Source organism: Akkermansiaceae bacterium (genome assembly GCA_024233115.1).
GTDB lineage: Bacteria > Verrucomicrobiota > Verrucomicrobiia > Verrucomicrobiales > Akkermansiaceae > Oceaniferula.
The window spans coordinates 749730-865072 of the sequence record JACKQB010000002.1; the positions used below are offsets into that span (position 1 = coordinate 749730).

The 115343-nt window shown below is 54.7% G+C and carries 102 protein-coding genes (2 of these 102 cut by a window edge); 45 read left to right on the forward strand and 57 right to left on the reverse strand.

The window, feature by feature from the left end; genetic code table 11:
• From H7A51_07370 to H7A51_07380, 3 genes are all read left to right on the forward strand, one after another.
• On the forward strand, positions 1 to 1566 hold the 3' portion of the coding sequence (locus H7A51_07370) for a DUF4982 domain-containing protein (GenBank protein ID MCP5536042.1). It extends 1485 nt beyond the left edge of the window; 1566 of the gene's 3051 nt are visible here — the last part of the coding sequence; its start codon lies off the left edge, out of view; it ends in the stop codon at positions 1564 to 1566.
• A 100-nt stretch (positions 1567 to 1666) separates the two neighbouring features.
• Positions 1667 to 2095, forward strand: coding sequence for an exosortase system-associated protein, TIGR04073 family (locus H7A51_07375; GenBank protein ID MCP5536043.1), 429 nt, complete (start codon positions 1667 to 1669; stop codon positions 2093 to 2095).
• A 173-nt stretch (positions 2096 to 2268) separates the two neighbouring features.
• Entirely contained in the window at positions 2269 to 2817 is a 549-nt protein-coding gene (locus H7A51_07380; GenBank protein ID MCP5536044.1) for a DUF2062 domain-containing protein, read from the forward strand.
• Here H7A51_07380 and H7A51_07385 read toward each other — a convergent pair.
• The 5 genes from H7A51_07385 to H7A51_07405 form a co-directional block, all read right to left on the reverse strand.
• A complete protein-coding gene (locus H7A51_07385) occupies positions 2777 to 3625 on the reverse strand; it encodes a hypothetical protein (GenBank protein ID MCP5536045.1) in 849 nt (282 codons plus the stop codon). The two genes, H7A51_07380 and H7A51_07385, sit on opposite strands and share 41 nt — an antisense overlap.
• Positions 3626 to 3680: 55 nt before the next feature.
• Positions 3681 to 4328: a signal peptidase II gene (locus tag H7A51_07390; GenBank protein ID MCP5536046.1), complete on the reverse strand. Its 648-nt coding sequence runs from the start codon at positions 4326 to 4328 to the stop codon at positions 3681 to 3683.
• Between the two features lie 17 nt (positions 4329 to 4345).
• Positions 4346 to 7090 (reverse strand): isoleucine--tRNA ligase, encoded by a 2745-nt coding sequence (ileS, locus tag H7A51_07395; protein MCP5536047.1) that lies wholly within the window; start codon positions 7088 to 7090, stop codon positions 4346 to 4348.
• Between the two features lie 119 nt (positions 7091 to 7209).
• Complete coding sequence (locus tag H7A51_07400; protein ID MCP5536048.1) at positions 7210 to 7515, reverse strand: thioredoxin family protein; 306 nt, start codon at positions 7513 to 7515, stop codon at positions 7210 to 7212.
• A gap of 24 nt (positions 7516 to 7539) precedes the next feature.
• Positions 7540 to 7800 (reverse strand): hypothetical protein, encoded by a 261-nt coding sequence (locus tag H7A51_07405; protein ID MCP5536049.1) that lies wholly within the window; start codon positions 7798 to 7800, stop codon positions 7540 to 7542.
• A 140-nt stretch (positions 7801 to 7940) separates the two neighbouring features.
• Here H7A51_07405 and H7A51_07410 point away from each other — a divergent pair, with 140 nt between their 5' ends.
• From H7A51_07410 to H7A51_07420, 3 genes are all read left to right on the forward strand, one after another.
• Positions 7941 to 8795 carry an NAD(+)/NADH kinase gene (locus H7A51_07410; protein MCP5536050.1) on the forward strand — a complete coding sequence of 285 codons (855 nt, stop codon included), beginning with the start codon at positions 7941 to 7943 and terminating at the stop codon, positions 8793 to 8795.
• A gap of 108 nt (positions 8796 to 8903) precedes the next feature.
• The gene (locus tag H7A51_07415; protein MCP5536051.1) at positions 8904 to 10196 is read left to right on the forward strand and encodes an aminopeptidase P N-terminal domain-containing protein; all 1293 of its coding nucleotides are present in this window, start codon (positions 8904 to 8906) and stop codon (positions 10194 to 10196) included.
• 58 nt (positions 10197 to 10254) lie between these two features.
• A complete protein-coding gene (locus H7A51_07420) occupies positions 10255 to 11028 on the forward strand; it encodes a hypothetical protein (GenBank protein MCP5536052.1) in 774 nt (257 codons plus the stop codon).
• Here the strand turns inward: H7A51_07420 and H7A51_07425 are convergent.
• Together H7A51_07425 and recO are read right to left on the reverse strand one after the other, a co-directional pair.
• Positions 11025 to 11915: a tetratricopeptide repeat protein gene (locus tag H7A51_07425; protein ID MCP5536053.1), complete on the reverse strand. Its 891-nt coding sequence runs from the start codon at positions 11913 to 11915 to the stop codon at positions 11025 to 11027. The genes H7A51_07420 and H7A51_07425 overlap by 4 nt on opposite strands.
• Positions 11916 to 12043: 128 nt before the next feature.
• A complete protein-coding gene (gene recO, locus H7A51_07430; GenBank protein MCP5536054.1) occupies positions 12044 to 12577 on the reverse strand; it encodes a DNA repair protein RecO in 534 nt (177 codons plus the stop codon).
• 207 nt (positions 12578 to 12784) lie between these two features.
• Here recO and prfB point away from each other — a divergent pair, with 207 nt between their 5' ends.
• Genes prfB through H7A51_07450 form a run of 4 tightly spaced genes read left to right on the forward strand, consistent with a single transcriptional unit; the run spans position 12785 to position 15766 of the window.
• A complete protein-coding gene (prfB, locus tag H7A51_07435) occupies positions 12785 to 13825 on the forward strand; it encodes a peptide chain release factor 2 (GenBank protein MCP5536055.1) in 1041 nt (346 codons plus the stop codon).
• A gap of 38 nt (positions 13826 to 13863) precedes the next feature.
• Positions 13864 to 14505, forward strand: a complete 642-nt coding sequence (gene gmk, locus H7A51_07440; protein ID MCP5536056.1) for a guanylate kinase — start codon at positions 13864 to 13866, stop codon at positions 14503 to 14505.
• A gap of 27 nt (positions 14506 to 14532) precedes the next feature.
• Positions 14533 to 15081, forward strand: a complete 549-nt coding sequence (locus H7A51_07445; GenBank protein ID MCP5536057.1) for a phosphopantothenoylcysteine decarboxylase — start codon at positions 14533 to 14535, stop codon at positions 15079 to 15081.
• 46 nt (positions 15082 to 15127) lie between these two features.
• The gene (locus tag H7A51_07450; GenBank protein ID MCP5536058.1) at positions 15128 to 15766 is read left to right on the forward strand and encodes a phosphopantothenoylcysteine decarboxylase; all 639 of its coding nucleotides are present in this window, start codon (positions 15128 to 15130) and stop codon (positions 15764 to 15766) included.
• A 109-nt stretch (positions 15767 to 15875) separates the two neighbouring features.
• Here H7A51_07450 and H7A51_07455 read toward each other — a convergent pair whose 3' ends face one another.
• From H7A51_07455 to H7A51_07480, 6 genes are all read right to left on the reverse strand, one after another.
• Positions 15876 to 17549 (reverse strand): 4-alpha-glucanotransferase, encoded by a 1674-nt coding sequence (locus H7A51_07455; GenBank protein MCP5536059.1) that lies wholly within the window; start codon positions 17547 to 17549, stop codon positions 15876 to 15878.
• A 150-nt stretch (positions 17550 to 17699) separates the two neighbouring features.
• On the reverse strand, positions 17700 to 18905 hold the full coding sequence (locus H7A51_07460) for an outer membrane protein transport protein (protein MCP5536060.1): 1206 nt from the start codon (positions 18903 to 18905) through the stop codon (positions 17700 to 17702).
• Positions 18906 to 18937: 32 nt separating this feature from the next.
• Positions 18938 to 19933 carry a hypothetical protein gene (locus H7A51_07465; GenBank protein ID MCP5536061.1) on the reverse strand — a complete coding sequence of 332 codons (996 nt, stop codon included), beginning with the start codon at positions 19931 to 19933 and terminating at the stop codon, positions 18938 to 18940.
• A 25-nt stretch (positions 19934 to 19958) separates the two neighbouring features.
• Positions 19959 to 21146, reverse strand: a complete 1188-nt coding sequence (locus H7A51_07470) for a response regulator (GenBank protein MCP5536062.1) — start codon at positions 21144 to 21146, stop codon at positions 19959 to 19961.
• Positions 21147 to 21238: 92 nt separating this feature from the next.
• Positions 21239 to 23872, reverse strand: a complete 2634-nt coding sequence (locus H7A51_07475; protein ID MCP5536063.1) for a response regulator — start codon at positions 23870 to 23872, stop codon at positions 21239 to 21241.
• Complete coding sequence (locus H7A51_07480; GenBank protein ID MCP5536064.1) at positions 23872 to 25338, reverse strand: methyltransferase domain-containing protein; 1467 nt, start codon at positions 25336 to 25338, stop codon at positions 23872 to 23874. The genes H7A51_07475 and H7A51_07480 overlap by 1 nt, the downstream gene beginning before the upstream one ends.
• Positions 25339 to 25592: 254 nt before the next feature.
• Between H7A51_07480 and H7A51_07485 the strand changes: the two genes are divergently transcribed.
• On the forward strand, positions 25593 to 25958 hold the full coding sequence (locus tag H7A51_07485) for an AraC family transcriptional regulator (protein MCP5536065.1): 366 nt from the start codon (positions 25593 to 25595) through the stop codon (positions 25956 to 25958).
• A gap of 12 nt (positions 25959 to 25970) precedes the next feature.
• Here the strand turns inward: H7A51_07485 and H7A51_07490 are convergent, their stop codons facing one another.
• Positions 25971 to 27143, reverse strand: a complete 1173-nt coding sequence (locus H7A51_07490) for a hypothetical protein (protein ID MCP5536066.1) — start codon at positions 27141 to 27143, stop codon at positions 25971 to 25973.
• Between the two features lie 95 nt (positions 27144 to 27238).
• Positions 27239 to 28624, reverse strand: a complete 1386-nt coding sequence (gene mgtE / locus H7A51_07495; protein MCP5536067.1) for a magnesium transporter — start codon at positions 28622 to 28624, stop codon at positions 27239 to 27241.
• 212 nt (positions 28625 to 28836) lie between these two features.
• Between mgtE and H7A51_07500 the strand changes: the two genes are divergently transcribed.
• Both H7A51_07500 and H7A51_07505 read left to right on the forward strand, forming a co-directional pair.
• The gene (locus H7A51_07500; GenBank protein MCP5536068.1) at positions 28837 to 29784 is read left to right on the forward strand and encodes a D-2-hydroxyacid dehydrogenase; all 948 of its coding nucleotides are present in this window, start codon (positions 28837 to 28839) and stop codon (positions 29782 to 29784) included.
• 340 nt (positions 29785 to 30124) lie between these two features.
• Positions 30125 to 31336 carry an exo-alpha-sialidase gene (locus H7A51_07505; protein ID MCP5536069.1) on the forward strand — a complete coding sequence of 404 codons (1212 nt, stop codon included), beginning with the start codon at positions 30125 to 30127 and terminating at the stop codon, positions 31334 to 31336.
• Positions 31337 to 31367: 31 nt separating this feature from the next.
• Here the strand turns inward: H7A51_07505 and H7A51_07510 are convergent, their stop codons facing one another.
• The 9 genes from H7A51_07510 to H7A51_07550 form a co-directional block, all read right to left on the reverse strand.
• Positions 31368 to 32153: a hypothetical protein gene (locus tag H7A51_07510; GenBank protein ID MCP5536070.1), complete on the reverse strand. Its 786-nt coding sequence runs from the start codon at positions 32151 to 32153 to the stop codon at positions 31368 to 31370.
• 2 nt (positions 32154 to 32155) lie between these two features.
• Positions 32156 to 32764, reverse strand: coding sequence for a TPM domain-containing protein (locus H7A51_07515; GenBank protein MCP5536071.1), 609 nt, complete (start codon positions 32762 to 32764; stop codon positions 32156 to 32158).
• Positions 32765 to 32772: 8 nt separating this feature from the next.
• Entirely contained in the window at positions 32773 to 34476 is a 1704-nt protein-coding gene (locus tag H7A51_07520; protein ID MCP5536072.1) for a hypothetical protein, read from the reverse strand.
• A gap of 17 nt (positions 34477 to 34493) precedes the next feature.
• On the reverse strand, positions 34494 to 35810 hold the full coding sequence (locus H7A51_07525; protein ID MCP5536073.1) for a 3-deoxy-D-manno-octulosonic acid transferase: 1317 nt from the start codon (positions 35808 to 35810) through the stop codon (positions 34494 to 34496).
• An 11-nt stretch (positions 35811 to 35821) separates the two neighbouring features.
• On the reverse strand, positions 35822 to 36379 hold the full coding sequence (gene rsmD, locus H7A51_07530; protein ID MCP5536074.1) for a 16S rRNA (guanine(966)-N(2))-methyltransferase RsmD: 558 nt from the start codon (positions 36377 to 36379) through the stop codon (positions 35822 to 35824).
• A complete protein-coding gene (locus H7A51_07535) occupies positions 36366 to 37940 on the reverse strand; it encodes a hypothetical protein (protein ID MCP5536075.1) in 1575 nt (524 codons plus the stop codon). Before H7A51_07535 ends, rsmD begins: the two co-directional genes overlap by 14 nt.
• Before the next feature lie 3 nt (positions 37941 to 37943).
• The gene (locus H7A51_07540) at positions 37944 to 38642 is read right to left on the reverse strand and encodes a hypothetical protein (protein ID MCP5536076.1); all 699 of its coding nucleotides are present in this window, start codon (positions 38640 to 38642) and stop codon (positions 37944 to 37946) included.
• Between the two features lie 164 nt (positions 38643 to 38806).
• Positions 38807 to 39226 (reverse strand): hypothetical protein, encoded by a 420-nt coding sequence (locus H7A51_07545; protein MCP5536077.1) that lies wholly within the window; start codon positions 39224 to 39226, stop codon positions 38807 to 38809.
• A gap of 72 nt (positions 39227 to 39298) precedes the next feature.
• Positions 39299 to 39655, reverse strand: a complete 357-nt coding sequence (locus tag H7A51_07550) for a septum formation initiator family protein (protein MCP5536078.1) — start codon at positions 39653 to 39655, stop codon at positions 39299 to 39301.
• A gap of 235 nt (positions 39656 to 39890) precedes the next feature.
• Between H7A51_07550 and H7A51_07555 the strand changes: the two genes are divergently transcribed.
• From H7A51_07555 to H7A51_07575, 5 genes are read left to right on the forward strand one after another with little or no spacing between them, the layout of a single operon-like run.
• On the forward strand, positions 39891 to 40277 hold the full coding sequence (locus H7A51_07555) for a hypothetical protein (protein ID MCP5536079.1): 387 nt from the start codon (positions 39891 to 39893) through the stop codon (positions 40275 to 40277).
• Between the two features lie 37 nt (positions 40278 to 40314).
• Positions 40315 to 41070: an N-acetylmuramoyl-L-alanine amidase gene (locus tag H7A51_07560; GenBank protein MCP5536080.1), complete on the forward strand. Its 756-nt coding sequence runs from the start codon at positions 40315 to 40317 to the stop codon at positions 41068 to 41070.
• 55 nt (positions 41071 to 41125) lie between these two features.
• Entirely contained in the window at positions 41126 to 41503 is a 378-nt protein-coding gene (locus tag H7A51_07565) for a hypothetical protein (GenBank protein MCP5536081.1), read from the forward strand.
• Positions 41504 to 41518: 15 nt separating this feature from the next.
• Positions 41519 to 42862: a radical SAM protein gene (locus tag H7A51_07570; GenBank protein MCP5536082.1), complete on the forward strand. Its 1344-nt coding sequence runs from the start codon at positions 41519 to 41521 to the stop codon at positions 42860 to 42862.
• A 52-nt stretch (positions 42863 to 42914) separates the two neighbouring features.
• The gene (locus H7A51_07575; protein ID MCP5536083.1) at positions 42915 to 43982 is read left to right on the forward strand and encodes a hypothetical protein; all 1068 of its coding nucleotides are present in this window, start codon (positions 42915 to 42917) and stop codon (positions 43980 to 43982) included.
• A 78-nt stretch (positions 43983 to 44060) separates the two neighbouring features.
• Here H7A51_07575 and H7A51_07580 read toward each other — a convergent pair whose 3' ends face one another.
• A complete protein-coding gene (locus H7A51_07580) occupies positions 44061 to 44561 on the reverse strand; it encodes a hypothetical protein (protein ID MCP5536084.1) in 501 nt (166 codons plus the stop codon).
• 176 nt (positions 44562 to 44737) lie between these two features.
• On the opposite strand from H7A51_07580, the gene H7A51_07585 reads away from it, so the two are divergent.
• The 4 genes from H7A51_07585 (at position 44738) to H7A51_07600 (ending at position 48578) form a co-directional block, all read left to right on the forward strand.
• Positions 44738 to 45811: a hypothetical protein gene (locus H7A51_07585; protein ID MCP5536085.1), complete on the forward strand. Its 1074-nt coding sequence runs from the start codon at positions 44738 to 44740 to the stop codon at positions 45809 to 45811.
• Between the two features lie 418 nt (positions 45812 to 46229).
• Positions 46230 to 46757 carry a PEP-CTERM sorting domain-containing protein gene (locus tag H7A51_07590; protein MCP5536086.1) on the forward strand — a complete coding sequence of 176 codons (528 nt, stop codon included), beginning with the start codon at positions 46230 to 46232 and terminating at the stop codon, positions 46755 to 46757.
• A gap of 174 nt (positions 46758 to 46931) precedes the next feature.
• A complete protein-coding gene (locus H7A51_07595; protein ID MCP5536087.1) occupies positions 46932 to 47453 on the forward strand; it encodes a hypothetical protein in 522 nt (173 codons plus the stop codon).
• A gap of 216 nt (positions 47454 to 47669) precedes the next feature.
• Positions 47670 to 48578, forward strand: a complete 909-nt coding sequence (locus H7A51_07600) for a M23 family metallopeptidase (protein MCP5536088.1) — start codon at positions 47670 to 47672, stop codon at positions 48576 to 48578.
• 35 nt (positions 48579 to 48613) lie between these two features.
• On the opposite strand, the gene H7A51_07605 is transcribed toward H7A51_07600, so the two are convergent.
• On the reverse strand, positions 48614 to 49966 hold the full coding sequence (locus tag H7A51_07605) for a 3-deoxy-7-phosphoheptulonate synthase class II (protein MCP5536089.1): 1353 nt from the start codon (positions 49964 to 49966) through the stop codon (positions 48614 to 48616).
• A 5-nt stretch (positions 49967 to 49971) separates the two neighbouring features.
• Entirely contained in the window at positions 49972 to 52362 is a 2391-nt protein-coding gene (locus H7A51_07610) for a protein kinase (protein ID MCP5536090.1), read from the reverse strand.
• 108 nt (positions 52363 to 52470) lie between these two features.
• Here H7A51_07610 and H7A51_07615 point away from each other — a divergent pair, with 108 nt between their 5' ends.
• The 3 genes from H7A51_07615 to H7A51_07625 are packed head-to-tail and all read left to right on the forward strand — an operon-like array spanning position 52471 to position 55447.
• Positions 52471 to 53523, forward strand: a complete 1053-nt coding sequence (locus tag H7A51_07615) for a PilT/PilU family type 4a pilus ATPase (GenBank protein MCP5536091.1) — start codon at positions 52471 to 52473, stop codon at positions 53521 to 53523.
• Between the two features lie 30 nt (positions 53524 to 53553).
• Complete coding sequence (locus H7A51_07620; GenBank protein ID MCP5536092.1) at positions 53554 to 54621, forward strand: PilT/PilU family type 4a pilus ATPase; 1068 nt, start codon at positions 53554 to 53556, stop codon at positions 54619 to 54621.
• Positions 54622 to 54670: 49 nt separating this feature from the next.
• Positions 54671 to 55447: a hypothetical protein gene (locus H7A51_07625; GenBank protein MCP5536093.1), complete on the forward strand. Its 777-nt coding sequence runs from the start codon at positions 54671 to 54673 to the stop codon at positions 55445 to 55447.
• 26 nt (positions 55448 to 55473) lie between these two features.
• On the opposite strand, the gene H7A51_07630 is transcribed toward H7A51_07625, so the two are convergent.
• The 3 genes from H7A51_07630 to nadC form a co-directional block, all read right to left on the reverse strand.
• The gene (locus H7A51_07630) at positions 55474 to 56232 is read right to left on the reverse strand and encodes a PDZ domain-containing protein (protein ID MCP5536094.1); all 759 of its coding nucleotides are present in this window, start codon (positions 56230 to 56232) and stop codon (positions 55474 to 55476) included.
• 76 nt (positions 56233 to 56308) lie between these two features.
• Positions 56309 to 56722 carry a DoxX family protein gene (locus H7A51_07635; GenBank protein ID MCP5536095.1) on the reverse strand — a complete coding sequence of 138 codons (414 nt, stop codon included), beginning with the start codon at positions 56720 to 56722 and terminating at the stop codon, positions 56309 to 56311.
• A 60-nt stretch (positions 56723 to 56782) separates the two neighbouring features.
• The gene (gene nadC, locus H7A51_07640; protein ID MCP5536096.1) at positions 56783 to 57655 is read right to left on the reverse strand and encodes a carboxylating nicotinate-nucleotide diphosphorylase; all 873 of its coding nucleotides are present in this window, start codon (positions 57653 to 57655) and stop codon (positions 56783 to 56785) included.
• 190 nt (positions 57656 to 57845) lie between these two features.
• Here nadC and H7A51_07645 point away from each other — a divergent pair, with 190 nt between their 5' ends.
• Complete coding sequence (locus H7A51_07645; protein MCP5536097.1) at positions 57846 to 59813, forward strand: ABC-F family ATP-binding cassette domain-containing protein; 1968 nt, start codon at positions 57846 to 57848, stop codon at positions 59811 to 59813.
• Positions 59814 to 59910: 97 nt separating this feature from the next.
• On the opposite strand, the gene ilvD is transcribed toward H7A51_07645, so the two are convergent.
• Positions 59911 to 61608 (reverse strand): dihydroxy-acid dehydratase, encoded by a 1698-nt coding sequence (ilvD, locus tag H7A51_07650; GenBank protein MCP5536098.1) that lies wholly within the window; start codon positions 61606 to 61608, stop codon positions 59911 to 59913.
• 136 nt (positions 61609 to 61744) lie between these two features.
• Here ilvD and H7A51_07655 point away from each other — a divergent pair, with 136 nt between their 5' ends.
• On the forward strand, positions 61745 to 63730 hold the full coding sequence (locus H7A51_07655; GenBank protein MCP5536099.1) for a DUF5060 domain-containing protein: 1986 nt from the start codon (positions 61745 to 61747) through the stop codon (positions 63728 to 63730).
• Between the two features lie 82 nt (positions 63731 to 63812).
• Here the strand turns inward: H7A51_07655 and H7A51_07660 are convergent, their stop codons facing one another.
• The 7 genes from H7A51_07660 to H7A51_07690 form a co-directional block, all read right to left on the reverse strand.
• Entirely contained in the window at positions 63813 to 64652 is an 840-nt protein-coding gene (locus tag H7A51_07660) for a DUF1080 domain-containing protein (protein MCP5536100.1), read from the reverse strand.
• A 122-nt stretch (positions 64653 to 64774) separates the two neighbouring features.
• Entirely contained in the window at positions 64775 to 66247 is a 1473-nt protein-coding gene (locus H7A51_07665) for a Gfo/Idh/MocA family oxidoreductase (GenBank protein ID MCP5536101.1), read from the reverse strand.
• Positions 66247 to 67308 (reverse strand): mannonate dehydratase, encoded by a 1062-nt coding sequence (locus tag H7A51_07670; protein MCP5536102.1) that lies wholly within the window; start codon positions 67306 to 67308, stop codon positions 66247 to 66249. Before H7A51_07670 ends, H7A51_07665 begins: the two co-directional genes overlap by 1 nt.
• A 23-nt stretch (positions 67309 to 67331) precedes the next feature.
• Entirely contained in the window at positions 67332 to 67511 is a 180-nt protein-coding gene (locus H7A51_07675) for a hypothetical protein (GenBank protein MCP5536103.1), read from the reverse strand.
• 396 nt (positions 67512 to 67907) lie between these two features.
• Positions 67908 to 69257, reverse strand: coding sequence for a sugar porter family MFS transporter (locus tag H7A51_07680; GenBank protein MCP5536104.1), 1350 nt, complete (start codon positions 69255 to 69257; stop codon positions 67908 to 67910).
• A 21-nt stretch (positions 69258 to 69278) separates the two neighbouring features.
• A complete protein-coding gene (locus H7A51_07685; GenBank protein ID MCP5536105.1) occupies positions 69279 to 71039 on the reverse strand; it encodes a class I mannose-6-phosphate isomerase in 1761 nt (586 codons plus the stop codon).
• A 165-nt stretch (positions 71040 to 71204) separates the two neighbouring features.
• Complete coding sequence (locus H7A51_07690; GenBank protein MCP5536106.1) at positions 71205 to 71939, reverse strand: GntR family transcriptional regulator; 735 nt, start codon at positions 71937 to 71939, stop codon at positions 71205 to 71207.
• A gap of 190 nt (positions 71940 to 72129) precedes the next feature.
• Between H7A51_07690 and H7A51_07695 the strand changes: the two genes are divergently transcribed.
• The 13 genes from H7A51_07695 to H7A51_07755 all read left to right on the forward strand — a co-directional run bounded on the left by H7A51_07695 (position 72130) and on the right by H7A51_07755 (position 85304).
• Positions 72130 to 74133, forward strand: coding sequence for a hypothetical protein (locus tag H7A51_07695; GenBank protein ID MCP5536107.1), 2004 nt, complete (start codon positions 72130 to 72132; stop codon positions 74131 to 74133).
• Positions 74058 to 75728 carry a hypothetical protein gene (locus H7A51_07700; GenBank protein ID MCP5536108.1) on the forward strand — a complete coding sequence of 557 codons (1671 nt, stop codon included), beginning with the start codon at positions 74058 to 74060 and terminating at the stop codon, positions 75726 to 75728. Before H7A51_07695 ends, H7A51_07700 begins: the two co-directional genes overlap by 76 nt.
• Before the next feature lie 12 nt (positions 75729 to 75740).
• Positions 75741 to 76400: a hypothetical protein gene (locus tag H7A51_07705; protein MCP5536109.1), complete on the forward strand. Its 660-nt coding sequence runs from the start codon at positions 75741 to 75743 to the stop codon at positions 76398 to 76400.
• Between the two features lie 1612 nt (positions 76401 to 78012).
• Entirely contained in the window at positions 78013 to 78213 is a 201-nt protein-coding gene (locus H7A51_07710) for a hypothetical protein (protein ID MCP5536110.1), read from the forward strand.
• A gap of 477 nt (positions 78214 to 78690) precedes the next feature.
• Complete coding sequence (locus tag H7A51_07715) at positions 78691 to 79473, forward strand: hypothetical protein (protein ID MCP5536111.1); 783 nt, start codon at positions 78691 to 78693, stop codon at positions 79471 to 79473.
• A 20-nt stretch (positions 79474 to 79493) separates the two neighbouring features.
• On the forward strand, positions 79494 to 80615 hold the full coding sequence (locus H7A51_07720; protein MCP5536112.1) for a DUF5131 family protein: 1122 nt from the start codon (positions 79494 to 79496) through the stop codon (positions 80613 to 80615).
• A gap of 4 nt (positions 80616 to 80619) precedes the next feature.
• Complete coding sequence (locus tag H7A51_07725) at positions 80620 to 81852, forward strand: hypothetical protein (GenBank protein ID MCP5536113.1); 1233 nt, start codon at positions 80620 to 80622, stop codon at positions 81850 to 81852.
• Between the two features lie 519 nt (positions 81853 to 82371).
• Positions 82372 to 82557 (forward strand): hypothetical protein, encoded by a 186-nt coding sequence (locus H7A51_07730; protein ID MCP5536114.1) that lies wholly within the window; start codon positions 82372 to 82374, stop codon positions 82555 to 82557.
• 113 nt (positions 82558 to 82670) lie between these two features.
• Positions 82671 to 83162, forward strand: coding sequence for a hypothetical protein (locus H7A51_07735; protein ID MCP5536115.1), 492 nt, complete (start codon positions 82671 to 82673; stop codon positions 83160 to 83162).
• Positions 83159 to 83977, forward strand: coding sequence for a PD-(D/E)XK nuclease family protein (locus tag H7A51_07740; protein ID MCP5536116.1), 819 nt, complete (start codon positions 83159 to 83161; stop codon positions 83975 to 83977). Before H7A51_07735 ends, H7A51_07740 begins: the two co-directional genes overlap by 4 nt.
• Positions 83974 to 84189, forward strand: a complete 216-nt coding sequence (locus H7A51_07745) for a hypothetical protein (GenBank protein MCP5536117.1) — start codon at positions 83974 to 83976, stop codon at positions 84187 to 84189. The genes H7A51_07740 and H7A51_07745 overlap by 4 nt, the downstream gene beginning before the upstream one ends.
• Before the next feature lie 12 nt (positions 84190 to 84201).
• Positions 84202 to 84348, forward strand: a complete 147-nt coding sequence (locus H7A51_07750) for a hypothetical protein (protein ID MCP5536118.1) — start codon at positions 84202 to 84204, stop codon at positions 84346 to 84348.
• Between the two features lie 110 nt (positions 84349 to 84458).
• Positions 84459 to 85304 carry a DUF932 domain-containing protein gene (locus H7A51_07755; protein MCP5536119.1) on the forward strand — a complete coding sequence of 282 codons (846 nt, stop codon included), beginning with the start codon at positions 84459 to 84461 and terminating at the stop codon, positions 85302 to 85304.
• Between the two features lie 177 nt (positions 85305 to 85481).
• On the opposite strand, the gene H7A51_07760 is transcribed toward H7A51_07755, so the two are convergent.
• The 5 genes from H7A51_07760 to H7A51_07780 form a co-directional block, all read right to left on the reverse strand.
• Positions 85482 to 86456, reverse strand: coding sequence for a sel1 repeat family protein (locus H7A51_07760; protein ID MCP5536120.1), 975 nt, complete (start codon positions 86454 to 86456; stop codon positions 85482 to 85484).
• Positions 86457 to 86474: 18 nt separating this feature from the next.
• Positions 86475 to 88199 carry a protein kinase gene (locus H7A51_07765; GenBank protein ID MCP5536121.1) on the reverse strand — a complete coding sequence of 575 codons (1725 nt, stop codon included), beginning with the start codon at positions 88197 to 88199 and terminating at the stop codon, positions 86475 to 86477.
• A 347-nt stretch (positions 88200 to 88546) separates the two neighbouring features.
• A complete protein-coding gene (locus tag H7A51_07770) occupies positions 88547 to 88693 on the reverse strand; it encodes a type IV toxin-antitoxin system AbiEi family antitoxin domain-containing protein (protein MCP5536122.1) in 147 nt (48 codons plus the stop codon).
• A 72-nt stretch (positions 88694 to 88765) separates the two neighbouring features.
• Positions 88766 to 89362, reverse strand: a complete 597-nt coding sequence (locus H7A51_07775; GenBank protein ID MCP5536123.1) for a hypothetical protein — start codon at positions 89360 to 89362, stop codon at positions 88766 to 88768.
• A gap of 173 nt (positions 89363 to 89535) precedes the next feature.
• Positions 89536 to 90447 carry an SUMF1/EgtB/PvdO family nonheme iron enzyme gene (locus tag H7A51_07780; protein ID MCP5536124.1) on the reverse strand — a complete coding sequence of 304 codons (912 nt, stop codon included), beginning with the start codon at positions 90445 to 90447 and terminating at the stop codon, positions 89536 to 89538.
• A 135-nt stretch (positions 90448 to 90582) separates the two neighbouring features.
• Here H7A51_07780 and H7A51_07785 point away from each other — a divergent pair, with 135 nt between their 5' ends.
• Positions 90583 to 91626, forward strand: a complete 1044-nt coding sequence (locus H7A51_07785; protein MCP5536125.1) for an IS5 family transposase — start codon at positions 90583 to 90585, stop codon at positions 91624 to 91626.
• A gap of 154 nt (positions 91627 to 91780) precedes the next feature.
• Here the strand turns inward: H7A51_07785 and H7A51_07790 are convergent, their stop codons facing one another.
• The 7 genes from H7A51_07790 to H7A51_07820 form a co-directional block, all read right to left on the reverse strand.
• A complete protein-coding gene (locus H7A51_07790) occupies positions 91781 to 92959 on the reverse strand; it encodes a serine/threonine protein kinase (protein ID MCP5536126.1) in 1179 nt (392 codons plus the stop codon).
• 31 nt (positions 92960 to 92990) lie between these two features.
• Positions 92991 to 94613: a protein kinase gene (locus H7A51_07795; GenBank protein MCP5536127.1), complete on the reverse strand. Its 1623-nt coding sequence runs from the start codon at positions 94611 to 94613 to the stop codon at positions 92991 to 92993.
• A gap of 35 nt (positions 94614 to 94648) precedes the next feature.
• Complete coding sequence (locus tag H7A51_07800) at positions 94649 to 95575, reverse strand: serine/threonine-protein phosphatase (GenBank protein MCP5536128.1); 927 nt, start codon at positions 95573 to 95575, stop codon at positions 94649 to 94651.
• Between the two features lie 8 nt (positions 95576 to 95583).
• Entirely contained in the window at positions 95584 to 96321 is a 738-nt protein-coding gene (locus tag H7A51_07805; GenBank protein MCP5536129.1) for an FHA domain-containing protein, read from the reverse strand.
• Positions 96322 to 96396: 75 nt separating this feature from the next.
• Positions 96397 to 97143 carry a MotA/TolQ/ExbB proton channel family protein gene (locus H7A51_07810; protein ID MCP5536130.1) on the reverse strand — a complete coding sequence of 249 codons (747 nt, stop codon included), beginning with the start codon at positions 97141 to 97143 and terminating at the stop codon, positions 96397 to 96399.
• Between the two features lie 46 nt (positions 97144 to 97189).
• Positions 97190 to 99031 (reverse strand): FHA domain-containing protein, encoded by a 1842-nt coding sequence (locus tag H7A51_07815; protein ID MCP5536131.1) that lies wholly within the window; start codon positions 99029 to 99031, stop codon positions 97190 to 97192.
• 231 nt (positions 99032 to 99262) lie between these two features.
• Complete coding sequence (locus H7A51_07820; GenBank protein ID MCP5536132.1) at positions 99263 to 100894, reverse strand: protein kinase; 1632 nt, start codon at positions 100892 to 100894, stop codon at positions 99263 to 99265.
• A 90-nt stretch (positions 100895 to 100984) separates the two neighbouring features.
• Between H7A51_07820 and H7A51_07825 the strand changes: the two genes are divergently transcribed.
• Genes H7A51_07825 through H7A51_07835 form a run of 3 tightly spaced genes read left to right on the forward strand, consistent with a single transcriptional unit; the run spans position 100985 to position 104204 of the window.
• On the forward strand, positions 100985 to 101845 hold the full coding sequence (locus tag H7A51_07825) for a VWA domain-containing protein (protein MCP5536133.1): 861 nt from the start codon (positions 100985 to 100987) through the stop codon (positions 101843 to 101845).
• 33 nt (positions 101846 to 101878) lie between these two features.
• Positions 101879 to 102742 carry a protein phosphatase 2C domain-containing protein gene (locus tag H7A51_07830; GenBank protein ID MCP5536134.1) on the forward strand — a complete coding sequence of 288 codons (864 nt, stop codon included), beginning with the start codon at positions 101879 to 101881 and terminating at the stop codon, positions 102740 to 102742.
• 34 nt (positions 102743 to 102776) lie between these two features.
• Complete coding sequence (locus H7A51_07835) at positions 102777 to 104204, forward strand: trypsin-like peptidase domain-containing protein (protein ID MCP5536135.1); 1428 nt, start codon at positions 102777 to 102779, stop codon at positions 104202 to 104204.
• A 2-nt stretch (positions 104205 to 104206) separates the two neighbouring features.
• Here the strand turns inward: H7A51_07835 and H7A51_07840 are convergent, their stop codons facing one another.
• Positions 104207 to 106129, reverse strand: coding sequence for an SEL1-like repeat protein (locus H7A51_07840; protein ID MCP5536136.1), 1923 nt, complete (start codon positions 106127 to 106129; stop codon positions 104207 to 104209).
• Between the two features lie 199 nt (positions 106130 to 106328).
• A complete protein-coding gene (locus tag H7A51_07845) occupies positions 106329 to 107504 on the reverse strand; it encodes a hypothetical protein (GenBank protein ID MCP5536137.1) in 1176 nt (391 codons plus the stop codon).
• Positions 107505 to 107626: 122 nt separating this feature from the next.
• On the opposite strand from H7A51_07845, the gene H7A51_07850 reads away from it, so the two are divergent.
• Positions 107627 to 108420, forward strand: a protein-coding gene (locus H7A51_07850; GenBank protein MCP5536138.1) for an IS5 family transposase whose coding sequence is annotated in 2 segments (ribosomal slippage) — positions 107627 to 107921 and positions 107921 to 108420 — 795 coding nt in all. Because the reading frame shifts where the segments join, the coding sequence is not laid out codon by codon here.
• Positions 108421 to 108537: 117 nt separating this feature from the next.
• Here H7A51_07850 and H7A51_07855 read toward each other — a convergent pair.
• The 5 genes from H7A51_07855 to H7A51_07875 all read right to left on the reverse strand — a co-directional run.
• Positions 108538 to 108729 (reverse strand): hypothetical protein, encoded by a 192-nt coding sequence (locus H7A51_07855; GenBank protein ID MCP5536139.1) that lies wholly within the window; start codon positions 108727 to 108729, stop codon positions 108538 to 108540.
• Between the two features lie 60 nt (positions 108730 to 108789).
• Entirely contained in the window at positions 108790 to 109422 is a 633-nt protein-coding gene (locus tag H7A51_07860) for a sigma-70 family RNA polymerase sigma factor (GenBank protein MCP5536140.1), read from the reverse strand.
• Positions 109423 to 109610: 188 nt separating this feature from the next.
• Positions 109611 to 111701 carry a S9 family peptidase gene (locus H7A51_07865; GenBank protein ID MCP5536141.1) on the reverse strand — a complete coding sequence of 697 codons (2091 nt, stop codon included), beginning with the start codon at positions 111699 to 111701 and terminating at the stop codon, positions 109611 to 109613.
• Between the two features lie 460 nt (positions 111702 to 112161).
• Positions 112162 to 114384: a hypothetical protein gene (locus tag H7A51_07870; protein ID MCP5536142.1), complete on the reverse strand. Its 2223-nt coding sequence runs from the start codon at positions 114382 to 114384 to the stop codon at positions 112162 to 112164.
• 80 nt (positions 114385 to 114464) lie between these two features.
• Positions 114465 to 115343: the 3' portion of a PcfJ domain-containing protein gene (locus H7A51_07875; protein MCP5536143.1), read on the reverse strand. It continues 411 nt past the right edge of the window; only the last 879 of its 1290 coding nucleotides appear in the window; the start codon falls outside the window, past its right edge — the gene reads right to left on this strand; it ends in the stop codon at positions 114465 to 114467.

Sequence of the window (115343 nt, forward strand, 5' to 3'; positions counted from 1 at the left end):
AATAAACGGCAGGGTGTCAGCGAGACCCCTGACCTGACCGACACCGAGGTGTTTACTTACGACTGGATCGAGGACTCCGCGCGCGCCAACCGCAAACAAATTTTCAATTCCAGCTACGACAATGCCACCGTACGTTTGAATTCACGGCAAAACATAGCCTTGCTGCGCGATATCCCCAACTATGCCGGTTCCTTCCGCTGGACAGGCCACGATTACCTTGGCGAAGCCAGTTATGTGCACGGAGGCTGGCCGTTTAAGGCCTTCATGGGTGGAGCCATCGATCTGGCCAATTTTGAAAAGGACCTCTACTGGCTCTATCAGAGCCAGTGGACAACGAAACCGATGGTGCACATCCTGCCACACTGGACCCACCCCACCCTCAAGCAAGGAACCCCGGTCCCCGTATGGGTCTATTCCAACTGCGACCAGGTTGAGCTTTTTTTCAATGGCAAGTCACTGGGAAAAAAATCGCCGGGAACAAGATGGGATGCCATGCAGTGTCAGTGGATGCTACCCTGGCAACCAGGTGAACTGAAAACGGTAGGATACATCAACGGCAGGTCCGTGGCCGCGCAGACCATCCGCACTGCCGGTTCACCGTCCAGGATCGCCTTGTCCATCGATGGCCAGCCGCTGAAAACTTCAGGTAAGGACATCGTGCAAGTACGCGTGACAAGCATGGACGCAAAGGGTGCGTTTTATCCCTACGGCGAAAACCGCAGCCATTTTCTCGTGCTCGGGCCAGGACGAATCCGGGCTCTCGACAATGGTAGTCCGGTCGACGTTGAAAAACACTTCGGAGCCGACAGCCGAATCGCATTTTACGGTCTGACACGCGCCTATGTCGAGTCAACCGGTGAACCCGGAGACATCAGCCTGCTTACCAGCTGCATCCTGGGTGAAAAAAAGCAAGTCACCTCTAACATGGTGAGTATCGACACTCAATACATCGGGTTGCGAGGGGCTCTTGCTCATCCTGAAGTCCGTGTTTTCTACACCACCGATGGCTCCAAGCCGACCGTGCGGTCCACCCGATATACCAAAGCATTCCCCGTTCCCTTGGGCACCACGGTCAAGGCCCTGGTTACGGTTGACGGCAAGCCCGCCCAGTCTTTGGAAGAGCGCTTTGCGGCTGATGTGGGGTTTGTCTGGAATTCAGGGCAGCAAGCGACCGGACAAGGAGGCGACCAGGCAGAGGATGCCAGGTTGCATGGTGCCAAGGTCATTGCCAAAGGAGCAAACTATCACGGTAAGGGCTTTGTTGATTTTGGTAATAAGAAAGGCGCTTACATCGAATGGTACCAGGAAAATGACGGCGATGCCGGCCGGGCCGATCTAACCATTCGCTACAGCGGAAAAGCCACCGGACGCCCTGGTCGGGAAATAGAAATAAGCGTGAATGGACAAACTGTCCGGGAAAAACTGATGCTGCCGAACACGAAGAACTGGGGGGAGGATTGGCAAACGGTCACTGTCAATATCCCGGTGCGACGAGGCGCCAACACAATCCGCCTCACGACCACCGAGAAAGGCGGGATGTACATTGATGACATCACCGTGGAGTGAAATGTCAAAAACAGCGCGCCTACAGGGCATCCGACAAATCGTTGAAAAAATCCATTTTTCCATTGCCAGCCCGGGGATTGGCATTCAATATGATTGCACGATGAAAAAAGCACTTACGATCGCAGCAGCACTTGCCTTCACCGCCACCGGTGTCATGGCAGACATTCAAGCGCCCCCAGGCTCCACTTACACATCCACCCGTAAGCTTGGCCGTGCCATCAGCAACATTCTCTACGGTATCGTTGAAGTTCCTGAGCAAATTTTCCGCAAGACCGACCAATACGGTCGTAAGGCCGGTTGGTCCTACGGTGCCGTCGACGGTGGTCGCCGTGCCTTCAAGCGTCTTGGTTATGGCTTCTACGAGCTGGTAACCTTCCATTGCCCGACCTACCACGGCACATTCAAACCCCCTTACGAGAAGTGTGGTGAGGATCACCGTATCGAGATGAACCCACACGACGGACTTTCCGAGTTCCCCCCTACTCTGGGTGCTGAGAGCTACTACCACGTGCGCACGCAGCAGTGGTAATTTCGCTGACATCAACTTCCTATTTCAAACCCGCCCTGATGAAATTCAGTGGCGGGTTTTTTCGTATTGTATTATGTTGTCCCAGCCTGCACACAGCTGCGGGTTTTTCCTCATCCGGTCCTGCATCACCTCCAGATTACCCCCCCGCTCCCGAAAGAGCTTAGCACACCCACATGAAACGCAGATATCTAAGAATGGTCCGGAGAGCATATCGCTACCTCAGGCACCCTCATATCCGCAAACGGCCATGGCTCGTCGCTCTCACCAAGCCGCTCTTTGAGCGCGACCTCTGGCATCCGTGCCGGGATTCCGTCGCGGGGGCCTTGTCCATCGGCCTTTTCTGCGCGATGTTGCCGATTCCCTTCCAGATGCTCCTCGCAGCGCTGGCCAGTGTCCGGGCCAAGGCCAACATCCCCATCGCCATGGCTGTCTGCTGGGTGACCAATCCCTTTACCCAGGCCCCCATATGGCTTGCCCAGGAACGGCTGGGCGACTGGATTCGGTCCAAGAGTGACAACCCGGTATTACACATCATGGAGGTGGAAAAAACCGTGTTTGGTGTCACCCTGAATGTGGCGAGCTTCACCGTAGGATTCCTGGCCATGGGCATCATCCTCAGCATCCTCGCCTATCCCATTGTCTATGGTGTATCGGCCTTCCTGCCGAACCGGGGCCGCAAGATCACCTCCGCGATGAGGCGGGAACAAAAGTCTTCTCGCTGACCCAGCCGCCACCGAAGGGGGCATCGAGACGACGCCCAACCCTGACCTCCGGGAAATAATGCGTTTTGTTCGACTTGGCATCTGCGCGCGAGAAGAGTTTCCAAAGAAGCATACCCATCAAGGTCAGCGCTACGATGATACTCAGGAAAATAGTCATCAACCTGAGATTATCCTTGTCCGACCAGCTTGCCGGCTGGACTTCATGATAATGGTTGATTTCACCCTCGATACCTTTGATCAGATTACTGACAAACGCAATGTGATCGTTGCCCTTCGGCTCGACCGAGCCAAACACCCTGATCAGCATCGCATCCACCTCCTGCCCTGAAATAAGCCGCGGCTCATTTTCCTTCGACAAGTCGGGGTCCAGGTCGGAACCCCTGTAGTAGGCGATGGCCGGATTGTTTCCCGAGACCACCGGGTCAAGCTGGTAGACAATGACCATGCCCCTGGCCGAGTCACCGATCCACGACTTGTAGAGCGAATCCGCGCGTTTCTGGAGATTGCCATCATAGACACTGTAGTAAATGGACAGGTATACCGGATAACCATGCCTTTTTTCCATCCGCCGCAGACTCTCTTCCAGCTCCGTCAACTTCCCAGGGTCCTCACGGAAAAGCTCAGCATCGTCGAGAATATGATTCTGCGGAGCCGGGGGGATGTCGATACGGCTTGCCTCCCCTGTTCCCTGCGCGTTTACCAAAGCAATCCCTCCGTGACCGAGTGACCACCCCAGAATCACCACATGAGTTAGACGGGCTAACAGGGATCGAAGTTCCCGGATCGTTGACAGTCGCAGTGCTCTCACAGGTGAGATGATAGACTTTTTGTAGCAGCGACTCAAGGACCGATCACCCGATTCATTACCTGGATGATCTTTTATGCGCCCTTTTCTCCGCCATCTCCTTTTTCATCTCAAGCAAAGCGGTGAAAAACAGTAGGACGGCGGCAATGGTGATGCAGCTGTCGGCCACATTGAAGGCCGGCCAATGGCCGCCGCTCGACGGCATGATCTTATCGTAGAGGGGTAATTTGAAGTCGAGGAAATCCACGACGTACCCCTGGCCGAGTCGCTCCCAGAATCCCGACTCCTTGTAGGGCTCCAGCCAGAAGCCCTGGAACAGGCGATCGGTCAGGTTGCCGAGGATACCGGCGATCAATAACGGGGCCGACCAGCGCGACGGGCCGGCAAACGCTCCCCGTTTCCAGAAAAACACGATCAGGCCGAGGGCGATCACCAGCACAAAGAGAAATACGACGGGTGCCCAGGTGGTGCCATTTCCTATCCCGAATGCCACCCCTTGATTATGTCGGCGTACGAGATTGAAAAAGCCGTCAATCACAGGCCGGGTATCCTCGTGATAAGCGAGTTTGACACCATCCACCACGATGAATGGCAGTTTGAAATTCATCACCACCCACCACTTTGACAGTTGGTCGAGGATGTAGAGAGGCAAGGTCAGCACCAGGAGGAGCTTGACGATTCTCTGTGTGGGTAGCTTATCGGACATATCAGATCGTTGGTTCATTAAACAACCTCACTGCAACGCTGGCAGACGTCGGTAACGAGTGGCTCGTAGCGGCGGCAACGCGGGCACATGCAGTGTTCGGTCTTCCGGGCTGCATATTCGGTGCCGAGGCTGAGGTCGGCGACGATGAAGAACTCGGTCGTGAAGCTGCGGTCCTTGAGCAGGGCCAGGAGATCCGGGTTTTCAGGTGTGGGCACGGTGACCTTGGCCTCGTTGTTTTTGTTGAATGCCTTGGCTTGCACCTGCTCCTCGACTTTTTGCTGGATCTGGTCGCGGATCCTGAGCAATGCCGTGATGACCTCCGTCGCTTCGCGGCTGGGGTGTGCTGCTTGCGGGAAGTCCTGGGTATGGACGCTCCCCTCGGTAAACGGGCAATGCTCCCATGCTTCGTCCGCCGTGTAGGCGAGAATGGGTGCCAGCAGCTTGGTGATGGCGAGGAAGATCTCGGCGAACGCGGTCTGGGTGGCGCGCCGGCGCGGACTGTCCACGGAATCACAATACATCCGGTCTTTGGTGATATCGACGTACAGGGCACTCAGGTCGTTGGCGCAGAAAGTATTGATGCTGTTAAACACCTTGCGGAATTCATAGTTCCCGTATGCCTGGGTGCACTCGGTGATCACGGCATCAAGACGTTCAAGAATCCAGCGGTCCAGCAACGGCATGTCTGCGAATGGAACACTGTGTTGCTCCGGGTCAAAGCCATCGAGGTTTCCTAACAGGATACGGAAAGTATTCCGTAGACGACGGTAAGGGTCGGCAATCTGCTTGAACAGATCCTCCCCGAAGGGGACCTCGGTTTGCCAATCGACGGACGAGACCCAGAGGCGCACGATATCGGCTCCATACTTGTTATAGAAGTGTGCGGCATCGGTGGGTTTCCCTTTCGCCTTGGCTGCGGATTTGGAAATCTTGCCCCCATCCTTGTCGACCACGAAACCGTGGGTCATAACGGATTTGTATGGAGCCTTGTCGGCAACAGCCACACTCAGCATGAGGCTGCTCTGGAACCATCCGCGGTGTTGGTCGGTGGCTTCGAGATAGAGATCGGCGGGACGTGACAGCTCCGGGTGACGGTCCATCACCGCGACGTGTGAACTTCCGGAGTCGATCCAGACATCCAGTGTATCGCGGCATTTTGTGCAACCTTCAGGCAGGCCGAGGCGGGCGGCAAGTTCAGCATCGGTGAGTTCGAACCAGATGTTGGTCCCCTCCCGTTCCACCAAATCGGCGACCTTCCGGGAAACCGCCGCGTCGAGGATCACTTCGCCATTTTGATCGAAGAAAACCGGCAGCGGCACCCCCCAGGTGCGTTGGCGTGAGATACACCAATCGGGACGCGCTTCCACGGTGCCGTAGATGCGGTTACGCCCCCAGGCCGGAAGCCAGGTGGTCGCGTCGATCTCGGTCAGGGCTTTGTCCCGGAGGGCATCGATGCGGATGAAAAACTGCTCAACGGCACGGAAAATGATCGGTGTTTTAGAACGCCAGCAGTGCGGGTATGAGTGGGCGTAGTTCTCTTTCCCAAGCAATGCGCCTTTGGCGGCGAGGATTCTGAGCACACCGATGTTCGCTTCGTTCTTCTCCATGACGTGGAGGCCGACGAGCTCGGCAACTCCGACTTCTTCAGTGAACCTGCCGTCGTCATCGACCGGTGACAGCACGGCCAATCCGTATTGCATGCCTACCGAGTAGTCGTCCGCACCGTGACCCGGTGCGATGTGGACGGCACCGGTTCCTGTTTCGGTGGTCACAAAAGGAGCGAGGATCACCTTGGACTTGCGGTCGATGAACGGGTGCAGGGCTTCGAGTCCTTCGAGTTCGGCCCCCTTGACCTCGGCGAGTTCCTCGGCGAGTGTCAGACCGGTTTTTTGCTGGAATTCCCCAAGCAACTCACGGACGATGATGATGTTTTGATCGGGAGCCTCCTCCCTGGTGAACCGGCCCACCACGTAGGTGAGTCGCTCATGCACGGCGATACCGAGGTTGGCGGGAATGGTCCACGGCGTGGTCGTCCAGATGGCGAAACTCAAGTGATCAGCAGTAGGCAGTGGGCAGTGGGCGGTGAATTTTTCCAGCGATGCTGGAGAAAGATCGAACTTCACAAAGATGGCGATGGATTTTTTATCCTGGTACTCGACTTCGGCTTCGGCGAGTGCTGTCTTGGCACCGTAGGACCATTGGACGGGCTTCTGCGACTGGTAGACGAGGCCTTTTTCCACCATGGTGGCAAAGGTGCGGATGATGTCGGACTCGAAGGCGGGGTCGAGTGTGAGGTAGGGATTATCCCAGTCGCCAAGCACACCAAGGCGTCTGAACGAGGCTTTCTGGGTCTCGATCCAGCCCCGGGCGAACTCTTCGCAGCGGCGGCGGATTTCCGCTGGCTCCTCGTCGCGGGCATCCTGCATCACCTTGAATTCGATCGGTAGGCCGTGGCAGTCCCAGCCCGGGATGTAGGGGGTTTCATAACCCGCCATGGTCTTCGACTTCAGGACCAGGTCCTTGAGCACCTTGTTCAGGGCGGTTCCCATATGGACATCCCCATTGGCAAAGGGTGGCCCATCATGGAGAACAAACCGTGGGGCACCTTGTTCCTTGCGGCGTTTCTGAATAGCCTGGTACAGCTTCTGCTCGTTCCAACGCTCGAGGCGCATGGGTTCGCTCTTCACCAAATCCCCACGCATGGGGAAAGTGGTATCGGGTAGGCTCAGCGTGTCCTTGTAGTTTTTTTCTTCCGCACTCATGGTTTTCAGAGGCGCGGACGCTAGCCACATAGCCCCAAGGGGTCAACCGTGTACTTACGTAAGCTTGCAGCCGGGAAGAGGACGCGTATGCCGGAGGCAAACTTCCCATCCGGGCCTGGTCACTGGCGGGTCACCCCGGGAGGCAGCCAGTCCTTGGGCATGGGCTTGATCACGGGCTCGGCCGGCTTACTCCCGTCGCCACCCGATGAAGGCGTGGCCGCCACCGCGTATTGATCGATTTTTTGCTGGATCACCTTCTCCGGATAAGCCCCGGCAAACTCATGCAGCTTCATTCCTCCCCGGTAAAACTGCACAGTAGGCACTCCCCGGATTCCCTCTTTCATCGCCCAGTCACGGTGCTCGTTTGCATCCACCTTGACGACGCGGACTTTTTCACCGTTCTTTTTCGCTAATCGCTCCAACACGGGAGCGAGAGTTTTGCATGGAGGTCATGTGTCCGAGTAGAACTCGACCATTACCATCCTCGATTCTTCTGCAATCACGGCCTTGCCCGCCTTTTCATCGACCGATTCCACTCCCGTGCCACCCTGGCTTCCCGCATCGGCCTGCTCTTCATCACTGACCAATCCCTTCGCTTGTTCGAGCCAATCACCGACTTTGTCACAGGAGGTTAACGACAACGTGCAGGTCGCTACGCAAGCCAACCAACCCGTCGAGGCACCCTTGGAGATCAATCGGTGGTGTTTCATAGATCCTGATTATCATATAATCCTAGATATTTCAAGCCGCATCTCCCATTTTTGCAGTCAACAAGCCGCTTTTATTCCTTGTTCCAAGGATCTTCTGGATTTGCTCTGTATCTTTTGGCAGAAAGCCCTATCATCCCCGCGTGAAAGTGGGCATCATCGCAAACCCAAACAAACCGGGCGCTAAAAAAACCATCCGGAATCTCTGCAAGGCACTGGAAAAAGAGCAGCTCACCGCTGTGCTTGAAATTGGCACCGCGGCACTGGTCGGGGCCTCCGGAGGCGTGGACGCTGCCGAGCTGGCGAGCACATGTGACGTTGTGGCCGTTTTAGGAGGAGACGGAACCATGCTCAACGCCGCCAACCAGCTCGGCCCGGCCAACATCCCGGTGGCAGGCATCAACATCGGCACGCTGGGATTTCTAACAACCTGCACAGATGACGAACTCGATATCTTTGCCAAGGCCGTTGCCCAAAAAAACTACACCTTGATCCCGCGGATGCAATTGCGTGCCACGATTACCTCCGCTGACGGAGGCGAGATAAGTTTCCTGGCGCTCAATGAAATCACGCTTGCCCGTGGCCAGACGGGTAGACTGGTCGCACTCGATGCATGGGTCGACGGAGAACTGCTCAACCACTACCGCGCTGACGGGTTGATTGTTGCGACCACCACGGGCTCGACGGCGTATTCCCTTTCAGCCGGGGGGCCACTGATTGCGCCTAAAGCCGATGTCTTTGTGATCACGCCGATCTGCCCACATAGCCTGAGCAATCGCTCGCTGGTGGTGTCTGATAGCTCTACGGTGGAACTGGCACCAGCCGATGATGCCGAATGTCCGATGTTGTTTACCGTCGATGGCCGGGATATGGTTGAAATCTGCCATGGCGACCGGGTGCGGGTTGAGCAGGCGGGCCACGCACTTCCCCTGCTTCGTCTTGAAGGGCGGAATTTCTATTCGACCCTACGGCAGAAACTTGGCTGGGGTCGGGATTAGGTTAGACCGGGTCAAGTCATCGACCAAGCACTTCCAACCTGCTACTAATCATGGATATTCGAGGGTTTGTGATTGCAGGTTGGGACTTGGTGGGCTGATATCCAAGGCATGAGATTTGATCCTGCCGACCCACAACTATTTGTCCGCAACCGAGCTCGTCTAGGAGCGCTACTCAAGGATGACAGCATTGCCATTCTGCATTCCAACGACGTGATGCCAACCAATGCTGACGGCACCATGCCGTTCAGACAAAACAACGACCTTTACTACCTGTCCGGTATCGACCAGGAGGAAAGTATCCTGGTATTGTTTCCGGCGGCCTTCGATCCCAAGGACCGGGAGATTCTATTTTTGCGTGAAACCAATGAGCACATTGCCATTTGGGAGGGTGAAAAACTCACCAAGGAGCGCGCCACGGAACTATCCGGAGTGGCTAACATCCAGTGGACTGACAATTTCGACAACCTATTGCATCGATTGATCCAGCAAGCGGAGCATGTTTTTCTCAATACCAACGAGCACCTGCGGGCGGAAACATCGGTGCAGTCCAGGGATGCCCGGTTCCGGCAGAAGTGCCAGGCGTCCTACCCGCTCCACAAGTATGAACGGCTGGCACCACTGATGCATCAGCTCAGGGTCACCAAGGACCCCGTGGAAATCAGGATGATGCAGGAAGCCTGCAACATTACAGAAGCAGGTTTCCGGCGTATCCTTGGCTATGTGCAACCCGGTGTCGGCGAGTGGGAAATTGAAGCCGAATATCTGCATGAGTTTATCCGCAGGAAGTCCAAAGGCTTCGCCTACCCCCCGATCATTGGTAGTGGCAAAAATGCCTGCGTATTGCATTACCTGGACAACAATCAACGTTGCCAGGATGGCGACTTGCTGTTGATGGACGTCGCCGCTGAATACGGCAACTGGAATTCGGATATGACCAGAACCATTCCGGTGAATGGCAAGTTTACCGATCGACAGAGAGCCGTCTATGACTCAGTGCTCAGGGTGCTCAGGAAATGCAACGAAATCCTCCGACCGGGAATGCTTCCCGCGGATTATCAGAAACAAGCGATCGGGTTTGTGGAGGAAGAGCTGATCATGCTCGGGCTCATCGATGCGGAAGAAGCCAAACGACAAGATGATAGCAAACCACTGGTGAAAAAATACTTCATGCACGGAACATCCCACCACCTTGGCCTCGATGTCCACGATGTCTCCCCTGCCAATACCCAGTTTGCAGAAGGGATGGTCTTTACCATCGAGCCAGGTATTTATATTCCCGAAGAGAATATGGGCATACGCTTGGAAAACAACTTCGTCATCGGCAAGGACACCAACATTGACCTGATGGCCAACATCCCCATCGAGGCCGATGACATTGAAGCGCTCATGGCGGCCAACTAACAGACTAAGCATCACTTGACAGATTGGCTGCTGCGATCACGTAGCCCTGCAAATCACCATGCGTCAAATTCCGGTCATTTTCAGCATCCTCTTCCTGTTAGGGGGAGCTATGGTCTGGCTCTACTGGGACGAGATCAGCCAGCTACGGTCGGAGGCAAATGAATCCGCATCCGATATCGCTCCCACCCCCAACCCGGAAGCCTATGCTGTATTGGTAGGTGAAATCGATTACCACCGGGAAAAACTCGCTCGCCAATACCGGAAAGCCCGGACCGATCCTGAGCGTGAAGCCGTTCTCCATAGCTGCAGGAATTTCCTGGAAATCACCATGCCTGAGCTAATGATGTGCTGGTTGGGCACCCCCTGGGATTACAATGGTACTGCATCCACTCCCGGCGACGGCAAAGTGGCCTGCGGTTATTTTGTTTCCACCGTCATGCGTGACGCCGGATTCAAAGTGCAGCGCATCAAACTCGCCCAGCAGCCGTCGCAGAATATCCTGCGCACCTTTCTTCCGCGCGACCAGTTACAGATCATAGTCGGTGCTGATTACCATCAATTCATGCAGTCGATCCGGGAAGGGGAACCTGGCATCTACATCATTGGACTCGACCGTCATGTGGGTTTCCTGGTCAACAATGCCAAAGGTCTTAAATTCATCCACTCGGGAGGAGAACTCCACCGGGTGGTCGCCGAGTCGGAGCTGAAGGCGACATCGATCAAGGACTCCAACTACCGGGTCATTGGAAATCTCACCCATAACAAAGACCTGATCAAACGGTGGTTGCTCCGGACGCGTTTTCCGACCCGCAGTCAAACCGCGCCCGACTAAACTTTTTTCAGTTTCTTGCCAGCACGTTTCTCAACGGCGGACGCTGTTTTTTCATCGCCCATATCACGAAGAAACTCGGCGAAGTTGGCCGACACCGTAGCGAAATCCATGGGAGCCTCCCTGACTTTGTCCTCATAGATTTTCAGTGAATTCTGGAAGTGCTTTTTAGCCCATTCCTTTTCACCGGTTTCACACAGTGCCAATGCCAGGTTGGCATGTGACTGGGCAGTTTCCAAATGATGTTCACCAAAGGTGTTTCGCCGGGCCTCCAGGGCCATCATATGCATTTCCCGGGCCTGCTCGTAATATCCGGCCGCCTGATAAAGTGCTCCGACGTTGTTGCAAATCGCCGCCGTTTCTTCGTCATCAGGCCCCAGCGACTCGTGGCAAATCTGCAGTGCCTTGAGGTAGAGGTTCTCAGCGGTATCAAAATCCCCTTTGCTCTTGTAGATATAAGCGAGGTTATTGCAAAGGTCAGCTATGTCGAGCACCGACGGGGGGCTCATACGCTCAAACAAATCAATACTGCGTTTGTAGAAGGTGATCGCCTCGTCTTCGTTGCCATCGGAGTCATAGACCACGGCAACACTGGCGCTGATGCGTGCCAGCGGCTCTATGTAGACAGGGTTGCCTTCGAGAAGTTCGAGAGCCTCCAAATACGCTTTGCGAGAGTCCTCCAAATACCCATACTGACGAAGAAAATCCCCCTTTACCTCCAGCGACGCCGATAACTTCTCAATGCTCTTGGCATCATCATCCAAGGTTGCGCGCGCCTTATCGACAGCTGCGTTGGCCGCATGCATGGCTTCGTCCCATTTGCCCTCTTCGCAGAGTTTTTTGACTCTGTCCTGAAGCATATTCAGTAAATTGACTGTTCCGGATTCCATTGGTCTGCTGAGTAGGGGTGTATCAAACCGGTGGCGGTAGACTGAAGAAATCAGAATCAGCTGGCACCAGGCTCATCGGCAATAAACACCATCCATCAACGGATGACCAGCGAAAATCAGGTGATCCACTACCCCCCGAAAGCATCCATACAGGCAGACCGTCCACGAGGCAGGCTGCCATAGGCGTGTTCAAGCGCCAGCGCGGCACTGGTTCGATCATGTGCAACTCCGAGCAAACGCGCCATTTCCTGCTCAAAATGCAGCACAGCCCGCTTGTCCGCCCCCTCGCTCCCCACGTAGCCCAAGCCCCGCTGCAACAGGTCGTAAAGCTCCGGCACCGGGTGATCCCGCTCCACCACATGGGCAAGCAACTCCGCAAAATACGAGGCCGCCACAGTATCGGCATACCTCTTTCGCAAGCGTTCCCGGAAATCGACCACCGCCACTTCGCGAAGTGTGTGTAACTCGCTTTTCCGACTCCTTACCCAATTGATCTCGGCTTCAAAAAACAAATCCAGCTTCCCGGCAAACGGCCCCTTGGCCCGCCGCCCCCCCTTGGCAACCGTCTTGATCAACCCGTGTTCCTGCGTACACCAGTGCACAATCAAACTGGTTTCAGTCAGCTTGGTAAGCCTGATGATGATGCCTGTGGATTTTTCCATGCCGCCGGCCAGAGCATGGATTGTTTTAGCCCGATGCAAAACAACAAATTGCCCCGTTGGCCACTCAAATGGGTTTTTGCTATTTGGGGTTTGAAACTTGGAGTGTACCCGCTATCACTCGCGCACGTATGAGTGCCCACAATATCGCTGACCTCCTGGCGCTGGACACCGGGGCCTTGAAAAGCCGCCTGTCCGAACTCAGGAGGTATCTTTGACGTTCCCGCTTTGGATCAAAAGCTTGCCGAGTTCGACCAAATCATGACCGCTCCCAGTTTCTGGGACGACCCCGATAAGGCCCAGGGCATTGTCGGGGAAGCGAACCTACTGAAAGGCCGGCTCAAGCCCTTCCTTGCCCTCGAAGAGCGGGCAGCCAACCTTGACGAGGTCATCGAGCTTGCCAAGGAAACCGATGACATGGAATTCGCCCGGGAGGCAAACTCCGACTACAAATCCATTATGGATGAGCTGGAAAAATTCGAACTCATCACGCTTCTGGACAAACCTACCGATGCCTCCAACGCCTACCTGAGCATCCAGGCGGGTGCCGGTGGGACCGAGGCGTGTGACTGGGCGGAAATGCTCCTGCGTATGTACACCAGGTGGGCGGAAGACAAAGGCTTCACCGTGACCAGCCTTGATTACCAGGACGGCGATGGCGCCGGTTGTCGTGGCGCTTCGCTGAAAATCGATGGTCCATACGCCTATGGTTATCTGAAAAACGAGCGTGGCGTGCATCGTCTCGTCCGCATCTCTCCATTCGACGCCGCAGGCAAACGCCACACCTCCTTCTCCGCCATCGATGTCTCCCCTGAAATCTCCAAGGACATCAATATTGAAATTCCTGAGTCCGATGTGGAAATCAACACCGCCCGGTCAGGAGGAGCCGGTGGCCAAAACGTCAACAAAGTGGAGACCGCTGTCATCCTCAAACACAAACCGACCGGAATCATTATCCGGTCCACCCAGGAACGTTCCCAGCTTCGCAACCGGGAAAACGCATGGTCGCTGCTCCGGGCCAAGCTCTATCAGATCGAAGAAGACAAACAACGCGCAGAGGCGGATCGCGAATACTCCGCCAAAGGAGAAATCGGCTGGGGTAGCCAGATCCGTTCCTACGTTTTCCAACCCTACCAGATGGTCAAGGACTTGCGCACCGGTGAGGAAACAGGCAATATCTCATCCGTCATGGACGGGAATCTCGACCCCTTCATCGAAGCCATGCTCAAGGGCAAGACCCGTGGGACTTAAACCCCAAGTTTTAAATTCCAAACACCAAAGCCAGATCGATGGATATCACCACACACAAACGCAGCGGCATTTTATTGTTAGTCTCCGGCCCGTCGGGGTCAGGAAAGACCACCTTGTGCCGCCGGCTTGCCAACGAGGGTGAAGTCGCCTACTCGACCTCATGCACTACTCGAGCCGCGCGTGAAGGCGAACGCGATGGCCACGATTATCATTTTCTAACACGCGAAGCGTTTCAGGCCAAAATTGCCGCCGGTGACTTTCTCGAGCACGCTGAGGTGCATGGAAATTTTTATGGCACCCTCAAGTCCGAGGTCCTGGACCGTATCGCAACCGGCACGGATGTGGTTATGGATATCGATGTCCAGGGGGCCGACCAAGTCCGCGACTGCCCGGACGAGGCCATCCAAACCGCTCTCGTCGACCTGTTTGTCATGCCGCCCACCGAGGGCGAGCTTCTCAAGCGCCTCACAGGTCGGGGCACAGACTCCGAAGAAGTCATCGCACTACGCATGAAAAATGCGCTGGGTGAAATCGAGTCCTGGCCAAAATACAAGTACCGCCTGCTCTCCGGCACCCATGAGGAGGATTACCCCAGGTTCAAATCACTCGTCATCGCCGAGCGACTGAAAACCTCCCGACTCCCGACTCCCGACTCCCGACTCCCGACTCCCGACTCCTGACTCCTGACTCCTGACCCCCCTAACATCATGTCTACCATCGTCCTCGGCATTACCGGTTCCATTGCTGCGTATAAAGCGGCAGGTATCGTTTCGCAACTTGTTAAAAACGGCCACGATGTCCACTGTGTGATGACACAATCTGCGACCGAGTTCATCACCCCACTCACCCTGCAGGTGATCTCGCGCAATGCCGTGCTGGTTTCCCTCGAGGATGAGAAGCAAGCATGGAAACCGGGGCACATTGACCTGGCTGACCGCGCTGACCTCTTTTTGGTCGCCCCGGCCACCGCCAACACACTCGGTAACTTTGCCAACGGCCTGGCACCAGACCCGCTATCCAGTATTTACCTCGCGACCCGTGCTCCCGTGCTCATCGCGCCCGCCATGAACGGCAAGATGTGGCAACACCCGGCAACCCAACGGAATGTCGCGCAGCTCGTCAAAGACGGCTGCCAATTCATCGGCCCCGAGGAAGAGGGAATGCTCGCCTGCGGCTACTCCGGCCCCGGAAGACTGATGGAGGAAACTGCTATCATCGCCAAGGCTGAAGAAATGATGCAGTTAGCCGATGAATAAGTAGCCATTACTTCATTCATCCAATGATTCAATTATCCATTTGAAAATGACCCTCCTGATCACAGCCGGCCCCACCCGTGAGTCCATTGACCCCGTGCGCTTCCTGAGCAACAAGTCATCGGGAAAAATGGGTTATGCCCTCGCTGAGGCCGCCGCCGGGTCAGGGCACCGTGTGATCCTCATCTCCGGACCGACAAACCTCGATGTGCCTGACCGGGTCGATTACATCCCCGTGGAAAGCTGCCGGGAAATGTACCAGGCCGTCGAACATTGGATCCATCAAGCCGATGTTGCCATTTTCGCGGCAGCGGTAGCGGACTATCGACCAGCGGTCGTGCCCGATCACAAGATCAAGAAAACCGGGGAGACCATGACTCTCGAGCTCATTAAAAACCCTGACATTCTTGGCTCAGCAAGAAGCAAGTTCGGGTATCGAGGTGTGCTGGTTGGCTTTGCAGCGGAAACGGAGGACGTTGTAGAAAACGCCCGTGGCAAGCTGGAACGAAAAGGCTGTGACATGGTGGTGGCGAACGATGTCTCACGCAAGGACATCGGTTTTGATGTCAACGATAACGAAGTCATACTCGTCTTCCCGGACCACACCGAGGAGCCAGACAAGGATTCCAAGCACCACCTCGCCCACGTCATTCTTGAGCACGCCCTGAATCTAACTCCATCTGCATGAGCGGATATCCCTATCTGTGGTCATCTGCCATCTGTGTTCTAAAATACCAACACCGATGAAGAGATGGAACTCAGATGGGCACAGATAAAAATTGGTTTTGAGGCTCAAGCTATCCCCGCTTGCCGATGCGGATTAACTCCTTCAGTCGATTACATTCCTCCACGACAGATGCAGGCATATGCTCCAGCTTCCATGGCAAACGATAGCGCCAGTTTTCACCCCCTACAGTGCCGGGAATATTGATCCTTTTTTTACTGTCGATCAGATCCGTGATCATCACTGCGGCGTAGTTGGCGTTCGACTTGACAAGCCTGTCGAATAGCGCCCACTTGACGACCGAATTGTAGTCGGAATAGCTGTCTGCCGTATCCCCCTTCGGCAAGCCCGCGAAGTCGCTAAGCAGCTTCAACCCCTGCAGGGCACCCTCGTGCTCCATACCGCCTAACAGTTTTTTAAGACCATCCCACAGCGCGGGTATCGAATCGTGGTCATGGGTGGCATAGGTAGCAAACGCACATTCCGGATACTCACTGCCTGGAACGGTCTCACCATCACCTCTGGTTTCCCAATGGCAGATTTTGAATCCGGCAATACCCAGCTTCTCCAAATGAGGCCTTACATAGTCGGGCACGCAGCCCAGGTCCTCACCGACCACTTCACCGTCACCCGCAGCTTCGAGGACCACCTTGAGATACTTGTCTCCATCCGCGAGGTTCGCCGCTTTGTTTTTTTCGGTATCATCGGGGCGTGGATGGAAACCAGGTAGCGGGCCGCCTGTGATTTTCCTGGCTGCTTTTTCAGTCAGGCCAATAAATTCTCCGTTCCGCTGGGGTCTCCATGGAAAACTGAAAATCCGATAGAACCCCAGGATGTGGTCGATGCGGAAAATGTGGAAAACGTCCGTCAGTTTTTCGATACGGCGCCGCCACCACGAGTAGTTGTGTTTTTCCAACTCGTCCCAGCGGTAAATCGGAATCCCCCAGTTTTGCCCCCACTGACAGGCAAAGGCATCATCCTTGAAGACGGTCTCCGGTGGCGAGCCGCCAGAGAGGCTCAGGTCAAACCACTGGGGTTCGAAAAACACATCCGCGCTGCAGTAGGAAATACCGATCGGGATGTCCCCCATCAATTTGACATCATGCTTTTCCGCATATTGGCGCAGCTCGCGCCATTGGCTGAATGCATGCCACTGCACCCATGCATAAAAGGCAAGGTTGCGCTCCAATTCATCGGTAGGACAGCCCGCCAGATAGGCTTCCGCCTTGCCGGGTGTATTGTATGTATCCGGCCAGGTTTCCCACGCCTCGGTCCCCGCCTGTTCCATCAACCAACGGTATTTGCAGTAGGGCACCAACCACTCGGATTCAGCCGCTCGGAATGCTTCAAAGGCCGGGTTTTTGGAGTCCAATTTCCAAAAGTCATCAAAGCCCGTCTCAAGCAAACTCCACTTCGCCTTGTTCGACTTTTCGTAATCGACCAAATCCTCGTTAGAGTCAGCAACACCAAATTCCCTCGCAGCCGACCTGATGGCATTGAGGCCGATTTCGGGGATGGCCTCCAAATCAAGCAGGAGGGGGTCTAGGGCTATCGAGCTGATGGCATTGTAGGGACTGTTATCGCCCCCTGTCTCGTTGATGGGCAGGAGTTGTAGAAATCCGACCCGGTGATCCGCAGCCCAATCGACCATTAGTCTGAGCGCGCGGGTATCCCCAACGCCGAGGTCATCGTCGCGCCGTAACGAAAAAACAGGGACCAGCACCCCGAGTCTTCGTAAACGCTTCATTGCAGTGTTTGCCATGCGGCGATATGATACGGACGGGCGCAGCGTGGCAATAAGCAAATCAGGCATGATTGCAGCCTTCGGAATCTGATACTCGAACCGCGCCGACCAGCTCAGCGGATGTCAGCGTGGTTGAGACGTTGCTGCCGGTCTTTAAAAGGCATAGGTAATGGAAAAATTCACCGCATGGTTCAAGACTTCGTATTCGCCATCGGATGACTCCAGGATGACCGAGCGTGCGCTTCCGTTTACCTTCCGGCCTTCATTGTAGGCAAAGTGATAAGCCAGCGCCCAACTCAACTTGTCGGTTTTTCTGCCGATACCTATACTACCAAGGTGCAAATTGGCATCCGGGTTCAGGGGGGTGAATGTCTGGTCGGGCACCGAGTTCTCACTAAAGATATAACCGGCGCTCACATAGTAGCCATTCTCTAAATAACGGGTCACCCCGAGTTCATACATAAAGCTGGAATGATAGTGAAACGGGAACACCTGATCGCCCAGAGGAGTTGTTTTCAACACGGAGGCATTCACCGCATCCCAGTCTGTCCAATCGACGTTGAATTCAATATTCCACCGTGAATTCGGACGGTAAGAGACACCGGCATCAATATGCTGCGGAAAGGTGAGTGAGGCTGAAGTATCCGACCTAACCGTCATGGGAAAAAACCCGCGGACCTCGGAGCTGCCCTCGTAATCCATTTCCGTTTCCGACCGGTAACTCAGGCCGAATGACCATTGGCTGTGAGGCTGCCACATCACCCCCAGGTTGAAGCCCACGGCATAGGCGTCCCCCTCAAACTCAAACCTGTTCCCGACACCTGTGATGTTTTTCTGGATACCGATGTCGGAATAATTCAGTGTCAGTCCTGCAGCCACCGACAAACATGGATTGACCTGATAGGCCACGACCGGGTTCACTGTGAGATAAGCCAGGCTGCCTTCCACCGCCACGGTTGAAAATGGAGTGTCCTGCCCGTAATCAACCCCCAGGCCATACGGGGCATACACGCCCAGGCCATAGGACCAGTTCGAGTCTTCAGGTGACGCTGTATAATAAATCTGGGGGATCGTCTGGAACGAGGAATCAGCCCGAGCCGTGCGACCGTCGGCCGCGGTAAAATCAACCCCTGTGGAAATGTTATACAAGCCCACCCTCAGAAGGTAACCGTCTAACTGCGTAATTCCAGCCGGGTTATAATACACCGCAGACGGGTTATCCGCCGTCGCAACAAATGCATTACCACGGGCAATGGCATCAGGGTCTTGGTTCGGTAGTCGGAATCCCACGGCAAAGCTGTTACCCTGGGACAATGCCAGGAGTAACATTCCAGTATAGTATGTGCGTTTTTTTATCATTGTGTGTGTTGCTGAGGTGATTGGATCAAAGGTTAATCAGGTCGGGGCGTTGCCATATCAATTTGAATCTGCGCCACCCACTCTTTCATCCACGCCTCGGTAATCGCAGCATCTGTGGTGAGCGCCGGATGAGCCTGGATCATTAAACTTAATCGGTTCTGATAGGTAACACAGCCGGCACCGATGCGTATGCCCTCAATGACCGGCGGCGCAAAAACCCAGGGTCCCTGGCAGCCCTGACTGGTGAATTCCTTGTGCCTGTCCCATATCCCCAAATTAGAAAAACCTCCAATGTTCCACCGGGACGTACCACGGTCATTTTTGATCGTTTGCTCTTTGACCCCCGGCGATAAAAACTTCCCTAGTTTATACGCTTTCCAGTTTGCCCAATGCTCTCCTCCCTTGAGTCGTCTATAGATTTGTTGATGCACATCCAGAGGTGTCTCCGAGGCTGATAGATTCACCGCAACAAAGCTTGAATGATTGGAGGTATCCTCTTCCCGTGTGATTTTCCCACGCAGGTTCACTGGAATCATCCACGTGGCAAGTGCAGAAGGGTCCTCAAGGCTTTGACGAATCGCACGGTCGAGGTGGCGCATCAACAAGGAGTTGATGCTAATCTGGAGAACGCGCCCGGCTTTACGGATCAATGCCGTTTCCTCCTCACTAAATACATGCCATGCCAGTGCCTCGGGCGGCATATCGAAGTGTTTCTCGTCCTTTGCAGCCGACCCCGTAAGGATGGTAAGTCTTTTACGTGGGCCCAAAATCGCGGGGATGCTTTTTACAAATGGCCACCAGGATTCCGATACAGAGTGGGGGATCCGGGGCAAGCTCTCGATTTCAGCCCCGCGCTCCCGCAGGATTTTTGCGAAGCCACCGATACCGTCGTACTGGGTATGCGGCAAATCAAGCCACTCCACAGCGCCGGCATCCTCATCCACTTTACCAAAGCGGATACCAATATATTCGCCCATGGATTCCAATGCCTCAAACCAGGGACGTATTGGATCTTGCTCAAATAACATAGTGGTTTTTTACGATAGAGTGGAATCAGGCTCCGTAACGCGACCAGAAGACGTCATTACCCGCTAGCGAGCCAACCAACGAGTCCCAACCACTTTCCACGGTATCCACGCGTTTTTGCAGATCAAAAAGAGCTTTCAGACGGATCATGTCCCTGCGGCTTTCAGGCAACACCTCAAAGATCGCACCCGCATGAGCCAAGCGGAAAATGGCACCCGCCAGAGCAATACACGCATCAGACGGCGCATCCTTGGTCGCCGTGCGGAATGGCTCCAGGTTTTTCGCGAGCAGACGTGAAGAGAGTTTAAACTCAATACCACCCTGGGTTTCCGATATAAGCACGATCCCGGCATCACGCATCACGGTTGCCAGAGCCTCCATCAGAGGTCTTACCTCAGCCTGCATCACAGCCAGGGAACCCGGCCAGCCGGTATTTGATTTTTCATCGCCTATCCATTGGAAACATCCCAATTGCTCCGTGACCGGATTCAAGACATCCGATACAGCGACACTCTGGCTGTAGTCGAGCTCTGCCCCGCGCAGCTTGTCCTCTGTTAGCCCCTCACGGATTGAACGGAGGAACACAAGATGCCTGCGATACAACTCCCGCCAGTTGAGTGTGGGATCGATTGCCGATTCTTCCTCGCCATCATCGATGCCGGTTTCAGCCAGTTCGACAAGAATCTTCAACGCCTCGCCGACATTGCGAAGACCCTCGTGCTGGAACACGGCAAGGGTCGCAATCGATAAAACCCGGTCAGATGATGCCAGCATTTCCACACTCGACAACTTCTGACGGAGCAGGGAATCACGTTCCCTTTGAACCGAATACAGCTCGATGGCCCGCATCAGGACGACCTCGAGATCGTTCACCTCCCACGGTTTGGTGATATACTGATACATACCCCCCTTGTTCACAGCATCGATCGCAGCATCGATATCCGAATATGCGGTCGATAGAATACGGATACAAGACGGTTTCAGCTCGGTGACCTTCTCAAGCAGCTGGGAGCCTGTCATATTGGGCATGCGCTGGTCGGTAATGACCACCGCGATATCATCCATGTTCGTCTTGAACACCTCCAAAGCCTGCACGCCGTCCTCAGCAAGCAAGATTTTGAACTTTTCACCGAACAAGCGGGAAAAATATTTACGGGTTTTCTCCTCGTCGTCGACAAAAAGAACCACATGATCGTCGTAGGATGGCTCACTCATAGTTTTATACTGCCTCAACGCATATATTCAATTTTTTCAAATAGATCAAGAATATTTAAATCTAACTTTTATTAAGTAATCAACCACGCCTGCTAATAGTTGAAACGTATCGTGAACTCAGTAAATTTACCTACTTCTGATTCCAGGTTGATCGTCGCTTTGTGTTGTTTGAGAATTCGGTGGCAAATGCTCAACCCCAGCCCCATGCCTTCACCTACATCGTTTTTGGTGAAAAACGGCTCATAAATCCGGTCGATGTCCTCTTCCTTGATACCACAACCGTTGTCGCGCAGGGTCACCAACACACCACCGTCAGCATCCACACTTGCCCGAAGGCTGATTTTCCCGTCAAACGGGCCGTAATCCGCACGTTTCACTTCGATTGCCCGGGCCGCGTTCTGGAGTAAGTTGACAAAGAGTTGGCATAGCTGGCCCTCATTCCCCTCGACTTCCAGAGCGGGATCGATCTCGGCGGCAAATTCAATACCCGATAACGCTGAACTGGTCAGCCTCCTTGCGCTTTCGACGATTTCCGATAGGTTTTGCTCCCTCATCAAGGCGGCATCCCCGCGGGTAAATGATCTCAGATCGCTGACAATTCCGATTACGCGCTGAACCCCTTCCTGGGCATCCTCCAAGACATCCAGGAAATCCTCCCGTTCATCCTCGGGAAGCCCCTCTTTGAATGTTTTCAGGGCATGGAGCGCTGTTTTGGTGTAATTAAGGGGGTTGTTCACCTCGTGTACAATGCCTGCGCTCATGCGCCCGAGCGATGACAGCTTCTCTGTCTGGACCAAGAGGCTCTCCTGCTCCTTGAGCTGGCCATAGGCCAATTCCAACTGCACATGGTTCTCGGCGAGTTGCACCTCAAACTCACTGCTGTCGAGCAGGCTTTTAGCCCTCACACTCAGTTCCACGGTCGAAAAGGGTTTCGATATAAAGTCGTTGACCCCCGCCTCGAGGGCCTCCAGTCGAGGAGACTCACTGGCCTGGGCAGTAATCAGGATGATGGGGACACGCGCCAGCTCATCGCTTTCCCGGATTCTCCGGGTCACTTCTATCCCGTCCATCCCAGGCATCATCAGATCCAAAATAATGAGATCCGGCCTGGTCGACAATGCCAGCTCCCATGCCTCCGTGCCGTCACTCGCTTGCACCAGCTCATAATCAACCAACTGGCGTACGATGAACTTCCTCATCGCCTCCTCGTCATCCGCAACGAGGACACGTTTCTTTTTCCTCCGGGAGCCATCACCGGTAGCCAGTGTATCCGGCCCGGTATCAGCCAGATCATTTTCTACCGTGTCTCTGGCCACTTTGTGGTCGGTTCTGATCCGGGCCTGCTCATTAAACTTCTCCAACACATCCGCGGTGCGCGCCTCTATCCCGGGCTCATCAGCTCCCTCAGGTGGCTCGGGTGCTGGAATCCGCACAGTGAATGTAGTCCCCTTCCCCAACTGGGATTCGACCTGAACATCCCCCCCCATGCTTTCGGTTAGGCTCTTTACCAGGGACAAGCCGATACCTGCCCCACGGTGTTTACGTCTGGCCGACATGTCAGCCTGCCAAAACCGCACAAAAACATTGGCGACATCCTCCTCGCTCATGCCTTCACCGGTATCGGCTACGGAAAGCACCAGGTCATCCTCAAGAATATCGGCAGACAAGGCAATTGCCCCCCCCTTGGCCGTGAATTTTACGGCGTTCACAGCGAGGTTCAGGATGATTTTTTCAAGTCGATCACGGTCAAGCCACACTGTTTTCCGGTCGACGGCATTGCAGTGGCAGGAAATATTAATCCCCTTTAGCTCGGCGATCGGTTTCAGGTTGGATGTCAGCCCGCTGATGAAATCGTCCACCTGGACCGACTCAGGCCGTGGTGGCGACTCCCCGCTGTCTAGTTTCACCAAGTCCAGAATATCGTTGATCAAGCGGAGCAAGCGGTAGCCGTTGTCCTCAATCGTATCCAGATGTTCTTCCAGAATCGGGTCGCCATGGATTTTTTTACTCGCCCGCAGGTTCTCCGTAGGACCTAGAATCAAGGTCAAAGGAGTTCTCAACTCATGGCTGAGATTGGCAAAAAACCGTGATTTTGTTTCATCCATCGCCCGCAGCTGCTGATTGGTGTTCTCCAGTTTTTCGTTGGCATCAGCCACCTCCCTCGTCAGGCAAAACTCACGGAAGCGACCTTGATTGTAGAAATAAGTTCCGGTGCTCGCGATTGCCCCCGTTACAAAAATAAAGTAACTCGGAATAAAGGCATCCCCCCAATCACTGCCGTACGAAAACAATGCCCATGCATAAGTCAGCAAGCACAGCGCCACGTTGATCGCGCTGTCAAAGGTACTCCACCGTAATAGTAATGTGGCACCCACCAACACCAGATTAAGACCACCGTAGTATGGAGACAGTGCCCCCTCGGTCTGGTAGATCATGTAGGAAATCGATGCCAAAGGCAAGATGGCGATCGTGTGGATGACCAGTCGGGTCAGGATAACACTGGCAACAATCCTAACAAGAAAACCAAGAACCACAAGCAGCACCGCAGTGATAAGGCGGTTAAAAAAAATATCCCTCACCATATCGGGATAAACGACCATATCCAAGGTCACACCGACGAGCATGAAAACGGCACCAAATACAGCCGCCTGCTGGCAATTCAGCTTTTTTGATTGCTCCTCAGACGCCCTGAAGAGCTCTCTTAAGCTCTGCGTAGATCTCGTCATTACATAATCTGACTAGCTATCCCCGCAGGAGTGATAAACGGCTCCATCGGCACCTTGCGTATTTCCAAAAACAGATTGACACCAGTGGGGTCCCTTTTCAGGTCTGTCTGTAAAACAGTTCCATCCAGCGGTATGAGATCAAGCATTTCCCAGTCGTTCCGGTAGACAAGGTTCCACTCCACGACGTATTCCATCCAGCCGATGCGTGGGTTGGTCGATGCGACATTGGTGGCGATCACCAGGCCATGTGGACGAAGCAGCTTGGTGAAAAGTTCGACAAGTTTTTTACACACCTTCTGCGACAGGTAGTCAAATAGACCCGCGCAGTAGACCATATCGTAGGATTCCCACTCCATATCGACGTCCCCCCGGCTCGCCTGCTTGAGCAGCTGGTGGACCGAACGCTCGATCATCTTGAGTTCGCAGTTCCGTCCCATTTTCAACTTGATATCAGACAACAAGCCTTCCGTGTAATCGAGGGTCTCACGGTTGAAGTCCAGCAAGGTGAAATCACATTGGTCACTGATTTCCTCGTTCTGGATCAACCGCTGTAATTCCTGGGCCGGGCCGCAGCCAAGGTTAAGCACCTTCAGCCTGCGACCATTTCCAACAACCCTCTCCGCCTCCCCCTTGATCGTTTGCACCAGATATTCAATCCGGTTCCGGTGCGCTTGCACAGGATCGATACTCAAAAACACCTTGTTCAGCATCTTGGCAAAAAGCGAGCTGCCCTCATACGGGTCCCGAAGCATCATATTCACCATTTCGTAATCCCCCGCATAACCGAGAGGTTTGGTGAACGCCCGGTAGGCGAAGGGAGAACACAACATCAATGGATGCATTTGCCTTCTGACATAAAACTTGTGCGCCGGCTGGTCGGTGACGGCCACACCACGCGTAGACGCCTCAAAGCTCCCCATCAAGGGATTGAGTTCCTCCACCATACGCCCCTCGATTTCCGAGATGACCTGCCGTTCAAGACCTAGTTTGTCCTGGGTATCCTTGGACCGTATCCCCAGATCGATTTGTTCAAGCCAGCGCTTCATCCCGATCATCAGGTTCTGCATGTCGGCCACATTCAGCTTGAAATCCGACGACACGTGATGGGCCCGTTTCCAGTCGTCAACAAACCCCTCGAACTGCGTCACCAGGTTCCCCTTACCATCCGGGCTGGCAAGAAAATCAACTTCTTTCCAGCCGTTGCCAAGAGTGGCTTCACAGACGAGCAGCACGCCCGTATTGACGATATTCGAGACCACCGCCTCGCCCTCGTAGATCAGGCGACCATTCAGCCTGATTCTGAATTCCTTCAGCACCTCGGAGAGCTGAACGCTGCTATACGGGTTGTATATCTCAAAAGAGATCGTGTAACGACGCATCCTGAGAATGTTGGCACTCAGGCCAAAACCCTGGCTGTTCTCGAATTTGACACTGTTATTTGTGGGAACCGTTGTTGTCTTTGACATACTGATGAGGGGAAAACAAACACAACCCAAGCCATCGCCGCATATTAAAAATAATACCACGACTACACACTGACTAGAAAATCATGTTCGAATTAGGTGACATATCGCATAAAAAAGGTGAGAATTACAGAAAAATTAACCTAACATCAAAAAAAAACGTGCCAACGGCAAGTTCGTGGGGTAGTTTGCGGCGGTAAAGTTGCCCCTGCTTTATCCTAGAAAGTCCATTCATGCCACTACCAGCCCAACCAGCTATGAGCAGACCAGCCACACCAACACCCTTTTACCGCCAGGGCGACCGCATTTTTGACAAGTCGGGGGTCGACCTCCTCCAGCTTGCCGAGCAGAACAATTTCAATGTCAAGAAAGTGGCGGCGGAGCTCGGTTTCACGGTGATCCAGCTACAACGTCACGTTGAGGCTGCCATTGGGCTCAAACCCAAGGACCTGTTCTGCAATCACCGCGCCTTGCTCGCCAAAAGGATGATTACCGAGAAGGTCAACCTACACGAGATCAGCGAGAAACTCGGCTACCTCTACTACAGCCATTTCTGTACCGATATCAAAAAGTTCTATGGGATCTCTCCCAAGCAACTTGAGAAAAAACTCCGTCCGGAGTAGACCGCTGCGCCATCACCTGATCAACGGATTGCCAGGAATACGGCGTTTGTTTTCAGGCAGCTTGGGTTCAACCGGAGCAAAGGGGTCCTTGTTGCCCTTCTTCTCCTTCGCCAAGGCGTCCTGCTCCTTATACTGATGGTAAAGTTGCTGGGTCCTCTTGTGATCATGACGAGCCAACACGGCTTGCCGGGCATGGGGCGCCTTTAGGATCAGGTTCTGATAGGCTAGATTGATTTTCGCCATCCCCAAAACCGTCTTCTCGTTGAGCTCTTGAAAGAGAAGCTTCCGATGCCAGCTGAAAAATGCTGCTTCGGTCTTGATCGGATCATTCGCCTCAAGTGCCGCCGTTTTCCCGATCAATGATTCAATCCACACATCGCCTAACAAATAACTATAGGGATACTCCTTGAGTTGCTTCAGCCTCATCCACTTGGCGTAGGCATCCAGTTTCTCCGCCTCGGCCAGTTCCCCCCGCATCTCCTTTTCAGCGACAGCTCGCAACTTGTCTGCAGGATGAACACGCATGGCAAACCACTGCTGGAGCGCCGTCGACCCCTCCTTGGGAAAGACATGGGCAATTCCCTGCCAGGTCTCGAAGGTTGGTTGGGCACCTGTCGACCTATGGTAAAGCAGGGCCCTCAGACTGAAAGGATAGTTGTCATCCAGTCTCCCGACTCCGATATACACGGGTTTGCCGGTCCCGCGTGCCGATGAACCACGACCGCTGTTGTTTGCGCGGTACAAATGCCCTGCGCAGAGAATCGCACCACCTGCCAGAGTGGGTTCAGCCTGAAGTAGCAGATCGGCAATCCAGCCCCCCTTGGAAATACCTGCGACGTAGCAGCGCTTCTGGTCAAGCCCCCGCTTCTCGGCCAGATTCCTCCTCACCGATCGTAGCAGGGTCAGTTCCTTTGCAAGCGCCTCAGCCGTGTAGGTGAATTTCCCTTGCTGGTAATAGGCCATGCCCACCACGATCCATTCCCGGCCATCGACATGGTTCCGTATCAACGACGTATCCGGCTGTCCATCTGTCCCGGGGTAATAAAAAACCGCCGGGTATTTTTTCGCAGGATCATAGTCATCGGGCAGCTCAACCTTGATCCGGTGCTCCAAATCCGGGAAACCTAGTTCCACGGTTTTCGCAAACCCGGCCATGGGCATCAACAGGAGTAGGAGTAGTCTCATGGTGCCACTGTGCCACAAATACCGTAGGATGCACGCACAGACTGCCACAGTCGATCCCCCCTCTTGAGCGATCGGGCAAGATAGACCTGCACCACCTAGCCAAGGCGCGTCATCGCTACATTCGCCAGACTCAAGACGAGGAAAAATCCACTCATGTCTGTACAGGTGGTCAGGATCGGCCCCGAGGCCAGGGCCGGGTCCACCTTGAATTTCTTGAGTAACAGCGGCACCAGACCGCCTATGACCACGGAGAGGATGGTGTTCAGCATCAACGCGCCGCCTATGACCAGACCGAGAAAAACATTCCCCTTCCAGAACGCCGCCAATGACCCGAGAACTACGCCTAGAACCACGCCGTTATTCAACCCCAGCCAAACCTCCTTGAGTAAAACGCGCAGATAATCGCGTGGCTGGATGATACCCAGTGTCAACTCGCGGATACTGACCGCGACCGCCTGGTTACCGGAACAACCACTCATATCGGAGACCATCGGCAGGAACACAGCCAGCGCTATCACCGCCTGCAAGGTGTCCTCGTAACTAGCTATGATACTTGCCGCCAGCAGGTTGAGTAGAATGTTTGGCCCCAGCCAGGCAAGCCGCCTCACACAACGCTCTCTCAGCGGCATGCTCCGTAGTTCTTCACCACCAACAATACCGCTCGATTTCAAATAATCCTCGGTCTGCACTTCGGACAGTGCCTCATTGACCGCGACTCGTGAAACAATACCCTTGAGATGGCCGGTATCATCCACCACGGGGAAGGCGAGGTAGTTTTTACTCTCAAAAAGATCCTGCAGCTCTTCCAACCCGGTATCAACCGTTGTCGCCACGGGGTTGGGGATCATCAGTTCTCCAATGCTTCGACTGCGGCGCCCCAGTACCAAGTCGCGCAGTGCCAGCACCCCTGTCAGCTGCATACCTTCGCTGGTGACATAAAAATACTGCACTTCATCGTCCGAGTATTCCTCGGCGTTATTACCCAACTCGGCAAGCACATCGGCCACTGTGGCGGTTTCTGGAAATGACACCACGTGATCCGACATCAGGCCACCTGCACTGTTCCATTCATACCCGGCCCGCTCGCGCAGCTCTTTCGATTCCTCATGATCATCGATTTCCGCCAGAATTGCTTCCGACCTCCGCACATCGAGTTCCCGCAGCAGGTCACCACTGAGGTCGGCGGGCAGCTCCTCAAGCACATCCGCCGCCAGATCCGCCTGCATCTCCTCAAGCATCTCAACCGCTTGCGCCTCCGCTAGGTTTTCAATCAATTCCGCCGTCTCTCCCACCGGCAGCAAACGACAAAGACGCTCGCGGTCATCGATTCCGAGCTGACTGACAATGCGTCGCTGGTCGTCAGCCGTCGCGGAATTCAGTATCTCCAGGGCGCTATCCAGGTCGTTGCCTTCGATGGCATCAACGAGTCGTTTCCAGCGTGCGGGCAGTTCGATAGCCTCGGTAGGGGGTTCTTCAATCATGGTGCGGTGCGATGAAGGAAATAACTACACGGATTCGGCACGATTGCACCCAAAGAAATCAACTTGAGGCCCGCCGTGTGGAGGATTCATTCCCGCTCATCCAAACGAATACCAGGTCCATTGACGGCAAACAGGACACATTTCCAGTATGTTTGGTGCCACCATCGAAGATCTGCTCGCCTATATCCCGACGATGAAGTAAGGGTGGTTGCATGCAGAACATCACCTTCCTTGATGCCTCATCACTCGGCGGGATCGACCTCCGCCCGCTTGCGGAATTCGGCAAACTGAGACTCCACCCAACAACCGCTGCGGAGGAAACGGCTGCCAGACTCAAAGACGCAACCATTGCCATCACAAACAAAGTGGTCATCCATGCAGATGCCATCGCCTCGGCGAGCCAGCTCAAACTGATTTGCGTGGCGGCGACAGGGACCAATTGTATCGATCTCAAAGCTGCGCATTCAGCAGGCATTCCCGTGTGTAACGTCGCGGGCTATTCCACGGCCGGCGTCACCCAGCACACCATCGGGCTGCTGGTCAACCTGGCCACCAACATGCACCGTTATACGCATGAAGCTTCGCAGTGGGCCGACTCCCCTATTTTCACCCGACTTGACTATCCGATGATCGATCTGGCAGGAAAAACACTCGGCGTCGTAGGGCTTGGCACCATTGGAAAATCGGTCGCCACTGCCGCCACTGCCCTCGGCATGCATGTCATCGCCCTGGCACGTGAAGGAGCTTCACCCGATGGAGAAATACCCCGCGTTCCAAGAGAGGCATTTTTTGCCCAGGCCGATGCCGTCTCACTGCACTGTCCACTCACACCGGAAACCTATCAGATGATCAACAAGGATACACTTCGTCTGATGAAACCCTCGGCCTTTCTCATCAACACCGGACGTGGTGATCTCGTGCATGAACATGACTTGGCGGATGCATTGAACAACGGCACCATCGCCGGAGCCGGGCTGGATGTCCTGACAACCGAGCCGCCAGCAAAAGACCATGTTTTGTTAGAGCCAACCATCCCGAACCTGCTCATCACCCCGCATACCGCCTGGGCCTCCATCGAGTCACGACGACGGCTGCTCGATGGCCTCGTCGATAACATCAAAGGCCACCTCGCCGGCAACACGCCAAACCTGGTTACTTGACAACTTTATGAACTATCATGTCTTTAGCTGCCTTCTTTTAGGCTCCTTCGTGATACAGGCAGCAAGTTTTGAGCCGACGGGTGTCACCCTCCCCATCCTCAACGACGGAGAACCGAGTGTTGCGTTGCGGTTTAAGCTCAAGACACAAAAGGCGCGCATCCTAACAGGTATAACCATCGATACAGGCGGCACCACAGACCTAGCTGATCTGCGGGAGGTTTCCGTGCTGATGGATCGTAAGGCAGGAGATCTTTTGATGGGGACATGCGCACCTGCGAAGGGCGTCATCACGCTTGCGCAGTCAACCCCGATACCCGCGGGAAACCATACCTGCAACATGATGGTCCGCACGAAAAAAGGGGCCGACCTCCTCCACCGCATCGGCCTCCGGATCACGGGCTTCACCTTCGAGGATGGAGACGAGCTGAGGGTATCCAAGGACCCCGACTATTCACCAGCGCGACTCGCCCATCCCATTCACAAACGTGGACAGCACGACTGCCACACCTTCCGTATCCCCGCCATCGCACGCGCCAACAATGGTGATTTGTTAGCCGTTTACGACATGCGATACAACTCACGCCGTGACCTCCAGGAAGACATCGACATCGGTCTATCAGTATCCAAGGACGGCGGCCAGACCTGGTCGGAACCCCGCCCAATCATGGACATGGGAACCTACGGTGGAAAACCTCAGAAGGAAAACGGCTGCTCGGATGCCTGCATGATTGTGGACCGGACGACCTGCGAGGTTTTTGTCACCGCCTGCTGGACCCACGGAAAGCCAAATACCCACCAATGGGCTGGCAAGGGCTCTGAGCCCGGCCACGGTATCCATCAATCGACCCAATTCATGGCCGTCAGATCCGTCGACCACGGCCAAACCTGGTCGGAGCCCGATAATTGGACCAAGGCACTCAAAGACCCCAGCTGGCATCTCTTCGCCCCGGCCCCCGGAAATGGCATCACAATGAGCGATGGCACCCTTGTGATCCCCACTCAAGGGCGAGACGCAAAGGGGCTGCCGTTTTCCAATCTAACATGGAGCAGGGACCACGGGAAAACCTGGCACGTTTCCAGCCACGCCCGCGACAACACCACCGAGTGCGCCGTGGTTGAACTCTCCGATGGATCGCTCATGCTCAATATGCGTGACAACCGGAACCACCGGGACAAAAGCGATACCCATGGTCGGGCCGTTGCCACGACCAGGGATCTGGGAAAAACATGGAATAAACACAGCTCCGATCACGGGGCACTTCCAGAACCGGTCTGCATGGCATCACTGGTCAGCCATCAGGCCACCCAGGGGAAACAGCTGCTCTTTTTCTCCAACCCTCACCACAAAAAGGAACGAGCCAGGATGACCATCCGGATGAGCCTGGACGATGGAAAAAGCTGGCCAGAAAAACACCACATCCTCCTCGACTCGAAGGGCGGTGCCTATTCCTCACTGGTGATGGTCGATGATCAAACCCTTGGCATACTTTACGAGTCCTCCGCCGCTGATATGATTTTCCAGAAGATTCCACTCGCTGATTTCTCGCCATAAAAATCCACAGGCCAGCTGACGACCGCGCGGGTTATTTCAAGCGTTTACCCCGGTAGTTTACCACGATGCCACTACCTCCACTGTGGGGCCCCTTGAACCGGATTCGCCATGAGGTGTCGGGGAATTCAAAGGTGAAGTTACTCCGACGCATCAACCGGATGATGCCGTAGGAGATCAACACAAACAACACCAGGGCAAGACCAGCGGCGGCAATCAGAATCTTTTCCCGTTTTTTGTCCTGCGCATAACTGGATCGCATCCCCTTCTTCACCTCGACAACACGTTCGTTATGGCGCTGGGCAGAAGCATGGACAAACCGCAAGCCCTCCGAACACTCTTTCCAGGCTGCCATGACACGCTCTTTTTCCGTGTTTTCCCTTCGGGCTCGTTTGACCGCTTCGGCTACGGCTTGATCAATTTTCTGCCGGGCCATTTCCACGCCGCCGGCTTCCACATGAAATCCTGACGGGTCTCCGGGGACATGAAAAACCACACACCAGACTGGAGCTTTCGACCACGTCTCCCCGAGTTTCCTGGCATAGACCGCAGCGCCCTGGGGAGGCTGCTCCGAGAGGGTGACCAGAAACACGTCGATCTGGTTTTCTTCGTAAAGCCGGCTCAACTCCTTTTGCGCCGTGCCTTTTTCTTCGAGTGACAACCACCTGGCGGAGTCAAGAATCTGGCCATAGGGGCGTTGGGGGATTTTTGATACATCATCATCGTCATCATCAACTTGCGCAGCCGCAAAGTTGACAACCCCCAGAAAAGCAAGGATGAGAACCATGGCACAAAACCTGTATGTTTGCTCCCCTTTCATGATTAATTCACCTTCTTGCTGACATTGTTGGCGGACTCGCGCAGGAGAGCGTCAACACGATCCAGATAATCTAACAAAGCAGACCGATAATCCCCGGCCGCCAAGCTGGCGGAAACACTCCTCAGGGCGTCTTCCCAGCGGCTATCCTCCATAAATGCCTCAATGGCATAGCCTGGAGTAAGGGAAACCAGACCGCGTTTCACATCGAGAAGAAGAAGGATGCTCCACGCCCGGTCCTTTTCCTCCTGTCCATCCTGTAATTGACAGGCGTTCATCATCCAGAAGCCAAACTCGGGCAAGCTAACCGGATCGTCCAGTTCAACCGTACAGAAATACAAACCCAGCTGGGGGAATCTCCCGATGATCTTATCGACGACACGATTGATGTCATTGACCAGTTTCTCGTCAGCAATACACGCATTATCCATAAAACGCTCCATCACCGGGGGCGTATAGGGAAACTGCTGGACTACACGGTAGGCGTCAAAGCCACAGCGCTGGCACTGGTCATCGGCTTCTTTGAACCGCTGTAGGCATGAAGGACAAACGACCGTCGCACGATTAAACATGCGGGCAGGGTATTCTTTGCGCTTATCGTATGACTCTGGCACTTTAGGTGTTAGTTTGCCTCGGAATCCTGATCCTTCCCGGGTGACAAGGGCTCGGCGGCAGGGGGATCTGCCTTGGCCTCGGGAGACGGTGCCCCGGGGGACTCCACGGTCGCACCCGGCGTCCCGTCTGTGACCACTTTTTCAGCAGAGTCCTGGGATGCCTCTTTCTTTTTCCCCTGCTTGCCGGGTTTATCCGCCCGGGCTTTCTGCTGGACAGGTTTTTTTTCCAGCTCCTTGGCAGCATGTAGGGTCCCGTCTGAAAACAGCAGAACCAGTCCCTCGTTAATAAGCCAATGAAGGTCGTGATACCAGGTGTGCCGGCCAGCATCATCGATACCGGCGGGCAAGCAGTCTTTCCACATCGTATCGATGCTGCCTCCGGGGTGTTTGATCACCCAGTGAAACAAGGCAGAAGGGCGGTCGGCCATCACCATCTCATCGGGAACATGTTTGGGCCGGGCCGGGCCACAGTGGAGCCGCTTCTTCCATTTATAGACAGCGAGATGACGACCACTCATTTGTCGGCAAAGGATGGACGCCAGATTTCCAGGGTAGCGTTTTTCTTCGGCCACCACATTCCTGAGCACCGTCATCAACCCCGGACTGATCATCCGAGCTGGTATACTCGCAAGGGTGGACATCATTTTACCACTTTCAAATTCCTTCCCGAATCCATGGGTGAGAAAATGCTGCTCTACCTCACGGTGGTTATCGAGAATAACGACGGTCTCCTCAATCACGGGGACTGGTGCTGGCTCAGGTGCCGGTGCCTCCACAGCGGCATCAGCGGCCTCGTCCTGATCGGGGACGTCCGGAGTCTGGACATCACTTGGCGCATCCGCTTTTCCCTCTGGTTGGTCTTCAGTTTCAGCTGCTTGCTCAGCCTTGGGGCGCCAGCGTTTGTGCTGTCGCATCGAATCGATCCACTCCTGCACCGCTTCCTCGCTGTGCTCCATGACAATCTTCGCTTTGTAGCGTTCCAGTGCCATGTTGGAGAATTTCTCACGATGCAAATCCAGTAGTGTCTGCTGATAGGCGTGGTGGTTGGGAGGGCCGATAAGCCGACCGCTAAAGCCGCAGCGCGCCACCGATTGGAAATTGCCGCTCGGTGCGTCAACCTCGGTGATTTCCTCATCGTAGTATCGCTTGATCAACCCTGAAGACCACATGTGAGCCATACACTCCTTCTGCGTAAGCCAGACAGAATGGTCGGTATTACTCCGGTAGAGTGGTAGTTCCTCACTTTCAAAAATGACATGGAACCGGTCCAATCCACCTAACACCACCCAGGCCAGTTCAAAAACCGAATGTGTTCTGCCCGTGGCCGAAATCTGTTTAGCCATGGCATCCATACCTTCTTCGATCGGCATGATACGTGCTGACACGCCTTCTGCCGGTGGTGCCATCGGGGTGCGCTGGCGTCCGTCTTTTTTATAGTCACCCCGGTCATCCCGCCTGCCATGGTCGCGTCGGCGGTCATCGCGACCTTGAAATCCACGCTCGCGCTCACCGCGGCCACGGTTTTTCCCTCCACCGTGACCACCGTGACGTACGCCATCACCATCGGGGCGGGAACCATGCGATGACTTGCCCTGCTGTGGCTTGTGCGGTTTCGTATTCTTATCCTGGCGTGCCCATGCGGGACCGAAGTCCAAGGCACTAAGATCCGGTGCCCGGTCGTCATTCTCCGAAGATGATTTCTTTTTACTCATTGTCTGTGTTATCAGTTTTACACGTTCTGTGATCTAACGGAAGCATTCAAATGCAGAAGTTTGATCGTTTTTTCGACCGCATTTTCGTGACTATTCAGGACATTTCTGGCTCTGGCGCACATTTTGCCGGAAATTTCCCGGTTTCCAAGCAACTCCCTGACCGCGCCCCCGAGGGTATCGGCCGAAGCCAGCGTCCTGATCCCCTGTTCCTTCCGGATCATACTGACCAGGGGTTCAAAATTCTCCATGTGGGGGCCCGTGATCACTGGCACGCCAGCGACGATGGCCTCGGCCGGATTCTGCCCTCCCCGGCCTAACCAGCTTTTCCCGATGACCACCACGTCCGCATGCGCTGTCCAGTCGCGCAACTCACCTGTGGTATCGATAACCAGGCAAGCCTTGTCAGGATGCGCCGGTGGCTGGTAACGGCTGCGCAGGACGACTTCGAAACCACACGATTCCAGGTCGGCCTTCACTTCCTCCCGTCTCTCGGCATGCCGTGGGACCACCACAAACAGGGCATCGGGAACCGACGAGAGATGCGCTTTTCCTAACAACTTTTCCTCACCCGCATGTGTACTCGCCGCCAGCACGACCTGGCGACCGCCCCCCTCCTCGGTGTTGAAATCATCGAGCAATGCCTGGAAGCTATCGCGTTTTCTGGGGACGGCTCCTCCCGACGGATCAAACTTGATACTTCCTGTGATGTGGATTTTCCCGGGGGCGATCCCCAGGGAGGCGAATCTCGCGGCATCCTCTTCATTTTGCACGCACACCTGATGGATCATGGCGAACAACGGTTTTACCAAGCCCCCAAACTTCTTGAACCTGGCTTCCGAACGTTGGGACAGCCGTGCGTTGACCATGGATACAGGGATCGTTTGGCGACGTGCTGTATTGAGTAAATTAGGCCATGCCTCGGCTTCGATCAACACGATCTGCCGAGGGCGGAATCTGCGGAATACAGAACGCACCAACCAGCTGAAATCCAGTGGGCTGTAGATCACCCTCACCCCCTGTGGCGCCTTTTTACGGGCGACTTCATGCCCGGTGGATGTTGTAGCCGCGATGACAAGCTTGACCCCGGGGTGTGAGGCCAACCACTTTTCGATCAATTTCAACGCGATGAGCACCTCCCCGACAGAGACGGCGTGTACATACACCGTATCCTTGGGTTCATCGGCCATGGGAACTTTAAACCTGGCGAATCTTTCTAACAAACCCGTGCCATAGCCGCCACGTTTCCACATTTTCAACAGCCACGCGGGAAACGCGACGATGAAAAACACCGGCAGCAGGGCATTGTAGAAAATCAGGATGAGAGAACGTGACATCGCGGCAAACCCTATCCTGTTGTCTGTCGTTGGTAAAACAGAATTCCACAGCCACCGTATGCCCTCTGGTCAATCAGTTCCCAGCCATCATACTGGCCTCGTTGATTCACAGGGGAATCCTCAATGACCAGTAAACCATCGACGGCCAACCGCTCCTTCAAGGCCTCATCCTGAAGGAGAAGGTCGACATAATCGGTATCCCCCGGATGTTTGTAATAGGGAGGATCGGCAAATATCAGATCATACTCGCCTCGATCCCCCCTGAGAATACGAAACACATCCCCGCCTACCACACGACCGCCTGCCAGGGCCAGATCAGACAGGTTTCTCTTGATCACCTGCTGGGCCTCACGGCTGTCATCGATCAAGACACAGGAGACAGCACCGCGACTCAAGGCCTCGAGCCCCAACGCTCCGGAACCTGCAAACAAATCCAGCACACGTGCGCCTTCGACATTACTCGCCAGGATCGAAAACAAGGCTTCGCGCAATCGGTCCGTGCTCGGTCGGGCCACCGAACCAGGGACACGTATATGCCGTCGTCCCGCCCTGCCGCTAATGATTCGCATGTTGTTTCCTTTCCAGCAGTTCCTTGTTAGGCAATGGTGCCAGCTCCTTCCCCTCCTCCTTCATTTCCTCACGGATGAATTTCAAGGTAGAGAAGACTATTTCCCAGACCGGCACATCAGTATGTTGATAACCTGCATCCATCACGGGATCGACCAAACTTCCACTCACTAACAGATCGCGCACTTTCCGGTCGGGGGTATCCAGGTCATCCCACCAGCGTAATCCGTTCCTGACCAGCCCCGCGCCGTGCATTCCCCGTGACAGCATTTCCGAGACTTCCGGGGAAACCACCAGCCGGGTGACCGACAGGATACCGTCGCCCACGGAGATCCGGCCATTGCCCAGGATGGAAATATCTTCCCCGATCATCCGCGCGCCGGTCCAGCGCAATTGCCCCTGACGGAATACAGCCGGCACATACACACGATCGAAGACAACGTCATGACTGCCGTGGATTTCCCTGACTCCGATATTTTTTCCAATGACCACCCCATCTGCGCGCCACGACATCGGACTTGTCAAAGCACCGTTAACCCTGAACCGTCCGGCCAGCTGCTCAGCGTTCACTTCCAACGCCATACGTTCAAACCACTTCAGAGCGTCGAGCTGTTGTGGGTCGACTACCAGATCAAACAAAAACGGCAAGCGTCCCATAGCGCCACGCCCCATCCCCAGCTGGGCCAGAAAACGGACTTTCAGGCCTGCCATGTCCACCGTTTGTTCCTCCAGCTCGAGATAGGGTCTTTTCCAGACGATGTGTTGTTCCACATCCACCAGCTCCGGCAACCCGGGGACTTTCATAGTGGGAATCCGGACCACTCCCCCAGAGTCCTCGCCAAACAAGGGCAAATCGAGGGAAATATTCTGCATGCGCAACAGCTCGACACCTTTACTGACGGAGACGATATGGACTCCGGCATTGGTAATGGACAGGTGCGACGGCATCCCGGCTGGGGGCCTGGTGGCTTCGGCCGGAACTTGAGGGGCCGCCGGATTGGGCGACGGCGGTTTTTTGCCCGTTTGCGGCGGGTCGGTTTTCACCGGCGGCAGTGGCTCGGGTTTTTCTTCGACAGCAGGTCCGGCCCCAGCAGGCGTCGGCGAGGGTTGTAATTTCTGCGGAGCCACCCTTGCCGCCAAAGATGCGAGCATTTCCACCGACAAGGTCAGTTCGGGTGCCTCCACAATCACCTCGTGCGGACGTACCCGACCTCTCAGCAGTTGGCTCCAGTAGGGCTTCACCCTGATGCGGTCGACCTTGACCACGGGTGCCTCCAGATCGGCTCGCAGCGCAGCAGGCTGGAGCATCCGGGCGTCACTGATCGTCACTCCGTTCCACGGCGACCATGACATCGAGCCCACTTGCCAATCGAACCCGGTGCGGGCCTTGAGCTTCGACTCCGCCATGCCTGTAGCCCATCGGGACGACAGCCAGAGATTTGATGCCCCGTAGGTAAGAAGCACGATCAGGACAAACCACTTCAGCAGACGTAGCGCCCGCCGCATCATCGACCTCTTACCAGGTCCGGGTGCTTGTTTGGAGCCGGATGCGTCTTCAGCCATCGCTTACTTTTTCGGCACACTGAAGCGGATCACCAGGCTCTTGTCGGCAAGACGATGGCCGGATGTGCTTTCCTGCAATCGATAAATCAGCAGACAATTCTTACCATCCTTGTACTTCCCGAGCGCCAGGTTTTCCTTGGTCGAGATAAATTCCGTGTTGTTTTCATACCGCCATTCCTGTCCTGCCCATGCACCCAGAATACTACGCTCTTCGGCATCGATATCCTCGATGCGTTTCAGCTCGCCATTGGGTGATTTAAAATTCCCCGTCTCCGGATTAAAGCGCAGCAGGGAAATGGACATTCCGACCCCGCTCACCCGGATCATCCACTCGCCGGGCTTGGGCTCTTCCAGCCGGACGACCACTTGCTGGACCGCCTTAAACTGGCGTTGGTCCCATAACTTGAGGTAATCGGCATACTCTTCCTTGGTTAGACCGAGCTTCTCATGCCAGGGCAAGGGAATACCCGGCTTGGCCTCCTTGGCATAGTCGGCGTGCCACTTGGGATCGGCTTTGGCGGCCTCCTGCACTTTGGCGATGTATTTGTTGATTTCCTGCGGAGGAACGATCGCTCCCACCTCACCGGTCACAGCCTGGTCCTTGGCCAGATAAGCGGCCAGTATCGGGGGCGTTTTTGAAGCGGCCGTCAAGGAGGATGCCGTCGCCATGAGGACGATCAGAAAAAGGGAAGTACACAGCATTGCAGCTGATGACCTAAGGTGGTGAAATGTTGGCATTCTCATAAAATCGGGTGCGCGTGGCAGGCCCGCAACTTACTCAGCCTGTCTACAAGTGCAAGTGCCAAAGTCGGGAGAACAAGCTTCCTTTTCATCGGTCATTTCCACCCTCCGCCCTTGTCCGCGCCTCATTCAGACTTCCGGCTCCGGCCGATGGCAAAAGCCCTCAGCGCCATACCCGCTCCAGCGGCCACCATACATAGGATCATCAGCAGATGGGTGGTCTTCATTTCCAAAACAAAGCGGATGCGACTCAGGATTTCGATGACTATCACCGCCAGTCCAAGCCCGGATAGCCACCACGCCCACTTCTTGGAAGCGTCAAAAAACAACACGCCCACCCCGATGAGAAAGGGTACGAACACGATGCCCATCGAGCTTGTCTCCATCCCCTGCCGACCACGTCCGATCATACCGGACATCCAGCCATAATGACCTGAGTGGACCCTTACTGAGTCCAGAAACAAATACATCCCCAGTGCGATCAACACCAATCCTCCCCCCATTAAAAATGAGCCAGTCCCTCCTTCAGTTCCACCCGGTTTCATGATGCCAGTGTAGCTGAAAATCCCGAGTTTCAAACTCCAAATAGGCTCCGAAGGGAAAATCCCCCGCGCCACCTACCGCTCAATCCGAAAGATATGCTCGCCGGGTTTGTAGTAATTCAACCGGTCACGGGCAATCAGCTCCAGATACCTGGGGTCCTCCTCGATTGCACGCAACTCACGCTCCTTGGCATCCTTCCGTTCAACCACGGCAGCTTCCTGCGCCTTGACCTCCGCCAGATCCACTTGCATCCGGTTAAGTTTGCGGTATGGCTGCAATGCCGCCACCATAAAGGCCACACAGGCAGTCAACGCCAAGGCACACATCGCCAGCCGCACACTGGCATTCATCTGCTCAGTGCGTGCTTTCACCTTGTTGTAACCGCCGTGGCGGGAAGGCCTTTTGCTGCTGCTTCTACGGTTGCGAGCCATGTTGTGCTTGAGTGGTCAATCGGGCTATCCAACCAGATCCTACGCTTTTTATTAAGAAATCTAAAGTAAAAAATCGGCCCATCCAGCAATCTTTCGGTTATCCCCTTGTGCTGCCCTCGAATTTCACCTAGTGATAGGTCGTGGTGCCCTGCCACCGCGACTCCAGCTTATCGGGTTACCATCCCGTCACAAGCCATCAAACTACAACCGCAAACCATAACCAAAGCATCACATCATGAAAACCTTGATCCTCATCACAGCATTTGCGTGCCTATCAAGCATGACACCGGCCTTTGCCGACACCCTCAGGGAAACCTACATCGCCAAGCTCTCGACCAGAGACCATTTCAACAGCAAGGGACAGCGCCTCACCAACGCTGCCGCCATCATCCGCCAGGACCGTGCCAATTTCCACAAGTATGGGAAAAGGGACGCCGGTGATCAATCGGACAAGTTTTTTGCCAGCGCCAACAACCGGGCGCTTCTTGAAAAATTCATCAACCGCGGCAGGAGCACGAAGTCGGCACTACAAAAAATCGTCAACGGAACCCCTAGCATTGTGGTGAAAATCTACCGCAACGATAGTGGCGACGACTATATCAATGTCACGGTGATCGATTGATCATTGCGTCTGCCCGACTTCAGGACACCTGGACACCATGAAGGTTCTGTTAGCTTCCATTCTCGGAATTTTACTAGCCTCGGCAGTCGCCACCAACGCGCTTGCCGGGGATTTTACGGTCGTCATTGATGCCGGTCACGGAGGAAAAAAATACGTGGGCTCGCAACAGGCACGCACCCTGTCGTCCCCTAACAACGCAACATCCCCCAGCGGCCTCAAAGAAAAAAACCTCACCCTGGAACTGGCGCTGGAGGTGGACAAGCAGGTCAGGGCACTGGCAAAAAAATACCCTGGCACCAGGCTCAACTGCATCCTGACACGGAAAACCGACGAGAACCTCGACTTCGCCACCCGCGCCTCGATCTGCACCAAGGCATCCCCCGCCCCGACCGCCATTGTCAGCCTCCACTTCAATGCGTCTGACAAACACAACGCCCTGGGCAGCCTGTGCCTGGTCAACCACCCGGGACGCAATCCCAACTACCGCCGCGACCACGCATTCGCCGACGGCTTGACCAAAGCCACATCATCTGCGGTCAAACAATTCATCCCCGCCTCATTTCCCCGCAAGCCGATGACCGACCAGCATCTCCATGGCGGAGTGGGTTCAAATTTTTTCTATCAGCTCGCCCGGCACAAGCACCTCCAACACACCCTACGGTGTTTTCTGGAAGTGGAATTCATCGACCGCGCCGATATCGACAACGCCTTGCTCAAAAAACGCCAGAAGACCTTCCCCGTCATCGCGCGGGCCATCGCCGAGTATCTTTACCAGCATTGTCAGAAGCAATGATATCATTGGGAATAACGATTCTGCCGTTTCCCTTTCTCCTGCTAGCCTTCAGGCAATGACTGCGGTACTTTTCGCCCTTAAAGTGGGATGGCTTGGCATGCTGATGGGTGTCATCAGCGGTGCCATCATCGGGTTACAATTCCACAAAAAAGACTGGTTAGGCGGCTACTCCGCTCGACCCAGGCGGTTTGTAAGACTAGGGCACATCTCCTTTTTCGGTATCGGACTGCTCAATCTATTCTACGGCCTCAGCCTGCCCTCGATGGGGGTGTCATCCGTTGCCGCGATGTGGGGGGCTTATTTGCTTCTTGGAGCTCTCGTCAGTATGCCCGCCTGCTGTTTCCTGACCGCTTGGAAAATGCCCTTCCGGCACCTCTTTCCTGTTCCCGTGCTCTGTGCTAGCGCGGGGATTCTCATCATTCTTACATCCTAACAATCCTCCCATTTCATGAAAATCGGATTCATCGCCATCAGTGGCTTGAGAGTGGTCGACAGCGCGCTGCTTGAACTCGGGTTAAGTTTCCCGGGCCTGGCAGGTCGTGCCCGTGAAATTGAAGCGCTTCCCTCACTGGGTTTACTAACCCTCGCGGGCATGACTCCGGCACACATCGCTACCGAATACCTCGAGCTAAGGGATGTCGACCTCGACTACCTGCCGAGGGACTTTGATGCGGTCGCCATCTCCACACTCACCGCCACCAGCAAGGAAGCCTACAGGCTGGCAGCCCGTTTCAAACGGGAAAACATCCCCGTCATTTTAGGTGGTCTGCACGCCACCCTGGCACCGGAGGAAGCGGCCCGTCATGTCGACTGCCTGGTAATCGGCGAAGGGGAATCCGTCTGGCCTGAGATCGTCCGCGACCTGGAAGCCGGCAAACTCAAAAGCTGTTATGACGCCAAAGCCCGTGGCCCGTTTGACTTCGATCACGCCCCCATGCCACGCTTCGATTTGCTCCAGCCCGACCGCTACCCAAGGTTCACCATACAAACCCAGCGTGGCTGTCCCTTATCCTGTGAGTTCTGTGCGGCTTCGATGCGACTCTCCCCCGTGTTCCGCACCAAACCGGTGGATAAAATCATCGCCGAGGTCCGGCGCATCAAGGAGCTCTTCCAGCACCCGTTCATCGAGCTTGCCGATGACAACACCTTTTCCGACAAGCGCCATAGCAAACACCTGATGCGAGCCCTCGAAAAGGAGAACATCAACTGGTTTACCGAATCTGACGTCTCCCTGGCCGATGATGAAGACCTGGTCAGGATGGTTCGGGACGCCGGGTGCCGGCAGATTCTGATAGGTTTTGAAAGCCCGCAATTCAAAACCATGGATGGTGTGGAAACCCAATCCAATTGGAAGGCCCGAAGGACGGAACGTTATCTTGAAGCCGTGGAAACCATCCAGAAACACGGCATCGCGGTGAATGGTTGTTTTATTCTCGGCATGGACGGAGATGGTGTGGATTCCTTTGACCAGGTGTTCCAGTTTGTCAACGACAGCGGCCTTCACGACGTCCAGATCACCTATCTGACCCCATTCCCCGGCACACCCCTCTACCAAAGGCTGAGCGAAGAAGGTCGTATCCTGGTCCAGGGCGCCTCGGAACGCTGCACGCTGTTTGATATTAATTTCCAGCCTGACAACATGTCTGTTAGTGAGCTGCGGGACGGATACACCCGGTTAATGACCCGCCTCTACAACGACGCATTCATCGACATCCGCAGGAAAAAATTCCTAGGACATCTTCGCCAACGCATCAAACACCAGCGGACGGACAAACAGATGTTGACAGGCTAGACCACGGTGCAAAACCTGTTCACTGACAACGGTTCCAGATCATCCTCCAACCATGCACCCGAAAGATATTTTTCTTTACCTCATCGGCAATCGCGCAGCGATCGAAAGGATCGCGGGAAGTTGGTGGTCACTACTGATCGGGGCCATCCTTGTGGTCACCAGTGGGATTGCCAGAAACTATGATCACCTCGATTTGCTCAGAAATCCGGAATGGCTCTATGGCCCGTTCCTTGCCTCGTTGTGCACTTCCCTGATCGTCTTTATATCGGTCAAAAGCCTGCTCAGGCTTTACGGCCCGCAGGTAAAGGTCAAAAGACGACAATACTTCTCATTCCTTTGTCTCTACTGGATGACCGCACCCTGCGCTTGGCTTTACGGCATCCCAGTTGAGTCCTGCACGGATCTGGTTACGGCGACCCGGTGGAATATCGCCTTCCTTGCCATTGTATCCGTTTGGCGCGTCGCGCTGATCACGAGGTCTCTCTCCGTGGTCACCCACGCGAGCCATGCCCTCTGCCTTTTGGCCGTGCTGATACCGTCAGCGATCATCATGTGTATCGGCAGTTTTTTCAAAGGCCTTTCTCTTGTCGGTATCATGGGCGGAGTGAGACTTCCACCACACACAGAATTGCTCAGGGAAGCGACTAGTTTCACGATGGTCGCGTCGTTCTGGTTAGCGGTCGTCGCCATTATTATCGCCTTGACCGGTTCATCGAAGTTCCGCCGGGCCTCCGCCCCGCTGCCCTGGCGCACCGAAAAACCACCCGGACGGTGTATTCTAACATCCGCCATGCTACTCGCCATGGGTGCTGGCATCAGTATTCCCACACAGCAACAGGTGCAGCGAAACCACCGCCTCACACAACTGATCAAGGATGCGCGTTACACGGAAGCCATCCAATACGCCTCCCAATTCAACCAAGGTGACTTTTCAACCATCCACTACCTGCCGCCCGATCCCTATTTACCTTTTCCCCATGGAAACAGAAACGCTTACCGAAACCTGCTTGCCAACCTGCGCGGCTCGGAACCAGCGTGGCTGATAGACACGTGGACTGCACAATATGCCGAAACCCTGCTACACGCGGAGTTCGGTGTCCACGAACAGGACCCCTGTTAGTAATCAGCAACCCCAGGCTGCTTGAGATCATCGAAAACAAAGCCGATGCCAAAGAAAACAGCCGACTGCTCGAACTCCTCAGCGATGTTCGTTCCGGGCAAAACTCTCCGCCACAGAAGGACGGCTCAACACCAAAAAGGTAAACACTCCCAGCACCGTGCCGAGCGGCATGTTGAGACAGTTGATACCCGCCACGACCATACAGAGCATCTTGGACTGCCTGCGGGCGAGTTTTTTGGCCACGACAAATTCAAGCACAGCCATGGTGATCACAAGAGCCGTGCCGATCAGCCCGATGGTTAGAAACATCCCTCCCATCATCCGCAATTCCGAAGCCGCGTGGGCTGAGCTGCTAGCTCCTCCCGGGAAATTCCCCGACAGCATCATACTTCCCATGATCACATACAAGGCCGTGGCGAAGGCACCAAGAACGGACAATCCCGCCATCACATAATAACAGATCGAAAGAATCTTAAGGTGCTCAGTATCCTGGTTCACCACCGTCTGGTGCTGCGGCGGCAGGCCCGGGGGCGGCTGGGGTGGCAGGTTGGACGGCTGCGGCATCGAGGATGTTTCCATGGGGGGAGCTTAACCCAATCCTGCCGGGATTGAAAGCTGTGATTATTCTGCCATGAACCGACTTCTACCTTGCGCCACCGAGCTTCTTGCTTCTAATGTCCTCTCTAGTCTCCCCTGCCCGCTGCACCGCACAGCGGAAAAAGGCCGACCACCACTTTCCCAAACTCCTTTTTCCTATGTCACCCGACTCCATTTTTCCCGCCGCGAATCCATTGACCGCGAAACTTTACCAAACCCTGAAACGCCATCCCAAGCGGATCGTTTTTGCAGACGGCGAGGATATCCGGGTCATTCGTGTCGCCGCGCGTATGGTCGCCATGGAAATCGGCGTGCCTATTTTGCTCGGCAACAAGGAGAAAATCCGTCGGATGGCCAAAGACGAAGGTATCCTGATGACCTTTGTCAGTGTGGTCGAACCCGCCAAATCCTGCGAACTGGATCTGTTTTGCTCCCGGTTGCAAAAGGTGGGCCGCTACCAGGGACGTGACATCGCCAACCCGAGGGAACTGATGGCGCGCGCCCATAACTTTGCCGCCATGATGGTGCAGTATGGTCACGCCGATGGTATGATCGCGGGCAATGCCTCGTCTCCGGCGACTGTCTTCCGGGCCGCCATGACCCTCATCAAACCCCTCAAGGAAGTGCCCAAGGTCTTTGGCGCCACCATCATGGTTGCCGCGCATCTGGATAATTTCGGTCGTGACGGCATTCTTTTCATGGCCGACTGCGGTGTCATCCCCGAACCCGATGTCGACCAACTGGCATCGATCGCCGTGGAAACAGGCAAGCTCGCCCGCCGCTTCCTCGGCCGGACGCCCCGTGTAGCGATGTTGAGCCACTCGACCAAAGGCAGCGCCAATACCTTGTCTGCCAAAAAAATGGCAGCGGCCTCCGTCCTTGCCCGCAAACAGGCCAGGGACGGCTACCTCGACATCGACATCAGCGGCGAGCTACAGGCCGATGTCGCCCTGGATGCGGCCGCCGCCGAGGTAAAACGCCCCGGTCACGAATCGCGCCCAGCCGCTGACGTTCTGGTTTTCCCGAACCTCGATGCCGGGCATATTTCCCTGAAACTCCTGCAACACGTAGGTGGAGCCCAGAGTTATGGCCAGCTGATCATGGGGCTGGCACGACCAACCGCCCAGGTGCCCCTCACCGTGTCCGAGGAAACCCTGTTAGGAACCGCAGCCATCGTAGGAACCGAGGCGATCAAGTTCCACGACCTCTATTTGGACGCCCAGAAGAAATAGCCGGTGACGAAGGCACCCGGCGTATAGACACACTGTGTTTGGCTTACATACGCCACTCGTCGGTCGTGATTCCATCAGGATAATCCTGCATTGGGAGGCAAAGCTGAAGTTTGTTTCACATTTCCTGATTTTCTCCCCCCTGCCAGAAGTTGATTTTTTTGCAACTGAATGGCGACCCCGGCCTCACGCTTCAGCTGGGAACTAACCGCAAGCTATGCACTCAGTCCAACAGTTAGGTGAGGTGTTATTCGGATGGAATTAATTGATATTAATTTAAATATTCAAGGTTTGCTGACCATCAAGGGTACACATCGCCTTGCTTAAAGCGTGTTTTTTATAATAAATTAACCTGTCTGCGCAGGTGGCGATAATATTTCGCCAATCATGCATGGATATAACCCAACTACCCTCCAATTACATGAAATTAAAAACACTAATCATTGCTGCGATTTCACTGGGTGCCACGGCTTTGTCCCAGGCATTCACCCTTGATTTCAACGCTCTCGTCAGTGCCAACGTCGTTGCATTAGGCGATACGGTAACCTCGGGCACTCCCCTCACGGTGAATGTCGCCGGTTACGGCGATGTGCGTTTTGAGGTCGGCGGAACTGATGTTGTTGAAGTAGGTAACTCCTACGCAAACGACAGCGGAACGGTCAAAACCTCCCTCGAAATGGACCCTGGTGACACCGTTCTGGTCACTTTCCTAGGACCTGATGCACTGAACGTCGATTTTGACATCGTCGGTTTGACTCCAGGCGAGGAAGTCGTCCAGATCACCCAACACGCCATCCGCACTTTTGAGTTCCAGGTCAATACGATCGGCAACCCAGGTAGCGACGGAGCAGGTATCGCAGCTATCAGCTGGACGTCCGTCCCTGAGCCAAGCAGCGCCATCCTCGGCATGCTCGGTGCAGGCGCACTCGTCCTTAGACGCCGCCGATAAGCCCAATCCCGACCAAATCACAGGCCACCCTTGCCGTGTTTGGTTGTGACCCAAAAAATCCCGTTGGCACCTAATCGACCAATGGGATTTTTTGTGCGCGCACGGCTCATTGAATGGCCTGTTCCAACTATTTTTTTCTTTTAGAATGAGGTGATAGCAGTCAGCCTGCCGCTTATGAAACACTTGATCCTACTCGCCCTGCTCATCATCCCTGCATCGGTCGCCACCAGTTGGGCGAGCGGGAAAAAAACACCACCCGCCTCCATTTCCTTCCACATGGAAGGCTCTGCCGCCGAGGCTCCCAAGTTTGCGCGCAAGGTGAAGACCCTGGCTGGTGAGAAATACTTCCGCAAAGTCCCTGAGATCAGCACCAAGGATATTGTTGCATTCAGCCCGTTTCCTGCCGATGACAACCTCACCTACGGGATTGTTTTCAAACTCAACACACAGGCAACCCGCCGACTGAACACGACGACCACCATGAACCAGGGTAAACTGCTCCTCGCCCTGGTCAACGGCCAGGCTCTCGGTGTGGTTCGGATCGATAAGCCTGTCAACGATGGTATCCTCGTCATCTGGAGCGGCATCAACCAGAAAGAAATCAAACTCTACGACAGGGTGGCGCCACGCATTGGAGAGGACACCAAAAAATGGAAACAACGCCTCAAGGAGATGAAAAAAAGGGAGAAAAAGTAACCACTCTGAATTTGTCCTGAGTCACCCGGTCTTTCCTTCAAGAGATATTCCATGTCCCGTTGTCCTAGAACCATCGCCGCCTCCATCGTTGTCATCTGCACTTTGCTGCTGGCAGCACTGTTTTCCCCCGCCTGTTGGGCCCAGTCACCGGACGAGGAGGTGATGTTGCCCACGGTCAATGACCACATCTATCAAGGTGAAGGGGAAAAGTTCTACATGTACGTACACCGGAACTTCGAGGGCAAGGCCAGCAAGCCATGGACCGCAGGAAAATACGGCTTCGTCCGCAACCTCAGACGCACCGAGGACGGGGTGATCGGCACCCAATTCCATGAGGGTATCGATATCAAACCCATCAAACGCGACCGGAGTGGCAGGCCACTGGATGATGTCCAGGCGATCGCCTCAGGTGTGGTCGCCTACACCAATCCATCATCCAGCCGCAGCAATTACGGGAAATACATCGTGATCGAGCATGGCTGGAGCTGTGGACCGATCTACAGTCTCTACGCGCACTTGTCAGAGATCACGGTCAAGGTGGGACAGAAAGTGGCGATGGGCCAGGTGATCGGCAAACTCGGCTACACGGGTGCAGGCATCAACCGTGAACGGGCACACCTCCATTTGGAGATGAACCTGGTTTTTTCCACCCGTTTCACCGACTGGCATGCAAAACACTTCGGCGGCACGAACTACCACGGCAACCACAACGGGATCAACATGGCAGGACTCGATATCGCAGCCTATTTCATGGCCAAACATCGTAATAAATCCCTTACCATTCCCGAGTATGTTAAATCGGTGCCCGTTCACTACAAAGTGACAGTGCCCAGGGACCAGAGCCAGACCGGACCACTCGAAATCGTTGCGCGTTACCCGTGGTTGGCACGTGGCAACCACAAGAGCCGCACTCCTTCATGGGAAATATCTTTCAGCGCGTCAGGTTTTCCACTTGCTGTCAGCCCCAGCATGCGCAGCGTCAGTGAAGCGAGGATCAGTTCGGTCCGAAATTGCCGGTCCAAACACGAATACCATACCAAGGGTTTTGTCAGCGGCACCGGACACAGGGCCACCCTGAGCAAAACGGGCAAACGCTTCATCGAGTTAGTCACCGGGCAATTCTAGCCCGCCCCGGGCAAGTCCGGAGCTACTCCTTCGCGCTACTCTTTTGCGGCCAGCCTGAACGCACGCAGGGCATCGGCCACGTGATAGGCGATCTCGAGAGCCTGGCCGGCATTGAGACGCGGGTCACACTGCGTTTCATAACAATGGTGGAGATCCTCCTCTTTCAGGGCATACGCGCCACCCGTACACTCCGTGACATAACGCCCTGTCATTTCCAGATGCAATCCACCCGGATAGGTGCCAGCTTCCCCGTGGGCACCAAAGAAGGCTCGAACCTCCTCGAGGATCTTGTTGAAATTGCGCGTCTTGTGCCCCGTCCCCGTCGTCTCTGTGTTGCCGTGCATCGGATCACACATCCAGATGACATGACGGCCTTCACGGTGGACGGATTCCAGTAATCCGGGCAAGACATCGGCCGCCTTTGCCGCGCCCATACGGCAGATCAGTATCAGCTTTCCCTCCTCGTTTTCCGGGTTCAGCTTTTCTATCAAACGCAGACAGTCTGCCACTTCCACCGTGGGTCCGATTTTAACCCCCACAGGATTAGCCACGCCACGAAGAAACTCCACATGGGCTCCATCGACCTGCCGGGTGCGTTCGCCAATCCAAAGACTATGCGCTGATAAATCATACCAGACGCCCTGCTCCTGCCTGAGCATGGCCTGCTCATACTCTAACAAAAGCGCCTCGTGTGAAGTATAGAGGGCTGTGCCCTGCAACGAGGAGAACGCCTCCAGCGGAAGGCCGCAGGCTTCCATAAAATCGAGCGCCTGATGGATGCGCTCGGTCATCTTGCCATAACGGGTGGCCAGTGGTGTCTGGTGCACGGATTCCAGGTTCCACGCCTTGACGTTCCTCAGACTGGCGTATCCACCCGTGGTCATGGCACGGAGCAAGTTGATGGTGGAAACCGACTGGTGATAGGACCGCAACATGCGTTTGGGGTTGGGGATGCGGCTACACTCGTCGAACTGAATCCCGTTGATGCTGTCACCCCGGTAACTAGGAAGCTCCACACCATCCCTGGTTTCCGTCGCCGCTGATCGCGGCTTGGCAAACTGCCCTGCCATGCGACCTAACTTCACCACCGGGCATCCCCCCGCGTAGGTCAGGGTTACTGCCATCTGGAGGATCACCTTGACGGTGTTCCTTATATTCTGTTCCGAGAACTCCGCGAAGCTCTCTGCACAATCACCACCCTGCAGTAAAAACCCCTCACCCCTTCCCACGCGGGAAAGGTCGTCGCGCAGTGCCTTCACCTCCTCGGCAAAGACAAGCGACGGCTGACGAGCCAACGACTGCGTCACCTCGGCAAGGGCCGCCTGGTCAGAATAGACAGGCTGATGCAAAGCGCTTAAGTCGCGCCATGATTCTGGTTTCCATTCCATAGGGGTCAAGGTTGCTCATGGTGGGCACGCATGGTGCTCGCCCAACGCTTGCTGAAGTTCCTATTGGATTCAGCCAGTCTGCCCGCTGCCAGCCTGGCTTTGTCTTTCATTCCTGTCAGCCAAGCATAACATACCGCCTGCTCAGTCCGCAACTGCCCCTCCAGTGTGGCCAGGGTCTGCTTGAATGCCTTCTGATGGATGGCTAACACACTTTCGGCTTTTATCCTGGCCCATGGAACAAAAACCTCTCCATCAGTGCCCTGCAATTGCAAACCTCCCTCTTTCGCCCTGACAATTCTTTGATAGGTCTTTCCATCCACACCCTCAAGTTTCATCACCACACCTGTATCCGGAATCACCTCTTCCAAACCGCCAAGAAATGCGCTCGCGGAATCCGTTAGATAGACCCAGGCATCCCTTTCGTCGCGCTGATGTCGCTCCAGGCTCACATCCTGTAACAACTCCGAGGCCTCGGCAAATTTAGCGTTAGCCACAAGCTCACGGAACCTGGGTAACTGCTGCTCGTAGTCAGGTGCCTTCGCCTCCTGTTTACCTGAGTGGTTCGCCTGCTCCCTCAGCACCTTGACCTGGTGATGCAACCTCAGCTGCCATGTCCTCACATGGAACCTGGCCCGACCTCGCGTTTTCAGTTCGCCCAGCGTCCGTTTAAGCAGATCCAACCGCTCTCGCGCTCCATCCAAATCACCCGGCGCTTGCATCTCGGATATGGGTTTCAGTTTCTGATAATCGGAGAGGTATCGCTGCGCAATGTCTTTGTAAACCAGAAGGGGGCTTTCCGGAGGCAAGGAATAGCTGCTGACCTTCTTGAACAAGGGAACGGCCGCATCCCATGCACCGATCTCCCAATTCTTTAACGCGATCGCCATCAGGTAAACGACACTCATCGTATCGTTGCCAATATGCGACTCTTTGACGATCTCCAGATTCCCCAACTGCTTCCCTAACACACCAACAGTACTTTCGCCTGACACACCACGGGCCTGCATATGCCTGTGCAAATCAGCAATGGCATTACTGGCATCGCCTGAATTCCCCCCTAACCAAGTGGCAACCACCGATTCGACTCCCGCCCACGAGGCGGTGGGCTCGGTGACCTGCTTGTCATTCATCAAACGGACAAACACGGATTTTGCCTCATCATACTGCCTTTCCTTGAGCAGCCGGTGAGACAATCGAAATTCTTTGCCAATACGCGCAGCGACCTCGGGTGCATATCCCCCGCCATCCCCCTCATCGGGTTGCTTGCCACCGGTATCGACCACCTCATTTCCAGAGGGCACGTCCCCTGCCGCATTCTTTTTCTTGAGAAAAATCCCTACCGCCGCAGCTACTAACAACAAGGCGATCAATCCAGTCACCACCAGACTCATCATACCGCTTTTCTCTTTCACCCTCCGACGCGCCCGCTCACGGCTATGCATGGGTTCGGCTGCTCCTGCGCCCTGGATCGACTGATAAGCAAGATTCCACACGTCTTCCATCTCGGCGTAGGATGCAAACCGGTCCTCCCGGTTCAGAGCCATCGCCTTGTCGACCAAATGGCAAGTCTCCGGTTTCAGCCATGGGGCGATCTGAGCCAGGGGAACAATACTTTCCTTGGCCTTGCGGACGGCCCGGGTGGATTTGGATTCCCCCGAAATCGGTGGCTGGCCTGACAGGCAGTGATAGAGGGTCGCCCCCAAGGCATACATGTCACTCCTGAAATCCTCTTCTTGTCCATCCAGCGCCTCAGGCGGAACATAATAGGGCGTAGCCCAGATTTCCTCGGCCTTGGCCGTTCCCCCATGGGTGACCAGGGCCAGGCCAAAATCAACGATCTTCACATGGCCCATGGAATCGAACAGAATGTTCCCCGGCTTCATGTCCCGGTGAATCAGACCCGCTGACTTCGCTGCCCGCAAACCGGAAATGATCTCCGCCGCAATCGGCAGCATCTCATCCTCACCAATCGCGCCTTCACGGGAGATGCGCTGCTCCAGGTTTTCACCCGGCACCATCTCCATCGCAATATAAAAATGGCCGTAGGCTTTCCCCACGGTGAACACCCTCACAACGTGGGGATGACTGATGGCAGCGGTGATCAGGGCTTCATGCTCAAACTGCTGCATGCGCTGCTCGTCATGGGAATAATCCTCATTCAGTATCTTGATGGCCACTTCACGATCCAGGGTGACGTCGCGGGCCTTGAACACCATGCTCATCCCTCCCGCCGCATGACGCCCGACCAGAAGATACTGGCCCAACTCACACTTGACCCGGGTGTGATGGCCGCAATCCGGACACACCACGTTCGTGTAGGGCTCCATCGCAGAGATATCCATCCTACAACCGCATGAGCTACAGTGTGCAATGTGTTGTTCCGTCGCCTCGTCCATGAATTTTCTACAAGCTAGACAAGTAAAATCATTTTGGAAACACAAAAGGCTACCGACATTCTGACTTGCCGTGTCAACATTCTATCGCTCTACTGCTGAGCGTAATATATGAGTGACTCCATCGATCAACTGGCGGCAGATGCCTTCCAAGCAGGTGCCTCGGATCTGTTTTTATGCCAAGACCAGGTGCCCCGGGTCCGGCTGGACAACGAGATCCAGGTGCCGGGGGCATCCGCACTCAGCTACGAAACCATGGCCGACTTCTGGAACCAGTGCCATGCCGACCCTGAACACACACACGAGAAGGATACCAGCCATGTGATCCAGGGCGGGCGCCGACTACGCGTCAATCTCTATAAGTCACTTGGCCTACTCTCAGCCGTGCTCCGCCCGATCAAGGAGGAGATTCCAACTATGGATGCATTGGGCCTCCCCCGGGAACTGATGATCAACTGGGCGTCCCGGAAATCCGGTCTCATCCTGATCACCGGGCCTACCGGCTCGGGAAAATCCACCACCATGGCATCCATGCTTCAATGGATCAACGAAAACCAGGCACGCCACATCATTACCATCGAGGACCCCATCGAGTATATCTTTGCTAACAAATTAAGCTATTTTTCCCAACGTGAATTGCATGCTGACACCCTGTCCTTTGCTTCCGCGCTTCGCGCATCACTCAGGCAAAGCCCGGACATCATCCTGTTAGGCGAAATCCGGGACAAGGAAACGGCCAAGATTTCACTGCAAGCCGCGGAAACCGGCCACCTCGTCGTAGCCACACTGCACAGTTCCGGTGTTACCGACAGCTTGGAACGGCTTACCAACCTCTTCCCCCCCGACTCCCGGGAGGGTTTGCTCAAGCTGCTCTCCAACCACCTTATCGGCATCCTCTCACAGCAACTCCTGCCCCGCAAACACGGCGGCCTCATGCTCGCGGTCGAACACCTGCAGAATGAAGCAGCCACCCGCGCATGGATTCGCAACAGCAACCTCGCGGAAATAGCCGACCACATTAACCGCAACGATAATGCGACGAACTGCTCCTTTGTCCGCTACCTCGTCGCAGCCGCCCAACAAGGCTTTGTCGAGGAGTCCACCGCCCGGCAGGCGGCACCCAATGCCCAGGATTTCGACCGCCTGTTCCGAGGGATTTCCTAGCCCACCATCCTACCCAACATTCCAGCAACTATGAGCGATGCTATCAGCGAAGTAAAAAATGTCACCGACTACCTGCGGGTATGCGTCGAGCTAGGCGGCTCCGACTTGCATTTGTCAAGTGGGGCACCACCCGCCGCGCGGGTCGATGGCGTGTTAAAGGCGCTTGAGGACTTTTGCCTGTCCGATGAAGTCACCAAGTTCCTCATCATGGACACCCTCACGGAATCCCAGCGGGCTGAGTTGGAAAAGAACTGGGAGCTCGACTACGCCATCCAGGTCTCCGACATCGGCCGGTTCCGGGGCAATGTCCACTACATCCGTGGCCACATCGAAGCGTCATTCCGCCATATCCCAATCGACATCCCCAGTCTCGCGGCTCTCGGCCACTACCCGATCATTGAAAAGATCTGTCAGCTCCGCCGTGGTCTTGTCCTGCTCACCGGAATGACCGGCTCCGGCAAATCAACCACGCTGGCATCCATGGTCAAACGGATTTCTGAAACCCGGTCCGGAGTCATCATCACCATCGAGGACCCTATCGAATTTATCTACCCCCATCTCTCCTGCCTGGTGAAACAACGGGAAGTGGGGACCGATACCAGGTCATTCCCAACCGCCCTCAGGCAAGCCCTCAGGCAGGACCCCGATGTAATCATCGTTTCCGAGCTCAGGGACCTCGAAACCATTCGCATCGCTCTCACCGCAGCGGAAACCGGGCACCTGGTGATCGCCACCTTGCACACCCTCGACGCACCTCAGAGCGTCGATCGCCTGGTCGATGTCTTCCCCCCGGACCAGCAGCAGCAAATCATCGCCCAGCTGGCGAATGTGCTGGAAGCCATTGTCTCACAACGCCTGATCATGCGCAGCGATGGCCAGGGACGGGTCATGGCCTCGGAAGTCCTCCGCATGAACCATGGTCTACGCACCTGCATCCGGGAGCGAAAAATCGAACAAGTCGTGGGGCTGATGGAGATTGGACATGCCGAAGGGATGCACACCATTGATGAATCACTCGCCCAGCTCCTCCAGATGAATCAAATCACCCACGAGGAAGTAACCTTTAACTGTCGCGATCGAAAACGTTTCGAACGTTAACCCCCGTAACAACTAACATTTTCACCAACACAAACCAAATTCCCGACCCATGGCAACGACCCAAGTACACTACAGCGAGTATATCAAACAGGGGCTTTTCATTATCGTCGTGATCGCCCTGGCCCTCTTTGGAGTCAAGAGCTGTCGCAAGTACCAGCAAAAAAGAGCCGTCATCGTGGAGCTGAGCTCCAATGCCAGCGAGTCGGCTGCCTACGAACAATTCTACGCTGAGAACGCGCAATCCAATCTCTACAAATCGATGCACCAAATGTATCTTGGCGTTCAGCTCGGCCTCACACCGGCTGAGATTCTTGCCTCGGTCATGGAAGTCGACGACACGTTCTTTTCCACGGAAAAAGATGAGGAGCTGCCGATCCGCCAGGTGTTGATCCGTGATGCCCTTCTTAGCAATTACGACAACTGTGTGAAGCTCGCCATCTTCGAGGATGCCAACAACATCGAACAGCTCGCCGATGGCCAGCCACCGACGATTCAAAGCGGGCCTGCGACCGGGGAAAAAGCCACACTCCAGCAAATCATCCCCGGCTCGGTCCTGCCGGGTGTCGATAAGCTGCTCCCCAACCTGGTCATCAGCCCGCCACAGGAAGTGTCCAGCGAAGCCAAAGCCACATCCTTTGATGACTTCAAGATTGCTCGCGCTAAAAAACTTGCCCAGGACCTGGCCAACGCAGGTCTGATAGAACGTGATGCCCACAAAAAAATCGTCGAGTTCTACGACCGGGTGAGCACCACCGTAACCACCCCTGAAGTCCCCACCCCAGAGGCTCCACCATCACCGAAGACCCCGCCGGTCCCCACGCCTTGAAAAAGAACTTCCTTATCCCCGGTGCCCTAGCCTTTTTCCTTCAGCCATTTGTTGAAGAATCTTTCGCCTTGCAGCCTTGATTCATCCGCCCTTGACGGGCCAAAGGCATCAGCATCCGCAGACGCTGGACGTTTCATCAACTTGATTTTCATATCGCTCTTTTTACCCGCCCGCACAAGATGCAGGGTGATCATGTCATCGGGTTGCTTGGATTGGATGTATTCACTGAATTTCAGCACCGTGTCCATGCCTATCACCATCCCCATCCGCCCTTGAATACCACCACCGATTCGTGGCGCTTTGGCTTTCCCGAGCTTACTGAAGTCAAGATCATCGACCCCTAACACCACATCCCCCACTTTCAAGCCCGCCTTGGCAGCCGGTGTATCGGGCAGCACCAGTCGAACCCGGATTCCCGGCCGGGCCGGCTCACCTTGTTTGCCCGGGACTATGAACTCCTCCATGCTGATACCGACAAAGCCCTTGCCGCGTCCGTATTGACGCTGGATCACCATTTCCTTCATCAGCGTGTAGCACCGCGTCTTGGCTTCCGGCTCTTCCAGCGCCTTCCACGTGCGATGTAATATCTCGGGTGCGACCTGCAGGTTTGTTTCCGCCCACTTGTGAAGCTCGGCGTATGCCTTTTCACGCTCTTCATAACGATCCGCTGATAGGTGTGGTAAAATACCCTTCGGGATTTCACTCTCAGCTGAAGCTCCCACAGACATCCATGCAGCTAGAACAACGTGAATCGAAATGCGAAGACCAATGAACTTTGATGTCATAGGTGGCCAATGTAGCGGAATACCGCAGAAATGCAACCTATCTCCCACGCCCGGTGGAACAAAATCAACACGCCGCTCATGTGAATTTACCCAGCATGGGCAATGATCCCCGGAACCGGAAGAGCAGCACCAGGGAGATCACCATGGTGACCACCGCCATGATGAACAGCACCGGACCGCCCCCGTAATCCACCCCGATCACGGATAGGTGGGTTACGATCGCCCCTGCCATCGTCCCAACAGCCATCAATGAGCCGACCGCAATTGCAGCAGGTTTTTTCATCAACAGGAGTACGGCAGTCACCAACTCCACCACGCCGGAACCTATCCGCATCAGTGCCTCCAGGGAGTCGTCCCCGATCACGGCCTCTGATAGCATGGAAAAGAGTTTCACGGATTCCTCGGCTCCGGTGAATTTGAAAAACAAGGTCTGAAGGAGGATGAGCGCCACAATCACACGTAGGATCAAAAAGAAGACGGGCTTTTTCATAGGGGCTGGTTGACGGGTTGTTGGTAGGAGGCAGATCGCCGCACTTTATTGCATGAACTGTTATTTAAACTCCAGCGACAGATCGAGCGCGACGGCTGAGTGTGTCAATGCACCCACCGAGATGAAGTCGACACCTGTCTGGGCGATACCGGCAATCGTCGACAGATTCACTCCCCCACTGGCCTCCAGCAGGACTTTCGATTTTGCCGCATCACGCATCGCCACCGCCTGCCGCATCGTCGCGTTGTCCATGTTGTCCAGCAGGATGTAATCAACGCCTTCCAGTCCAAGGAATTGCCCGACTTGTTGCAGTGTGTCTGTTTCCAGCTCCACTTCAACGCCGGGGCGATCTTCATGCAGCCGGTCAATGGCGTCCTGCAAGGCATTCAACTTGTTTTCCGCCATCAGATGGTTGTCCTTTACCATCGCCCGGTCATACAAACCCATCCGGTGGTTGGTCCCCCCCCCCGCTACCACGGCCGCCTTTTCCAGGGCGCGCCAGCCCGGCGTCGTTTTGCGGGTATCGAGTACCCTGGCTTTCGTCCCGCGTATCAGGGCCACATACTCGCGTGTCTGGGTGGCTATACCCGACAGCCTTTGGAGAAAATTCAGCGCGGTCCGCTCCGCGGTAAGAATCGATCGCGCGGAACCGCTGATCTCCAGCACGTGGTCGCCGTAATTGAGCACGTCCCCGTCTTGCTTGAGTCCGACCAGTTCCAGCCCGGGGTCGATCCGGTGGAACACCTCCCTGGCGGTAGCCATTCCCGCCAATATCCCCTCAGCCTTGGCATGGATGTAGGAGCTTGATTTTCTTTCCCCGGGCACAAAATACACCGACGTCACATCCCCCGTCTTCAGGTCTTCCCCGATATCCTCAAGAAGGGCCAGGTCGATCAACGCACTGGTTACTTCACAAATTCTGCTCATGGCCATGATCATTGGCTATTCCCGGCCTCTTGACAACCTTCAAGAATGGCCGGTAGTGCAGGGTGCCCGTTTTTCAAACTGCTATTTTTGATAGTAGATGAAGGAAGGAATGATTCCATTGCGCGCAATACGCGTATTCGAACCGGTTTAAAATTCTGTTGTCAATCCCCTGAATTCTGGCAGAAACCTGCCCGCGATGCTTGCCGTGCAAAACCTACATATCGAATTCGGTGCGAGGGTCATCTTTAAAGACCTCTCGTTCACTGTGCATCCGAAGGAGCGGATCGCGTTCGCCGGGCACAACGGCGCGGGCAAATCCACCCTGATGAAGTGTATCGCCGGCATCCTCAAGCCGAATGGCGGCAGGCTGGTCAAACCCAAGCACTGCGACGTCGGCTACCTGCCCCAGGAGGGAATTCATATTAAAAACATCACCCTCTGGGATGAAGTGGAGTCGGCCTTTGCCGAAACCCGCGACCTGCAAAGGGAAATCGACTCACTGGCCGAAAAACTGCACCACCTCGACCCCCGGTCCGCCCCCTACTCGGACCTGCTTCACGACATCGGCGATCTGGAACTCAAGCTCGAAGCCGCCAACCCGGGGACGATCAAACCCAAGATGGAGTCGGTGCTCACCGGCCTTGGTTTCCGGCGCAGTGACTTCACCCGCGACTGCGGTGAGTTCTCCGGCGGCTGGCAGATGCGGATCGCACTTGCCAAACTACTGCTGACCCAGCCACAAATCCTGCTCCTGGACGAGCCGACCAACCACCTTGACATCGATTCGCAAAAGTGGATGGAAAGCTACCTGGTCAACTATCCGGGGGCCATCCTGATCATTTCCCACGACCTCGCGCTGCTCGATATGCTTACCAAGCGGACCATTGCCTTCCACCACGGCCGGGCCGAGGAATACGCGGGCAACTACTCATTTTACGTCAAGGAATCCGTCCTCCGCAAAGAAATTCTCGTCAAGCAGTACAAAGCCCAGCAGCGTGAGGTCAAACAGATCCAGGATTTCATCGACCGCTTCCGCGCCAAGGCAACCAAGGCCAAGCAGGTGCAAAGCCGGATCAAGCAGTTGGAAAAAATCGAACTGATCGAGATCGAGCAGGATGATGCGGTGATGAGTTTCCGTTTCCCTGACCCTCCGGCGTCCGGCCACAGCGTTGCCGTATTGGAAAACGCCAGCAAGGCCTACGGTAAGGTCAATATTTTCCAGGACTTCAACTTTGAAATCACCCGCGGCGAACGCATCGCCATCGTCGGACCTAACGGCGCGGGGAAATCCACCTTCTGCCGACTCATCACCGGCCAGGAAGAGCCCGACAGCGGGGTGCATCGTTTCGGGCACAAAGCAGCCGCCTCGTTTTTCTCCCAAAACCACGCCGATGAGCTCGATCCGGACATCACCGTGCTCGAGTGCGCGGAAAAAGCCGCATCACGTGAAAACGCGCCCCTGGCCCGTAACCTCCTGGGCTGTTTCCTGTTCCGTGGCGACGACGTCTTTAAGAAAGTAGGCATCCTCTCCGGCGGTGAACGGTCGCGCGTCGCCCTCGTCTGCATGCTGCTTCGCCCTGCCAACTTCCTCATTCTCGACGAACCCACCAACCACCTCGATATCCAGTCGCAGGAGGTGTTGCAAAACGCCCTGCGCGATTACCCGGGCTCCTACCTCATCGTTTCCCACAACCGCTCGTTCCTTGACCCGATCGTAACCAAGACACTCGAGTTCCGCCAGGGTCATCCTCCAAGGATGTTTGCTGGCAACATCACTTACTACCTCGAAAAAGTCGAGGAGGAGAGAAACGCCGCAAGGGGGGTGGCAACGACTACGGCCAAAGCAGTGCATTCCGGTCCAGCTTCGAACGCCAACCGCAAGGAGCAGCGCAAGGCGGAAGCCGCGCTACGGCAGAAGCGCAACGATGTGCTCAAACCACTGCAAGCCGAACTGGAAGCGTTGGAAAACAGTATTTCCGAATTCGAGGCCGCGCAGAGCGCCCTGACACATCACATGTCCGACCCAGCCACTGCCGGGGATGCCGAAAAAATGCAGCAGGCATCATCCGCCTACCAGGCGCTTTCCGAGAAATTGGAAAACGCCTTCACCCAATGGGGCGAGCTCAATGACAAGATCGAAAAGCTCGAAGCCGAGCTAGGCTAGGGAGGGTGGACAATCCTGTCCACCGGCAACCCAGGAATGATGCGGACAGGCCCCTCCTTCGCGTGAAGCTATGCGGGCAAGCTCTCCGAACTACTCCCTAGAACTTATCCGTCACCGCACCGGTCGAGGCCGATGTCACGGTGTGGGCATACTTGGCCAGCACACCACGCTTGTAACGAGGCTCGTAAGGCTGCCATCTGGCTTTTCGCGCCGCCCATTCCTCATCCGTGAGATTGGCACTGATGCTGTTGCCTACGGCATCGATCGTGATCTCGTCGCCGTCTTCAAGCAAACCAATCGGACCACCGACGTGGGCTTCAGGTGTGATATGACCGACAACAAACCCGTGGCTACCACCGGAGAAACGACCGTCAGTGATCAAGGCCACCTTGTCACCAAGGCCACGTCCCATCACGGCACTGGTCGGCCCTAACATCTCGCGCATGCCGGGACCGCCCTTCGGTCCTTCGCGGCGAATAACAATGACATTGCCATCGACGATTTTACCCTCAAGGATGGCGATCATCGCGTCTTCTTCACAATCGAAGACGCGGGCACTACCGGTGAAACTGCTTCCCTCTTTCCCGGTGATCTTGGCAACAGCACCCTCTGGAGCAAGATTTCCGTAGAGGATACGCAGGTGACTGTCTTTTTTGATCGGGTTGTCCAAGGGGCGGATGATGTCCTGGTCAACGGGGTATTCAATCGGGGAATTGGCCAGGTTTTCAGCGAGGGTCTTACCGGTGACCGTCAAGCAGTCGCCATGCAGAAGCCCCGCCTTAAGAAGCATCTTCATCAACGGCACGGTGCCGCCGATTTTCACCAGGTCCGCCATGACATACTTGCCACTTGGTTTCAGGTCGGCGAGCATGGGGACGTTTTTGCCGATTTCCGTGAAGTCGTCGATACTAAGTTCCACATCACAGGCATGAGCCATGGCGAGCAGGTGCAGCACGGCATTGGTGGAGCCACCGAGGGCGATAACAACGGTGATCGCGTTTTCAAAGGCCTTCCGGGTCAGGATGTCGCGAGGACGGATCCCCTTGTCCATCATATTCAAAACAGCAGCACCGGCATCAAAACAATCCCTCATCTTGTCCTCGCCAACGGCATCCTGGGCAGAACTGTTAGGAAGTGACATCCCGAGCGCCTCGATGGCACTCGCCATGGTGTTGGCGGTGTACATGCCACCACACGAACCCTCCCCGGGAATGGCATTTTCTTCGACAGCCCGGAGTTCTTCATCAGAATACTCGCCGGCTGCATGTTTGCCAACGGCTTCGAAAACGGAAACGATATCGAGGTCTTTATCCTCCCCCTTGATGCTGGTGCAACCGGGAAGAATCGTGCCTCCGTAGACAAAGATGCCGGGACGATTCAGTCGGGCCAGTGCCATGATGCAGCCAGGCATGTTTTTATCACAGCCCCCGATGGCGACCACGCCGTCCATGCCTTCACAGCCAATGACGGTCTCGATGGAATCGGCGATCACCTCGCGGGAAACAAGTGAGTACTTCATGCCCTCGGTCCCCATGGAAATACCGTCGGAGATGGTGATTGTGTTAAAAATGACGGATTTTCCACCCGCGGCATCCACGCCTTTGGCCGATTCAAGTGCCAACCGGTCAATGTGGACGTTGCAGGGCGTGACCTGGCTCCAGGTGGATGCCACACCAACTTGCGGTTTATCGAAATCTTCGTTGTTGAAACCGACGGCATGCATCATCGCACGACTCGGTGCACGATCAGGGCCATCAAATACTTGTGAGGAGAATGGGCGACGACAATCAGACATGCGCTGTTGCTAATGGATCATAGTCCAATTGTAAATAGGTAATTGTGCGTGCTTCCTTTCCTTCTATCCATCACCATTTCCCCGCCCGTTTCCTGCCGCCCGATGAAGTCAATGCGTTGATTATTTTAAGAAAAACATGGGAGAAAACCCGCTGGACATCGTATCGTCTGAAGCGGGACGCGCCGTTTGCATGCAGACGGCAACCTTCCCTGGGGAAATTTCTCAAACCGTCCTGCCGACACCGAAACAACACAACATGCACAAAAAGAGTCCAGCCACCCTGATTGCCGTTTCCAGTGCCATGCTCCTGCCCATGAGCCTCCATGCTGATGAAAAAGTAACCGTATCCGGTGAGCTCAAACAGTGGCATAAGGTCACACTCACCATGACCGGCCCCCATGCCGGCGAAACGGACACCAAGCCCAACCCATTCACTGACCTCGTCCTGAATGTCCGTTTCACCCACGAATCCGGCACGCCCGATTACGTGGTGCCAGGGTACTTTGCAGCCGACGGCCATGCCGCTGAGACGTCAGCCACATCAGGAAACCAATGGAGGGCTCATCTATCACCCGACAAGGCAGGCCGATGGAAATATGCTATCCAGTTCAAGGGAACGCCATTGGATAAACTCCAGGGAAGCTTCAAGATTGGCCCGACCGACAAAGCCGGTGTCGATCTGCGTGGCAAGGGGCGGCTTCAGTATGTGGGCACCCGCTACCTCCGCCACGCCGGCAATGCCGAGTGGTTCCTCAAAGCCGGTGCCGATGCCCCGGAGACGTTCCTCGCCTACGTGGATTTCGATGGCACCGTGGCTAACAACCCGAAAAAATGTCCGCTGAAAAACTGGAACGCACATGTCAGGGATTGGAAATCCGGAGACCCCACATGGAAAAACGGCAAGGGGAAAGGCATCATTGGTGCCATCAACTACCTCTCTGCCCAAGGTTGTAACGCCTTTTCCTTTATCCCATACAATGCTGGAGGCGACGGCGACAACGTCTGGCCCCATGTCAGCAGGTCGGACAAAGTTCACTTCGACTGCTCGAAACTCGACCAATGGGGAATGGTCTTCGACCACGCCACGGCCAAGGGCATGTATCTCCACTTCAAGTTGCAGGAAACTGAAAATGATGACCTCCGGGGGAACCACCAAGCAGGTAAGCAGCATGCCCTCGACAAGGGAGAGCTCGGCATCCAGCGCAAGGCCTATCTGCGTGAAATCATCGCCAGGTTCGGTCACAACCTCGCACTCAATTGGAACCTGGGTGAGGAAAACACACAGTCGATCCAACAGATCAGCGACCAAGCGCGGTTCATCAGGAAAACCGACCCCTACGCACACAACATCGTCCTTCACACCTATCCTCATGAGCAGGATAAAATCTACGGACGGCTTCTGGGGAAAAAAGACCTGCTAAGCGGTGTCTCCATCCAGAACTCCCACGTCAACCGGACGCATACCGACACCTTGAAGTGGGTCAGCCGCTCCACAAAAGCGGGTCATCCATGGGTCATCGGCTTCGACGAGGCAGGCAATGCCGCTACCGGAACACCTCCCGACCCCGACTGGCCGGGTATGGCCCAGGCCATGGCCAAACATAAGAAAAAAAAGGCATCGCCCCACCTTCCCAGCATCGATGAAATCCGCGCCCAGGTCCTCTGGGGCACCCTGATGGCGGGGGGCACCGGGGTTGAATACTACTTCGGTTACCAGCTTCCCGAAAATGACCTGAACTGCCAGGACTGGAGAAGCCGCGGCAAGACCTGGCGATACAGTCGCATCGCCCTCGGTTTTTTCCGGGATTATCAAATCCCCTTCTGGGAAATGACCAACACCAACGCCCTCATCGGAAATACCAAAAACACCAACCAACAAGGTTATTGTTTTTCCAAACAAGGCTCACTCTACCTGGTCTACCTACCCAAAGCCTCGCCTTGTGTGTTAGACCTTGGCAAGGCCAACGGAGAGTTTTCCGTCCACTGGTTCAACCCCCGCCAGGGTGGCAAGCTCGCCACCGGCAGTGTGAAAACCGTCACGGGTGGCCAGCCTGTCAACTTGGGCCGCCCACCGTCAGACCCGGCCAAAGACTGGCTCATCATCATCAAATCCAGCCGATGATCCATCAAGGCGCCAAGCTGATTGGAGGAAACCATCAAGGATGGGGTGGACTGCCCAGCTCGACAGTCATCATAACCGGCGGTTAGTCGGCGATTTCTACAATCCAGATATTGCGGAAGCGCACCGGATTGCCGTGGTCCTGCATCTGGAGGTGGCCTTTGTCACCATGCTTGATGTACTCAGAGATTGAATGTGGTCCGCGCCAGCTGGTGCCGCCCCAAAGTTCTACGTTATCGTGGATGACGATGCCGTTGTGCACCACATGAAACCTGGCGCGTCGGGTGACCTCCCCTTTTTCATTAAAGACCGGCCGATGAAATGTGATGTCGTAGGTCTGCCACTCACCGGGTTTGCGGCAGGCGTTGACCAAGGGTTTGACCCGGCCATAAAGCGCGCCGCACTGGCCGTCGGGATAGGTTGGGTTTTGATAGCTGTCGAGCACCTGGACTTCATACTGCCCCATGAGAAACACGCCGCTGTTTCCCCGACCCTGGCCGCTACCTTTGGCCACGGCGGGAGTGGCGAATTCGATGTGCAACTTGCAGGAGCCAAATTGCTCCTTACTCTGGATATAGCCGGCTTTACGCACCGACTCCAGGGCGCCGTCAACGAGCTTCCACTTGGTGGGGCCACCCTGGGTGGATGTCCAGTTTCCGAGTGTTTTTTCGGTGCCATCAAATAGAATTTTGGCATTCGCCGGAGCTTTGGCCGCCTCGGCATCGTAGGGTTTGGGGGTCACGACCTTCGGCTGTGGTTGTTTCGCAGGATCTTCCTCATGCACCTTGATCCCATCGATATACTTGTACTCGACCGGTTTGCCTTTTTCCATCCTGGTTTCTACTTTCACCACAGGCGGTGCAGCCGATACTGAAGTGGCAAGGCTGACAATGAGTGGCAGTGTTAGAACAATGTGTTTTTTCATAGCGTGTGGAATACTTAAAATGGGTGCGTCTGGTTATGCATAATCCATACAATCATCCACACCCAAAGCAAGGCCACAATTGAGGGACACGACGATCAGCACAGTTGAAAAAACAAAGAAAATCAGCTGCCCGGATACTTCCAGTCGCCCCGGTAATCGCGTGTCAGCAGCTTGTTGGCAACGGGGTCGCCGATGATCATTTCCTTTTCCCCGTCCCAGGCAACGCTTTTACCATGCTTGAGACTCAACATACCAAGCAGGCATACATTGGTCGACAGGTGGCCAATTTCGATATCACAAACAGGCCTCCGCCCGGGCGTCTCAATACTCTCCAGCAGATCGATCCAAAGTTCCCGGATATTCTGGTGGTCGGGGACGTGGAGTGTCGGCTTCTCATGGATGACAGGCTCATTTTTGTTAGCAGGGTAGAACTTCCACCCATCCCGCCAGCCCATGTGGAATGTGCCCTTGGTGCCGTGAAAGTAACAACCTACGTTTTCGCCCTTGTGCGCATGGTGACCGGCAAAGTTCCTATGCTCCCAGTGGGCCGTGAAGGATTCAAACTCGAAGGTCGCGATCTGGTGGTCCGGAGCATCGCTGGTCTGGTGCGTTTCATGATAGACAGGCACCCCCTTGATGGCGCGCCCGCCGGTCGAGTAAACCTTGCGGGGATGCTTCTCATCCGTCCACCACAGGATCTGGTCCATCCAGTGGATTCCCCAGTCGCCGAGCGTTCCATTGGCATAATCGAGATACTGGCGGAAACCACGTGGATGAATTGCATTCCCCCAGCTTTTCGGATTCTCGCAATAATGCCGCATAGGGGCCGGCCCACACCAGAGGTCCCAGTCGAGCGCTTTGGGCGGAGCCATGTTTTCGGAGGGTGCCTCAGGGCCGTTGCCGCCATAGTGGACAAAGGCGTGGACACTCCCGATCTTTCCAGCCTTACCCTCCTTGAGAAACTTCATCCCTGAAACATTGTGAGGCGAGACCCTGCGATGTGTGCCTACCTGGACCATTTTCCCCGTGGCACGGGCCGCCTTTACCATCGCACGCCCTTCCCCGATGGTGTGTCCGATCGGCTTTTCCACATAGACATGCGCACCAGCTTGCACGGCAGCAATCATGATAAGCGGATGCCAGTGGTCGGGGGTGCCGATGATCACGATTTCGGGTTTTTCCTTTTTAAGAAGTTCACGAAAATCGCTGTACTTGCTCGGCTTGTCACCCGTCTCTTTTTCCACGCGCGCGACCGCCGGGTCCAGATGGCGTCGGTCGACATCGCACATCGCCACGATGGTGGATCTTTTGGCCCGTATTGCCTCGCCTAAGATATTCATCCCCCACCAGCCCGTACCTATCAGAGCCGTGCGATACTTTTTCGTCCCCTTGCTCTGCCCAAGAAGAAAGGGAGCCGAACCAAGGGATGTGAGAGAGCCAGCGACAACTCCGGACGCAGACTTTAGAAAGCGGCGGCGATTTGTTCCCGAGACCAGCTTGGAGCCACCGGCGGCGAGGGCGTTGACGACGTATTCGGAAATCGCCCCACGGCCCCCGGTGATGAGAATGGTTTTATCCGACAGGTCAATTTTCATTATGCCTCCTCCATCTTGGCTTTGATATAGCCGAGGGCAAACGCCATCCCGGCGTGCCACGGCGCGGAACACTCCATTTGCGGTGCGTGATCCGGGATGACAACCCCCTGGAAATCGTTTTCCTTAAGGATGCGGAGAACAAGCCCGACGTCGATCTTGCCGTCGTCGATGAAGGTCTCGACATACTCGGGCACCGTGCCGCGGACGTTGCGCAGGTGGACGTAGGGCAGGACGTTCTGGTTGGCGTAGCGCTCCACGCATGCATACAAATCGCCGTCCTCCATCTCCGCCAGGGTGCCGACGCAGAACTCGAGCTGGTTCGACGGGCTTTTCACCAGGTCGAGCAGTTTCTGATAGAGGGCGTGTTGGTAAACGAGGCGCGGCTGGCAGCGGACGGATTCCAGCGGCGGATCATCCGGGTGCGCCGCCATGATCACTCCCGCCTCCTCGGCCACGGGTAGGATGTTGCGGAGGAAATACTCGAGTCGGCTCCAGAGTTCCCCGTGGCTGATGCTCTCCAGCACGCCCTCGGGGGCATCCGGATCATAAACCATGTTCCAGACCATGCCGTTGGGAATCGGTTTGTCCTTGAGGGTATTGCCTTTCACCATACCCACGGCAGGAGCGCCGCCCCGGGTCTTGACCTTGTCACGCGCCGCCACGCCGGCGATGGAGAAATTGTAGCCAAACACAGAGACTCCCGCCTCACCGACGATGCGGATCTGCTCCTTGAGCTGCTCCATCTGCTGCTCCTTCTTCGGTCCGTCCAGCAGGACATCGTGCCACTGGGCGGGGTCAAAGTTTTCAATGGCGTAAAACTCGAGACCATACTCCGCGAGCTCCGCCTTGATCTTGAGCAGCTCATCGAGCGTCCATAATCCAGGGTGATTGGCGACGCCCCAGCCCTCTTCCTCGTCGATGGGCTGGTCGTCTCCCTTTGCCTTGCGGGAGAGGCCGTAGTCACAGAGGTGGACGATGGCGTGGGTGCAGCCGCACTGTTGCGCGAAGCGATAATACTCCGGCTTGAGCATGTGGCGGTAGAATCCGAATCCTAGATGCATGATGTTGCGGTGTTGGTATTTTGTTAGAGCGCGCCATTTCCCTTGCCGGCTTTTGCAAACGGCTGGATCGGCTGGGACAGGAACTGATGCCCGTAGCCGGGTGCGTCATGGATGTTACCCACCACGGAGATGTAACGTTTCTCCTTGATGAGTTCAAAAAGCCCGGCGTCGATGGCCGTTAGGAAGTGGGATGCTTGGTTCATTGTGTGGGATGCCTGGTTTATAGGGGGAGGTGGATGCTTTGGACAGTAAATTGATCGGTAAAAAAGACCGCATCCAGGTGAACCACAGGCGTGGTAATGGACAGGCTCACAGCTCGCGGGTATCCCGGTTTCCAGGTTGATGCGATACGTACTGGGGTTTCCCGCGTTCTGGTTTGGCTGGTCGCCGTGCCAATGTCGGCCTGGGCGGATTGCGCCGTTACCCTGCCGGACGCGGCATCAATCGTGCAGCCGATAATTTCTCCCGGGGAAAGATACAGGTCGGAGGCTCCGTCAAATATTCAGCCGGTGATTTGCCACCGACCCGTGCGCATCAGCAGCTTCAGGAGATGTCCGGTCTGGCCCTCCAGGGCACCCAAACCACTCAGCCTCCCACCGCTACATGTCCGCTTCGATTTGCTCCAGGGATTTTCTCTTCGTTTCCGGCAGGAAGATCCAGATCAGAATGAACTGGAGCATCATCATGGCGGCGAAGAAAACAAAGACGTAGCCGTTGAACATCGCGATCAGCGGCGGGAATGCGGTACTCACGAGGATACACATGAACCAGAGCACAAAACACGCTGTGGCGGAGCCAACCGCACGCACGGCATTGGGCAGCAGCTCGTTGATACACACCCAGATCACAGCCCCCTGCGAGTAGGCGTGCGAGGCTGCCACACCACCCGCGGCAAGCACGGCCAGCCAACTGGTGTCACCCGAGAGAAACACCCAGGCGGCCAGGGCATGGGAGGCGATAAAGGTGACGGAGCCCACCAACAGCAGCAGCTTGCGCCCGATCCGGTCGATCAAGGCCATGCCGACGAGGGTGAAAATCAGATTCACCAACCCGAGGGTCATCGATTGTTTAAAGGCATCCTCGGTGGAGAATCCCGCCAGTTCAAAAATCTTGGGCGCGTAGTAAAGCACCACGTTGATGCCGTCGAGCTGATTGAAAACGGCAAGCATACAGACCAGAAGCAGGGGTTTCATGTAGCGCTTCTGCAGCAACGACTCCTTGCGTCCCTGGTTCGACGCAAAGCTTTCCTCGATGGTCCGCAGCTCCTTGTCCGGGTCCTGGTAACCAAGCTTCAGCAAGGTTTTCCTCGCTTCGTCATGACGTTTTTTGTGCGCCAGCCAACGGGGGCTTTCCGGAATGATGAATGCGGAGAACAGGAAAAGCGCGGCGGGCAGAGCCTCCATGCCAAACATCCATCGCCACGCCACCCCGTCGGTCGCGGACCCCATGATGCTGATGATCACGTAATTGGAAACGTAGGCCGCAAGAATCCCCAACACGATGTTCAACTGGCTGACCGCCACCAGCACCCCCCGCTGCCGGGGCGGGGTGATTTCCGTGATGTACATCGGCGACACCACGGAGGCACCGCCCACGGCAAGCCCGCCGATAAAACGAAACGACACCAGCGACCATATATCCCAGTTAAACGCACAACCCAGTGCCGAGACGAGATAGAGCGCCGCCAGCAAAAACAAGACCTTGATCCGGCCATACTTCTCGCAGGGTTTGCCAATCAAAGCGGCACCCACAAGCGCACCGACCAGGGCGGAGGCCGCGGTGTAGCCGAGCTGCGACTCATCGAGGGAAAAAACATCCTGGATGCTGGCGTTCGCACCCGAGATCACGGCGGTGTCAAAACCAAATAAAAATGAGCCGATCGATGATGCGATGGCGCTGGTCATGAGCACTTTGCTCATCTTTGTCTTGGGCGGGTCGGTTGGATTCATAGGTGTGTTTTTGTTAGATGCTTAACTACGGACAAATGCTTTCAGGGTGGCGCATTCCGCACCCACGGATTCCCCGTGGGGACGTATGACATAGGGGCCCACGGCGGCGGGGATGATGAAGGTCTCCGCATAGTGGACGACAAAGGGTTCAAACGCACCCGTCGGGCTCTCCACGACGGCCTCCCGCCCCTCCACCAGGTTGAGCATGTTGACGCCTCCATGGGTATGGTGCTCCACAGGGCCGGTGAACCAATGGCGCCGCGTCTCGATGAACTCGGTTGCGTGCAGGCCGGTTCGCTCCTCCCGCCACTCGGGCGTGCGCTCCAGCTCCTCCACCGCATTCACCAGCTCGCGGCGCACCATGTCTTCCGTCCGATCCCAGAGGATGTTCTTTTTGCCGTGTCCGATGTTGATCGGGCGCGGCTGGCCGTCGAGCCCGAGGCGTCCCCAGTCCCACAGCTTGAAGGTGAAAATATAGGGCGTTGCACTAATCTCCAGGACCATCGCTCCAGCACCTGAGCAGTGGCAGGTCCCGGCGGGGATCAGGAAATGGTCGTGTTTTTTCGCCGGCCACCGGCATACGAATTGTTCATCGTCGAAGGGTTTTTCACCCCGCTGCGCGGCTTCCAGGTCGGCGAGCATGGCATCGGGCTCTATCCCCTCCTTGAGTCCGAGGTAAACCGTCGCCCCCTCGTCGGCATCCAGCATGTAGTAGGACTCGTCCTGGGTGTAGCCCATCCCGAACTGCTCCTTGATATACTCGGTCAAGGGATGCACCTGGAACGACAGGTGGCCACCGCCGATGGTGTCCAGGAGGTCAAACCGGATCGGAAACTCGGCACCGAAGCGCGCGTAAACCTTCTCGCCTAACAAGCGCTGCGGCTCGCGCAGGACAAGATTGATCGACGGCAGCTCCACAAAATGCTCACCGAAGCGGAAGACGATGCTGTTTTCCTCCGGCACTCCATCGAAACACCAGCCGTAGTTCTCCGGACCGTCCGGCAGGTCACAGGTCCGTTTCATCCACTGGCCGCCCCAGGGCGCGGGATCAAAGAAGGGAACCACGCGGAACGGCCGCTTGAGGGCCAGCTCATAGGCCCGGGCCTCGTCACCCGCTGTGATCATCTTCGGCTCGTTCGGCCTGCACGTGTCCAGGACGTAATCACACTTGCCCACCAGGCGCATCTTCAGCTCGTCGCAAACACGCCAGTCATTGAAAAAGGCGCGCTTGTACTGCAGGCTCCACTTGAGTGTGTTGTTCGCTGTGCCCAGGTTGGCAATGTCATTCCGCCGCATCCTCATTTGCGCCTCCCATCGCGCCAGGTCCGCATAAACAAGCACGTCACCGGCATCAACCAGACTCGCTCCGCTACCAATCAGCACGACGATGCCGCCGACATCCGCGATGGACGCCCGCATCGCCTCCACCTTGACGGGATCGAGGTAGCTCTCCATCGTCAGGTTCGTCATGAAGCCAAACACGGGATCGTCCCCGCCATTGAAGGGCGCCACAAGGGCGTCCACCTCATTCTCAGACAGAAAGACATCCTTGCTGCGGAACAGGGTGGCCGAGGGAAGATGACCGGCCACGGCGTCCGCGAGCTCTTCCTCGTCAACTCCCGTGTAGCATTCAATGGTCAGGACTTTCCGGCCGCGCAAACCGGTCAACGAACCGGCGGCCTCGTCAAGAACCCCGGCCCAGCCCGACCAGCAGCATGGCACTTCCCCGTCTCCGTGGATTACGGGAATATATGGACATTTGTCGTAGTTGGATTTCATCATGATTTTGTATTTTCCACAGGCCCGGGGCCTTGGCCCCTCACCAGCCCCGGCTTCGTTGGCACCACTGGCTCCCATGCCCCGGGCGAACGGCGCCGGCTTCCAAGCGGGCCGGCGAACAGCTTGGCAATGGCTTCACCGCAATGATCTGCACAGGGACACGCATGGCTACGATGCTTGCAAGGTGAGACCGTAGGTGAAACGATCCGCGCGGTAGTAGTTGATGTTGTATTCCACCTCCTGCTTCGCCGCCGTTTTCACCACCCTTTCACGCACGAGAATGGGGTCGCCATGCTGGCAATGAAGCAGTTCGGCAAGATCATCATCGGCTACAACAGCCGAGATGTTCTCTTTCGAGTAAACAACGGAAATACCGCTCGCCTCGTGGATAAGGTCGTAGAGGGGCCGGGCAAAATTTTCGCTGGCGGTCAGCTTCGTGCGGGGATGGAACCACGACTGCGAGTAAACGGCGGGAACGCCTCCATAACCGCGGACACGGGACATCTTGACGATGTGCTCCTCACTGGGCGATCCCTTGAGCCGAAGCCGCGCCATCACACTGGCATCCGGCCGGACCATTTCCGAGCTCAGGGAAAAAACCTCGACGGTGACGCCCTTCTGCTTCATCTCCCGCGAAAAACTGGGCCAGCCGCTCAGGTTGCTCTTGATCGCCTGTTTCACGTGCCGCGTCCCCAGCCCCGCCTTCCTTTCAAGGCACCCCTCCTGAACCAGCCGGGAGATCGCCGCCCGCACCGTGTTGCGACTCACCGCCAGCTGCTCGGCCATTTTCGCCTCCGGCGGCAGCAGCTCCCCCTCGCGGTAACGCGCCTCCTTCAACATGTCGCGAAGCAGTTGCTCAACTTGGAAATGGAGGGGAATCGGGCTGTCGTGGTCAATCTTCATGTGCTGTCTAATGTTCTTACAATCTAAACCCCTCCCTTACTAGCATAATTATCCAATTTCTTTTCCCAAATACATGAGGTCTCCACCACCCCCCCTGATCCTGGGAAAACCAACCCGAATCGCCGTTGGAATGTTCCATCATTTGTCCTTGTGCCGGGGGACCTTGCTCGCTAGTGTTGGTTCCTGAACCATGACAAATAATCAAACCGATTCCACCCCTTGTCACACCCAGTCGCAAACGCACCACAACCTAACAGACACTAACCGCCACCACCAAGGGAATACTCTTCCCTCGGGATTTGCCCTTATCGCAGTAGTCTCTGTCATGGCCCTGTTGATTGTATGTGCAATGGCCATGCTTTCACTGGCTTCGATCACACAGAGACACAGCGGCGAGGACAAGCACATGGTCGAGGCCAAGGCCAATGCCCGCGTCAGCCTGTTGATGGCGCTCGGAGAGCTGCAGAAAAACCTGGGGCCGGATCAACGTATCAATGCCCTATCCGGGATCACGGTTTCTGATACTTACCAGGCCACACAGCCCTGGCTAACAGGTGTCTGGGATGCGCGCACAGAATCCCTCAATCAAACACCTGACTACGATCTACAGAAGCCTTTCAAACGATGGCTGGTCTCAAATGCCGACAGCACGGCTCTGGAGACTCTCTCTTTTGGCAGCGCGGGCCAGCTCCAGGACCCGGTCAGGCTGGTTGGCAGCCATACGGTAGGGGGAGAGAACCCCTCACTTTTCGTGCAGGCTGGAAAAATCCCGGTCAAGGGCGGAAATTACGCGTGGTGGGTTGGAGATGAGAACAGCAAATCACTGATCAACCCCAAAGACCCCAATGAACGCAATGGAAACAGGGACACGGCGGACCACCTTGCTGGTTTTGCCCACCCAGGCCCACACGGCATCCAGGCCCTAGGGGAATTCTCCGCTTGGCCGACGAATACACTCAACAACGATAAAGCCATCACCTTCGGGCAATCCGACCTCATCGCTGACGGATTATCCCCGAAGGCTACCGTTCGTCCCTATTTCCATGACCTGACTACGCAGGCACAGAGCGTTCTCTGCAGCGTCACCAAGGGGGCTCTACGCAAGGATCTCAACCTCTACCTGGAGCGCAAGGACATCAACTGGCTCGCTGACTGGCCACAGTCCGGAGGCCCCAAAGCTCCGCTCGGCCCCAATAAGGAAATCGCACTAAGCCCACCATCCGAATACGATGTCCTCAGTTGGAAACACCTCCATCATCACTACCACTCAGATCGGATGGTGACATACGTTGGCGCCAGCAAGCGTCCCCAGCTCGAGAGCCTGCGCGCCAACGCAGCCGTAAACGCGCTGAATAACCCGAAGTGGAACAGCGGCGTCACCCGGCTGGCCGTCGTCCCCATCCGGGTGCAGGTCTTCCTCGCCTTCGGCTCCATCAAGGACCCCTACAATCCTGGAAAGTACCTCCTCCGCTTCTATATGTACCCGGTCCTCACCCTGTGGAACCCCTACAACGTCGACCTCCGGGTGAGCGGCTACCACATCCTGCTCAACACCCTCCCGCTCAAGCACTTGATTCAGGTCAATGGCATCAACCGGCAGAACTATGGGTGGAGCGAAGGGTATAACAACAGCAGAGGCTCCGGAACGGTGCTTGCCGTGCGGGACGTCACCTTCAAACCCGGCGAAAGCCAGTCATTCTCCCCGGTCAACTGGGGACCGGAATCAGGCGGTTACCAAGCACACTATTTCCATGAGATGAAGCCGATTGCCCACGACTACAGTCCGTCGAAACCGGGTTCCGTCTGGGGCGAGGGCTACAGAGGCGTCTGGGACCCACCCATCTTTGTCTCCGGCAGCTCCTCGGATAAAATCAACATCCTGTCGCAGGCTAACAACTTCGATGATGGTGACGGCGACTTCCAATTCAAACAGACAACCTTCTCGTTCCGCGGGCAGGATCTCTACACAGGGGATGGCAACTGGCCGACCTTCCTATGGTCCAGCGCAGTCGGTTGGCGACATGAAAAAGGTAGCCCGCGCCCCGACGAGTTCTCCACCAACAACCCCGCCCAGGACACCTTTGGTAACCCATACTTCATATTTCACGGTTGGTTGGGTTGGTATACACCACCAACAACCCCGCCCAGGACACCTTTGGTAACCTGCTCAACGCCCCGCGACCGTTCTGCGTGATTGATGCCCGGCTCAAATCCCTCAAAGACGAGAAGCTCCCTAACAAAACATGGCTACACACCATACCAGCGCACTCCTATGGTGCTGCAACCTCCACCAGATACAGCGGCCACAGTGACAACTCTTACTACACCCATCCCTATTCGGTGACCTTCAAACAGGTGAACTCCTACGAGCAAGCCGGCGACTATGTGCAACGTGTCCCCGGCGACGACAGCCACGGTTACTTTGGCTCCAGCTATCAGCCCGACGGCCAAACCTACATCACCGGCAGAGAGATCCCCCTCGTTCCCCTGACCTCGCTAGCCCAACTACAGAACCTGCCGCAACACCCCATCGATGCCTTGAACTGGAGCGGGCACGGTGCCCAAAACAATGCGATTGGTAATTCCTTCGCGTCGCCCTCCATCGAGTCTAACAAAATCAAGACCAGTGCCGAGCCCTTCCATACCAATGGATATCTCAACCAGGAAGGAGGCCGCCTTGATGGAACCAGGCTGTCCAATACCAGCTTTGTGTCCGGCACTTCGCATATCGACCGCAGTTACGCGGCAAACCACCTGCTGTGGGACGACTACTTTTTTTCTTCCCTGGCACCCCAAAACGGAAGTTTCTATCAGAAGTTTGGAAAACCCCGAACCCTCCACCAGGTGGCAACCTCCTTCTTCTCAGGAAACGACTTCCAATCCCTCCCCAATACCCGTTACCTCCCTTACCTGGGCGGGAAAACCGGGACCGAGCTCGTTGACAGCCTCGTTTCGCAAGGCGACACGCCAACACCCGGCGGCTACGAAAAGCTCGCGGCCCACCTCCTCGTTTCCGGTGGCTTCAACATCAACTCCACCTCGGAGTCCGCATGGGCAAACCTCATCGCCTCAGCGCACTTAAAACAGCCCGTGGTCTTGGACCCCATCCAGAACAAGGGGCCCACCCCCCAACCCGCCGGGGAATTTATCGTTAGCCGCTACACCTTGCCAAACGGAGAACACTCTTCGGCTGGTGGCACAGATCTCCGCTGGCGCAGTTACCGTGAGCTGACCGATGACGAGGTCGAGCAACTTGCCAAGGCGATCGTCGCGCAAGTCAAAAAACGCGGCCCCTTCCGCTCCCTCGGCGAGTTCATCAACCGCCGCCTCGGAAGCGCTGGTGACGAAACCAGTCTGTACGGAGCCCTGCAGGCCGCCTTGGAGGACCCGTCAGTCGATATCAACAAAGACTACCGAAACGATGTCATCACCGCCGCGGACATCGCGCCGGCCAACTACAAGTTCCCCGCCGCCGCAACCGGCTCGCGCTATCAAGGAGCTCCCGCCTACGTCACACAAGCAGACATCCTCCAACCGATCGCCCCGGTTATCACCGCGCGCTCGGACACATTCATTGTCCGCGGATACGGCGACTCCGTCTCAGCCGATGGAAATAAGGTCCTCGCTCGCGCCTACTACGAGGCCGTTGTGCAACGCTACCCCGAGTATCTGGATACACAAGACGCTCCAGAAGTCTCCAGCGCCGACCTCACCGCCGTCTCGAACCAGCGATTCGGACGGCGTTTCCGGATCCGCTCCTTCCGCTGGCTCTCGCATGATGAAATTTAAGCTTCCGGCCCTATGAAATCACTACTTATCCTGCTGCTGGGCGTCCTGTTTGCCTCGCATCACATGCACGCCAAGCAAGAGTCGAGCGTCAGCTTCCGCGTGACCCGCTTTGACCCCGCCGACCGTGCCGCCCCCGAATATCAAATCGCGGACGGCACCCACATTGCAGTGCCCATGCACAATATCACCAAGCCCCTCAAGGCAACGCTCCGCGATGGCAAATTCCTCGACTTCTTTAGCCCCGCCTCCGATAAAAAAACACCCTCAATATCGGTGTCCATCCCGCCGGACATGCGCAAAAACCTGTTGCTGATATTTGTTCCGTCAAAGGACGACTACCGTGTCCTCAAAGTCCATGCCCCAGTGGATAAACTCAGTGGTGGATCTCGATTGATTGTCAATGCCACCCGAGGTGACCTCGCCATTAAATATGGCAACTCCAATCCCGTCATTCTTAAATCCTCCCGTAACGCCACATTCCGCGGCAATGGAGACAAAGCGATGGTACCCGTGCTGATTTCACAGAAAACCGATACATCCTGGAAGCTCGTCCGCAGCGAGCGCTGGCCTTCTGACAAACGCTTCCGGTCATTCGTCTTCATCTATGAAAAACCCGACAGCCACCGCATCGCCGTCCACGCGGTCCCGGATCGCCTGCCGGAATCCGAGTAACCCAGCGCAAAGCGCCAACGCCAAAGGCCACCAGAGTTGTCCGATCTCGCGCTCAAGGTGGCCGCTTCTCTTTTCCTGGTGACGGAGTTGTTTATCGTCCACATTCTTGCGCGATCTGCTGGATGCTCTTATATTCCCCGGTGGCTCCCGTGGCAACACGGGCTTTGAATTCGGCGGTCTGGTGCCTTCCTTTTCGTTTCATTGGTCTTATTTCGGGTTATTTGCCCGAGTCAGACCAGCGAATTCATCAACAATCCTTCGGCACCGTTTTGTGGGGCCTCTTCAATATGGAGCCGCTGGCCGGAATTGAACCGGCGACCTATTCATTACGAGTATGATTTCGTCATCAGTCAAGTCGCTCATTTTAAACGATTTAAATTTTGTTTAATTAAAATAACCTAGACAGTTGCCAAAATAGTTGCCAATTTTGCACATGTCCAGACCCAAGAAAATTGTTAGATACAAGCTTCTGCCGCATAAAAACAAATCGGGGACGATGTCATGGAGAGTGACCGGAACGACACGAAACGGAACCCGGATTCGGAACAATTACAGCACGAAGGCAGAGGCTCATCAAAAAATATCCGACCTCGAGCTTGAGGACGAGGGGCAGACAGAAGCACGGAAGGCCAGGCGCACATCGCTTAACACCGCCCAGCTTGCACAAGCTGAAACCGCCTTTCAAAAATTGGGGGTTCGCAACCTTTCCTCCGTCGTCTCCCATTATCTCAATCTCGAAGAGCGCTCCCGGGAGAAGGAGACCACACTCGACCAGATGTTCGCCTTCGCCGAAGCACACTACCGCCCCGAGGTGGAGACCATTTCCATTTTCAATGCGACACAATTGTTCCTCAAGGCCAAGGCGGACATCGCGGATTCCACCCGTCTCAATTACTCAAACAGCTTCAAGCACCTCCTCATGGAAGACCCCAACAAGGAGGTTCACAAGTTCACTGTTTCAGACATCGAGCGCATGCTCGGCAAACACAAAAACCTGAACAGCAGGAAATCCCACCAACGTTTCATCTCAAGTTTCTTCGGCTGGTGTGTCCGGCATCATTACACCTTGGAAAACCCGTGTAGCCGGCTTGATCCCGTCACTCCCGACAAACGGTCCATTTCCACACTGACCCTGGAAGAGGTTCGGCGACTGCTATACGCCGCCATCCACTATCAGGACGGAGCCGCGGTCGCCCCCGTCGCCATTGCCCTGTTTGCAGGACTGCGTCCCAGTGAGATTGCCGACCTCACCCCCGGGGATGTCTCCCGGAAAAGGATCAAGGTCACCGGTGGCAAACTCCGCCGTAAGATAAGCCGGGTGACCCCCATTCCTCCCAACCTTCAGGAATGGCTCGGAGCATACCCTTTCAAGGGGCTCCCCGCCGGATGGAACAGCAAACTCAAAAGGCTCAAGGCTGCCACCAAGGCCAGGGCTTGGAAACAGGATGTCCTCCGCCACACCTCCATCACCTTCCAGGCCGAGCGAGACAAAAACGAGGCTCTCACGGCGTTCAACAACGGCACGTCGACTGAAATGATGGACCGCCACTACCGGGACTCGCCTCCGAGCAGCAAGAAAGTGGCCTCCTACTGGCAGCTAACGCCCCGGGTCATCCTCTCGAAAAAGGAAGACGTCGAGCTACCTTCCCAAACAACCGTCGAATGGCCGTCGAAGGCCAAACTCAAGAAACTTGTCTGGGAAAAACCCATGATTCACGTTGCCGCCGACTTGGGAGTGTCCAACACTGCCATCAAGAAACGCTGTGTGAAACTGGGCATCGAACTCCCCCCACGGGGACATTGGTTGAAGTGAATTGGCCTGTTGGATTACAAGCCGTCAACATATACCGCCCCCATGCCCCGTGTGGCATACGCACCGAGCCTTGCCTGCCGGGGAAACTCAGCCCTAAATAAAATCCCTCCTTTTTTTCACAAACCCGGTTGCAAACTTTCCAAGCATGATCTATAAGAGGGTCGTAGACAGACTCCGAAGCGGGGTCCGAGAAGACAGAGATCAATTGTGATCTGAAGGTGGGAGCATCAAGGTGGGAGCAAGAAGGCTCCATGACGATGACAGGAGCGATTCAGCTCCACGAGTGGATACGGTATTGGCCAAGGCGAACCGGGCGATGAAGCTCGGCGCGAGGCCAACCGAACAAATACCAGTCGAGCTGATCAAGATCAGGTCGTGAGCGGTATGTTTTTGAATTGGCTGTCCACGGCATCATTCGTTCATCAGTCATTCATCGACTCGCCGCCTCGCGCGCGCTCTTGGTTGCTCATGGCAACTATGAACAAAATCATCATCAATACAAACTACCTGGATACGAGGGCTGGAGATCACCCCAGCCCTGACGCCGAGAATAACAACGCACTTTCTCACTCCAACCCTGAACTCAGCGAGGACGTCGTGCGTGTCAAAGAACTGCACAGCGAACTCAACAAGCTGGCAAAAAAAACACTTCTTCTCGCCAGTGAAGCGGGCAGGATTCTGTGTAGGCTCAAGGAGGATACTCCGCATGCCCAGTGGGAATCTTATGTCCAGAAGGAATTGGGCATTCATCCCCGATCTGCGAGCAATTACATGCGAGTTTGGACACAACTCTCGCATTGGGAAACCAGCGGGGAGTTCCTCAAATCGGAAAGCGTTTCCGAAATGGGAATGCGCGAAGCTCTCGATTTCTTCACTGAGCAGGAGGAGTCTGCCACTACGAAAAGTGAGAGACCCTCGCCTAAAGTGCCCGTGAAGCGTCGAGCAGCACCTCAGCCTCACGAGTTTTTTTCCCTCGCGGATGAAAGCAAGATTTCTTTCAAAAAAATCAGATGGAAGGAGGGACTCATTTCCAAGGACTGCCTTGAGACGTCCTTGAGCAAACTGACCTCGAAGGATGAAACGCCTCGCGAGACAAAAACGCTCGCACGCCAACAACGCTTCGTTGCCGAAATCGCGGCGAGTATCAACCGGTGCGCTGGTATGACACGTCCTGAAGTCGCGACGAAGACTGCCCAAGCCGCATTGGAAATCGTGTCCAAAATGATTTCGGAATCAGAGAAACCATCACAACAACAATAATCCTAAACTCTATTTAAATCATGGAATCTTCAAAAATACAATGGTGCCACAGCACGATCACCCCAGTCATGGGCTGTGACGGATGTGAGCTGTGGCCCACGATCAAACAACTTATCATGGTTCTGATAATCCTGATTCTGAGCAAAATCAAAGAACAGCGCCAGGTCGTTCGCGAAGCAGTCGAGAAAGAGTTTGAAGGCACACCTCATCCCACGGCCGCATGGCATGCCCGGGAGCGCATTATCGAAAACCTACAAAGCCAGTTCCCGCACATTCCCCTGGAAGACTGGAAAGAGTGGTTTGAAAAACTCTTCAAGTGTTATGCCGGTAGTCAGCACATAGTGCGTGGAGCCAAGCCTGCAGACTGGACCGAAGCTTCCACCAAAGGTTATGCTGCGGTCTTCGACATCCCTGAAAAATTCCGCAATCGCATGGCTGTTGCTGCGAATTGGGGACCACCTACGGCGATGGAGACTGAAGGGTCCCCCTGGCTTGCTTATCTCCCGCGTCTCATTTTCGCATCCGACATGGGTGATGCGCTCAGTGACTCGATTGATTTTGAATTTCTCAAAACAGAAATCATCGACAACGTCAGCAGCGCCAAAGGGCAACGCCACATTTGGCTGTGGCTTACCAAGCGCCCTAAGCGTATGGCTGAGTTCGCAGCGTGGTTAAATGACGTCCACGGACTGTCATGGCCGCCCAATTTGGTCGCTATAACCAGCGTAACAAACCAGGCTACACGATCTCGTATTGATGAGATTCGGCAGGTGCCTGCAGCGATACGAGGCCTCAGTGTCGAACCTCTGGCCGAGGGCGTAGAACTCGATCTCAAGGGTATCAACTGGGTCATTACCGGAGGCGAAAGCGGCAAATACGCGCGTGAGTTTGATCTGGCATGGGCACGATCCATTCAAGAACAATGCCGTGAAGCTGGAGTTGCCTTTTTCATGAAACAGGCCGGTGCCAACGTTGTTGAGGATGGATTCCCCATCACATTGGTCGACGGCCACGGCGGCGACTCGGCCGAATGGCCCGCTGATTTGCGTGTCCGGGAGTTCCCGCAGGAGTTCCATGAGTATTCGCCAACAGTGTCCAAGAACACAGATACAGTTAGTAGTCAAAATAACCCGCACAAATAGACTCATGCTTGACCAATGTACAATATTCAATATCGGAGACCGAGTTCGGATCAAGCCAGAGTTACTCACTCAAAATGATTGCCTACTCGACGATTGGCTACAATGCCAAAGGCGAGGAAGAGATTTTACCCCTAAACATGCCCCAGGCGAAGAGGGGCTGCGTTATCATAGTAATTTCGAGGTCTTTGCTGACCGGGCTCTGGTCGTGCACACACGGTCCAGGCCAAGTGAAACCCCCGATCAAAGCGAGCAGTATGTGAACAAGATCGAAATCAATCTTCGCAAGATACTTCACGGACAAAACGGCATATCGATTAACAACGACAAGAACCTCTGTGCGGCGATTCTCATAGCCAGACATGCGATGTCACACCTCCTGGTAAAACCAGAGCAGGCCAGCGAACTTATCCCGGGGTTAAGGTACAATGAGCATAGCTACTGGCGGAAAGTTGAAATCGCCTTGGATGTGCACGACCCGGGGTATGTAATTCTGGATCAAATGAAATATATGAAGTCGCCTTATATCAGAAACTCTGCTCTTCCATACCCAAATAGCACACACTTGAATGGAACCAATCTTGAGCTGAAGGCATACGATAAGGTGAAAAAAGTGGAAAAACGTTTCAGCAAGAAGAAGCATAGTATCACCTCTAGCTCGGATGAAATTACACGACTTGAAGTCATCTTCCCCGAAGGAAAAATACCTAATGGATTCCCGGTTCACCGCGAGACCATCCGGCTTGCGAAATTTGCATCCCATCAACGCATGACCGGATTCACATGGGAAGATCTGCGAGCCATCCACCGCACCTACTTCAAAGGCATAAAGGGCGTCTACCACGTCAAGGCCGAGAAAGGATCTAGCTATACTACTGGGCAAGCAACTGCCTGGGCTGCGGTAGCCAAAAATCATAGTATTCCAACTTCTGAAATAAGAGCTGCACTGGAGAAATATGGTGGTAAGTCGAAGGATACATCCAGAGGCATCGAAAAAAAGATGTTGGAGTTCATGGCGCAGACGAGTGAGTTAGATGCTGACACCATACTCTCAGACGAAGCCTATGAGAATCCTCCAATCATCGACGTATCCGGTTTGGAGGGATGCCGTTTCTACGTCGAGCACTATGGAATCGAGGAAATCTATAAGAATGCTGACGAGGTATTTGCTGTCTATTCGAATCAGCAAATACCCGCTCGGTTTACCCCGATGGTTACTGATGATGAATACTGGTTATGAATACTGATTAAATAAGCCTTTTAAGCTGAGTAAGGATGCCGTGTGCTAGTATTGTTCCAGCCTATACGACAACAGCCTCTGCTAGATCAACTCTGCCAGTAGTCAGCCCTACCTGGGTGATCAACGCGATAATGGGCATCAGCGGGCGTACTACCGAGGTGCTTGATCACCGAAGGGCGAAGCCCGGAGGTGGCCAAGCACCTCTCCCAGCGGGCCTGCGGTCCCGTTGGAGGAGCCAGCTCTGTAAGGTTGAATCGGCGGGGGGCGCCAGCCCCTCCGCCGCCGCTTGCGTGCCACAACTTGGAGTTGCAGGGGGGTGAAGGAGTCGAGTGCCCGGCAAATGCGCAGCGCAGCGGAGCATGCAGTCCGGGCACGAGCGACTGAACCCATCCGAAGGATCGCGCAAGCGCCCTGCTTCTCCAAGTTGGGCGGCGTAGGGTCATTGAAAAGGATTAATAACCTCCGTCTGTCATACCCACGGGCGCAATTCCCGCCGTCCTGGTGTCATAAATAATTGATATGCCACGACCACACCACTATTCCCCGGTGATCCGGCGTGATCTCGTGGGCCTTCTCTACCACGAGGCCAGACGCAGGAAACTCCCCATGACCAAGCTCGTGGATGAGATCCTGCGCCAGGCCCTGGAAGGCGACGGGACCAACCGGCTCCGCGGGGAACCACAACAGTATCAGCATCCACGCTGACCCAAAACCAACACCGCCCGCCACCACAACGAGCCCGGCCACCACGGCCGGGCTTTTTGCTGTCCGGGCATCAACCAAAACCAACAACAAGAAAGGAACCAAACACCATGGCTGTGAAACTCATAGCAAATTACTCCAAGCGTCTCGGACTCCCGGGCTACTCGTCGCACCAGTTCTCCGTCTCCGTCGAGACGGAGGTCAACACCACCGACGACATCGCCCACGAGGCCGGGCGCCTCTACGACAACCTCCAGTCCAACGTGGACGAGCAGATCCGGCGGACCGGGTTTGTCCCGCCCCACGACTACGGCATGGAGACACCCAACAACGGCGCGCCGCCTCCCCCGGGCAAAGTGCTTCCCATCGCCCCCGACAGCGGGTGGCAGTGCAGCGACAAACAGCGCGAGCTGATCCTCAGGGTCATCGCTGAAAACGGGATCGATAAAAACGGAATTGAAGACCTGGCCATCGAACGCTTCGGGCGCGGGGTCAAGTCGCTCGACAAGATCCAGGCCAGCGGTCTGATCGAGGAGCTCTTCGAGATGACCGGCAGGAAAAACAGCAGGGCACCCCGGCGCAACGCCTACGGAAAGGGGAGGTCATGATCGCCCTCGCCGAATCACCACCGGTGGTGAAGCCGGGCACGCCGCCCGAACACATCAGCCCCACCTCCGCCAAAGACTACCTCGGCTGCTCGCTGAGGTTTTTCTTTGGCCGGGTGATGGCCATCCCGAGCGAGACAAGCCCCTCCCTGCACCTGGGCAAGGCCGTGCATGCGGCCCTCCAGCATCACCACCTCGCCGTCTGGCGTGGTGGCGACACGTCCCCGGAATCCGCCGCCACGGCCTTTGACGGAGCCTTCACGGCCCTGGAAAAGGAAGAGGGGCCGGTGTCGTGGAAAACACCCAAGGCCCGGGAGAAAGCACGCGAGGACGGGCTGAGGGTGGTTGCCGCCTACCTCGACTCGCCCGCCGCGTTGAAGGAGTCGCCGAGGGCCGTCGAGGTCTTCCTCCGCGAGGACATCGACGGACTCTCGGTGCCGCTCACGGGTGCCATCGACCTTGTGCGGCGGGATCTGACGCCCGTCGATTTCAAGACCAGCGCCAGCAAACCCGATCCGGAAACCGCAGCGTTCGACCACGAACTCCAGCTCGTCTCCTACCAGATGATGATCGAAAAGGCCACGGGACAGACACCCCCGGCCCTGGAGCTGTTGTTCCTGGTGAAGACCAGGGCACCCCAGGTCATTCCCGTGGCGATTGCGCCCGCCGACGAACATCGTAAGCGGCGTGCAGTCATGATGCTGGAAACAGCGGTGCAGGGCATTGCCGAAGGGCGTTTCCATCCCCAGCCCGGGATGCACTGCTCGTGGTGCCAGTTCAGGAATGAATGCGCCAAGTGGAAGGGAGATGCCGCATGAAGCGTCTCATCCTCCTGCTTGGCATCGGACTCCTGTCTCTGACTGTTGTCAGTTGCGGAGGCAAGAAAAAGCCACCGTCGCCACCTCCGGTCATCGTGCATGCACCGGACTACAAGCCGATTGGCGAGGGAATGAAGGTTCATTCCTACGCCATCATCGGAGTCGCCGTCATCATCGCCATCGCCTTGATGAGCAAATCCAAAAACACCTAACCCCATAGCATCATGAAACACGCAAACACGATCCTGTGCCTGTTCGGCGCAGTGTCCCTCGCCGCACTCATCCTATGGGCAGTCCACGACCTCTGGGTCGTCATGCTCGTGCTCTTCTGCATCGCCGGGGTTCACGCCCTGGTCGTGCGGAAAAGCTGAGCGTTCACCAACAAACAACAAGCGCGGCCGGTTCCCCGTCCCGGGGTTCCGGCCGTTTTCATTAAACCAAACCAACCCAACCAACAACCAACCCATAGAAACAAACCAACATGAACAATGTAATCCAACTACAACAACAGCCGGTAACACCGGCATCCACCGCCCGGGGGATTCCCTTCGAGATCGTCGAGAATCCCCCCGGACTCAACACGGAGACACGGCCCAAGGGGCTGCTGCTTCACTGCGGCGCACAGGTCGTCGACCGCGCGGACCTCTTCGGCGTCCTGACGCCGGGCGGCACCGACACCTGGTATCCCATCCCGCACCGCAGCCTGCTGACCGAGGTCGAGCACCAGCTCCGCGAGACGGGCTTCGTCGTCCGGGGCGAAACCCACGCCCTCACCCACGACGGCGCCCGCTACTTCGGCGTCATCGAGGTGAGCCTGCCCACGCGCGGCGAGCAGGACTTCTCCTGGGTCGTCGGCCTGCGCAACAGCCACGACAAGAGCCTGCCCGCCGGGCTCGTTGCCGGGACCCAGGTGTTTGTCTGCGACAACCTCTGCTTCAACGGCGAGGTCAAGCTCAGCCGCAAGCACACGCGCCACGTGATGCGCGACCTGCGCCAGCTCACGGCACGCGCCGTCGGCAAGCTGGGCGACAAGTTCCGCGACCTCGACCGGCGGGTGGGCGCCTACAAGCGCCACTACCTCCCGGACAGGTCCGCCCACGACCTCGTGATCCGCGCCGTCGACTGCCGGGCCATCACCCCGAGCCAGGTGCCCGCCGTCCTCAGCGAGTGGCGCAACCCCCGGCACAAGGAGTTCCTGCCGCGCAACGGCTGGAGCCTGTTCAACGCCTTCACCGAGGTGTATAAGACAGTGAACCCCCAGACCGCCGTCAAACGCGGCCAGGCCCTGCACGGCCTGTTCGACACCCAGGTGGCCCTCGCCGGGTAGGAACGGCAACAAAAAAACGCCCCACCTTCAAACCGTGGGGCGTTTTTTTTGCTGTCACATGAGTTAGCCCCCTAATTCATAGCTACGGATATTTACCCAACTAGGGCGCCAGCAAGGTAAAGGGTGCCCACGGCAAATTACGGAGAATAGTGAATGAGACAATCTGTCAGCACCCAATTAGAGCCCATGCTTCTCCAAAAATTCAGCGGCAGCTTCCACTTTCCCGTCACGAGCTTTCTGAAGCCACTCTTTTGCTTTTTGCCGACTTTCATCAACGCCTTCGCCTAGATAATAACAAACCCCAAGAAGATATTGCGCGTCCGCGCGACCAGAGGTCGCGGACTTTTTAAGCCACCGGCAAGCTTCCCTCGGATCTTTGTCTACACCTTCACCCCGCAGATAAAAAATACCGAGACAGGTTTCGGCTTCCGGAAGTCCTTGGCGTGCCGCTTTTGCCATCCAAATGGCACCATCGTTCAAATCCCTAACGACTCCCTCCCCCTTATAATAACATATCCCTACAAGTAATTGGGCGGCTCCGCACCCCTGCTCTCCCGCCTGCTTGTAATACTTGAACGCTTTGCCCAAATCTCGGGGAACTTTTTCGCCTGTATAGTAATCGTTTGCCAGCTCCCATTGCGCCTCAAGATCCCCCGCATCAGCTTTTTTCTCCAGTTGAATTACCCTTTCTTCTTCGGGCGATTTTTTGGAACCTAATGGGACTTCCTTAGTTTTTCTCTTCTGTTTAGTGGCTTCTTCCAATTTCGCTATCTGAATCGATACATTGGTTACCCTACCCGACAAATACCGATTGCTTGCAGGGAATTTTCTCATAAATTGACGCAGGTGTGTGCGTGACAGCTCTAAATTGCTCAAATCGGCATCTCTGGCTGATGGGTATGATACCGCCCCACGAAAATTGTGGGAAGCCACCTTGATCTGAGTTCCCGTCGTAAGTCTGACATAATAGGCACCTCCCCCCCTATCAATGGATACAAATTGTCTTATTTTTGCCCCGGAATCTTTTTCCCATTTATTTTCAGTATAAGCATAGACGCCCCTTGCCATTTCACACCACCCGGCACACACGGACAACATGAAAACCGTCATGACCAATGGGAAAAGGCTTTGCGTTTGGGTTGTATCTCTCATTGCTTTAGTTCTCCATTACTATGGGGTGTCATGCACATCCTCCTGGTCACTCAGTCCTGACTGAGGTCGGCTCACTCCTCCACTACGGACAGATGACTCAATTACAGTCAACACATCAGCAGCTTCATTGTTCAGGTTATTCACTAAGTCTTCGCGCTCCTTCTCATCCATTTCTCTTGTTTTAGCTTCAATGATTGCCCGGGAAATTTTTCTCATTTCAGGGCTACTTGCTCCGAGGAAGGATTTTAGTTCTTCCGCTTTCCGCTCCGCATCTTCCCATCGTCTTGCTTTGATAGAAAGTATCACCTCTTGCTTTAGAACCTTCAGCTTAGCCAACCGTTCCTCGTATTTTCTAGCTTTATCCAATCCCGCTGCGATCTGCCGGGTTAGTGTCTCTTTTTGTTGATACGCAGGTGTCTTCTGATAGCTATCCAGCCGAGCCAACGCCCTCTGGGCCTCACTCCATGACCCTTGCGAAATAGCTGACTCCACTTTTTTCAGAACCTCCATGGCCTCCGCCTCCCTCGCTATAGCTTTACTCTTGGCTTTCTGCTGTTCCTGTGACTCCACTGATTTTTTGGGGGTTTCCTTACTGAGAAACGCTTTCTCTGACTGGCCCACCTGATAAAAGACAGCCCACCCAGCCAACGGAACAATTACCAAGAGGGCAACACCCATTTTGGCAAATCTTGATGATTTCCCCCCTTTTCCGCCTTGCTTGGAATCATTTTTAGCCTTGCCGGAAACAGCCGTAGCGTCGGCGTTAACTGGGGGTGTATCAGCCACTCCTGCACCAGAATCCGCCCCCTGCATCTTAGAAAATGACGATGGTTTGACTGGATCCGGGGGAAATGCACCCCCTTTCGGCATCATCATTTCCCGCCAAGTCTCTACCGTCTGCGGCCTTTTTTTCGCGTTCATCAACAATGCCTTGTCAACCGCCGACAAAATAGATTTCCCATAAACCTCCAGATACTCTTTGTTTTTAGCCAAGGCTTTATATCCGTCATCATACACCCGGTCGCTGGCATCATCCGGTTTCTCGCCGGTAATGCAACGCACCATGGTTGCGCCCAGTGCATAAATGTCCGTGTAGGGGCCTTGACGGGCTTTGGAGGTATATTGCTCGAAGGGTGAATACCCGGCACTCAGCATCTGGGTAACGGTCATCGTCTTACTCTGCACCTGGGTGGCCGCACCGAAGTCGAGCAGCACCGGTGAGCCGTCCGGCTTGACCATGATGTTGCCCGGCTTGATGTCGCGATGCACCAATTCCTTGGCGTGCAATACCGAGATTCCGTCCATCACAGGATAGAAAATCGACTCAAATTCGTCCTTCGACTTGATCTTGCCACCTCGCTTTTTTAAATGATCGGTCAGGGTGCATCCCTCGACATAGTCCATCACCATGTAACAGGTGCCATTGGCCTCAAACAACCGGTGCACGCCAACAACGGCGGGGTGCTGGATCGATGCCAACACCTTCGCTTCGCGGACGAAATACTTCCGGGTGGCATCAAAGTCATCCTGGTCGTTTTGGCTACGCGCCAATACCGTGGAATCCCCGGCCTGCCGAATCGCAATGCCGTCCGGCATCAACTCCTTGATCGCGTAGGTTTTGTTCAGGTTGAGTTCGTGGGCGAGGTATGCCACACCAAAGCCACCCACTCCCAGAACTTTATCAATTTGGTATGTGTCTACAATCGTGCCTTTCGGCAAAGCGTTCCGGTATTCCTCACTCATGATTTAACTAGTTGAACTATGCAGTTACCTCGAGGATTTTCTATCGTATCTGAAAGTCATCCACAAGACTGTTTAAACAAAACTATTTGCAGGGGCTTTCAAGTTACAATAGGGACAAGTCTTTATTTCTTCAGGGTTTTCCCATTTGATTGCCACAAATTTATTACTGCATTTGGGGCAACATGCAGAGCGAATTACAGAGTCTCTTTGAGTTGGATTTTGGATAGGCTACAGATGTAGAAGGCATGGTGGAGCAACTCCATTCACGATTAATTTTCTAGGAGCTGTAGGGGCATGCTCAGGTTGATAATATTCTTTAGCGGTGGAGTCTGATAAAAGCCCCCCCTTTATTCACGTATCCAGTAGCCGATCCTCACTTGATAGGCGTGCGTGTTGCGGTCATATCCAGCGTCTACAGCCTGCTTCGTCGTAAATATCCCATGCTGGGACTCCACCACTTCAAAAAGCTTGTCGCGTTTCTCGGAAACGCTCATCTGCACAATAGCAGAAATTATTTACGTAATTGTGCAAGGCTGAATTTTGGAGCTGATTCATCATTCTTGAGCTTACTCCGTGTCATCTTCAGCCTTATAGGTATCCGACCAATCAAAATGCTTGCTACACAGGGGCATGAAGAGAAGCTGGGTTTCACTTACCTCGATCACATCCATGATGTCGATCAGAGCCGGGGCATCGAGTGCCTTTTCATTGAGATAGACAATGTTGGTGCCACTCCCCGGTAGAATTTTAAAGCGTCGCTTCCGGGGGTCATAGCGGAGAATAAACGCATTGTTCCTAGCAATTCCAGCATCGCCAAAGTCCAGGCAAACGCGTGGTGGATTCTCGCCCCCGCCTCTGCCAACGGTATTGTCCTGTTGACCAATGATCACTTGCCGACCTTTACCGGGACCGGCCACCACAATCAGCCATCCGGCGACAGGATCTTCAGCAGAGCTTCCCGGGCCACTGGCCATCGACACCATCGATGAAATGTCAGAGCGGGATGTCAATGGTCGCCGCACAAGTCGGGTTTTTTCTCCATCGTCCGCATCGATGATTAACGATGGGTTGGCTGGCTGGATAATCCTCGTTGCTTCAAAGTCCTCAGAGGGGCTGGATCCACCTCTGTGAACCATTCTTGTTTTTCCTTCGTCCGGAGGCATGGCTAATTTACGATTGATTGAATGCGGGTACTCGGTTCTAGCGTTTTTCATCAATCGACGCAAGGGCAAGAACTCTCTTAAAGGACTTTCCTGCCACCGTTCGCTCCGCGCTATTCCTCTCGCTTGCCGGGGCTCCGCCTCCCGGCAGCTCGTTCCATACGCCGCTACGCTCACTACCGGGCAGGAACCTGGAGGGAAAGACGGAACCCGCTGACGTTGCCCCGGTAGCCCGGCCAGTACCAGCCGCGGTACGCCGAGCGGCAGTTGCAGGCGACGTAGCTCCAGCTGCCGCCGCGCAGCACGCGGTACCGGCCATCTTTAGCTCCCGCGGGGTCTCTGCCTGCTGATGTAGTTCCATAATATTCCTCGTCATACCAATCCGCACACCACTCCCACACATTGCCATGCATGTCATACAAACCCCAGTCATTCGGCTGGTATAACCTCACCTCCACCGTGCTTTGCTTGTAACTCCCCTTCGCCGCCCCGCCATACGGGTAATTCCCATGAAAATTCGCCTGATGGCTCCCTAGGCTGTTCCCATAGTGGAACACTGTATCTCGCCCCGCCCGGCACGCATACTCCCACTGCGCCTCCGTCGGCAACGCCGCCCTCAAACCCGCCGGCAGTTTGCCACTCGCATTCAACTTCTCAATAAACTTCTGGCAATCCTCCCAGCTCACCTGCTCCACCGGATAGTCGTCCCCCTTCTTAAAAGAACTCGGATTGCCCCCGTCCATCACCTCCTTCCACAGCCCCTGCGTCACCTCCGTCTCCATCATCCAGAACCCCTGGCTCAACACCACCTTGTGCCGCGTTTCACTTTTATTGTGACCATCTTCCGCATCTGGACTGCCCATCATAAAACCACCCGCTCCCGTAGGCGGACACCAGTGGAAGGCCACTTCTTTCCCCGCAATATTAAACAGCTTTTTCTCTCCCGCTGCTTTACCCATAAACAATACTTTTTTGCGTTGTATTTCTAACTCTTTTTTTCGCTCCACCTCTTTTGCTCGTTCTGTTACTTTCTGCCTATCATCCTCTTTTGCTCGTTCTGTTACTTTCTGCCTATCAACCTCTTTCACACGCGCTATTTCTTCAGTATTTTCTTTCGCCTTCTGCTGCTCTTTTTTTTCATTACCCCCTAAAGGGCACCTCTAAAAACCCCTGCGCGCTCATTTAACCTTTCCTAACAAAGGCAATGCAGCGAAACTCCCTGCATGAGCAACTACCGGAAGCAAGACAAGGGAGGCAACCTGTTCTCGGCCATCGAACACCAGCAGGCGGTGGCGAAACGTGAAATCGGCATCCTGAAGCTGCGCGATATCATTGACTGGGAAGGGTTCCGCCCGCTACTTGAGGAACTCTGCGGCTACGCCAACCGTGACTGGAACAAGGGAGGCCGCCCCCCTTTCGACCCCGTGTTCATGCTCAAAGTGCTCATCCTCCAGAAATACCACGGCCTCAGCGATGACGCCACCGAGGAACAGATCGGCGACCGCCTGAGCTTCCTGCACTTCCTTGGCCTTCAGTTGGGCGACGACTACCCCGATGCCAAGACCATCTGGGTCTTCAAGGAACGTATCGAGGAAAACAGCCGCGAAGGAAGCCGTCGGCTGTTCGATGCCTTCACTGCGGCACTGGAAAAGAAAAACCTCATCGCCCGTGAAGGCAGCATTGTGGACGCCAGCTTCACCGAGGCCCCGCGCCAGCGCAACACCCGCAGCCAGAACAAAAGAATCAAGCAAGGCGGACGCCCCGAAGAATTTGACACCAACAAATCCGTCGGACGCCAGAAAGACACCGACGCCCGCTGGACAAAGAAGAACAACCAAAGCTACTACGGCTACAAGAACCACGCCAAGGTGGATTTGAAGAGCAAACTCATTATCTGCAGCGAAACCACCTCAGCGGAAGTCCACGACAGCCGGGTGTTCAAACAACTCCTTGATGAGAAGGACAATGCCGTGCTAGCCGACAGTGCCTACCACAGCGAAGAGAACGAGGAATACGTGTTAGAGGAAATCAACGCGGAAGAACACCTCATGCGCAAATCCCACAGGAACAAGCCGCTGACAGAACAGGAACTCAGAACCAACCACACCATCAGCCGGATGCGTGTGCGGGTGGAGCACGTCTTCGGTCGGATGGCGCAAATGGGAGCCGACCTCTGCCGGAGCATTGGCCTGAGGCGGGTGACAAGCCACAACCACCTCTGCAACCTCACCTACAACATGGATCGCTACGCCCTGTTAGCTCGTTAACAGCCAAAACAAGGGGCAACCCGATTCCCAAACGTAAGAAGCCAGCAACCAACAACACCGAACCACCTCATAAAAGCCCCGAGACTACATCGTCACCTGCCCGTACAACTTTAAAAACCGGCGGTAGATGATGATATGGTGGAAACGTCAGTTTTTAGAGGTGCCCTAAAATCGAAACCATAACTATACAGAAAATCACAAAAATCACGCATGCTATTGCCCAAGCCTTTAATACCGCCTTCGGGTTTCTCACCCCCCATTTCCTTTCCATCATCCACAATAAAAAGGCAAGGTCACGTTTCGTCTGTGATATAAACGATCGACATCCGGCCTCTTCTTGTTTTGGCCCCCCTATACGCACGGCAAGAGGGCGCTCATGCACAAGCGAGGTTGGTGTTGATACAGAAACTTCTTTCCGGGCCGGGATATCAACCCCTATCTCCTGCTCTTTACTTTCCATCACCCGCCGCCATTCAGCCACCGCCTGAGGACGGCGTTCGGCATCCATCTGTAACGCCGCATCCACTGCGGCTAATAGAGATTCACCATATACGGAAACATAAGCCTCGCTTCCAGCTAAAGGCTTATACCGGTCCCCATACATCCGATCACTCGCGTCATCCGGCTTTTTCCCCGTGATACATTTGAGCATCGTCGCACCCAGTGCATAAATGTCCGTGTAAGGCCCCTGCTTCGCCCGGGAGGTGTATTGCTCGAAGGGCGAATACCCGGCACTGAGCATCTGGGTAATGGTCATCGTCTTGCTCTGCACCTGGGTGGCAGCGCCGAAGTCAAGTAATACAGGAGAACCGTCCGGCTTGACCATGATGTTGCCAGGCTTGATGTCGCGGTGAATGATCCCTTGCCCATGCAATACCTCCAGACCGGACATCAGCGGGTAAAAGATCCGCTCAAATTCAGCCTTGGAGCGGAACGTGCCACCGTGTTTTTTAAGGTAGTCCCCCAGGGTTTCCCCCTCGACGTAATCCATCACCATGTAACAGGTGCCGTTTGCCTCCATGAGGCGTTGCACACTCACCACCGCCGGGTGATCCATCCTGGCGAGCACCCGGGCCTCGCTGATGAAATACTTCCGTGTCGCCGCAAAATCAGCTTCCGTGCCACTGCTTTTCGCCTCGACGTATGAGGTGTCCCCCGTCCGTCGCATGGCGATGCCGTCGGGAAGCAGCTCTTTCATGGCAAAGTGCTTGTCCAGGTTCAGCTCTCTCACCAGGTAGGTGATGCCAAAGCCACCCTCGCCCAGCACACGTTCAATGCGATAGGTGTCGATGAGCTTCCCCGCAGGAAGGGCATTTCGGTATTCTTCAGGCATGGCATTCACTAACTACTCTGTGCGATCTCGATCATGACGCCCGGTTATTTTGTTGAACCCTCTCGAAAAAACGAGACATTTCTTGCGTGATCTTGTTAGTGATACGGCTCATCCCGCCCATACATGACCTCATCCACCCGAGCTGGGATCCCGCCAAGACAATGGCGCAGTGGCGAGCCACAATCAACTGCTGGGAGGTAGAGGACAGGGTAAATTCAAATCCACCGACATCAATCATCGCAAAGGCATTCAAATCAACGATGCCTAATCCGATGGAACGCCCGTCTACTTTCACCGGCTCCTCGATGATCTGGAGCTTCCATCCACGATCATAAAAAAGGTGAACCTTGCCCATCGCATTTTCAGGCAAGGGTAGATCGGCTTCAGTGCCAGGGCCAATATGGATGTCCCGCAATGAGAAGACCTTCACCTCTGCCATGGTCATGCCGATCTTCAAACGTCCGCCACTCTGCTGCCAGTCCCTGTAATATTTTTGCAAAATACTCCCCGGCACGGGGTAATTCTCGCACAAATACACCAAATCTGTATCCTTTAACAGGTGGGGCTCCGTAATCCCGGAATCCGGATGATTGACCCTTGTGCCGTTAGCGCTACCTAGATCCGTGATATAAATCCGTCCGACATGATCCGACGACAATTCCGCATGACTTCTTGACGTGGATGAATCATTGATCACTAAATCGGATTCACGGGACCTCCCGATCACGAATCTTGTTCTCGATACAGCAGAAGATTCCAAGGCGACATGCCCATCCACCCCCATTTCTGAGATCCACTGGGTGATCGATTGGGGCCGGTCTTTCGCGCTGATTTGCAGTGCGCGGTCAATGGAACGCAAAAACACCGCTCCAAATGTTTCCACATAATCTACATGAGCGACCAGTGGCATCAGATTATCCGAACTGATTCTATCACAGGCGCTAGGCGGCTTCTCCCCGGTGATGCACTGCATCATCGAGGCCGCCAATGAATAGATATCGGTATAGGCGCCTTGTTTTGATTGGGAGGAATACTGCTCAATGGGTGAATAGCCTGCACTCACGGCCTGTTCAACAGTGACAGTTTTGTTCTGCACACGGCTCACCGAGCCGAAGTCCAACAAAATGGATCTCCCCGAAGTTGCAATCATGATGTTTGCAGGCTTGACATCCTTATGCACCAACCCCCTTGAATGCAACACACCCAACCCATTCATCACTGGCAAAAAAACCGAAAGCAACTCAGCTTGGGTTTTGATCTTACCGCCACGCTGTTTAAGCACGGTATCGAGATCACGCCCCTCGATATAGTCCATTACCATGTAGAATGTGCCATTAGCTTTCAGTAGCCGATGCACTTTTACCACAGCAGGATGGTTCACCGCAGAGAGCACCTGCGCTTCATTGACAAACTGTTTGCGTGTGAGCTCTATATCCGGTTCATCTGCCGCGCTTCTGGCAGACACTGTCCGGGTATCCCCCTCTCGCACCACCATGCCCTCAGGAAACAGTTCCTTGACCGCATAAACCTCCGACGTCCCGGAATCCCGGACTTGATAAGTAATGCCAAACCCGCCGTGCCCTAGAACCTTTCCTATGATCAAATTGTCAAGACGGGTTCCAGCGGGTAGCGCGTTGACATGACACTCATTCATATTACGTCTTTCAATGGGGGGATCAGTGACCTGCACTACTGGACTGGTGGAGTTACCCCACGCCGAATGAGACGGGTCTTGCTTTGCAGCTCCTCGTCCCCCTCTCGGTTTTCGCCCTCTCCGGGAAGAGGGATCCGAATCACATTAATGGAGGTATTATCCTGCTTGGGATTTGCCTCCCTGACCACGGCCTTGAGAAGCTTCTTGGTAATTCCCTCGGCAGTCAGATTTTTATGCCTGTCCAAACGCATTTTAATCGCCGCTTGGTCCAGTGTCTGAATCCCATCGGATGCTACAATGACAATGTCACCCGGCAATAGAAGAGTCGCTTCAAGCGGGCAATCTACCAGTTCGATTTCTTCCCCGGTCATCGCAGCGCGAAGCACATTCCGGTCCGGGTGCGTGGCGATATCCTGTTGGTTGAGAGTCCCATTAGCCACCTGCTCCAGCAGCAGAGGCATCATCGAATGGTCTTCATTGATCTGGGATAGCTCTCCGTCGCGGTAGAGATACAGGGGGGAATCACCCACACTTACCCAGTGCAATGAACCCTCGGTCACGACGGCAGCCAACAACGTAGCCCCCATGCCCTCGAGGTCTGGATTTTCATCCATCGCGGCAGCTAAAGCCTGATTAGCCGCCAGCATAGCAGACCGGAGCATCGCAGGAATCCTCTCTTTACGGGCATATCGACCGCAGTAATCCACAAAAGTATCAACCACGCAGCGGCTGGCGAAGTCGCCGGCGTTTTCACCGCCCATGCCGTCCGCCATAATGACGAGCAATGTCCCGATCCCGGATTCACCATGTGGCACAGATTCAGAATCTGCCGGATCTGTATCCGCTGATTCTCCTCCGACCTGCGCGACAGCATCCAACGAGGCAAACCCCTGGGCGTCTTCCTGATAAGGGCGGGCGCCTGCAATCTGCACTCCGGCAAAGTCTTTGTCCAACAGCAACATCAGCTCGTTTATTCTGAACTCTCAGCCTCGACATCAGCCCAGTCAAAGTCATTGCCGCAGAATGGAGCGAATCGAAGTTTGGTCTCACTCACTTCAATGATGTCTCCCGGTTTAAGGGCAGTTGGACTATCAAGATCCTCATCATTGAGATAGACAATATTAGCTCCCTCCCCGGGAAGGATTTTAAATCGACGTTTTTTAGGATCATAGCGGATAACAAAAGCATTACTTCGTGAAATGCCAGCATCTCCAAAGCCGAGGCAAACCCGTGGTGCATCGTGGCCGCCGCCTCTACCTACCCGATTATCCTGCTCACCGATACAAATCATACTTCCTTGTCCCGGGCCGTCGATAACGACCAGCCAACCGACCACGGGATCAGCCATCGAACTTCCAGGGCCTCCTGAGGGACCGGCCTCTACACTTTGGTTTTGAACCGAGGATCTGCGGACCAACTTGGTTTTACTGGAATCAATGATTCTGGTAGCATCATTACCACCGGCAGGCGGTGAGTCACCCAGTCCACCGACCAGAGGTATATCAGTCACCGGCGTGGCACCCCCGGCCCTTGGTAAGATACGGGTTTCATCGGGATCATTCACTTGATCGGACAAAGGTCGGGCAGCATGACCGGTCGGCTTGAGAATGCGGGTAGCGTCAGCATCATCCTGATCCGACGGAGCAGGAGGTTGAGGAGTTGCCTTGTTGGAGCGAATTATTCTTGTTTTATCGGAGTCGGGGTCCATTTTTTTGTTGGTTGTTCGATGTTGGGTTAGTCTGTGAATACGGGTGATGTTCTAAAAAACTTGTGGACTGGATTCCTACGGATTGTAGAGCTTATTGATGAGGTGGTCGATGCAATATTGCCCTGATTGATTCAGAGAGCCCTCTTCCCGGCCTTGGCAAATGTGCATCATTAACACGAGTACCCCGGACATCACCAGAGCAAGTAAGGTGGTGTAAAAAGCAACTCCAAGATCCATGGAAACCACATAGAGCAAGTCGTCTGTATTTCCCGCATGAGATTCCGCAGCGGCCCGGTTCAGCCCGTCGGCAATCCCGCGCACGGTGCCAATGAAACCAATCGTCGGGATCACCCACATGATGTAACGCAGCATGTTGTATTTAAGGTCGATTTCGTGGAGGAACAGCTCCAGACTGGAATCCATCACGCTGTTCGCCTGCTCTGATGAGTTTGACATTTGAAACTTCCTGACGATCCGCTGGATCAGTCTCGGCAAGTAGGCGTCCCCTGCTTTTTGGGCACGCTTGTAAAGCTCGGGAAGCTCCTTGGAGGTTAAAACAACCGACTCGTCCTCTGGAAGGATTTTCCGGTGGAGTTGATGGACTTCCCTGCTGGAATCTCTGAATCTCAAAAGCAGTTCACCAGCCCCTATGCAGAAAAAAGCCCACATGAATGCCTGCTCTGATAGATACACTTTTTCCTCGGTGGCCTTATTGATCAACAGCTTGGCCGAATCGCAACCACCCTTGAGCAAGATGTTGAGGAACACCACTATCGCAATGGCTACCCCGAGTGAGAGAAGGGCCGTGGATAGTCTTTTCATTGTGATGATGTTCCCCCTAATGGACAGGCCAGGGACGGCTACCTAACTAGGATTTCAGGCTAAAAGTGAAGCATACTTCCCCCACCTCCAAAGAGTCACCAGCGCGAAGCTCTTTCTGGGTAACCTCCACTCCATTAACCAACACCCCATTCCCTGAATCCAGATCAGTGACGATGAACTTGCCATCCCTCTTGCAAAGGATTTCCGCATGATGCCGGGACACGCTGTCGTTTTTAAAGGTGAGGTCGTTATCGCTGCCGCGCCCAATCCTAACTGCTGTTTTACTGATGGGAAACACCCCATACTTTCCACCGTCACCAAAGAGAAGCTGGGCAACGACCGTCTCACTGGCCGCCGGAAGTGTCTGGCAAATCGCAGTGCCATTCCCAAACTCAAATTCCTTGGGATACACCGATCCGGGAATACCCGGGTCCGTCACATCCTCCACCTCGGCGAACTGTGCGTCGGTGGCTGGACTGATCGGAAAATCTCCCAGATCGTCATGTTGCGTTTTCTTACGGTTCAGAACAAAAATAACAATTGCCAAGATAACAGCCACAACAACCCCAATCACTCCAAACATGGGGAGGCCGAACAGACGCTTGGCATCGGCTTTGGTAGACGCGGGTGAGTCCGGCCCGGCGGATGCAGCATCGTCTTCTTCATCCGCGGGGGGCACTTTTTCCCCGAGCCCCTTCAAGAGATCTTCAAAGCTGAGCTTCGCATCGTCTGCCAGCTTATCGAGTCCGGACACCGCCTTGTCAGCCTCTTCTTTGGTAAGCTTGGCATCGGCTATCATTTTCTTTGCCTGGTCCACGGCTGCCGTCACTTTGACCATGGCTGCATCGGTGATTTTTTTTGACTCGACCAGCCTATCTGTCGAAGCGGGATCTATTTTCCCAACAGCCTCTACTGCTTCTTTGACGAGTGCATCCACCTTCGCTGTTGCATCCCCTAGAATTTTTTCAGCAGCGGACGGTTGCTGATTGTTGAGCTTCTCAGTCCGGTCATACGTGAAAGTGTATTTTTTTCCGTCCTCAACCTCTACCGAAAGCTCCACCTTCTTCGCCTGCTCGCGCCCAATCAAATCAATCTGGGCCGATCCACCGGATTCGAGGTCTTGATAAAGCCCCGCGACAAAGGATGAGGGGATCGTGATGTTTGCCTTATCCACCTTGATCATCTGTCCGTGCATCACATTAGTGAGTGCTTCCGCGACATCCAGCTCACTATCCGATGTGTGTACTAAAATAATGCTGTGACACACAATACGCAAATCTTTCAGCCGCTTCGTCGCCCGCTTCGTAAAGTCCTTGGCACCCCACACCACATCCTCACTTTGCCAGTCAGAGATCACAACCAGAGATTTTCTGTCCGCCTGCACCTTCTCCAGCTCCGCAATCGCCTTAATCACACTGCCATAAAGAATGGTGTTTTTCCCACCGGCCTCCAACGACTTTACTTTTTGGGCCACATCCTTCAAGGAGCTGCCCATCGGGGCAAACGCATTATTAAGCTGCCCAGTGAATGGATACACGCCAATATTGTGCCTGCCGTCCCTGGCCTTGGCCAAGGTCGCCGTTATCAGTTTTTTAACCTGCAACATTTCCTGGCCGCGCCGGGCATCGCTGGTATCCACCAAAAACAGCACCGCTGATTTTTTTGCTGCGTCATCAGTGTAAGAAACCAAATTGGCGATAACATCCTGCCCGTCCGCTTTCACCTCCACCTTGCTCACCGCCTCATGCGGCAGGAGCTTGTAGTCAAACACCACCTTCGGCGGTTTGCCATCATCCTCGGTTGCCGAGGTGAACAACGGGTCAAATCCCCCCATCACACAACCAAGCCCGAGAAGCCAGACTACGGCACTGCGAACAACCAACTTCATGGAACACCTCTGGTTCGTCATTTGATGAGCTGAAGACATAGCAGGAGACTACAGAATTAACAGATGATGACAACCAAACAAACTGCCTATTTTATTCATCAGATCTATGTCCATCAACTGGCCTTGGCATGCCACCTTTGAGAGCAACCGGCCTGGATCGTTTCGTGGGATGCTGACTGTAGTTCTTGACCTTGATCTCGGAGAGTTGAGCGCTATACCTCTCACGCGTAACTACAGCCAAATCTCTTGTATATGACTGGGGGCAGCACCAAATTTGTTCGCTTTATTTCGACCTTTCTGGAAACAAATGAGACCAGTAATATAAAATATACTGAAGACTGAAGCCAGGCCAAGGGACAGAAGAAGAAGACCCGGAACTCCCATGAATAGGTCTAGGCTGGATAAATAGAAACTCGACGCATAGAGCAGCCAAAGCCAGTGACCAGAATACCCAACGTCATGCAGTCTTTTGACGTTTAATGGGAGCAATAGTAAGAAATTGGCAAGGAAACAAATGAAAGCTAACAGATTACTCTCTGCATTGTTCCCCCAAATCAACAACGGCAGGGCAATACACCAACATATCCACCAGGTTCTGCGCCTTATTCTGCCTTCAAATTTGAACCAATCCCGAATTACACTGTAGATAATTTCGTTGTCATTCGCGAGATACTCATCCTTTGGTGAAGCAGGAATGCTCGTGTCTTCTTTTATGATTGGAGGTTCGGAGACGTCATTATCTGTAGCCGCAAATTCTGGTGTTCCGCCCGCCAGAAGCATCTTCACTTTATTTTCAGACCTCCGGGAACCACGCCTTTGTCTCCTGGAAGACACTCCCAGACCTGGAGGCCACAATGATCGTGGTGCTTGTCCATTTTCTACACTTTGGGTTAATCTTTCTTCCTCTAGCCAAATTTCAGGAGCGGGGGAATCAGCATCTGGGTCGAACTCTGGGAATCGAACGACATTCACCTCGTTACCCATCACACCCTTCCACACTTCCACAGATTGTGGACGCTCGGTCATTTCCATCCGCAAAGACGCATCCACTGCCGACAACAAGGAGACTCCATACCGAGCTGCATAGGTTTCGTTTTCGACCAACGGCTGATAACGATCCTCATACACCCGGTCGCTGGCGTCATCCGGCTTTTCACCGGTGATGCATTTATGCATCGTGGCTCCCAGCGCGTAAATGTCCGTGTAGGGGCCCTGCTTCGCCCGGGAGGTGTATTGCTCGAAGGGCGAATATCCGGCGCTCAGCATCTGGGTGATCGTCACCGTCTTGCCCTGCGTCTGGGTGGCCGCCCCGAAGTCAAGTAATACAGGAGAGCCGTCCGGCTGCACCATGATGTTTCCGGGTTTGATGTCCCGGTGAATGATCCCCTGGGAATGCAGCAAATCCAGCCCCGACATCAGCGGGTAAAAGATCCGCTCAAATTCAGCCTTGGAGCGGAACGTGCCACCGTGTTTTTTAAGGTAGTCCCCCAGGGTTTCCCCCTCGACATAGTCCATGACCATGTAGCAGGTGCCGTTCGCCTCCATCAGGCGATGCACGCCAACCACCGCCGGATGACTCATTCCGGCGAGGATTCTGGCCTCCGAGATGAAGTACTTCCGCGTCGCCTCGAAATCATCCTGATTCCCGGAACTCTTCGCCCTCACGGTGGCCTCCCCGGCTTGGCGAACGGCTATACCGTCCGGCAGCAGCTCCTTGACAGCGTAGTATTTACCGAGGTTGACCTCCCGCGCCAGGTAGGTCACCCCAAAGCCGCCGGCACCGAGGACTCTTTCAATCTCGTAGGTGTCGAGACGAGTCCCGGCTCGCAGGGCATTGGTATATTCTTCTTGCTTCTCAGCCATGGAAATCTGTCCCAGATATAGATAATTTTGGATCAAATGCCAGAATTAAAGTTGCTCTCCAACAGCATTCCATCCTAGTTTGCACATGTAATGCGCCGTCCATCCCGCCAGTTGAACATCTTCAGCATTTCCTCGCTCGATTTGTTTGCTTCGGCTATGGGAGCGTTCGTCATCATTACCGTGATTCTTTTCCCCTATTACCTGAAAAAAGCACCGACCATCGACGAAAACCAACGGCTGGAAGAAAAACTAGCGCAAGCCCAACAGAAGATCGCCGAACTTGATGCCGCCAAGGGGAAAATAGCCGCGCTCGAAGAGGCCATCAAAAAGGCGGAAACCAAAGCAGATGCCTTGCAGCCCAAAGACATCGAAGTGGTGTTCGTATGTGACACCACCGGCAGTATGCAGGACCACATCGACGGCATCAAAGCCAACCTCAAGGACGTTGTGGACATTCTTAAACTTGTGAACAAACGCACCCGAATTGGATTTGTGGCTTACAAGGATATCGTCGAACGAGGTCACGCCAATACTTACGTTACCAAAACCTTCCCACTCCGGGAAATGAATGACACGTCTTTCCATCAGCTTAACACCTTTGTTGACAGCCTGACGGCTTTTGTTGTCAACAACCGTGATCTCCCGGAATCCCTGTCCTACGGAATCTCTGACGCTATCAACATGCCGTGGAGCCCAGGGAAAAGTAAGCCGATCATCATTGTCATTACCGATGCCTCAGCCAAGGACCCCGGCAAAACAATCGCATTGGCAAAACAATTTATGCGTCGATCTGATTCCGCAAAAATCACGACCATCCTGGCCCGCACCGAAAACATGGACCCAAAGGCGCCGACCTTTCTCAAACAGCTCGCCCAGATTGGAAAGGGTGAATACATCATCGATTCCGGTCGTATGCTCAATAGCCTGATGCGGGCCACTCTTTCCGATTGATTCCCTCATCACCCCTCACCTCACGCATTCGCCATGCAAAATATTGAAACAACCTCATTCTCCCACGTCGGGACTCGGGAGGAACAACAGGACTCGGTCGGCATGTGGTCCAATGACCGCTCCCACCTCATCGTTGTGGCCGACGGCGTGGGCGGCAATGTCGGTGGCGCCGCGGCGTCTCAAGCGGCCATCCAATGCGCCAAGGACTATTGGCAAATGCACGACGGTGTTTTCCCTGCTCCGGAGGATGACCTCACAGCCATCGCCCAGCTCTCGCACGATGCCATCCGGGAGCTCCACCCTAACGAAAGAAGAACTCCGTCCAGCACGTTAGTTGCTCTCTACTTGGATACCGACAAAAAAGAAGCGCACTGGGTTCACATGGGGGACAGCCGACTCTACCGGATCAACAACGGCAAATCCATTACCCGCACACTCGACCACTCCATTGTGCAACTCCTCCTACAACAAGGGGAAATCACCGAGGACGAACTCAACTCCCACCCGGACAAGGGGCGTATCCTCAAAAGCCTGGGGGCCAGCACCTTCAAAGGTGTGGACTACGATTCCTGCACCTATTCACCGCGCGACACATTTCTCCTCTGCTCCGATGGCTACTGGGAAAGCCTTGGACCCAATGACAAACCCCTCCCTCCTATCGCCACGGGCATGACAATGGAGCAATACGCTAGAAAGATCGTCATGGACGCCGTTGCCCGGAACGGAGAGAAAAGTGACAACACCACCGTGGCCATCGCTTTCATCCCGCAAACCGATCAATCCGATTCACCACCATCATCGAATCTAAAATGGAACCTTACCGCCATCCTCTTGATCCTCATCGCTCTGGTGGATGTCGCCATCATCCTCTGCTATTTCCTTTCTCCTGAGCAATAGACTTTGACTAACTCCCCCCTACCCATTTATCATCATGCACCAATCTCTCAATATCATCCTTTTTACCAGCTTGCTCATTTTGACTGGCTGCCTCAACTCCTGCAATAAAGGCCCTAAAAAATTTGTGGCCAAAGATGCAGAACAGGGAGTAGTGCAGATATTCGCAGCTAACGAAAAAGGTGTCAGCTCAGGATCTGGTTTTTACATAGGGGACAATCTCATCGTTACTAACTGGCACGTGGTTGCCACCCCCAATCTCAAACTACTTGTCGCAGGTCGAAAAAACGGAAAAGACTCCATTGAGCTTCAAGATGCCACTGTTGAGTGGTCCGATAAAGAATTGGACATGGCTATCATCCAAGTTCCCGATATTGAATGCGACGAACTCACCCTCAGCAGCGCGCCAATCCAAAAAGGAAGCCGAGCCTACGCCATTGGCTTCCCTGCCTCCGCCAGCCTGCCAAAAGAAAGCATGGAGGATTTCTACAGGTTGCTATTTTCTAACAAAAGAGGGGTTATTAAAGACTTAGATTCCAGCATCGTTCAAATTCTCGACCCAACAGTCAGCAGTGGGGAGATCCGCAAAACAACCAAACGTAAATGGTTCCAACATTATTCAACCAAACTTGAAGTCATCGATCATGACGTGAATATTGGGCACGGAAACAGCGGAGGCCCACTACTCGATGAGTGTGGTCGAGTGATTGGTATCAATACCGCAGGATTAGACGCTGAAGTGGATAATAACTTAACTCTCGCAGACAACGTAAAACTATCGTCCAGCATCACCGAACTTATCAAAATCCTTGAGAGAAAAGACATCTCTGCCAATATCACCTCGACTCCCGTAGAAGACATCTTATCCGATGGATTCGGATGGACAACCTGGCTCCTGCTCATTCTCATCCTCGCCCTCGCTGTCTACATCCTGGTCACCCTGCGCAACAAACCCCAGTCGGAGACAATTGCTCAATATGCCGGCCGCGTCTCCGGATATACAAAACTTCAACGAGCCAGGCACAAGGATCAGCCGGTAGCAGCACCGCACGGTCCTCGGTGGGAAGGAGGGAAAATCGTTACAGACCCGCTCCTTCACCAAGCAGCACCGCCACCTCAACCAACACCACAGACACAATCACATTCCTGGATGCTACAAAGCGACCCCTCATCCGCCCATCACGTTCAACTCCCTATCAGCGAAGAACTCCTCAAGCAATACGGCTACAACCTCACCATCGGAAGAAAACCGGGAGTCGCCCACTTGGTCATCGACAACTCAAGCATTTCCAAAGCCCACGCTATCCTGTCATTCAGAAAAGGAAACTTTGCTATCATCGACCAACAATCAGCCAACGGCACACGCATCAACGGAACACCGCTCAACCCGGGCCAGAGGACAAGAATCAACCCAGGCGACATACTCACCCTGGGCGAAGTCAGCGTTGATTTCACCCGCATCTAAAGTTACTTCGGCCTTTCAGCCCACAATTTTTCAGCCGCTTTTTTTGCATCTGGATCAGTATTTCCGACCACTTTTTGAAGCCACCATTTGGCCATTTCCTCGTTTTTCTCAACGCCTATGCCGTATAAATAACTATATCCCGTATTATACTGCCCCCACGCATGCCCCTGATCGGCTGCTTTTCTACTCCACTTCGCTGCCTCCCACCGATCCTTACCAACTCCCCTTCCGTAGCTATACATTACTCCCAAATAATTCTGAGCACTTGCAAGCCCCTGCTCAGCAGCTTTCCTATACCACTTTACAGCCTCTCGATCATCCTTGATTACTCCCATTCCTTCGGCATACATCAGCCCCAGATTATACTGACTCTCCGCATACCCCTGCTCGGCGGCTTTCCTAATCAATTTCACTCCCTCGGCCTTATTCTTGCCGACTCCCATCCCAAAGAAATACGCTTCCCCTAAACAATTCTGAGCTCTTGCATCCTCCTGCTCGGCTGCTTTTCTATACCACTTCACTGCTTCACGGTCATCATTTTGTAAACCTACTGATGAGCTGTGAACTCTCCCCCACAAAAATTGGGCATCCACATTTCCTTCTTGAGCAAGCGCTTTTAAATCATCCTTATCCACCTTATCAAAAAAATCAGACGGGAAAGACCGGCCCGATGCAAATAAGCCTTGAGCTATCTTAAGGGCCTCCATTCGCGGATCAATTTGACGTGAGCTCTGCCGCCCCTTATTTTCACCTTCTCCCAGAATCACAACCATAATCACTCCAAACACAAATAATAACGCACTAGATATCAATACAGCCGTCATGATCGATTTGACCTTTTTCCACCGCTTAAGCTTGAGTGCCCGTAAAACCGGGTCTGGATTAGGGTTCGCAATCGGCGCAGGAGAAGGTAAAGGCGGTTGAGGTTCTTCTAATACCTGCGGAACTTTAGGTGAGACGGTGGCATTAGCATCAGCCCCCCGCATCTTAGGAAATGGCGGTGGGTTGACTCGATCCGGGGAAGATGCATCCCCTTTCGGCGTCATCATCTCCCGCCAAGCATCTACCCCCTGCGGCCTTTTTTTCGCATCCATCAACAATGCCTTGTCCACCGCCGACAAAACAGATTTCCCATAAGCCCCCAGATACTCTTTGTTTTTAGCCAAGGCTTTATATCCGTCATCATACACCCGGTCGCTGGCGTCATCCGGCTTTTCACCGGTGATGCATTTATGCATCGTGGCTCCCAGCGCGTAAATGTCCGTGTAGGGGCCCTGCTTCGCCCGGGAGGTGTATTGCTCGAAGGGCGAATATCCGGCGCTCAGCATCTGGGTGATCGTCACCGTCTTGCCCTGCGTCTGGGTGGCCGCCCCGAAGTCAAGTAATACAGGAGAGCCGTCCGGCTGCACCATGATGTTTCCGGGTTTGATGTCCCGGTGAATGATCCCCTGGGAATGCAGCAAATCCAGCCCCGACATCAGCGGGTAAAAGATCCGCTCAAATTCAGCCTTGGAGCGGAACGTGCCACCGTGTTTTTTAAGGTAGTCCCCCAGCGTTTCCCCCTCGACGTAGTCCATGACCATGTAGCAGGTGCCGTTCGCCTCCATCAGGCGATGCACGCCAACCACCGCCGGATGACTCATTCCGGCGAGGATTCTGGCCTCCGAGATGAAGTACTTCCGCGTCGCCTCGAAATCATCCTGATTCCCGGAACTCTTCGCCCTCACGGTGGCCTCCCCGGCTTGGCGAACGGCTATACCGTCCGGCAGCAGCTCCTTGACAGCGTAGTATTTACCGAGGTTGACCTCCCGCGCCAGGTAGGTCACCCCAAAGCCGCCGGCACCGAGGACTTTTTCAATCTCGTAGGTGTCGAGACGAGTCCCGGCTCGCAGGGCATTGGTATATTCTTCTTGCTTCTCAGCCATGGAAATCTGTCCCAGATATAGATAATTTTGGATCAAATGCCAGAATTAAAGTTGCTCTCCAACAGCATTCCATCCCTCACCCCGCTAGACACCAATCCTGCACGGTGCCAGCAACTTGTCGAGGTATGCGGGGCGGCGGCGAGGCCTTGTTGCTGCAGGAGGTTCCGAGTTCGCAAATGCCCCGATATAACACTACGGGCTATTTGGCACTCTGATGCCGTGCATGGAGGCTCAGGAACGCCTTTTTTTTGTCCTCCAGCAATGCCTCTCTATCTTTTCGTCTTTCTAGCGCAGCTCCATCTATCGACGAGATCTCGCTTTCTATAGCATTTCTAGCTGCTAGATAGATGTCATTATCTTCGACATATTTTCGCATCTTTCGGGTGACCGGAACGTATACAGGAACTGTTTTCTTGGCACCACTAACAGCTATATACTGAAAACGACGCCCTGTAAGCTCAACAATATCGGAAACGATTTGATCATCAACATAGCCAGCCGAATCCATTTCGACCTTGCATACCCCAGCTTGGCCTATTGAGATAAGTATGCCGTCATCAAGGACATTCAGCACTCGCCCTTGAATAATTCGGTCTATTTGGCCGTGGGCTGGCCTAATGGGCCTGACTAAGTTAGCAAGCTGCTTTTCTAGTGCCAGTTTTTTCAACTTATCTTTTTTTGCTAGAATAAGCTCTTCCTTTGCCATCTCATTTCTGAGCTTATCCTCTTCCTCTTGCCATTTTTCTTCGTCAGTTTTCCGGTATTCCGCAACCTCTTTTTGATCAAAACCCAGTTTTTTTACCAATGCATCAGGCAGTTGCTCGAAGGGGATGGTAGCAGTCCCAGCCTTGTGTAGTATCATGACGGCATCTGGCAATTTTTTTCTAATTCTAACATCATTATAGGTTTTTCCATCCTTCAACACGAGACTACTGATTGTGGAATCATCTTTATTGGCTGGAGCGTTGTTCACTTCTGCCGATTTTTCCATTTGCTGGATACGCAGCGACAGTTTGTTAATCATATTAGTTAAGTAACGACTGCTGTCGGGGAACCTCTTTGCAAAAGCCTTCAATTCATTGAGCTTATTCTTATGCGTTTGAACTGATATCCCATATTCTAAAGAGGGATAATAAACGGCACCACGGTATTTAGATGAATCGATTGTAATCAACCGACCCGATGGGGGAATCCTAAAATTGTAGCCGCCGCCATTCTTACCTGCGCTTGTGAATTGAGCCACTTTGGCACGGGAGTCTGAATCCCCCCTAAAATCGACGTATGCATAGAGGCCTTTAGCCTGCTGACTGTACGAGTTACAGGTGAAAAAAACCAGCAAGATGAGAATCAAATGTATTGGGACTATTGTTTTCATGACTGAGAATCTCTAGGAATTTTGTAGCAAAACAGTGAATATTTTTCTAAGAGCGTGTCTAAAAAGTCGTCATCTGCCCAGAATAGGCTGTACAATGTATTCTGTTAGAAATAGAATCATGGATGGACCAACGAAACACCTATCCTAGCGACCTGACAGACAAGGAATGGGACGTGCTCAAGAAGCTTGTTCCCGGCAATTCAAAACTCGGGCGCCCCGCGAGATATGCCAGGCGTGAGATCGTCAACGCGATTTTCTACATTGTGCGCAGTGGTTGTGCATGGAGGATGATGCCCCATGACCTGCCGCCGTGGAGGATCTGCTACTATTACTTCATGAAGTGGAAGCAGTGCGGCCTTTGGCAGGAAATCCACGACCACCTGCGTGGTCTTGTCCGGCTTAAGGCCGGAAAAAAAAAGCCCCGACTGCTGCGGCCATCGACAGCCAGAGTGTTAAGACAACTGACCACGCCGGAGTTCGTGGATATGATGCAGGCAAAAGAGTCAAGGGAAGGAAACGGCACATACTCGTGGATACCCTTGGACTCATCCTCGGACTGAAGGTTCATACCGCGGACATCCAGGATCGTGATGGAGCCCGCCTACTGCTTGAAAAAGCCCATGGCAGCTTCGGTTGGCTCAAGGTTATTTGGGCTGACTCCGCATACGCGGGCAAACTGGTGGATTGGGTGGCGATGCTGAAACGCCATAGGTGGATCAAACTCGATATCGTAAGACGATGCGACAAGGTGTCGGGGTTCAAGGTGCTTCCAAAGAGATGGATCGTGGAGCGAACCTTCGGCTGGCTATCCAAATCAAGGAGACTGTCCAAGGACTATGAAACATCCGTCGAGTCATCTGAGGCCTTCATTCTAATAGCAATGTCGAGGATCATGACTGCTAGATTAGCCCGTTAGGACTTTTTAGACACGCTCTAATACATCACCTGCTTCAGTGGAAGCATAATCTAGACAATTTTCCGTCGAATTTCACGATTAGGCATTTCGGGGGGCGGCAGGCTGGTAATTATGAGTCTATGAGTCATTGCCATCTTCCTCCTTGGCTAGCCGGATCCGGACTTTTTCCGCAATGCGCTGGACGTCGCGGCTGCCCGCAGAGGCTTCGTCCATGTGATAGGCCGCCGACAGCTCATTGATCAGGCTGGCTTCTTCTTCCTGCGTGTATGGCTCGCTGCTTAGGCGGGTTAATAAAGTAATGGTGTCCATGGCTTTAATGTCGTTCTGAGGTGAATGAGGTGGGCGGCTCTCGCTACATGCCCATAACAATTATTCATAAAATTCCTCCTGATATTCCGGCTGTTGGGCTAAATCGCGGAGTGCCGTCATCGCCTTGTAGATATTGCGGTCGATCATCGCCCGTTGTATTCCGAGATCCTCCGCCACATACTGGGGTGATTGGTGTTTAAGCTTTACCCGTTCGAAAATTTCAAACTGACGAAGCGGGATGCGGTTACGCAGGTCCTCAACCAAGGTAGCGAGCAGGGATTGCTTGAACGCCGCCATCTCTGTCTGCGATTCTGCCGGAAGCTCCATGTCCGGGGTCTCGACGCTGCTTGTTATTGGCTGGTGATTGATCGGGCGCTCTTTACGCAGCAAATCCACCACACGCGCGTTCGTCAACATCCGGAGGTAGGCACGGAGCCTGCCCTTCGATCTGTCATAGCGGTGTTGTCCACGGGCGAAAAAATCAGCAACGGTGTTTGCCACGGCATCCTCTATCAACCCCGAACTCGGCTCGTGCCCGCCGGTATGGTGCCGGTAACAGGCCCGGGCGATCATCTCAATAGGCGCATGGTATAGCTCTAGAAACCTCTTCCAGGACACCTGCCAATGTGAGTCACCACCCTCTTTTAATTTGGAGAGCAGATTAACGGATGTCGGTGGAAATTGCGCAGGCATTGTTACCATGTCTTGATACGGCTATTTATAGGTTCCGGGAAGGCTTTTTTATCAAATGCCCGCAGGCGCATCACAGAATGAAAGACGTCAACCGGGACACCCCCTTATTCGGGAGGATTCACAATATCTCCCCCAGAGTTTAAAAAATACCTATTCACCCAGCCAATCGCCTGCCGTCCATTGAACGCTCATCTACATTTGCCCGCGTCATCAATAACCGGTTTCGGTTTTCCGGCTCTACGAAATTGCGTGAGCCTGGCGGTGACTGCTTCTGCGGGTAACGGCCCTACTTTCCCTCCGATGTGTTGATGCAAAAATATCTCGATGGCCCGGTAAACCGCCATTTCTGATTCGGGCCGGGAAAAACCGTGCGCCTCGTCATCTGCTTGTAGATACTCCACTTGCTTGCCGTACTCACGCATTGCGCTGACCATTCGGTTTGCATGACTGACGGGGATCAGCTTGTCCTTTACTCCATGATAGATAAGCAAGGGAGCCATGATCGAAGCGGCATGGTTCACAGGTGAAAGATGCTCAAGAGACTCAAAAGCCTTTGCCCCGCCGAGACGACGTACCGTGTCTCCTGTATATGCCTGCCACTCGATCGGTGCGTAACTGGCATAGGATTGTAAATCGGATATACCAAACAAACTAATGCCTGCTGCATAACGCATCGGCGTGAATGCCAAGCCTGCGAGTGCAGCATAACCACCATACGACCCTCCTAAAATGGCAACGCGGCGCCGGTCAACGATGCCCTTACGCAGCAGGTTATCCACGCCATCAGTGATGTCATTTTGCATCACCCCTCTCCCCCACTGGCCGTCACCAGCATTCATGAATTTTTTTCCGTAACCTCGCGATCCCCGGAAGTTGGGCTGGAGCACAGCATAACCCCTACTTGCCAGAAACTGCACCCGGCCATCATAGCCTGGAGAAGTTCGCATCCTTGGCCCCCCGTGTGGAAATACGACCAAGGGCCAAGGCTTTTCTGCATGCAGGGGAAGCGTCAAGTAAGCCGGGATACGGCAACCGTCCCGTGCTTTGTAATCGTATCTCCTGGTTTTACATAAAGCGGACCGATCAATCATAGGCTGTTCTACCCAGAGCTTGCGGATACTCCGGGATTTAAGATCATAAAGATACACTGTGCCAGGGTCCCTGTCCGTGATGGTTTTTATTAAAAACCGTCTTTTGTCAGAGTCAAAACCCAGGCAAATCATCCGATCAAAACCCGGCATGGCAGAAACCGAGTGAAGCAATTGATTAAATGTCTTGGACTCTGATTTCCACCGCAACTTTACATCCACATAATTGGTGGCGAGAACGAGCCCTTGCCCACTGTCAAAGATGACTTCGCCAATATCTAATTTTCCAAGTGGGTCAGCAGCCACCTTTGTCCGCTGACCGCTGTCCAGATCAATGAATTCCAGGCGCGTGATGTCTGTATCCTTGTTGGTCAGCACCAATACCCGGGAGCCATCAGGCGTAGCTGACAACAAACGCAGGTCATCCTCTGGCTCTCCCTTAAAAACAACTCTAGCCCCGCCGTCATCCAACCTCAGTAACTCCTTGGCACCAGCTTGAGTCCATCGCAGACCCGCCACTGCCTCCCCCTTGGAATCCCATGCCCAAGCCATGATTTCATGGCTGTTTTTGCACAGCAATACAGGCTTGGCTCCTTCCCTTAAATCCAACCGGTAGAGGTCGGGGAATGCTGTCGGGGTGTCTGCGAGACCTATCAAGATCCAGGGTTTCCCCGCACTGGCTACACCTTGCAAGGAAACCGACTTACCCTTTTCCGTTAAGATCTCCCGCGTTGCCCTCTTACCAAGGTCAGAGAGAAATAGCCGCACCCTGCCTTCCGGCCCACTGGACTGCCAAAAAATAAATTGGCTCCCTATCCAAAAATAACAGACGACACCATGATCTTCAAACGAGATCCGCCTGGGATCACCTGATGCCGAATCTATACCGACAAGCCACAATATGTTGCGCCCATTTTCTCCCTCACTAAGATAAGCCACCTGTGCGCCGTCCGGACTCAGGCTCTCGGCAAAATGAGTCGATTTTGAAAAGAAACTTTCTAATGCGGGCAGCTTCCCGGGTTCAGCCGAACCCGCTATGGGAGAGAAACAAGAAAATCCCCCGACGCTAACAATCAGGACGGCGAGTCGGGGAAGGTGACATTTCCTCCAGAACCCGAAACCGACTAATTCCATTGTTAGTAAAAACACTTCCCTGTGCAAGCTGATCGCCTGATAGACAAAACCAATCAAGAACGTCCATGGTTACGGGGGCAAAGTTTGGGTTGGCCTCCCACCGTAGTAAGAGGCCAACCTCTTTAACACACAATCCTAATACGAACTGTCAGCACCAGAGCCATTGCACCAGGCACACTTTTGATTGCTGCCCGGACGCCATCCTGATCCGCTGCAATGGGAACACTTATGGCCTAATTCACATTTCGAACAACCTTCCACGTCTCGCATGGAATGTGCAGCATAAGTGATTCCTACAGACGCAATGATAGCTGTGACGGCTACGAGTAGATACTTTTTCATAATGGTTTAGTTGGTAATTTGGTTTTCAATTGGGTTTAGCCCCGTTTTCCGGGAGCAGATCCGGCTACCCCGGCTTCCCATCAATCACCCGGGGGGCTCATGAAAGAATCAAGGATGCAACCTTCTCCATCCCCTTGTTCGGATGGACTCTCATTATCTCCCCGATAAAATGAAACTATTTTTCCAGATCGGATTGATACCCCGGGTAAATCCTTTCCATGGCCTTCCCCGCCTCCTTGATTCCGAGGGCGTGTTTTTTGTCCGGCAATTGTGCAGCAAGCGCCAGGGCCTCTGCGTAATCAGCGTGAGCCTTGCCGAAATCCCCCATGACGACATTGATTCTGGCGCGTTGTTTGAGTAGACGAATCGACTGTTCCCCGCTCCGCTGGCCGGACGACTGGATCGCTTGAATCATCCTGGTCAGCAACTCCCGGGCTTCCTGTTTGCGGTCCAGGGCATTGAGCAGGCTGATGCGTGCTTCTATGAGCCTCGGGTTGTCGTCACGATGACAGAGCCTGATGAGTTCCGCTCCGGTCTCCTTGTCTCTGCCCAGACGTTTGAGAAGCAGGGCCCGGAAAAGCGACAGCACAGGAGTCTTAGCCAGGGCTGGGATGGAATGGGTTGTCCGTTCGAGCAGGCCTAATGTAGTGGCGTAATCCCCTTTTTGATAACTGTCCCGCATCATTCCTGAGATCATCCTCCTGCTTTTCATTGCGCTCTGGCTGTAAGGGACCCCCGGGTTCACAATGTCGTCCACGATGGAGTCAAAGACTTCGAGAACCCAGGCATCATCATGTTTGATTCCCGCCAGGCCTTTTAACGCCCCGTCAACCCGCCCCCCTGTCTTCGGCTTTGTATTCTCCAAGTATTGCTTGTAGGCCGGGTAGTCCGCTTCGTATGCAGCCCACATTGAGTCCACCAGCTTTCGCTGCTCCAGCTCCTTGGGGTTGGCTTTGTATGCCAACTGCCTGTCCGCATGCACCCCCTTGATATTACCTCTCTGTGCCCTGACATCAGCCCGCAGATAGAGGACAAATGTATTCAGCCCATACTTATCAAGGATTCTCGTCAAGTCGTGTTCCGCGGCATTCAAATCACCCAATTCTTCCCATATTTTTTTCCGGGCAGTCATGGGAGCGATTTGGGGGGACAGGTGAACTTCCTTTTTCAGCTCATCCTTGGCTTCATCAATGCGCCCCAGCGACTGCAGTGCCATGGCACGCGCTATCGAATACGATGGTTGATCCCGGGATTGGGGATAGGTAGCCCAAAGGGTTTCTATACAGGCAAGGGCATTCTCATATTTGCCGTCTTCCATGTATGCTTGAACCATCGCAGCCATGGCCCGGTAATCGGCCTTCTCTTCATCGGTCAGTTCTGGAGGGTTACCGGTAGCCCCACCCCCCGGCGAAAGGGTGCGGGGTGCCTGCGCCTCCCCACTGTCCTGGGCGCGGGACTCCCCCACAGGACGGCTCATCCACGCAATGACCAGCATGACCATTAGAGCCATACCCAGCACAGCCATTGTCATGTGTGCCTTTGACGGCTTGGCCTTCTCCGGCGCCACGCCTTCAAGGTCTTTTGCCATGGCATTGAAATCAACGTATCTCTCCGCTACAGCTTCTTCAGTGGCGCGGCGTATGACACCGTGTAGCCGCTTCCATTCGGAACGCTCGCTTTCAGAAAAACGATCCTGACCTTGCGGCGGCCAGAGAAATGCAGTCCTCCCCATTTTGTCCGGTGAATTTCCTGTTAGCAATGTGTACAGGGTCGCCGCGGCACCATACATGTCCGGGTGCCCGCCAATATACCACGACGGTGTTCCATAACCCGGAGTGCCCCGCCTTGTAATGATCGCCGCATCCTCTCCCAGCAAACTGACATCCCCCAGGCAGGGCTGGCCGTTAAAGTAGAGTATGTTGTCCGGCTTGACATCACGATGGACGAGGCCCGCATCAGAAACCGTCTGTAACGCCTGGAGAATTTTCCCCACGGTATCCACAATTTCCCGACTAGAAAACCACCCGGGCCGGTTCCTCTGCGCCTCAATTTTCGCAGCCAAACTCATGGGCACCCAATCCGGATCCCCGGGGTCTTCGGAGCCAAGTCCATCGGCCAGGGGCATGATGTAATAAAGCCCGTTTTTGTCATGATTCACATGCTCGATAGCAACCAGGTGAGGTGAGCGAAGCCGAGCCGCCGCATTACGATAATGCAGCAGCGATTGATACTCCTTCTCCAAATGCCCGGGGTTGGATGTGGAAATCATCTTCAAGGCCCGGTAGTCGCCCATCACTTCGGAACGACATAACCAAACCTCACCGAAACCTCCTCTTCCGATGAAACGAATGAGACGATACCCGTCCAGAACAGTATGCTCATTGAAAGTTGGTTTCATGGAATTTATCTAACTATGCAAAATACGGTGGCCAAGACAACTTCAAACACCACCCGCTGTTCCACAAGCTCCCCGCCCCGCTAGACTCCGATCCTGCACGGTGCCAGCCACTCCTCGACAAATGCGCGGGTGGCTGCGGGGGCTTTGCGGTTGCAGGAGGCCTCGAGTTCGGAGATGCCCCAGTTGCCGTCGTGCATCCGGCGGATGCACAGCGTCGCCCGGCTCGGGTACAGCACCCGGTAGATGTAGCATTTTCCCGCCGCCACCTCCGACGTGTAGCTGGCCACGCAGTTCTTCTGCTCCCGCCCCTCCGCCAGCAGATCGCTTTGGGAGCGCAACGGGGCGATCCTCCCCCGGATGCCGGGCAGCGGCGGCAGGGGCAGCGGGCCGTGGACCTTGCGCAGGGTTTCGAGTTTCCGGAACTCCTCCGAGACATGCGCGTGCAGTTCCCGGAGCCGCGCGACGGATCTCAGCGGGGGCAGCCGGTGGCCGTCCCTGAGTTCGTCCTCCATCGCCGCAATGTCACGGAGCATGGCGGCGGCGCACCCACGGTATTTCTCCCGCTTGTCCGCCGCCACCTCCTCCAGCAACGCGGGGGTCACAGCGGGCCGGATGTGCCGGGTGAGGATCAGCTCCATCACCCCGACGTTGATGGTGGGCACGTGCGCCAGCAGTTTCGAGGATTCTCCGTCGGGTTTGCGCAGAACGGCGAGAAGGAGTCTCCACAGGCGGCGGTCCACCGACTCCGGCGGGATCTTGCGGAAGAGCTTCACCAGGGCTGCGGTGCCGGGTAGCCTGAGCAGCTTGAGGAGGTCCCGCTGGGGCATCTTGCCGAGTCCGGATTTGTGTCCCGGGTGCTCCGGGAGCCAGTCCGCCACCGCATAGGCAAGCACCGGGTTGGACACGGCGACATCGAGAAAGCTCCGGTCGTGCGCCAGCAGGACAAGCAGGCTCCACTG

Excerpts from the sequence above, each read along its gene's own strand:
- H7A51_07375 (MCP5536043.1), top strand. The coding sequence starts at position 1,667 with ATGAAAAAAGCACTTACGATCGCAGCAGCACTTGCCTTCACCGCCACC.
- H7A51_07380 (MCP5536044.1), top strand. The coding sequence starts at position 2,269 with ATGAAACGCAGATATCTAAGAATGGTCCGGAGAGCATATCGCTACCTC.
- H7A51_07390 (MCP5536046.1), bottom strand. The coding sequence starts at position 4,328 with ATGTCCGATAAGCTACCCACACAGAGAATCGTCAAGCTCCTCCTGGTG.
- ileS (MCP5536047.1), bottom strand. The coding sequence starts at position 7,090 with ATGAGTGCGGAAGAAAAAAACTACAAGGACACGCTGAGCCTACCCGAT.
- H7A51_07405 (MCP5536049.1), bottom strand. The coding sequence starts at position 7,800 with ATGAAACACCACCGATTGATCTCCAAGGGTGCCTCGACGGGTTGGTTG.
- H7A51_07415 (MCP5536051.1), top strand. The coding sequence starts at position 8,904 with ATGAGATTTGATCCTGCCGACCCACAACTATTTGTCCGCAACCGAGCT.
- H7A51_07420 (MCP5536052.1), top strand. The coding sequence starts at position 10,255 with ATGCGTCAAATTCCGGTCATTTTCAGCATCCTCTTCCTGTTAGGGGGA.
- H7A51_07425 (MCP5536053.1), bottom strand. The coding sequence starts at position 11,915 with ATGGAATCCGGAACAGTCAATTTACTGAATATGCTTCAGGACAGAGTC.
- recO (MCP5536054.1), bottom strand. The coding sequence starts at position 12,577 with ATGGAAAAATCCACAGGCATCATCATCAGGCTTACCAAGCTGACTGAA.
- gmk (MCP5536056.1), top strand. The coding sequence starts at position 13,864 with ATGGATATCACCACACACAAACGCAGCGGCATTTTATTGTTAGTCTCC.
- H7A51_07445 (MCP5536057.1), top strand. The coding sequence starts at position 14,533 with ATGTCTACCATCGTCCTCGGCATTACCGGTTCCATTGCTGCGTATAAA.
- H7A51_07450 (MCP5536058.1), top strand. The coding sequence starts at position 15,128 with ATGACCCTCCTGATCACAGCCGGCCCCACCCGTGAGTCCATTGACCCC.
- H7A51_07455 (MCP5536059.1), bottom strand. The coding sequence starts at position 17,549 with ATGAAGCGTTTACGAAGACTCGGGGTGCTGGTCCCTGTTTTTTCGTTA.
- H7A51_07460 (MCP5536060.1), bottom strand. The coding sequence starts at position 18,905 with ATGATAAAAAAACGCACATACTATACTGGAATGTTACTCCTGGCATTG.
- H7A51_07465 (MCP5536061.1), bottom strand. The coding sequence starts at position 19,933 with ATGTTATTTGAGCAAGATCCAATACGTCCCTGGTTTGAGGCATTGGAA.
- H7A51_07470 (MCP5536062.1), bottom strand. The coding sequence starts at position 21,146 with ATGAGTGAGCCATCCTACGACGATCATGTGGTTCTTTTTGTCGACGAC.
- H7A51_07475 (MCP5536063.1), bottom strand. The coding sequence starts at position 23,872 with ATGACGAGATCTACGCAGAGCTTAAGAGAGCTCTTCAGGGCGTCTGAG.
- H7A51_07480 (MCP5536064.1), bottom strand. The coding sequence starts at position 25,338 with ATGTCAAAGACAACAACGGTTCCCACAAATAACAGTGTCAAATTCGAG.
- H7A51_07485 (MCP5536065.1), top strand. The coding sequence starts at position 25,593 with ATGAGCAGACCAGCCACACCAACACCCTTTTACCGCCAGGGCGACCGC.
- H7A51_07490 (MCP5536066.1), bottom strand. The coding sequence starts at position 27,143 with ATGAGACTACTCCTACTCCTGTTGATGCCCATGGCCGGGTTTGCGAAA.
- mgtE (MCP5536067.1), bottom strand. The coding sequence starts at position 28,624 with ATGATTGAAGAACCCCCTACCGAGGCTATCGAACTGCCCGCACGCTGG.
- H7A51_07500 (MCP5536068.1), top strand. The coding sequence starts at position 28,837 with ATGCAGAACATCACCTTCCTTGATGCCTCATCACTCGGCGGGATCGAC.
- H7A51_07505 (MCP5536069.1), top strand. The coding sequence starts at position 30,125 with ATGGTCCGCACGAAAAAAGGGGCCGACCTCCTCCACCGCATCGGCCTC.
- H7A51_07510 (MCP5536070.1), bottom strand. The coding sequence starts at position 32,153 with ATGAAAGGGGAGCAAACATACAGGTTTTGTGCCATGGTTCTCATCCTT.
- H7A51_07520 (MCP5536072.1), bottom strand. The coding sequence starts at position 34,476 with ATGAGTAAAAAGAAATCATCTTCGGAGAATGACGACCGGGCACCGGAT.
- H7A51_07525 (MCP5536073.1), bottom strand. The coding sequence starts at position 35,810 with ATGTCACGTTCTCTCATCCTGATTTTCTACAATGCCCTGCTGCCGGTG.
- rsmD (MCP5536074.1), bottom strand. The coding sequence starts at position 36,379 with ATGCGAATCATTAGCGGCAGGGCGGGACGACGGCATATACGTGTCCCT.
- H7A51_07535 (MCP5536075.1), bottom strand. The coding sequence starts at position 37,940 with ATGGCTGAAGACGCATCCGGCTCCAAACAAGCACCCGGACCTGGTAAG.
- H7A51_07540 (MCP5536076.1), bottom strand. The coding sequence starts at position 38,642 with ATGCTGTGTACTTCCCTTTTTCTGATCGTCCTCATGGCGACGGCATCC.
- H7A51_07545 (MCP5536077.1), bottom strand. The coding sequence starts at position 39,226 with ATGAAACCGGGTGGAACTGAAGGAGGGACTGGCTCATTTTTAATGGGG.
- H7A51_07550 (MCP5536078.1), bottom strand. The coding sequence starts at position 39,655 with ATGGCTCGCAACCGTAGAAGCAGCAGCAAAAGGCCTTCCCGCCACGGC.
- H7A51_07555 (MCP5536079.1), top strand. The coding sequence starts at position 39,891 with ATGAAAACCTTGATCCTCATCACAGCATTTGCGTGCCTATCAAGCATG.
- H7A51_07560 (MCP5536080.1), top strand. The coding sequence starts at position 40,315 with ATGAAGGTTCTGTTAGCTTCCATTCTCGGAATTTTACTAGCCTCGGCA.
- H7A51_07565 (MCP5536081.1), top strand. The coding sequence starts at position 41,126 with ATGACTGCGGTACTTTTCGCCCTTAAAGTGGGATGGCTTGGCATGCTG.
- H7A51_07570 (MCP5536082.1), top strand. The coding sequence starts at position 41,519 with ATGAAAATCGGATTCATCGCCATCAGTGGCTTGAGAGTGGTCGACAGC.
- H7A51_07575 (MCP5536083.1), top strand. The coding sequence starts at position 42,915 with ATGCACCCGAAAGATATTTTTCTTTACCTCATCGGCAATCGCGCAGCG.
- H7A51_07580 (MCP5536084.1), bottom strand. The coding sequence starts at position 44,561 with ATGGAAACATCCTCGATGCCGCAGCCGTCCAACCTGCCACCCCAGCCG.
- H7A51_07585 (MCP5536085.1), top strand. The coding sequence starts at position 44,738 with ATGTCACCCGACTCCATTTTTCCCGCCGCGAATCCATTGACCGCGAAA.
- H7A51_07590 (MCP5536086.1), top strand. The coding sequence starts at position 46,230 with ATGAAATTAAAAACACTAATCATTGCTGCGATTTCACTGGGTGCCACG.
- H7A51_07595 (MCP5536087.1), top strand. The coding sequence starts at position 46,932 with ATGAAACACTTGATCCTACTCGCCCTGCTCATCATCCCTGCATCGGTC.
- H7A51_07600 (MCP5536088.1), top strand. The coding sequence starts at position 47,670 with ATGTACGTACACCGGAACTTCGAGGGCAAGGCCAGCAAGCCATGGACC.
- H7A51_07605 (MCP5536089.1), bottom strand. The coding sequence starts at position 49,966 with ATGGAATGGAAACCAGAATCATGGCGCGACTTAAGCGCTTTGCATCAG.
- H7A51_07610 (MCP5536090.1), bottom strand. The coding sequence starts at position 52,362 with ATGGACGAGGCGACGGAACAACACATTGCACACTGTAGCTCATGCGGT.
- H7A51_07615 (MCP5536091.1), top strand. The coding sequence starts at position 52,471 with ATGAGTGACTCCATCGATCAACTGGCGGCAGATGCCTTCCAAGCAGGT.
- H7A51_07620 (MCP5536092.1), top strand. The coding sequence starts at position 53,554 with ATGAGCGATGCTATCAGCGAAGTAAAAAATGTCACCGACTACCTGCGG.
- H7A51_07625 (MCP5536093.1), top strand. The coding sequence starts at position 54,671 with ATGGCAACGACCCAAGTACACTACAGCGAGTATATCAAACAGGGGCTT.
- H7A51_07630 (MCP5536094.1), bottom strand. The coding sequence starts at position 56,232 with ATGACATCAAAGTTCATTGGTCTTCGCATTTCGATTCACGTTGTTCTA.
- H7A51_07635 (MCP5536095.1), bottom strand. The coding sequence starts at position 56,722 with ATGAAAAAGCCCGTCTTCTTTTTGATCCTACGTGTGATTGTGGCGCTC.
- nadC (MCP5536096.1), bottom strand. The coding sequence starts at position 57,655 with ATGGCCATGAGCAGAATTTGTGAAGTAACCAGTGCGTTGATCGACCTG.
- H7A51_07645 (MCP5536097.1), top strand. The coding sequence starts at position 57,846 with ATGCTTGCCGTGCAAAACCTACATATCGAATTCGGTGCGAGGGTCATC.
- ilvD (MCP5536098.1), bottom strand. The coding sequence starts at position 61,608 with ATGTCTGATTGTCGTCGCCCATTCTCCTCACAAGTATTTGATGGCCCT.
- H7A51_07655 (MCP5536099.1), top strand. The coding sequence starts at position 61,745 with ATGGGAGAAAACCCGCTGGACATCGTATCGTCTGAAGCGGGACGCGCC.
- H7A51_07660 (MCP5536100.1), bottom strand. The coding sequence starts at position 64,652 with ATGAAAAAACACATTGTTCTAACACTGCCACTCATTGTCAGCCTTGCC.
- H7A51_07665 (MCP5536101.1), bottom strand. The coding sequence starts at position 66,247 with ATGAAAATTGACCTGTCGGATAAAACCATTCTCATCACCGGGGGCCGT.
- H7A51_07670 (MCP5536102.1), bottom strand. The coding sequence starts at position 67,308 with ATGCATCTAGGATTCGGATTCTACCGCCACATGCTCAAGCCGGAGTAT.
- H7A51_07675 (MCP5536103.1), bottom strand. The coding sequence starts at position 67,511 with ATGAACCAAGCATCCCACTTCCTAACGGCCATCGACGCCGGGCTTTTT.
- H7A51_07680 (MCP5536104.1), bottom strand. The coding sequence starts at position 69,257 with ATGAATCCAACCGACCCGCCCAAGACAAAGATGAGCAAAGTGCTCATG.
- H7A51_07685 (MCP5536105.1), bottom strand. The coding sequence starts at position 71,039 with ATGATGAAATCCAACTACGACAAATGTCCATATATTCCCGTAATCCAC.
- H7A51_07690 (MCP5536106.1), bottom strand. The coding sequence starts at position 71,939 with ATGAAGATTGACCACGACAGCCCGATTCCCCTCCATTTCCAAGTTGAG.
- H7A51_07695 (MCP5536107.1), top strand. The coding sequence starts at position 72,130 with ATGACAAATAATCAAACCGATTCCACCCCTTGTCACACCCAGTCGCAA.
- H7A51_07705 (MCP5536109.1), top strand. The coding sequence starts at position 75,741 with ATGAAATCACTACTTATCCTGCTGCTGGGCGTCCTGTTTGCCTCGCAT.
- H7A51_07715 (MCP5536111.1), top strand. The coding sequence starts at position 78,691 with ATGAACAAAATCATCATCAATACAAACTACCTGGATACGAGGGCTGGA.
- H7A51_07720 (MCP5536112.1), top strand. The coding sequence starts at position 79,494 with ATGGAATCTTCAAAAATACAATGGTGCCACAGCACGATCACCCCAGTC.
- H7A51_07725 (MCP5536113.1), top strand. The coding sequence starts at position 80,620 with ATGCTTGACCAATGTACAATATTCAATATCGGAGACCGAGTTCGGATC.
- H7A51_07730 (MCP5536114.1), top strand. The coding sequence starts at position 82,372 with ATGCCACGACCACACCACTATTCCCCGGTGATCCGGCGTGATCTCGTG.
- H7A51_07740 (MCP5536116.1), top strand. The coding sequence starts at position 83,159 with ATGATCGCCCTCGCCGAATCACCACCGGTGGTGAAGCCGGGCACGCCG.
- H7A51_07745 (MCP5536117.1), top strand. The coding sequence starts at position 83,974 with ATGAAGCGTCTCATCCTCCTGCTTGGCATCGGACTCCTGTCTCTGACT.
- H7A51_07750 (MCP5536118.1), top strand. The coding sequence starts at position 84,202 with ATGAAACACGCAAACACGATCCTGTGCCTGTTCGGCGCAGTGTCCCTC.
- H7A51_07755 (MCP5536119.1), top strand. The coding sequence starts at position 84,459 with ATGAACAATGTAATCCAACTACAACAACAGCCGGTAACACCGGCATCC.
- H7A51_07760 (MCP5536120.1), bottom strand. The coding sequence starts at position 86,456 with ATGAGAGATACAACCCAAACGCAAAGCCTTTTCCCATTGGTCATGACG.
- H7A51_07765 (MCP5536121.1), bottom strand. The coding sequence starts at position 88,199 with ATGAGTGAGGAATACCGGAACGCTTTGCCGAAAGGCACGATTGTAGAC.
- H7A51_07770 (MCP5536122.1), bottom strand. The coding sequence starts at position 88,693 with ATGAGCGTTTCCGAGAAACGCGACAAGCTTTTTGAAGTGGTGGAGTCC.
- H7A51_07775 (MCP5536123.1), bottom strand. The coding sequence starts at position 89,362 with ATGCCTCCGGACGAAGGAAAAACAAGAATGGTTCACAGAGGTGGATCC.
- H7A51_07785 (MCP5536125.1), top strand. The coding sequence starts at position 90,583 with ATGAGCAACTACCGGAAGCAAGACAAGGGAGGCAACCTGTTCTCGGCC.
- H7A51_07790 (MCP5536126.1), bottom strand. The coding sequence starts at position 92,959 with ATGCCTGAAGAATACCGAAATGCCCTTCCTGCGGGGAAGCTCATCGAC.
- H7A51_07795 (MCP5536127.1), bottom strand. The coding sequence starts at position 94,613 with ATGAATGAGTGTCATGTCAACGCGCTACCCGCTGGAACCCGTCTTGAC.
- H7A51_07800 (MCP5536128.1), bottom strand. The coding sequence starts at position 95,575 with ATGTTGCTGTTGGACAAAGACTTTGCCGGAGTGCAGATTGCAGGCGCC.
- H7A51_07805 (MCP5536129.1), bottom strand. The coding sequence starts at position 96,321 with ATGGACCCCGACTCCGATAAAACAAGAATAATTCGCTCCAACAAGGCA.
- H7A51_07810 (MCP5536130.1), bottom strand. The coding sequence starts at position 97,143 with ATGAAAAGACTATCCACGGCCCTTCTCTCACTCGGGGTAGCCATTGCG.
- H7A51_07815 (MCP5536131.1), bottom strand. The coding sequence starts at position 99,031 with ATGAAGTTGGTTGTTCGCAGTGCCGTAGTCTGGCTTCTCGGGCTTGGT.
- H7A51_07820 (MCP5536132.1), bottom strand. The coding sequence starts at position 100,894 with ATGGCTGAGAAGCAAGAAGAATATACCAATGCCCTGCGAGCCGGGACT.
- H7A51_07825 (MCP5536133.1), top strand. The coding sequence starts at position 100,985 with ATGCGCCGTCCATCCCGCCAGTTGAACATCTTCAGCATTTCCTCGCTC.
- H7A51_07830 (MCP5536134.1), top strand. The coding sequence starts at position 101,879 with ATGCAAAATATTGAAACAACCTCATTCTCCCACGTCGGGACTCGGGAG.
- H7A51_07835 (MCP5536135.1), top strand. The coding sequence starts at position 102,777 with ATGCACCAATCTCTCAATATCATCCTTTTTACCAGCTTGCTCATTTTG.
- H7A51_07840 (MCP5536136.1), bottom strand. The coding sequence starts at position 106,129 with ATGGCTGAGAAGCAAGAAGAATATACCAATGCCCTGCGAGCCGGGACT.
- H7A51_07845 (MCP5536137.1), bottom strand. The coding sequence starts at position 107,504 with ATGAAAACAATAGTCCCAATACATTTGATTCTCATCTTGCTGGTTTTT.
- H7A51_07855 (MCP5536139.1), bottom strand. The coding sequence starts at position 108,729 with ATGGACACCATTACTTTATTAACCCGCCTAAGCAGCGAGCCATACACG.
- H7A51_07860 (MCP5536140.1), bottom strand. The coding sequence starts at position 109,422 with ATGCCTGCGCAATTTCCACCGACATCCGTTAATCTGCTCTCCAAATTA.
- H7A51_07870 (MCP5536142.1), bottom strand. The coding sequence starts at position 114,384 with ATGAAACCAACTTTCAATGAGCATACTGTTCTGGACGGGTATCGTCTC.